Genomic DNA, 115,343 nt, shown 5'->3' with positions numbered 1-115,343 from the left:
CACTGCGAATTCACGTAACAGTCGTCCCGGTAGCCCGCCCATCAGCAGCAACGGTAAAAAGACTGCCACCAGCGACAGGCTCATCGACAGCACGGTAAAGCCGACTTCGCGGCTGCCCTGCAGCGCTGCCTGCAGTGGTTTCATGCCGGCTTCCAGGTGGCGGGAGATGTTTTCCAGCACCACGATGGCGTCATCCACCACGAAACCGGTGGCGATAGTCAGGGCCATCAGCGACAGGTTATTGAGGCTGAAATCGCACAGATACATCGCCGCAAAGGTCCCAATCAGCGACACCGGAACCGCTACCGCCGGGATCAGCGTCGCCCGGCCGGAGCGCAGGAACAGGAATACCACGAGGATCACCAGCGCTACCGAGATAACCAGCGTCTGTTCCACCTCTTCCAGCGAGGCGCGGATCGTCGGCGAGCGGTCCTGGGCAATTTGCAGGTCGATGGCCGCCGGAATGGTCTGCTGAAGCTCCGGCAGGCGGGCGCGAATGCTGTCCACCGTCTGAATGATGTTGGCTTCCGGCAGTTTGCGGATCATCAGCAAAATAGCCGGTTTAGCGTTGGTCATCCCGGCGTTGCGCACATCCTGTACCGAATCGCTGATGGTGGCGACGTCGCTGAGGCGAACCGCCGCGCCGTTGTTGTAGTGCACGATCAGCGGCTGATATTCCGCGGCGGTTTTGAGCTCATCGTTGGTTTGGACCTGCCAGCGCTTGCTGTGGTCTTCCAGCGCGCCCTGCGGCTTGCGCACGTTAGCATCGGCGATGGCGGTGCGCACCGCGTCCAGCGAAACACCCTGGTTAAACAGCGCCTGCGGGTTCAGATCTACCCGGACCGCAGGCAGCGAGCTTCCGCCCACGTCCACGTCCCCGACGCCATCAATTTGGGCAATGGTTTGTGCCAGTTGGGTGGAGGCAAAATCGTACAGTTCGCCCTGGGAGTATGTGTCCGAGGTGAGCGTGAGGATCATGATCGGCGCGTCGGACGGGTTAGCCTTACGGTAGGTCGGACGGCTTGGCATGCCGCTGGGTAACAGACTCTGCGCGGCGTTAATCGCCGCCTGCACATCGCGGGCCGCGCCGTTGATATCGCGGTCGAAATTGAACTGCATAATAATGCGCGTACTGCCCAGCGAACTGGAGGAGGTCATCTCAGACACGCCGGCGATGCGGCCCAAAGAGCGTTCAAGCGGCGTCGCCACCGACGAGGCCATGGTTTCCGGCGAAGCGCCAGGCAGCGAGGCACTGATCATGATGACCGGGAAATCCACCTGCGGCAGCGGGGCTACCGGCAGCAGGCGAAAGCCCAGCACGCCGCACAGGGTGATGGCCAGCGAAATTAAAATTGTGGCCACCGGGCGGTAAATGAAGAGGGCAAAAAACTTCATTTACGCCTCCTCCTCATGTCGCGGGAAGCGGCTTTTAATGTACAGCGACAGGCGATCGAATAGCAGATAGATAACCGGGGTAGTAAACAGCGTCAGCACCTGGCTTAACATCAGACCGCCGACCATGCCAATCCCCAGCGGACGGCGCAGCTCGGCGCCAACGCCGGTACTGAGCATCAGCGGTAAGGCGCCAAGCAGGGCGGCGAGGGTGGTCATCAGAATCGGGCGAAAACGCAGCAGGCAGGCCTGGTAGATAGCTTCGCGTGGAGGCATACCCTGCTCGCGCTCGGCGGCCAGCGCAAAGTCGATCATCATGATGGCGTTTTTCTTGACGATACCAATCAGCAGGATAATCCCGATGATCGCAATGACGTCCAGCTCGCTGCCCGCCAGCCACAGAGACAGCAGCGCACCGACGCCGGCGGTCGGTAAGGTCGACAGAATGGTGATCGGGTGGATAAAGCTTTCATATAACACGCCAAGCACGATATACATCGCCACCACCGCGGCCACCACCAGCCAGACGGTATTGCCGAGCGCCGACTGGAAGGCGAGGGTGCTGCCCTGGAACTGAGTGCGGATCTCGGAGGGGAAATCCAGCGCCTGTTCGGCGGCGAGGATGGCCTCGACCGCATCGCCCAGCGAGTAGGCATCCGGCACGTTAAACGAGATGGTGGTCACCGGGAACTGATCGAGATGGTTAATCGACAGCGGGGCGAATCGCTGTTCAACGCTGGCGATGGATTTCAGCGGCACGATGCCGCCATCGCTGCTGGTCAGGCGAATATTGTCGAGCGCCGACAGCCCTGGGGTTTCGCGGGTGTCGTGCTCCAGCACCACGCGATACTGGTTTGCCTGGGTGTAAATGGTGGAGATCAGCCGCTGGCCGAAGGCGTTATACAGCGCGTTGTCGACATCGGCCATGCTGATCCCGAGCCGGCTGGCGCTGTCGCGGTCGACCTTGATGTAGGCCGCCAGTCCCTTATCCTGCCAGTCGCTGCTGACGTCCGAGAGCTGCGGCAGCGCCTGAAGACGCGCCAGCAGCTGCGGTACCCAGTTACTGAGGGCGTCGAGCGAGTTGGCCTGCAGGGTGAACTGGTACTGGGTTCGGCTGACGGTGGTATCAATCGTCAGGTCCTGCGTCGGCTGCAGATAGAGTTCAATACCCGGAATGCTGTCGACCGATTTTTGCAGGCGTGAGATAACGGCCTGGACGCGGTCGTCGCGTTCATCCAGCGGTTTGAGGTTAATCTGTAAGCGGGCGCTGTTCAGTGCCGGGTTGGTCCCGTCAACCCCGACGAAGGAGGTCAGACTCTCGACGGCCGGATCCTTGAGGATCGCCGCAGAGACCTGCTCCTGGCGCTGGGCCATATTGGCAAATGATGACGATTGCGGGGCCTGGAGGGTGCCCTGAATAATGCCGTTATCCTGAATCGGGAAGAACCCTTTGGGAATAAAGACCCATAGCATAATCGACAGCACCAGCGTGCCTAAGGCCACGCTCAGGGTCAGCCACGGGTGATTCAGCACCCGGCTCAGCACCCGACCGTAGGCTGCAATGACGCGATCGAAGAAACGTTCGCTGGCCCGGGAGAAGCGGTTTTGCTTGCGCAGCGATTCGTGGCTGAGCATGCGCGCGCACATCATCGGCGTCAGGGTCAGCGACACCACGGCGGAGATCAGGATCGCCACCGCCAGGGTTATCGCAAATTCGCGGAACAGGCGGCCAACGATATCGCCCATAAACAGCAGCGGAATTAGCACGGCGATCAGCGAAAAGGTTAACGAGATAATGGTGAAGCCGATTTCACCGGCCCCTTTCAGCGCGGCGGCGAGGGGCTTTTCACCCTTTTCGATGTAGCGGGAGATGTTTTCGATGACCACGATGGCGTCGTCGACCACAAAACCGGTGGCGATAGTCAGCGCCATCAGGGTCAGGTTGTTGATCGAGAAGTCGAGGAACACCATCACCGCGAAGGTCCCTACCAGCGACAGCGGTACCGCCACGCCGGGGATAATGGTGGCCGGGACGTTGCGCAGGAACAGGTAAATAATCATCACCACCAGCGCAATCGCCAGCATCAGCTCAAACTGGGTGTCGCTGACCGAGGCGCGGATGTTGTTCGTCCGGTCGGAGAGCACCTGGACCTTGACCGATTTCGGCAGGCTCTCGGTGAGCTGCGGCAACATCTCACGGACGCTGTCGGCGGTGGCGATGATGTTGGCCCCCGGCTGACGCTGCACGTTCATGACGATGGCCTGCTGGTTGTTAGCCCACGCGCCAAGCCAGCTGTTTTCCGCCCCTTGTTCAATGGTGGCGACATCGCCGAGGCGAATCGGCGCGCCGTTCTGGTAGGCGACGATTAGCCGACGGTAATCTTCCGCCGATTGCATCTGGTCGTTTGCCGACAGGGTGACGGCCCGGGTAGGGCCATCCAGGCTCCCTTTCGCCGAGTTCACGTTAGCGCTGGTGATGGCGGTGCGGATGGTTTCGCTGGTCAGCCTGAGCGCGGCGATGGCCTGTGCGTTGAGCTTCACGCGTACCGCCGGGCGTTGACCGCCCGCAAGCGTCACCAGCCCGACGCCGGAGACCTGGGAAATTTTCTGCGCCACCCGGGTTTCCACCATATCTTCGACCTGGGTCATCGGAATGGCGGATGAGGTGACGGCGAGGGTCATGATCGGCGGATCCGCCGGGTTTACCTTGCTGTAGACCGGCGGGTTCGGCAGGTCGGAGGGCAGCAGGTTGGTGGCGGCGTTGATCGCTGCCTGTACTTCCTGCTCAGCCACGTCCAGCGCGAGCGTCAACTGAAACTGAAGCGTAACTACCGAGGCGCCGCCTGAGCTTTGCGACGACATTTGTTTCAGGCCGGACATCTGTCCAAACTGGCGTTCAAGCGGCGCGGTAATCGCCGAGGTCACCACGTCCGGGCTGGCGCCTGGATAGAGCGTGATCACCTGGATGGTAGGGTAATCGACCTCCGGCAGGGCGGAGACCGGTAAAAAACGATAGCCGATGATCCCGGCCAGCATAATCGCCACCATCAACAGGGTGGTGGCGACCGGGCGCATGATAAACAGTCGGGACGGGCCACCCGTGCTGCTCGGGGGTAACACTTGCATCAGGAGCGTGCTCCTTTTTTACCGTACTCACGGCTGGTGGCTTTTTCCGCGGCGGCAGGTGCGCTGTGCGGATCGACAACTTCCACTTTCGCCCCTTCGGTCAAACGGTCGATACCGTCTGTGACCACGCGGTCACCGGCGGAGAGCCCGGCGGAGATCACCACTTTCAGACTGTCCTGGATACCCGGCGTGACGGTATGCTTGCTGACTTTGTTTTCGTCGTTCAGGACCCACACGAAGTGGCCGTCGTTGCCCATTTGCAGGGCGGCGGTTGGGATGACGACCGCGTTCTGCTCGGTATCGACCAGCATGCGGGCGTTGACGAACTGATTCGGAAACAGCGCGTCATCCAGGTTGGTAAAGCGCGCTTTCAGCTTGATGGTCCCGGTGGTGGCGTCAATCTGGTTATCCAGGCTCAGCAGGGTTCCCTGGCTTATTTTCTGTTTGTTGGTCCGGTCCCAGGCATCAACCTGCAGCGTTTTCCCGGCTTTCTGCGCCTGGACGACGGTCGCAATATCATTTTCCGGCAGCGTAAAGACGACATCGATAGGATGGGTCTGGGTTAACACCACAATGCCGGTGGTGTCGCCGGTGGAAATCTGGTTGCCGATATCGACCTGTTTAAGGCCCACGCGCCCGTCAATCGGGGCGGTGATGCGGCTCCAGTTGAGCTGCAGCTGTGCGCTGGCTACCGCGGCTTCGTCGGCTTTAATGGTGCCTTCCGTTTCACTGACCAGCGACTGCTGGGTATCCAGCTCCTGACGTGAAACGAGGTTGCTTTTCACCAGTTGCTGATAGCGGGCGAGGTCACGTCGTGCGTTGGCCAGCGTGGCTTTATCTTTGGCGAGCTGACCCTGGGCCTGCGCCAGCGCCACCTTAAACTGACTGGGATCGATTTCGGCGAGGAGATCCCCCGCTTTGACCTGTTGGCCTTCCTGGAAATGGATCGCCAGCAGCTGGCCGTCTACCCGGCTGCGCACGGTGACCGTATTGGCCGCCGTGACGGTGCCGAGGCCGCTGAGATAACGCGGGACCGATTCACTGGTGGCGGTTGCCGCCTGAACCGGCGCCAGCGCCGCGCCGAAGCGCCCGTGACGAGCGCCGCCTGGGGCCTGTTGATGTTGACCATTCGTCGCAGACGGCGCACCGTTTGCGGTTTCACGACTATGCCAGAACCAATATGCTGCGCCGGCAACAATAATCACCGCCAGTGCGGTTCCCCAGCGAAGTGTGTGACTGCCTTTCATTTATTGTTATCTCATCCTGAAGGTTTCGCGGAATGATACTATTTTAGTGAGCAAACGCCCCGCAAAAATGGAGGAATTGTGAAAAGACTGTCCAGAACTGTCTGGATAAAATGCTTTTCGATGAGCCGCTTACGTTAAAAAAAGAGGGCGTTTTTGGGCCGCAATGTGGTGGTCAACAGCGCGTTCCCTCCTGATTATAAGGGGGCTAATTTGCGCGCTGATGCCTGGTGTAACCGCCCCTATGTCATTATTATCGAGATAGTATAGATCTGCGTGACAGGGACTGTGACTCCTGGGTTAAGAGTTTGCGAGGCGGATTCCGATATCTGGCGCGAGTTGCGGAGGGATGATGAAATTTATTAAGAAACAGAAATGGCTGCTGGCCGGCGGCGGCATCACTGTGCTTCTTTCCGCTTTGCTGATCAACAACCTGATGTTATCGCATCAACGCGCGCAGTTAGAGGAGATGAGTGATGAACTGCTCAGCCACGCTGAAGAGGTCACCACGCAAATTGTCTCGGCCATCAATCGTGTTCACACCCGAGAGATCGTAGGCTGCCGTAAGCAGGATATTGCCGCCCTGCGCGAGGTTATCTGGAAGTACGCTAATGTGGAAGACCTCGGCATTATTGAGGATGGCAAGATTGCCTGTACCGCCAACTGGGGCGTTCTCGATAAACCGCTGCTGCTACCTGACGAAAAATATGTCGTGCCGAACGGCTTTAGTATCTACAAAGGGGTGCGCAACTATCTGCCATATGGCGTTGTTCTGGATATGAGCCAGTATGGCAATGTTATCTCGTTTACCTCTTCGTTTGCCTTCAGTGGTTTTGTGCGTCGTTATAAAGGGCTCGATTTTTCATTAACCAGTCGTAATGGCCAGCACGTTTTCCTCAACGATCTCAGCGCCGATACCGAGGCCGGGTCGGCGGCGACATCCCGTCTTTGCAGCCAAAAATATGATATCTGTGCCAGTCTGGCACAGAAAAAACAGGGCTTTTTATCGCTCCCTACGCTGCTTATCGCCGCAATCGCAATCGTCGCTTTTATTATCGGGGCCGCGTTGCTCTACGCCATTCTGAGCTATCTCGCGGAACGGCGCTCGCTGGAGTTTCGTTTAAAAAAAGCGATCCTCAATCAACGCATTTATCTGGAGTACCAGCCGTTAGTCTGCGCCAAAAACGAAAAGATCGTCGGCGTGGAGGCGCTGGTTCGCTGGCATGACAAGATTTTTGGCCAGGTCCCGCCGGACCTGTTTATTTCGATGGCGGAGCAGCTTAATGTCTCTGACGATATCGCTACATTGGTGATTGAGAAGGCGACCCGTGAGCTGAAAACGATTCTGCAGGACGATCCGGGTTTCACCCTGGCGATCAATATCGGTAAAAGTGAAATCAACAATCCGTACTTTTTAGATAATCTGATGCGGGTGCTTAAGCGTCATGATATTCGCCCACAGCAGATTAAAATTGAAATTACCGAAAGAAGCGGCGAGTACTATAAAAAAATAGCGGCCTTCTCATTACAAGCGATGAACCGTGGGCTGCGGATCGCCCTTGATGATTTTGGGACCGGCTCTTCCAACCTGCTGTGGTTGACCGAAGTGTTTTACGATGAAATTAAGCTGGACAAGTTTTTCGTTAACGGTCTGAAGAATGAGTACAAACGCAATATATTGACCTCAATTCTTGATATCGTCTGCCAGCTCAATAAACAAATTGTGTTTGAAGGGGTAGAAAGTAAAACGGACTATGACTTTGTCAAATCCTTCGATGAGAACGCACTGATTCAGGGCTGGTATTTTTACAAGTCGATGCCGATTGAAAAACTCCGCGCGCTGCTGCTGTCTGAATCGCTTGCGCTACGTGAACAAAGCGCACCGCTATAGCGGGCGACAAGGGGCTATCCGCCGACAGCGGAATGCGTCGTTTACGCACAATATACAGCGTAAATCGACAATCCAGACCGGCTATTCAGCCGGACCGGTGACAATATCTGTTTGATAATCAAGAAAACCCGTTACTTTGCCCGCGTGTCGGGAAGCGTAACGTTCATTTGTCACCTGAGGGTTCTCTATGCATTTCAACCAGGCTATTGCCCGTCTGCCCGCTGCCACCTGTGCTGCCGGCCAAACCACCGCCCGGCTCGGGGCGCCAGATATTGCCGGCACGACCCGCCAGTTCCTTGCCTATGTGGAAACCTTGCTGCAGCTTGGGCTGAAAGTCACCGTCCTGCCTGCCGCCGCGGATTATCCGGATGCCCACTTTGTGGAAGATACCGCGGTAGTGATGCCTGAGCTGGCGGTGATCACCCATCCTGGGGCGCCGAGCCGCCAGGGGGAAGTGGCGACCATCGCCCCGGTGCTGGCCGGCTTTCGTCCGCTGGTACAGATGAGCGATCGTGGTCATATGGACGGCGGTGACGTGCTGCTGGTCGGCAAGCAGTTTTTTGTCGGCCTGACCGCACGTACCGACGAGCAGGGCATCCGCGAGTTTGCCGCCGCCGTTGAACCGCACGGCTATCAGGTTACCGCGATTGAAGTGAGCGCCGGGCTGCACCTGAAATCGATTGTGAACTACGTTGGGCGCAACACCCTGCTGCTGACGGAAGGCTACCTGCATCACCCGGCCTTTAGCGGCTTCAATACCATTGTGATCCCGCAGGAAGAGGCGTATGCCGGCAATACCTTGTGGATCAACGATACCTTGATTACGCCGCAGGGTTACCCCTATACCCTCGGCGAAATCAGCAAGCTGGGGATGCCGGTCGTGCAGCTCGACACCAGCGAATTTAAGAAAATGGATGGCGGCCTGACCTGCCTTTCACTGCGCTTTTAGCCACACCGTTGACATCAGGGGTAACCAATATGAAAACACGCATTGCCGCTTTACTGGCCTGTATGGCGCTGAGCGCACCGTTGGGCGCACAGCAGTTTGATACCATCAGCTTTGGGGTGGACGGTGGCTATCCTCCGTTTGATGTCCTTGCGCCCAGCGGCGAGATCACCGGCTTTGACATTGATATTGCCAACGCCCTTTGTACGCAGCTAAAAGCGAAATGCGTCTTCGTGAAACAGCCGTTTGAGAGCATGATCGCCGCGCTCAACGCCCATAAATTCGATGCCATTATCGCCTCGCTGAACATCACCGATGAGCGCAAGAAAGAGGTGGATTTCACCGACCGCTATTACCGTAGCGCCGCGCAGCTGGTGGCACGCAAAGGCAGCCCGTTGTTGCCGGATGCCGCCAGCCTCAAGGGCAAGACCGTCGGGGTACAGACCGGTTCAACCCATGAAGCCTACGCCAGAACCCACTGGGCCAACCATGGCGTGAAAATCGTCGGCTACGCCAACCAGGACAACGTTTATCTGGATCTGCTCTCCGGGCGTATTGATGCTTCCTTGCAGGACAATATCCAGGCGGCCACCAGCTTTATCGATACCCCGCGCGGGCAGAAGTTTGCCTTCGCCGGTCCGGTGATCAGCGATGGCAGCATCTCGTCTGACGTTGGCATTGCGGTGAATAAAGACAATCCGGCGCTGCGCGATGCCCTGAACGGTGCGATTAAGCAAATCCGTGCTGACGGCACCTACGAGGCAATTCAGAAAAAGTATTTCAGCTTTGATATCTACGGCAAATAAGCCGTGAAGGGGAGGGCGCGATCGGCGATCTGCGCCCCTTTACGACACGGGTGGAAGACAGAATATGGTTGCAGACTATTTACCGTTACTGCTGCGCGGCGCGGGGCTTTCGCTGTGCGTGATGCTGGTTTCGTTGCTGGTGGCTCTGCTGTTGGGGCTGGTGAATGCGCTGATTAAGCTGTTCGGGCCGCGCTGGCTACGCTGGTTTTCGACCGGCTATACCACGCTGGTGCGGGGCATCCCGGAGCTGGTCATTATGCTGCTGCTGTTTTTCGGCGGCGAGATGCTGGTGAATACGCTGCTGGGGCTGGTCGGGTTCGGGCCGGTTCGCTTCAATACCTTTATTTCCGGGGTGCTGGCGATTGGCTTTGTGTTTGGTGCCTACTACACCGAAACCTTTCGCGGGGCCTTTCTCACCGTCGACCGGGGGCAAACTGAAGCGGCACAAGCGTACGGCATGCGTCCGTGGACGGTCTTTCGGCGCGTGATGCTGCCGCAGATGCTGAGTTTTGCTATTCCGGGCATCAATAACAACTGGCTGGGGCTGATGAAAGCGTCGGCGCTGGTGTCGATTCTCGGCCTGGAAGATATGGTGTGGCTGGCGGAACAGGCCGGGCGCGCCACGCAGAAGCCGTTTTTGTTCTACTTCCTCGTGTCGTTGATTTACATGGTGATCACCGCCTTGTCGAGCTGGCTGTTTAATCGTCTGGCGAAGCGCTACGCGCTGCGCTCTTCAACGGCGGGGGCGGCACTATGAACCTGCAGACGTTTATCGATGCGCTACCGGGCTACCTGTGGAGCGACGGCAACGGCGCAGCGAGCGGGCTGGCGGTGACGGCGGAGCTGTTTTTACTGTCCATCGTTCCCGGCATGGTGCTGGCGGTACTGATGGCGGTCATTCAGGTGTATGGCCCGCGGCTGCTGGCCTGGCCGATTCGCGGCTGCACCTGGTTCTTTCGCAGCACGCCGCTCTACCTGCAGCTGATGCTGATCTATTACGGGCTGTCGCAGTTCGATATCGTCCAGTTGGGCTGGCAAAACGATCGGCCGTTCTGGCTGCTGTTCCGCGATGCCACCTTCTGCGCTACCTTAGCGTTGGTGCTGAATACGGCCGCTTACGTGGCCGAACTGCTGGCAGGGATGATGATGACCTTTCCGCGTCAGGAGTGGGTGGCCGGTGAAGCCTACGGCATGAGCAAAGGACAAATTATCCGTCGTCTGGTGCTGCCGGCGACGCTGCGGCGGGGCATTCCGGCGCTGAATAACGAGATGGTGTTTTTACTGCATGCCACGTCGCTGGCCAGCACCGTCACGCTGCTCGACATTACCGGCGTCGCGCGGGCGTTTTATGCCATCACCTATTCGCCGTTTATTCCGTTCCTGATGGCCGCTGCGCTCTATTTGCTGTGCACTTTTTTGCTGATATTCGCCTTTTCGCGCGCCGAGCGACGCTGGCTGGCGTTTGCCCGCCGCTCGTGATCAGGAGCGTTTAATCGCCTGAAGTTCGGTCAGGGTCACGATTTTATCGACGCGGAATTTTTTGCTGGTCAGCCAGGTGTCCGCCAGCTGGCAGTAGTGGGCCATGCTGCGACAGCCGATGCGTACCAGGAAATCAAAGCTGCCGCTGACCAGCCAGCAGTCGAGCACTTCCGGCGTTTGACGCATCTCCTGTTCAAATACCGGCTGCGAGCGGCCGTGGTCGGCCAGCGCAATCTGCGCCTGCACCACGAAGGCATGCTCCGGCTCGGGGAGATCGATAATCGCGCTGTAGCCCCGGATAATTCCATCGCGCTCAAGGCCACGTACGCGTTCCAGGCAGGGACGGGCGGTGAGGTTTACCTGCTCCGAGAGCTTTTGATAAGAAATGCGGCCATCCCGGCGCAGGATTTCAAGGATCTTATGATCGATACGGTCAAGCCGGGCTTTCTTTTCCACAAAGAGGACGTCCAATGAAAATTAAACACTATACCTTACCCGAACATGCCCTGGGTGGGCAGCGGCAATTAACGCATTTTCATTTTGGCGAACCCGGCGTCGGGGAGAAAGTCTATCTCCAGGCAGGGCTGCATGCCGATGAAATCCCGGGCATGTTGGTGCTGCACTATCTTAAAAGATTACTGTGCCAGGCGGAACGGCGCGCCGAGCTGCGCGGCGAAATTATTCTCGTTCCGGTGGCAAATCCGCCGGGGCTGGCCCAGGTGATGCTCAACAGCGGCATCGGGCGCTTTGACCTGGGCAGCGGGCGCAACTTCAACCGCGATTTTCCCGATCTGGCCCGCCTGGCACAACCCCATTTGCAGGCGGCGCTGACGCACAATGATTACCGGCAACAGGTACGCCAGGCGATGCGCGATGGACTGGCTGCAGAGCCGGTGCGGAGCGAAGTACAGGCGCTGCGCCATCATCTGCTGACCCTGGCCTGCGATGCGGATGTGGTGCTGGATCTGCACTGCGACGACCAGGCCATTTTGCATATGTACGCCGATCCGGCCTGGCAGCCGGAGGCCGGCGTACTGGCCGCTTTTCTCGGCATTGGCACGGTGCTGCTGTCACAGGAGAGCGGCGGTAACTCATTTGATGAAGCCTGCGGGCTGCCCTGGCACCGCCTGGCGGCGCAGTTCCCCCAGCAGCCACGTCAACCTGGCTGCATGGCGGTGACCGTCGAGCTGCGAGGCCAGCAGGAGGTCAATCATGAAGTGGCACGTCAGGATGCCGAGCGGCTCTATCGCTACCTGCAATTTCGCGGCCTGCTGGCCGGTGACCGTCCTGAGATCCCGCAGCAGCAGACGGTAATGCTACCGTTTAGCGCCGGTGAGATTGTCACCGCCTCGGCGAGCGGCATTCTGGTCCAGCTGAAGCAGCCCGGCGAGTGGGTCAGCGCCGATGATGTGGTGGCCGAAATCGTCGACCCGCTAACCGACATGATCAAATCCGTCCGCCCACAGGTCGGTGGGCTGATCTACGCCAGCCGTCGGGCGCCGTTTGTCACTTTTGGCGCCGAAATCATGAAAATCGCCGGTGAGCAGCCCTTCAGCGGCGGTGGCGGGCTGGCGATGTAAGCAGCAGCATTCTGTCTCCCCCTTGGCGGTTGTTGATCTCCTGTCATTCACCGCCATTTTCGCTTTCCCGCCTGATTCCCCATCGCTATTTGTTAGCGTAAATCCAGAAGCATATTTTCCCTCAGCCGAAAGAAACCGGCACTGAAATGTGATGCTTCACGCTAAATTTTTCATTCTCGGTGAATAAACTGTGATGTATTACGCATTAAATACCTCTAATTATATGCATTGCTAAATGTGATCTTGATCCACTGAATATGGAAAAAACGCAATAAAGGTCAGTGGATTGTGTCATTTATTGGTTTTGATTAAAAAAATGCCGCTGCTAGTATTGATGATAGTAAGAATGAGGCGGATTGATACTGGGGCATAATATTGTAGCAATAATCATCTCTGATGGAGCCATTACCGTGATGCTATTTACTGTTAGACAACGTAAAATTTTTGAGCTGCTTTGGGTGATCAGAGATTATGTCACAGTAAAGGATATTGCTGATGAGGTGTCCTACTCAGAAAAAACCGTCAGGAGCGATCTCGATGTTATCAGGGATGAAATTGTCCATCATAATATAGGCCGTCTGGTGGCCAAAACGAATAAAGGTTTTTTTCTTGATATGGAGAAAATAGCCTATGAAAAAATCGCCACAACATTTGTTGAGAATAACGTTGATGAACGTATAAAAAACCGCATGTGCCGGATGTTAATGCTGCTGCTGGCACAGCCTGCGGTGTCTGCTCAGGAATTAGCTGATTGCGTTTATCTGGATAAAGGCGCGATCAAAAAATATCTCTCTGAAGTTGAATCATGGTTGTTGCCTTTTGGTATTACGCTATCCAGGTCTAATACCATCTATAGCCTGTTATGCACCGAGTTTACCCGGCGCCAGTTATTCTGGCATTTATTTATTGAACTGAAGCATTGTCAAAAAAAAGAGTCTGCCGGGCACCTTTATACCTCAGCGCATACTCACATCAAAAAATACTTTGATGATGCCGATTTTCTTACGCTTAAAATCATGTTTGGCCAGGAGATGCATCATTTTGAATCTATTATGCAGGCGCTTGAGACTCTGGAGCAAAAATGTCATGTGTCTTATACCTATGACGCCTGCGTCTGGCTGGTTTTTTCGATGGTTCTGGTGATGCACCGCCAGAAAATGGCCCGAGATTGCCCGGCGGTTACCGTTGAGCAGGCTATCGCGCTATGCCCGGAGCAGGAAATGGCCCATTCTCTTTGTCAGCAATTACATGCCTCAACCGGGCTGGTATTTTCAGCTGATGATGTACGCTATCTGACGCTGGTTTTACTGGCCTGCGAATTAAATGATGTCAATGATGAACGTCTCCGGGAGCAGGTTTGCGCTTCTCCACAACATCTCGAGGAGACCGTTCAGACGTTTATTCTGTCGTTAAGTCACGTGGTCAGCCGCGGGTTGCTGAGGGATAAACAATTATTATGGCGCCTGATTTTACTCATTCGGCCGATGATCTATCGTCAGCGCTTTGCGATGAATCGCTCCGCCACGGAGGCTTCTCAGTCATTGGTTCGCCAGGTTAAATTTTCTTATCTTGATTTATATCTTGAAGTTGAACTGTGCAGCTTACTGTATGAGCAGCGTTATGCTCTGGCGCTAAATGAACAAGAAATTAGCCTGATTACTCTGTGTATTAAGAATGCGCAAAGCTCAGCGTTGAAGAAAATTCGTGTCGCGATTGTTTGTAACTATGGAATTGGCATCTCGCAATTTGTTGCCCAAAAAATACAGCGGGCGATCACTCAGGTGGACATTGTCGGTATTCTGTCACTGCGAGAACTTGAGCAACTGGACCATTATGATTGCGATCTGGTCGTCAGTACCGTGCCGCTGCAGCGCAGTAAAGAGACGGTTATTCAGGTCAATGATGTGCTGTTGCCTTACGATCTTTCTCTGATTAAAGAAACCGTCAAAAAAATGCAAAAAAGTAAGGTGCTGCAAACCTTACAGAGAAAAACGGATGGTAGGGCAAAAGGCTATCACCAGTATATATCGCCCGACATGTTGTTCGTTATCTCAACGGTTAAAAGTAATCCAGCGGTGCTGGAATTTATGTGCCAACAGGCGACGGCTTCCGGTCGTTGTGACGAACGTTATTTATCCTCGGTATTAGAGCGAGAAAAAGTTTCCTCTACGGAGATTGCTCCTGGGGTGGTGCTTACGCACGGCGATCCCAGCCTGGTGAAGGAGAACTTTATCTCCCTGGCGTTACTCCACGATCCCGTTAACTGGGGAGGGGAGCAGGATGTCGATGTCGTCTTTATGGTTGGTTTTAAAAGAGCCGCGGATGGCAAAATTGACGGCAGCATCGCCGGTTTTTACACCATGCTGGCTGCTATGGTGGAAAACGATATGCTGATGAAATCGTTGCGTAGCTGTATCTCTGCGCAAGCGTTATATCAATTTTTAACAGATGAGAACAGGTATGAGGACATACTATGAAAACGTGTGAGTTTATTATTGCAAGCGATGAGGGGCTGCACGCCAGGCCGGCGGCAGATTTTGTCGATAAATCTCTTTCTTACCTCAGCAAAATTACCTTTGAGAAGGACGGTGAGACTTTTAACGGCAAAAGTTTTACCTCCGTGTTGAGCATGGGAGCATGCAAAAATGACAAGGTTATTATTAAAGTGGAAGGTGAAGATGAGGACCAGGCAATTAATGAACTGACCCGTTTTCTTTATACTTTAAATTAATGCAACGACATTACCCTCAGCGATCAGGATATAATAAGGATAATAATTTTTATGATACTTTCAGATGTTATCAATAAAAATGCCCTGCAAATTAATATGCCGGCGACGGATAAACGACAGGCCCTCGAGTCATTAATTGACCTGTTATACAAAGATGGTGCGGTTAATGATCCGGATGCCTTTATTCAGGATGTTTATCAGCGTGAGCATGAAGGTAAAACTGGGATTGGTGGTTTTATTGCGATCCCGCACGGTAAGTCGGATTTTGTTAATCATACCTGTATTGCTATCGGGTTATTAAAAAAGCCCATTGAATGGGAGTCATTGGACGGAAACAGAGTGAAGGTGATTATTCTTTTTGCCGTCAATAAAAAAGATAAAAATGATTATTTTGTCAAAATGATGTCGCAAGTGGCACGCCTACTTGGCAAAGAAGAAACTTGCGAAAAACTACTCTCTGCCGCCTCGACGGATGAGCTGGTCTCTGCCTTTGAATAACCTGGAGTATCCCATGAATATTGTTGGAATTACCGCCTGCACTGCCGGCATTGCCCATACCTATATCGCCAAAGAAAAACTGATTCAGGCCGCCTTGAGCCTCGGGCACAACATAAAAGTTGAAACCCAGGGGTCTATTGGTGTCGATGATAAGCTCAGCCCGGAAGATATCGCTAAGGCGGATATTGTTATCTTTGCGACCGATATTGGGATTGGTGGTCTGGAACGTTTTAAAGATAAGCAGGTCGTCGAAGTGCCTATTTCTACCGTCGTTAAATCACCGAAGTCGTTGATTCAAAAAATACAAGAAAAAATGCAAAAATAATTAACCCTAAATATGAGGGCGATAGCATGTCTTACAATATCGGTTTCAAGAAGCATATGTTGACCGGCGTTTCCTACATGATCCCGGTGGTCGTCGCTGCGGGCCTCTGCATGGCGATCGCGAAAATATTCGGCGGCGCTTTTGTGGCCAATGCGACACAGACATTACCCTGGTTTATTAACCAACTAGGTGTTGTGGCAATGGGGCTGGTTGTCCCGGTTCTGACCGCTGGCATTGCCTACTCCATTGCCGACCGTCCAGGTATTACGCCAGGGTTGATTCTGGGGTTTGTGGCGATAGAAATTAAAGCCGGGTTCCTTGGTGGCATGCTGGCAGGATTTCTCGTGGGCTACGTGATACTGGCAATTCGCCGCTATTTAAAGCTGCCCTCCAGCATGCAGGGATTGATGCCGGTGCTCTTCATTCCCTTACTCTCCACCCTGATTATTGGCCTGGCATTCTATCTGTTTTTGGGACGTCCGGTGGCCCTTGCTCAGGCCGCGGTTATTGACTGGATGGGGGGACTGATGGGCGGTTCGCGGATGGTGCTCGGAGGCATTATTGGCGCCATGATGGGCTTTGACCTCGGCGGACCGGTAAATAAATCGGCGTCGCTGTTCTCGAATGCGATGCTGGCACAAGGGATTTATGGCCCGGAGGCAGCCAAAATTGTCGCGGGCATGGTTCCCCCCATCGGCGTTGCGATTTCGGTGTTTATTTCCCGTCGTAAACGTTATTCACAGGGTGAAATTGAAGCCGCTAAAGCCGCGTTTCCCCTCGGATTATGTTTTATCACCGAAGGCGTTCTGCCGTTTGCCGCGGCGGATCCGCTGCGGGTCATTCCCGCCTGCATGGCCGGTTCGGCAACGGCCGCCTCGCTGACGATGCTGTGGAACGTCACCAGTACCGTACCGCACGGCGGGATCTTTGTGATACCCATCATGGGCCATCCCTGGGGATTTGTCGCCGCGTTAATTATCGGCAGTCTGATTACTGCCACCGTGTTGACCATTCTCAAACCCGTACTAAAAGCATCCGATCAGCAAGACGGCGCTGAAGAGGAGCCTGAAGTTGATGATTTTGAAATCAGCATTAAATAATCCATCGCTCACTCAAGCATATTCTCATTATTGAGGTCCGGTATGTATATTTTGAACGGCATTGCGGCATCGCCAGGTATCGCGTTTTGTCAGATTCAGGTTCTGCGTCATCATCGACGCTATGCTGAATATTCTGATGCCTGCGAATCCCCCCGTGAGTGGGATCGGTTTTTAACCGCGTTACAGCGCAGTATTGAAAGTATGGCGGCATTTCATCAGCAGGCATTACAGCAATATACCGATGAGATCGCCAAGGTTTATAAAGCCTATTTGTTAATGCTCCAGGATGAAGATTATATTGCGCGTATTCGTGAGAATATTTTTTCAGCGCTATGTGCCGAACGGGCAGTTATTAAAGAAACGGATCGCCTGGTCGGGTGTTTATTAAAAGCAAAGTCATCCTATTTGAATCAGCGGGTTGAGGATCTTCGTGCCATAGAAAAAATGCTGTTGAATGGCCTGGCCAATAAACCTATCGCTGAACTTGCCGGACATCCGCAAAAAATGATTATCGCTGCGGATGAACTGACGCCAGCAGATACTATCGTCTATCAACCCGAGCAGTTGCAGGGGTTTATTACCTGCGGCGGTGGGGTGACCTCCCATTCGGTAATCCTGGCTAAAGAACTGGGGATCCCGGCGATTGTCGGCGTCACGATGGATATTGATCGTCTGGTAGACGGTCAATCAGCGATTGTCGATGGCGACAGAGGGGTTATCTACATTGACCCTGATGCCCAGTGTATTGCGAAATATCAACAGCTTATTGCTCATTCCGCACAGCGGAAAGAGGCGCTCAGACGCTTTGTGATGGCTGCTGGCACGACGCCGGCAAAGATTGCGGTATGCGCCAATATTACGGTGCTCAGTGAAGCACAGAACGCGCTCGAACAGTATGCCGACGGTATTGGCCTGGTCCGGACCGAGTTTTTGTACATGAATCGGGACCACTTTCCGGATGAGGAAGAGCAGTTTCAATTCTATCAATCACTGGCGGTGCTGATGGCGGGCAAGGAGATCGTTATCCGCACCCTTGATATTGGCGGGGACAAGCAGGCGGACTACATTGGTATTCCGGCGGAGGAGAATCCGTTTCTTGGCTATCGGGCGGTCCGCTATTGTCTCGGTAATACCGAGATTTTCAGGCAGCAGCTGCGAGCGATCGTGCGTGCCTCGGCGTTTGGGCGGGTGAAAATATTAATCCCGATGATCGCCACGCTGGAAGAACTTCAGGAAACGAAAGCGCTGATCGCAGATATTAAGCAGTCGTTATCTCAACAGCACATTGAGTATGATGACAATATTCCCGTCGGCATTATGGTTGAAACGCCTGCTGCGGCCATGCTCGCGGATGTTTTCGCCAGCCACTGTGATTTTTTCAGTATCGGTAGCAACGATCTGACCCAGTACATTACGGCCAGCGATCGCAACAACAGTAAAGTCCAGCATTTATACCAGCCGCACCATCCGGCAGTTTTACGTGCGATTAAACAGGTCATCGATGCTGCGAAGCAATATCTGATTCCGGTTCACGTTTGTGGTGAAATTGCCTCAAACGACAAAATGTTGCCTTTTTTAATTGCTGCCGGAGTTGATGAACTCAGCGTCACGCCGCTCAGCGTACCGCAGGTGAAATATACCGTGGCAAAAATGACAACGCTGCAATGCGAATCGTGGCTGGAATCAGTCTTAGCGACCCACGAAATGGCGAAAATCGACTGCTTACTCAGCGAAATGGCGAGTGAAATAGCCGCATTATAGATTTAATTGTCCATTAAAGAATTCATCTGTTGTGCCAACTATTTCCAGAATGGCGCAGATGACTATTGTGTAAAATAACTTTCTATGCAGAGGTGAAAATATGTATGTCACAATGAAAACTATTTTAGATGATGCGAATAAACACTATTATGGCGTTATTTCCGCCAGCGTAATTAATCTTGAGTTAGTCCGTGGTGCTATTCGCGCGGCACAAGAAGAGAATGCCCCGATCATTATTAATATTGGTCAGGGGCAGATGAGCAAGCATGGTGACGGTGAAATTATCTCTAATATCGTGCGGACTCTGGCGGCGCGCGCGACCGTACCGGTTGCACTGAACCTCGATCATGGTAAAGATTATGAGCGTATCACTCATGCTTTCCGTCATCAGTTTTCGTCGATTATGATCGATGCCTCGGAATACCCAATGGAAGAGAATATTCGACGTACCAAAGACGTGGTGACTTTGTGCCACTCACAAAATGTCACCGTCGAGGGCGAAATAGGATTTATCGGCCAGGCCGCCAATGCGGATGATGAAAAATTTGACCTCTATACCCGCGTAGAAGACGCCGTTCATTTCTTTGAGGCCACCGGGGTGGATGCCCTGGCGATAGCCGTGGGGACCGCGCATGGTAAATACCCGGCCAACCGCGCGCCTAAAATCGATTTTGACCGTATCAGCCAGATCAAACAGGCCACCCAGAAACCGTTGGTGCTTCACGGGGGGTCTGATTCCGGGGAGGAGAATATTCGCCAGGCCGTCATTTGCGGTATTAATAAAATCAACGTCTGTACCGATACGTTTGTTAGCTGCAAAGAGGGATTGCGAACGATGCTGCAGGAAACACCGGATATTGATTTCATGTCAATGATGATCAACATGGAAAATCAGGCCAAAGAAACGCTGCAAAATTATATTCGTATTTCGGGCTCCAGCGGTAAAGCGAGTCATTTCAGATAAGTCGTTACTTTTTTAATCACCAGGTTTTATCACTAATGATTTAAACAGCGCGCAGGCGTCGGGGTTGCTACGCCCGCGCGCGGCTCGGAGGAACAAATAATGCAATGCTCGGTAATAATTGGACAATATGATGGTACGGGCCTGCAGTGCATGGTTGAAAGCGCTGGGTGGTTTGTCGGAATTAAAAACTGGAAGCCTGAAAATGATATCCAGCATATTGCTATGCTGGAGCGTCATTTATTGACGGATGAAGTGTTTATACTGCTGGACGGTAACTGTACGTTGCTGCTGCTCGACGAGAATGATACGGCGAACCCGCGTTTTCACGCGGTCCCAATGGAACCCCACAAGGTCTACTGCATCCCGAAAGGGGCCTGGCACAATACGATTACCTGGCCAGGCGTCAAACTGGCGTTGATTGAAAACCGTGACACCAGTGCAGAGAACAGCGAATTTATGCCGTTGAGCGGCGCCATGCGTGAGCACATTATTACTGCTCTGGCGTCACCCGTGGGTTAAGGCATCACCGCAGCTCCCGGCAGGCGCGGGCGATGTTCTGGCAGGCGATGTCCAACAGAGCATCATCCAGCGCGTAGGCCAGACGCAAATACCCCGGTGTACCAAATGCCGTTCCCGGCAGCGTCGCGACATGAGCCGCGGTGAGCAGGTAATCGGCGACCGCAACATCATCCTCAAGCTGCTCGCCAGCGGGCGTTAATTTCCCGATAAGGCCGGAACAGTTGGCGAAGAGATAAAATGCCGCCGGCGGCGTAGCGGCGCTAAGTCCATTAACCTGATCTACCAGCGCCATCACCCGATCGCGGCGTTTGCTGAGAACAGAGAGCCACGGCGGCAGAAAGTCGGCGGGCTGTGTCAGGGCGGCAACGCCCGCCGCCTGTGCCAGCGAACAAGGGTTGGAGGTACTTTGCGACTGAAGAACGCCCATCGCGGAAATTAACCACGTTGGGCCGGCTGCATAGCCCAACCGCCAGCCGGTCATGGAGAAGCCTTTTGAGAACCCGTTCACCGTCAGGATACGTTCGCGCAGCGCCGGAGCTACCTGTGCCAACGTGCAGAATGCTGCGCCGTCGTAGCGAAGCGCTTCATAGATATCGTCCGCCAGGATCAGTACCTGCGGCGCTGCCAGCAGCACCTCCGCCAGCGCCTCGAGCTCCTTGCGGCTGTACAGCGCGCCGGTCGGGTTGCCCGGCGAGTTGAGGATCAGCCAGCGAGTGCGAGGAGTGATAGCGGCGGCCAACGCCTGCGGCGTGAGCTTCCAGCCCTCCTGTTCCTGGGTTGACACTATCACCGGCTCGCCGTCTGCCAGGGCCACCATATCGGGATAGGAGACCCAGTAAGGGGCCGGAATAATGGCTTCCTGGCCGTGGCTAAGCGTGGCCTGTAGCGCATTGAAGATCAGCTGCTTGGCGCCGGTACCGGCAATAATCTCCTCTGCCACGAAGTTCAGGTCATTGTCGCGGGCGAATTTATCAATAATGGCCGCTTTCAGGGCATTGGTACCGCCAACTGCGGTGTATTTGGTTTCCCCCTGGCGGATGGCATCGATAGCGGCCTGGCCAATGGCCGCTGGTGTGGCAAAGTCCAGTTCACCGAGACCAAGGCTGATAATGTCGATTCCCTGCTGTTGCAGGGCGCGTACCCGGTCGGCGATGGCAGCCGTAGGCGACGGGCGAACTCGCCGCATTCGCGGCGCGAGAAAGTGTGCTGACATAGGGCTCTCTTTGGTTAGACGCCGCGCTGAATCGGGCGGCGTATTCATCGGTTTCAGGGGCTTCAGGCCGGAAAGGTCACGCCGCTACGTGGGTCGGCGGCGAGACGCTGGAGCTCTATCTGGGTTTCAGCGATAACCTCCGGGGTGACATCAATCAGCGGCGAACGCACATGACCACCGTTGAAGCCGCGCAGATTCATGGCGGCTTTCACCAGCTGCGGCTGGCCGTGGCGGCGCGCGAGGGCACGGAAACCGTACCACAGGCGGTGCAGCTCTCTGGCAGCGACGGCATCGCCTCGCTCCAGCGCCCGGAAGCTGGCTAACACCAGCTCCGGCAGCGCGCCGCTGTTGGTGGTGCTGATCCCATCGAAACCGCACATCATCGGGCCTAAAAACGCCAGGTCGGAGGCGCAGAACAGACGCAGGCGCCCGGATAACCGGTTGGCGATTTGGTCAATCACGGTCGGATTCAGGTCGCCCTGTTTGATCCCCACCACCTCCGGGATATCCGCCAGCTGTTCCAGAAGCGCAGGGGGCAGGGTAATGCCGATACCCGGTGCGTTGTAGACCAGAATTCCGGTCTTCGATAACGGCGCCATCTGCCGGAAAAAACTGACGATTTGCGCATCGGTCACTTCGGAGACAAAAGGCGGTGTCACCATTGGCAGGCCGCCGAGCTCGCCTGCCAGCGTGGTCAGCTCGCGCACCACCCGGGCATCGGAGCCGGCGCTGCACAGCATCACCGGAACGCGATCGCCCACGACCCCCATGACGTGGCGGAAAATGTCGGCACGTTCCTGGGCATTCAGCGCCGGGAATTCGCCGTAGGTTCCGCCAATCAGGATGCCGTCGTAGCCGAGGCCAATGACGCGCTCGATATTGGCGGCCAGCCCGGCGAAATCAATCTCGCCTTGTGCGGTGAAAGGGGTCACGGTGATATTGAAAATCCCACGCAGTCTTTCACGGCATTCGATTCTGTCTTTCATCTCTCTCTCCTTAATATGTCGTGCCGCTGCGGCACAACGATGGTGTGGTGGTTAATGACCGGCCTGTGCCTGTCGATGGTGCAATTGCGCACAATAAGTGCGCATCATTTGTTCATTGATGTGGCAAAGGCCTATAGATGACTGAGCTGGCTGAGTGGACGAATGACGACGCCAGCGGCGCTCAGACGTTCACGCAGCGTGCGTGCAATAGCCACACCCTGTGGGTTATCGCCATGGACGCAAATGGTGTGTACGGGCATCGGAATTTTGACCCCGCTAATCGTACGAATGGCTTGCTCTTCAATCATTTGCAGCGCGCGGCTGGCGGCGCGTTCAGGGTCATGAATAATGGCATCAGGGAGGTGTCGCGGCAGGGTCAGCCCGTTTTCGCCGTAGCTACGATCGGCGAACACTTCGCAAGCGACGCGCAGTCCGGCCTTGCGTGCCGCGCGTTCTGTTGCGTTGTGAGGCGTCGTGACCAGCACCAGCTGGCGGTCCACGGCGTGAATCGCGCCGACGATGGCTTGCGATAAGGCATCGTCGGTAAAGGCCTGGGTGGCCATCGCGCCGTGCAGCTTGACGTGAGTCATGGCATGCCCGCAGACCCGCGCCACGGCCTGCATCGCCCCCAGCTGATAGACCACCATTTTGCCAACGTCCGCCGGGCTATCGCCGGTAATGGTGCGCCTGCCGAAACCCCAGAGGTCAAGAAAGCCGGGATGGGCGCCGATGTCCAGCCCGCGCGCCTTGGCGTGGGCAACGGTGCGGTGCATCACCAGTGCATCACCGGCGTGAAAGCCGCAGGCGATGTTGGCTGAGGTCACCAGATCCAGCATGGCGTCATCGTCGCCAACGCTGAACTGGCCAAAACTTTCACCCAGATCAGAATTCAGGTCCACTTCTTGCATGATTGCTCCTCGAGACACTTGGTATACCAAATGCATGCAATGAGAATGCCAAAGGGTTGAAACCAAAATTACGCCGCTGGCGAATGCGCCGATGAGCGAATGTTTAACCAGGAGAGAGTGAGCAGATGAAACCATCGATCAAAGCAGGCTGTCTGACATTGGGCCTGTTGACCATGAGCTATAGCCTGTCCGCCAGTGCGGATGAGCTCTATTTTGCCAGCTGGGGTGGTGCCTACCAGGACGCGATCCGCGACGCCTGGCTGAAGCCCTTTACTAAAGAAACCGGTATTGATGTCGTTGAAGATACCGACCCGCAGGTCAGCAAACTGAAAGCCATGCAGGATACCAATACCGTCTCATGGGATGTGGTGACGGAAAACAGCTCGCGGCTGGCCCGTGGCATTAAGCTGGGCGTCTTCGAAAAGATCACCCCTGACATGGTTAACCAGCAGCACGTCATTCCCGGCGCGCGCAACGATTACGGCGTGCCGTCTGAAATTTTCTCCACCCTGATCGGCTTCTCAAGTAAAGCCTTCCCGGATGGCAAGCCGCAGCCGAAAACCTTCGCGGATTTTTGGGATGTGAACAAGTTCCCCGGGAAACGCACCCTGCAGGATGAACCGGCCACGGTGATCGAAGCCGCGCTCATCGCCGACGGCGTCAAGCCGGAAGATGTCTATAAAACGCTGAGCACGCCGGAAGGGGTCGACCGGGCGATGAATCAGATTAAGAAAATCAAACCCTACGTGGCGAAATGGTGGAAGAGCGGCGCGGAGCCGGTGCAGGCGCTCTCGAGTGGAGAAGTTGTGATGGCGCTGGGCTGGAACGGTCGCTTCCAGTCGGGCATTGATTCCGGTGTTCCGATCAAAATGTCCTGGGATGATTCCGTCGCGCAGGTTGGCTACTTCGCTCTGGTCAAAGGGGCGCACAACCGTGACGCGGCGCTGAAGCTGCTCAACTACATCATTACGCCGCAGCACCAGGCAGAGTTCAGCAAGTACATCGCCTATGGCCCGACCACCGGCGAAGCGATGCAGTATATCGATAAAACGCGCCAGCAACGTCTGCCCTCTACCCCCGAACGGCTGCAGCACACCCTGTTTATGGATGCCGGATGGTGGGACAAAAATGGCCCGGCCATTATTGAGCGCTACAACCAGGTTCGTGCGCAGTAACGGCGTGCGAAACATAAGTTGATTCAGTGAGTTACTGGGCGGGCGAGGGGCCTCTGACGGCGCCTCGTCCAGAACGGAGTGTGTTATGGTGGCAACGATATTGACCGACAACCTTACCCCATCCCGGCGGATCCGATGGCCCGGGCTGGCCCTCGTGGCGACGCTACCGTTGCTGCTTTTTTTACTGCTGTTTTTTGTCTGGCCGATTGCCGGGCTGCTTAAGCAGGGGTTCCTGGTGCAGGGGCACTTTAGCTTCGACAACTATCTCCACCTGTGGGACACCCCGATTTATCGCATCGTGCTGGAGAACACCTTTGTTATCGCGGTAGCGGTGACCGTCGGCTGCATTGTGATGAGCTACCCGCTGGCCTGGCTAATGGCCTCGGTGCGCCCGGCAATGGCAAAGCTGCTGTTCTTCGCGGTTCTGTTGCCGTTCTGGTCCAGCGCCCTGGTAAGAACTTCAGCATGGATCGCGCTGCTGCAGCAAAATGGTCCCCTGAATAATCTGTTGATGACCCTGCAAATCACTTCGCAGCCGGTGGCTTTTCTCTATAACTTCACCGGCGTGCTGATTGGCATGGTGCATGTTCTGATGCCTTTTGTGGTCCTGCCGCTCTACGCCTCATTCCGTTCGCTGGACAGCTCACTGCTGCAAGCGGCGCAGAGCCTGGGTGCGGACTCGTTGAGCGTTTTCACCCGCATTATCCTGCCGTTGACCCGTCCCGGCGTTGTTGCTGGCGCGGTTATCGTCTTTATGAACGCCGTCGGTTACTACATTACGCCATCACTGATGGGGGGACCGGCGCAGCGTATGGTAGCGGAGCTTATCTCGCACAATATTACCGATGAGCTGAACTGGGGGATTGCCGCCGCGTTGGCCTGCGTACTGCTGATCACCACCCTGGTGGCGCTGTGGCTGTTTAATCGTCTGTTTGGGCTCGATAAGCTGATGGGCGGCTCCAGCGGTAAAGGCAGTCAGTCGGTGGTGGTGACGCAGCGCAGCGGTGGCGGGCGCATCAGCGCAGGTGCCGGCGTACTGGTGGCGCTGTTCCTTATTCTGCCGATTGTGGTGGTTATCCCGATGAGTTTCGGCACCGCTAGCTTCCCCACTTTCCCTCCGGCGGAATACGGTGTGCGCTGGTATGTCAACTTTTTCACTGACCGTAAATGGATGCTGGCGCTGGGCGAAAGCGTCCGGATTGGCCTGATTGTCACTATTCTGTCGATGGTGCTGGGAGCGACCGCCGCGTTGGGCATCCATAAGCTGCGATCGCCGCGCAAAAGCTGGCTGGAGACGTTGTTTATTGTCCCTATGTCGGTGCCCGCTATCATTACCGCGGTCTCACTCTATTATCTGTGCGGCCCGCTGGGGTTGATCAACAACTCGGTGGCGCTGATCCTCGGCCATACCGTACTGGCCACACCTTATACCTTCATTACCCTGCGCGCGGCGCTTAAAGGATTCGACCCCAGCCTTGAGCTGGCGGCCTATAGCCTGGGGGCTAAGCCCTGGCAGATGTTCCGTCGGGTGATGTTGCCGATTCTGCTGCCTGGCATGGTTGGCGGCGCGGTGTTTGCCTTTGTGACCTCCTTTGACGACGTGGTGATGTCGCTATTCCTGACCACTATCCGTAATCGCACCCTGCCGAAGCTGATGTATGAAGGGCTGGCATTCGATTTCGACCCAACGGTGATTTCGGCGTCCTGCGTACTGATCGCGGCGACGGCGGGGATCCTGATTTTTCAGAGCCTGGTAAAACGTAATGGAGGCAAACATGCGTCAAATGCAGGGTAAAGATGTCACTCTCAACGCCATTCGCAAAACCTACGGTTCAACGGTGGCGCTGCCGCGTATCGACCTGCAGGTGGCGCGCGGCGAGTTCTGTACGCTGCTGGGCGCTTCCGGTTCCGGTAAAACCACGTTGCTGAAAGTGATTGCCGGGTTTGAACATCCCGATGGCGGCAGCGTTCACATCGCCGGCAAGGATGTGACCCGCGAGCCGATATCCGATCGCAACATCGGCATGGTGTTCCAGAACTATGCGCTGTTTCCGCATATGTCAGTCTTCGAAAATGTCGCCTTTCCGTTACGCATGCGTCGCCTGGCGAAGGTGGATATTGAACGCCGGGTTGGCGAGGCGCTGGCGCTGGTCAGTCTGGATGCCTATCACAAGCGCCTACCCGGCGAGCTCTCCGGTGGGCAGCAGCAGCGCGCCGCGCTGGCCCGGGCGCTGGTGTTCAATCCGGATATTTTGCTGATGGACGAACCACTCGGCGCACTGGACAAAAATTTGCGCCAGGCGATTCAGATCCAGATTAAACAGCTGCACCAGGAGCTGGGGCTGACGGTGGTGTTTGTCACCCACGATCAGGAAGAGGCGATGAACCTCTCCGATCGCATCATCATTATGGATAAAGGTGAGATTGTCGGGGATGGCTCTCCGCAAAGCCTTTATCGCCAGCCGGATAGCCGCTTCGTCGCCGGTTTTCTGGGCGAGTGTAATTTTATCCCCGGCGAGCACCACGGGATACTGGGCATTCGCCCTGAGCATATCCTGGTTGGGCGCGCCAGCGAGAAGGCGGTGTGGCGCGGTCAGGGCAATATCGTGATGGCGACCTTTTGCGGCCTGCACTGGAAGTTGTTGATTGAGTATCAGGGGCAGATGGTGGTGGCCTATGCGCCGGTGGATCTTCCTGCCGCCGAGCGTCTTTCAGGCCAGCCCATCAGCTTCGGCTTTCAACCGGAACTGGCGATGACCTTCAGGGAGTCTGCGTGAACGGCTATCCACGTTTTATCGCCGTCGGGGAACAGGCGCTGTTAGTCGAATTTGGCGAGCACATCGACGACCAACTGAATGCGCAGGTGCTGGCGCTGGCCACGGCGCTTAACGGCACGATCGGGGTGAGCGAAATTATTCCTACCTATCGCTCCCTGACCGTGGTGTTCGACCCGTTAACGGTCACCGGCGCTGCCCTATGCGAGCAGATTACGCTGGCGATCGCCCAGCTTTCTACGGCGCAATCAGTGCGCCGGTGCTGGCGCGTGCCGGTGTGTTATGGCGGCGAATATGGTGAAGATCTGTCTGCCCTGGCGCAGGGGCACGGTCTGAAGCCGGATCAGGTGATTGATCTCCACAGCAGCGCGCGCTATCGGGTGTATATGGTGGGTTTTATGCCAGGCTTCGCTTATCTCGGTGGGCTGCCTGAAAAACTGCATACTCCGCGACGGGCCTCGCCGCGGGCGATGACGCCCGCCTCCAGCATCAACATTGGCGGCCAGCAGACGGCAATCAGCTCGGTGCCCGGCCCCAGCGGCTGGCATCTTATCGGCCGGACGCCGTGGCGTTCCTTCGATCCTCGGCGTCAGCGACCCTTTTTGTTTCAGGCCGGGGATGAGGTTGGCTTTGTGCCCATTACCCCGGCTGAGTTTGTCCGCCTCAGCGACAAGTGTCGCGCGGCGGACTGGTACCCTGAGCCGGAGGTGGCGTGATGCGCTGGCTGGAAGTCATCTCCCCGGGGCTACTGACCACCGTGCAGGATCGGGGGCGCTATGGTTTTGCTCATCTTGGCGTCCCGGCATCGGGGCCGATGGACCTGATTGCGTTTCGCTTAGCGAATGCGGTTGTCGGAAATGATGCGGAATGTGCGGCGCTGGAATTAACGGCTCTGGGTGGGCGATACCGGGTGATGGGTGGCGAATGCATCCTGTGCCTCGGCGGCGCGGTCGAGGCGCAGGTGGATGGCCGGGTGCTGGAACCCTGGGTTGCTCACCGGTTGGTGGCTGGCAGTGAACTGATGATTGGCCGTATGCCGCGCGGGCTACGTGCCTATCTGGCAGTGGCCGGCGGCGTGGATGTGGTGCCGGTGTTAGGTAGTCGCGCCACGCTGACCCGTGCATCGCTGGGTGGGCTGGATGGGCGAGCGCTGGCAAAAGGCGACAGGTTACCGCTGGGGGAGTCGAGTGATATTGGCCGTCGCCACTGTTCGCACGCGCAGCTGACGTCGCTGTACAGCAGCGGCCCGCTGTGTGTGGTGATGGGGCCGCAGCAGGCGGCATTTACCCAAGCCTCGTTGCTGACATTTTTACATGGCCGCTATCGGGTTAGCGTCCATGCGGACCGGATGGGCTATCGGATGGCGGGGCCCGCGTTGGCGCATCTACACGGGGCCGATATGGTGTCCGATGCGGTGGTGCCGGGCAGCATTCAGGTTCCCGGAAATGGTCAGCCGATTATTGCGCTGCACGATCGCCAGACCACCGGCGGGTACCCGAAAATTGCCACGGTCATCGGGGCGGATCTGCCGCGCGTCGGCCAGTTGCGACCGGGGCAGAGCGTGGCATTTCGCGCGATCGCCGTCGCGGAAGGCGTTGCACGCTGGCGGCGTTTGCAAGAGGGCATCGCCGCCTGTTTACAGCATATTCAATCAACGGAAGTGAGCTGGCTATGAGTGAAACACAGACTGATGTAGACCATATTTTCCTCAATCCTGGCAGCGAGGATCTGACAGAAGCGACCTACCGGCAGCTCCTGGAAATGATCCAGCAGGGACGGATCCCACCCAATACGCCGCTGCAGGAGCGGGCGCTGGCGGCGGCGCTGGGCGTCTCGCGCACGCCGTTGCGTGAGGCCTTCAGCCGCCTGGTCGGCGGCGGCTTCGCGACCCGGGTCGGACGCGGACAGCTTGTGGTGAAAGAGCCCACGCTGCGCGAATATCTGGAGATCCTGCAGCTGCGCATTTTGCTTGAAGGGGAGGCGGCGTTCGCTGCCGCGACCCGTATGCCAACGGCGCAGGCGCAATCGGTGATTAGCGCACTGACGGCCCACCGCCAGGCGCGGGATTTTTCCGCCTCTGAGAACCACCGTATCGACAATCTGGTTCACCAGACCGTGGCGGCCCACTGCGGGAACGCCATGCTGGAGAGCATGATTTTTGATTTACGTATTAAGGCGCGCACGTTTGACCAGAACGGCACCGTCGCGCGTTTCGAACCTGGCTGTCAGGAACATATCGCGCTCATGGAGCGTATTCACGCCGGTGATGCGTCAGGGGCCAGAGAAGCGATGGTCTTCCATCTGACCCAGGCGCGGGCCGGTATTGTGGCCCGATTTACGGCCATTTGAGTAGAGAAGACGACTCATGAACACACTGAACGAACAAGCTAACGGGGTTTACATTATTTCCGCCACGCCGTTTACCGACAGCGGGGAGCTGGATTTAGCCAGCGCGGACAGCCTGACCGACTTCTATCTCGAAAAGGGGGTTAGCGGCATCACCATCCTCGGCATGATGGGGGAGGCGCATAAGCTCACTGAAGAAGAAGCGCTGAGCTTTATGCAACGGGTCCTGGCACGAGTGAACGGGCAGGTGCCGGTGGTGGTGGGCGTCAGCCACGCCTCTCACCGCCACGTAGAGCGTCTGGCGAAAACGGCCATGGATCAGGGTGCGGCGGGGGTCATGCTGGCTCCGGGCCCGAATCTGGCCACCGATCCGCAGGTCGAACACTATTTTATGAGCGTAGCGCAACTGCTGGGTAAGGACGTACCCATTTGCCTGCAGGACTTCCCGCAATCCACCAAAGTTCACACCTCGGTTCCGGTGATGCTGCGTCTGATTGAGGCGTTGCCGCAAATCGTGATGCTGAAACATGAAGACCTGCCGGGCATGCGCAAACTCAGCCAGCTCCGTCGCGAGAGTGAGGCGCTGGGGCTGCGCCGTATCAGCGTGCTGGTGGGGAACGGCGGGCTGTTTTTGCCGCAGGAGCTGGCACGCGGGGCCGATGGCGCGATGACCGGGTTTGCCTGGCCAGAAATGTTAGTGCAGGTGTGTCAGGCTTATGCCGAAGGACATCCGGCGCGCGGCGAGGATATTTTCGATTGCTACCTGCCGTTGCTGCGTCATGAGTTCCAGTACGGCATTGGGCTGGGGCTGCGCAAAGAGGCGCTGCGTCGGCGCGGGGCGATCAAAAGCGCCGCTGTCCGCCAGCCGGGACCGGTTCTGGATAGCATCGACCTGCAGGAACTGAGCGGACTGATGGCTCGCCTGGAACGTAAACTCGCAGACAAAGGGCTGAACTGATGGATTTTATGATTGGCGGAAAAACGGCGCTGGTGTGTGGAGCGGGCAGCGGTTTAGGGCGTGCCATAGCTCAGGCTCTGGCCGCTGAAGGTGTAAAAGTGGCGGTGACCGGGCGCAATGAACAAAAACTGGCGCAGACGGTGGCGCTGATTACCGAGGCCGGTGGGGAAGCTGAAGCCTGGCCGCTGGATCTGGCCGCGCCGGAAACCTTTGAGGCGATCCTCGATGCCATCCGTCAGCGCTTCGGCGCCATCAGCATTCTGGTGAATAACTCAGGCGGCCCCGCACCGTCTACCGCCTCTGGCGTTGACGCGGCGATTTGGCAGCAGCAGTTCAACGCGATGGTCAGTTCGCTGATTCAGTTAACCGATAAAGTGCTACCTGACATGCGTGCAGAGGGCTGGGGGCGGATTATTACCAGTACCTCTTCCGGCGTGGTCGCACCGATTGCCAGGTTGGGGGTATCGAACACTCTGCGCATGGCGCTGGTGGGGTGGTCGAAAACGCTGGCCGCGGAGGTTGCCGCCGACGGTATTACGGCGAACGTACTGGTGCCGGGCCGTATTGCCACCGAGCGTGTTGGCCAGCTTGACGCCGCGCGCGCCGGGCGTGAAGGCGTGAGCGTTGAGACGGTACGTACTAACAGCCAGCAAACGATCCCGGTCGGGCGTTACGGTCGACCGGATGAGTTCGGCGCGGCGGCGGCGTTCCTGGCCAGCCAGCAGGCGTCGTTCATTACCGGCAGCGTGCTGCGGGTTGATGGCGGCATGATCCCTTCCCTGTAACCTGGAAAACGCCGATGAATGAGGTTATGCACAGTACCACACTGGTGATTCGTGACGTGTTGCTGTTTGATGGCGGCGACGAGCCGCCAGTGCCAGCGGATGTGGCAATCGCCGATGACGTGATTACCGCCATTGGCGCACCGGGCTCGCTGGCCGGGGAGCGTATCGTCGAGGGGCGTGGTCTGGCGCTGGCGCCGGGGTTTATTGACGTCCATACCCATGATGACCGGGCGCTGTTAATGCCGGGGATGATGAATGCGAAGCTCTCCCAGGGCGTGACGACGGTGATTACCGGCAACTGCGGCCTGAGCCTGGCTCCGGCCCAGATGGCGAGCGTTCCCGCACCGCTGGATCTGATCGCCACCCCTGAGTGGCTGCGTTTTCCCCATTTTGCCGACTATCTGGCGGCGTTGAGCGCCAGCGGCATCGCCGTTAACGCCGCCTGTATGGTGGGGCACACCACGTTGCGTGCCAGCGTGATGGGGGATGCGCTGGCGCGGAGTGCCAGTGACGATGAGTGCGCCCGGATGCGGGAATTACTTGAAGCCTCCCTGGCCGCCGGCGCGTTTGGCTTCTCGACCGGGACCTTTTATCCGCCCGCCCGGGAAGCAACGATTGATGAGATTGTCGCCGTGGCCGAGCCGCTGGCGCGTTACGGGGCATTCTACGCCACGCATATGCGAAACGAAGCGGAAGCGGTGCTGGAATCGCTTGAGGAAACCTATGAGATTGGCCGTCGCTTGGGGGTAAGGGTATTAATCTCTCACCATAAACTCGCGGGGGTGAAAAACCATGGGCGTTCGCGGGAGACGCTGCTCAGTATTCAGGCCGCTCGTGCCCGCCAGCCGGTGTCGCTGGATTGCTACCCTTATAACGCATCATCCACGACCCTGAACCCGGCCTTTATTGCCCGTGCGGCAAAAGTGCTGGTGAGCTGGTCGACGCCTTATCCGCAGCAGGCCGGGCGACTGCTGGCCGATATCGCTGCCGAATGGGGTATCAGCGATGAGGCGGCGGCACAGCGGCTGATGCCCGCCGGTGCTATCTATTTCATGATGGATGAGGACGATGTTCAGCGCATTCTGGCATTCCCCCCCACGATGATCGGCTCCGACGGTATGCCGCATGATGAGCACCCGCACCCGCGCTTATGGAGCACCTTCCCCCGCGTGCTGGGCCATTACAGCCGCGAGCTGGGGCTGTTCCCGCTGCACACGGCGGTCAATAAGATGAGCGGTCTGCCCGCTGCGGAACTCGGGATCGCCCGTCGCGGGCGGATTGCCGTCGGCAATTATGCCGACCTGGTGTTGTTTAACCCGCAAACGGTAAAGGATAGCGCCACGTTTGCGCAGCCGCGTACCCGCGCTGCGGGCATTGAGAAAGTATGGGTCAATGGCCAGCTGGCCTGGGCCGACGGTGACATCCGCCATCAGCGCGCGGGGCAGGTGATTCGCCGCTAAAACGCGCCGCTCACCGTGTCGGGGGCGCGTTGATGGCGTGACATCGGTGAGCGGCGAATATCAGCGGCCCGGGAGCACGGCGTCGAGAAAATCGTTCACCGTCTGCATGCATAACGCACGCTCTTCCACGTGGGGCATATGGCTGGATCCTTCGAAAATAGTCCAGCGTACGTCGGGAATGTGGTCCATAAAAGGCTGTACAACTTCCGGCGTGGCCTCGTCGTAACGGCCGGAAATCAGCAGGACCGGAACCCGGATTTGCGCCAGACGGTCGATAATGGTCCACGCTTTCATGCTGCCAATGACGTGGAATTCAGTGGGGCCGTTCATCGCGTGATACACCGTCGGGTCGGCATCCATGGCATCAAAGGTGCGCCGTACTTCCGCCGGCCAGGGATCAAGGCGGCAAACGTGGCGCTGATAAAACACCTGGCTTGCCGCTTTATACGCCGCGCTGTCCAGCGTACCTGCCACTTCATGCTCAAGCAGCGTCTGCTGGACCTCGGCGGGCAGCTGCGCCCGAAGGGTCGCCGCCCCCTGTAGCCACAGCGCCATGGAGGCCGGAGAGTTGGCGATAACCAGCGCCTTTAACCCTGGAGGCTGCGTCACGGCGTGTTCTGCCCCCAGCATTCCTCCCCATGACTGACCAAGCAGGGCGTAATTATCGGCAATCCCCAGATGCTGTAGCAGGTTGGCCAGTTCGTCGAGAAACAGCGCCGGCTGCCAGAAGTCGGCGGGCTGCTGCGGAAGGTGGGTCGAACGCCCGTTGCCTAACTGATCGTAGTGGATCACCGCCCGCCCGCTGAGGGCGATATCGCGAAATGCATCGACATAATCATGCGTACACCCCGGTCCGCCGTGGGCAACCACCAGCGGCGTCAGCCCGCTATGGCGATCGCCGCAAATACGAAACCAGGTTTGATAGTGCCGAAACGGTGCATAGCCTTCGCTAATGGTGTACATGAATGTTCTTTACCCTGCTCAGTGGACCGGCTTTCAGGGTAAAGGGTGGCCACCGCGGCTGAACACTAGCAAAAATGCTAGTTCTTAACTGTCGAGCAGGCGGTAGTGCAGGGCGCGAACCACCGCCTGCACGCGGTTACTGGCACCCAGTTTTTTCGCAGCGGTATTCAGATGCAGGGTCACCGTTGCCACCGAGCGATGCAGCTTGCGGGCAATCTCCTTCGCGGTAAGCCCCTCGGCGGACCACGCCAGGCATTCACGCTCGCGGTTGCTCAACTTCACGTGGCGACAGGTCAGCATGGTGCTGTCGAACAGCGGGAAGGCGGACTCCTGAAACTGGTGGGCCAGCAGCATCAGCTGTGCAAGGGTCGCGGTGATTTCCCGCTCCTGACGCTGGCCGGTGTGGATGCCGGTGAGCGTCACAAACCCGCCGTTAGGCAGATGCAGAGGAACCGTGGCGCCGCAGGGCATATTGTGTTCGCGCATATAGTCGGTAACGGCGGCGGTGTCGGTGTCCAGCCTGCCGCGCAGCATACTGTTATCCGGGCGTTGATAGGACCAGACAAAGGGTGCGCAGCTCGCCAGCGCGCAGTGCTGCACCGGATCCTGCTGGTAATAGCCGCGTTCGCACCACAGCTGGCGCATATCTTCCGGCACGTTGCACATTTTCAACAATGACGGCGTAATCAGCTCTCCTTCCAGCGAGCGCGGAACCGGCGTGTAGTCGTAAATGACCGCGTCGAATCCCAAGGTGCGGGTTTGCTGAAAAAGCCCGCCGAATGCCTCATCCAGGCTGGTCGCCCGGGCGCTGCCGGGGCGTTCAAACTCCAGTCGCATAAAACCCCCTTCAGGTTAAAACCAGACCCGCGACGGGCACGATTTGTGCAAAACCGTCCGGTGCTCGCTCAATGGTATGCAATTCCGGTGCCGTCCCGACGCGGCGTAAAACTAGTATTTTTGCTAACTGTTCAGCTTCCGGCGTTGCCGTTAGCGTTAATGCAACGCCAACAGCCGGCACCATCGACGACGAGGAACACACCATGTGGAGTGAAATAGCGCCCGACCAGTGCCATCACATTGCGGTGGATGGATATAACGTCGTGGCGTATCAATTCGGCGACGGCGACGAGACCATTCTGTGCCTCAATGGCGGGCCGGGGTTGCCCTGCGACTATCTGCGCGAGGCCCACTCCTTTCTGAAACTGCATGGCTACCGGGTGATCGCCTTTGACCAGTTGGGAACCGGAAAATCCGACCGACCGGATGACGCCAGCCTGTGGACCCTGTCGCGTTATGTGCGGGAAGTGGAAACCGTCCGCCAGACGCTGGGGCTGGGCAAGGTCCATCTGCTTGGTCACTCGTGGGGCGGTTGGCTGGCGATTGAAGTGGCGTTGCACCATCCTGGCGCAGTTCGCTCGCTGATTCTGGAAAACACCGTTGCCGATATGCCGCATCTGGTGCAGGAACTGAACCGTCTGCGCGGCGCCCTGGGTTCCGAAACCGTGGCCATGATGCAGCGTTATGAAGCGCTGGGCTGGCTGGATCACCCGGCCTATCAGGCGGCGATTACGCTGCTGAACTATCGCCACGTCTGCCGCCTCGACGTGTGGCCCGAGCCGGTTAAGCGATCGCTTGAGGACTGGAATATGGCGCCGTACGTCACCATGCAGGGGCCGAACGAATTTCTCTATACCGGCAATTTAAAAACGTGGAACCGCAGCGCCGAACTGGCCTCAATCCACGTGCCGTGCCTGATCACCAGCGGCCAGCACGATGAGCTGACGCCCGCCTGCGCCCTGAAAATGAAGCAGGGGCTGGCGAATGCCGAGATCGCGATTTTTGCCAACAGCAGCCATATGCCATTTTACGAAGAGCCACAGGCCTACTACCCAGTATTGCTCAACTTTCTGGCGCGCCAGCGCGACCCGGGAGGCCGCTGATGCACCGTTACCGTTTTCTGTTGTTTCGTCCGCTACAGCTGCTGCCGGTACTGCTGGGCATCAGCCTGATCACCTTCATGATGGTGCGCGCCATCCCCGGCGATCCGGCGCGTATTCTGCTGGGGGTACGCAGTACCCCGGCGGCGCTGGCCCGCGTTCGCGCGCAGTTTGGCCTCGATGAGCCGCTGTGGGTGCAGTACGGCTATTTTCTGCGCAATCTGCTGCAAGGAGAGCTGGGGAAGTCGATTGTCTATCGGGTGGATACTCTCAAGCTGATTGGCTCGCGGCTTGAACCGACGCTGTGGCTGGTGCTGGGCAGCGTCCTGCTGGCGCTGGTACTGACGGTGCCGCTGGCAACCACCGCCGCGCGTCAGCGCGGGCGCCTCGCCGACCGGCTGATTCGCCTTTTTACCACTGCCGGGCTTGGTTTTCCGGCGTTCTGGCTCGGCATCATGCTGATCCTGTTGTTCAGCATCGTGCTCGGCTGGTTTCCGGTCTCCGGCTACGGCAGCGATTTTGTCGACCAGCTGCATCATATGGTGCTGCCGTGTCTGACCGTGGCGCTGGCGCTGTCGGCGGTATTGATTCGTAACCTGCGCGCCAGCCTGCTGATGGAGATGAACAGCGATTATGTCGTCGCGGCCCGGGCGCGCGGACAACGGGAGCGCCGCATCTTCTGGCGTCATGTGCTGCCGAACTCGCTGGTACCGACCATCAACCTGCTGGCGGTGAATATCGGCTGGCTGATCGGCAGTACGGTGGTGATCGAAAGCGTGTTTGCCATTCCCGGCCTCGGGCAGCTGCTGGTGAAGGCAATTTTCAGCCGCGACTACATGGTGGTTCAGGGGGTGGTGATGGTGTTTGCTCTCGCTACCGTGGCGGTCAGCCTGCTGGCGGATATTCTGACCGTGGCGCTCGACCCGAGGATCGCATTATGAAGGCCATCGCGACGTTTTCCCGCCTGCGTCAGCGGGCGATCCCGCGCCAGCAGGCGCTGTGTGCCGGGCTGGTGATTGTCGGGCTGTGGTTGCTGGTAGCCTGTCTGGCGCCGTGGATCGCGCCGTTCGACCCGATCGTTCAGGACCCGGCCTCCAGCCTGCTGCCGCCGGGGGGGATCCATCCGTTCGGCACCGACAACTTTGGCCGCGATGTCTTTTCTCGCGTGCTGTGGGGCGCGCGGGTCGATCTGCAAATCTGCCTGCTGGGGGTACTGTTCCCGTTTATGCTCGGCACCACCCTGGGGGCGCTTTCGGGCTATCTCGGCGGGGTGGTGGATGCGCTGGTGATGCGGGTGATTGATATCGTGCTGGCCTTTCCGTTTCTGGTGCTGATGCTGGCGATCATCGCCATTCTCGGGCCGGGGTTGAGCAGCTTTTATATCGCCATGGCGATGGTGGGCTGGGTCTCCTATGCCCGTCTGGTGCGCGCACAGGTGCTGACCCTGAAACAGCGCGATTTTATTCTGGCGGCCCGCAGCCTGGGATACGGTCATCTGCGGATATTGTTCCGTCACCTGCTGCCAAATGCGTTGACCGGGGCGATCGTCTTTTCGATGTCTGACTGCGTGCTGGTGCTGCTGAACGGCGCGTCGGTGAGCTATCTCGGGCTTGGCGTACAGCCGCCGACCGCCGAGTGGGGCGTCATGGTGGCGGAAGGGCAAAGCTTTATCACGACCGCATGGTGGATAACCACCTTTCCCGGTCTTGCCATCGTGCTGCTGGCGATGGGGTTTAGCCTGCTGGCCGACGGTCTGGGCGATAAGTTAGGAGAGCGCGTATGACGTTGCTGACGGTGAACAATCTGACGGTCACGCGCGGCGCCGATATCGCGCTGGTGGATAACGTTTCATTCACGCTTGCGGCCGGGGAGATGCTTGGGCTGGTGGGCGAGAGCGGCTCGGGGAAAACCGTCACCTGTCGGGCGCTGATGCGCCTGCTGCCGGGGGCCGGATTACGGATCACCGGTGGGGAAGTGCGGCTGGGCGGGCGGGATATTTTGTCCCTTAGTGAGGGGCAGATGTCGGCGGTGCGTGGGCGAGAAATCGGCATGATTTTCCAGAACCCTACCAGCCATCTCAATCCGGTGATGACCATCGGTGAACAGATTGCCGAAAGCCGCCGCCTGCACTTTGGTGCCAGCCGCCGTCAGGCGCGAGAGGATGCGCTGGGGCTGCTGCGTCAGGTAGGGATCCCCGACCCGCAGCACCGGTTTAAGAACTATCCGCATGAGTTTTCCGGCGGTATGCGCCAGCGGGCGATGATTGCCGTTGCTCTCGCGCCGGAGCCGACGCTGCTGATTGCCGATGAACCAACCACCGCGCTGGACGTGACCGTGCAGATGCAGATTCTGCGTCTGCTGAGCGACCTGCGTGGGGAGCTAGGGCTGGCGGTCATCATGATCACCCACGATCTTGGCGTGGTGGCGCAAACCTGTGACCGGATCGCGGTGATGTACGGCGGGCGGCTGTGTGAAGTTGGCGGCAAGCGCGAGGTGCTGGCCGCGCCGCTGCACCCCTATACCCGCGGGCTGATTGATTGCCAGCCGGTTAGCGAAGGTGGGCAGGGGAGACTGACGACTATCGAAGGTCAGCCGCCGGTTGCCGACCATTTTCCACCTGGCTGTCGTTTTCACCCGCGCTGTCGCCGTGCCGATGGGGCCTGTCAGCAGCAGCCGGTGTTGCGTTACGGGCAGGAGAGCCGCAGTCACGGTGCCGCCTGCCATCACATTTTGCCGACGCTTGCCCGGCGGGAGGGATAAATGGTTCACGCTCACTGGCCGTTGCTTGAGGCCGATAATCTTTCCGTCACCTTTCCGGTTTCCGGCGGGCTGTGGCAGCCGAAACGGCAGGTACATGCGGTCAATCAGGTTTCGCTGCAGATCCGCCCCGGCGAGACCCTGGGTCTGGTGGGCGAGTCCGGCAGCGGCAAAAGCACGCTGGGGCGGGCGCTGTTGCAGCTGGAGCGAGTTGCCGGCGGAGAGGTGCGGTTCGAGGGGCAGCGTATCACCCATGGCTTAACCAGCGATATTGCCCGGCTGCGCCAGCAAAGCGCGATGATTTTTCAGGACCCCTTTGCCTCGCTGAACCCGCGCCAGACCGTGGGGGAGAGTATCGCCGAGGTGCTGCGGGTGCATAAGAAGGTACCGCGCGGACAGGTCGCCCAGCGGGTCGAGGCGCTGCTCGTTCAGGTGGGCCTGCGTCCTGAGCAAGCCAGCGCGAAACCGGCCCAGCTTAGCGGCGGCCAGTGTCAGCGTGCCGGCATTGCCAGAGCGCTGGCAATGGAGCCACGGCTGATCGTCGCGGATGAGTGCGTGGCGGCGCTGGATGTCTCTATTCAGGGGCAGATCGTCAACTTACTGATGGATCTGCGTGAAACCATGGGGCTGGCGATTCTGTTTATCGCCCACGATCTGGCGATTGTGCGCCGGCTGTGCGATCGCGTCGCGGTGATGTATCTCGGGCGGATCGTCGAAGAGGGGCCGGCGGAAGCGGTCTTCACCCGGCCACTGCACCCTTACACCGCCGCGCTGGTCTCGGCGATCCCGGAAATCGACCCGGATAAACCGTTACCGAAGAGCGGTCTGGGGGGTGAACCGCCCAGCCCGGTCGCGGTTCCACAAGGCTGTGCATTTCATCCGCGCTGCCCTTATGTGCAGGTGCAGTGTCGCACCGGCGCACCACCACCAACCCGGCAGATTGCCGACCGCGCTTATGCCTGCATCCTCAACCATGCGGGCCATGAGACCGTTTTTCCTTTGACAGGGGGATCTTTTGATGAAGCACAGGCATGTTAAGTTACTGGCGGCCAGCGTTTTTCTGGCGTTAAGCGTGGTCAGCGAAATGGCGCAGGCGGCGGGGGTATTGACCATTGGCCGCCGCGAAGACAGCACCACCTTTGACCCGATAAAATCGGCGCAAAACGCCGATAACTGGGTCTTTTCTAACGTTTTCGACCCGCTGGTGCGGGTGGATAAAAGCGGGACAAAGCTGGAGCCTGGCGTAGCCGAGAGCTGGACTATTTCCGCGGATGGTAAGGTCTACACCTTTAAAATTCGCGATACCCAGTTTTCCGACGGAACGCCGCTGACCGCCAGCGATGCGGCGTTTAGCCTGCTGCGTATCCGTGATGACGAGGGATCGCTGTGGCGCGACTCTTACAGCATCATCGCTAAAGCCGAGGCTACCGACCCACGCACCCTGGTGGTGACGTTGAAATCGCCTTCCGCGCCGTTCTTATCGCAGTTGGCGCTACCAAACGCCTCGGTGATTTCAGAGAAGGCGATGAAGGCAGAAGGCGAGGAGGCTTTTGCCGAGAAACCGGTCGGCTCCGGCGCGTTTAGCGTAAAAGAGTGGCAGCGCGGTGAAAAAATCGTGCTGGTGAAGAACCCTCACTTCTGGCAGGCGAAAAACGTCAGCCTCGATGGCGTAGAGTGGTTAACCATTCCGGACGATAATACCCGGATGCTGAAAGTGCAGGCCGGGGAGCTTGATGCCGCCCTGACCGTGCCTTTCTCGCGTATCGCGTCGCTACAGAAGGATGCGAATCTGAAAGTGGAGCTGGATCCCTCCACCCGTGAAGATCATCTGCTGATTAACCACTCCCATGGTGCGCTGGGCAAAGTGGAAGTGCGCCAGGCGCTGGACTTTGCGATTGATAAAGACGCCATCGTCAAGACTGTGACCTTTGGCTATGGTCAGGTGGCGAATTCGTACATTCCTGCCGGGGCGCTGTATCACTATGCCGACAATCTTCGTCGCCCCTACGATCCGCAAAAGGCCAAAGCGATGTTGAAAGCGGCGGGCGCCGCCGACCTGAAGCTGAACTATGTGGTCAACGCCGGGGATGAGGTGGATGAACAAATCGCCATTCTGCTGCAGCAGCAGCTGGCGAAAGCCGGGGTGACGGTCAACCTACAAAAAGTCGACCCGAGCCAGAGTTGGGATATGCTGGTGGCCGGGGATTACGATATTTCGGTGATGTACTGGACCAACGATATTCTCGACCCCGACCAGAAAACCACCTTTGTGCTAGGGCACGACAGCAATATGAACTATATGACCCGCTACCATAACGAGCAGGTCAAAGCGCTGGTGGCCGCCGCACGCGTCGAAATGGACAGTAAAAAACGCGAGCAGATGTATATCGATCTGCAAAAAATGGCCAAAGCCGACGTCAACTGGGTTGACCTGTATTACAGCCCGTACCGTAACGTCAGCCGCAAGAATATCGACGGTTTTTACCAGAATCCGCTGGGGCGCTTCTTCCTCGAGGATACCGTGAAACACTAATGCCTCTTTGCGTCGGCTGACCCCGGTCACCGGCGCTTTTTTTCCTCTTCTGGCTCCCGTGGCGGATTGATATGCGTCAACCTTTCCGTCAACTAAAGAGATAAATAACTAAAAAGAGTTGTAACCCTTGCATCTTTTATTCAATTTATGTGTCGAATGTTTAATGTGTAATTATAAATAAAATACATACACGTTAAAAATCAATACATTAAATAAATCAGGGGTTCATTTTTGTGGCAAGTGCAAACAAACTCACGCTGTTCATCGTCATTTTCATGCTGTTGGGGATCCTCTCCGGCGCGGTGATTCATGAATACGCTTCCCCAGGGACGGTTGTCGCCTGGTCGGAAAATATCACGCTGTTTACCGACATGTTCTTACGACTGATTAAAATGGTGATTGCGCCGTTGGTCTTTAGCACCTTGACGGTGGGCATCATGCGGTTGGGTGAAACCGCGACTATCGGGCGGGTCGGCGGTAAGGCGATGGTGTGGTTTATCACCTCGTCGATCCTCTCTATCCTGGTGGGCCTGGTGATCGTGACCCTGCAGCATCCGGGGGCGGGGTTAAATCTGGCTATCCCGAAAGAAGCTGTGGATACCGGCCTGGCGGTGAGCGGGATGAGCCTGAAAGGCTTCCTGTCGCATACCATTCCGACCAGTATTACCGATGCGATGGCGAACAACGAAATTCTGCAAATTGTGGTGTTCTCGATGTTCTTCGGGATTGCCGGGGCGTCGCTGGGCGAGAAGTTCAATGCGCCGCTGGTGGCTGCGCTGAACGTGGTATCGCACATTATGCTGAAGGTCACGGGCTATGTGATGTACGTGGCTCCGCTGGCCATTTTTGCCGCCATCTCCTCGGTCATTGCCTCTCAGGGGATGGGGATTTTGCTCAACTACGCTTCTTTTATCGGCGGTTACTACCTGGCCGTGCTGTTGACCAGCGCCGTACTGCTGGCGGTAGGTTATATGGTGCTGAAGAAAGAGGTCTTTCGTTTGCTTAACATGCTGAAAGACCCGGTGCTGGTCGCTTTCACTACCAGCAGCTCTGAGGCCGCGTATCCGAAGACTCTGGAGCGACTGGTCAGCTTTGGCTGTTCGCGCAATATCGTCTCCTTCGTCCTGCCGATCGGTTACTCCTTTAACCTGGTCGGGTCGATGGTCTACTGCTCCTTTGCCTCGATGTTTATTGCCCAGGCCTATAACATCCACCTCAGCTTTAGCGAAATTACCGTGATGATGCTGACGCTGATGCTGGCCTCCAAAGGCATTGCCGGGGTACCGCGTTCGGCGCTGGTGGTGCTGGCGGCGACGATCCCCAGCTTCAACATTCCGGTCGCCGGGATCCTGCTGCTGATGGGGATTGACCATTTCCTCGACATGGGGCGTTCAGCGATTAACGTGCTGGGCAACGGGATCGCCACGGCGATGCTGTCGAAAAATGAAGGACAGTTACAGGAAGAGGTCCCGGAAGGGGAGCCTCAAGTTCAGGCCTGATACGTGATGCCCCGGTAAAGGGGCATCGTCTATCCCATTAGGTTATTTTATTTGCCATTCTGGCCCTGGGCAGTGCTCACAATCCTCACGTACTGCGTGTACGCTCCGGTTGTTCCGCGCTGTCCGTGTCCAGACTGGCTGCAACAATGTACGCCTACTGTGATAGACCTGAAGGGGGAAATACGGCAGAAAAAGAAGCCCCCAACAGGCACGTAAGGGGCAATGTGACGAAATGGTCGCACCTGTAATACAAGCATTTTTCTAAGGGTACAAAAATACGCGGCAGTATCGTCATACCCAGGTGCCGAATTATATTAGCGGTAAGCGGCAATCGTTGCGCTATTAATTTACCCTGGGCCAACTACTTTCAGAATATCCTCCCTGAGCAACCCGTTATAATCCTAATTTCCCTGCTAATTGTACCGACGGCATTAGCCCCGTTGCTTGAGTAAATGAATAAACTGAAAGAAGTCAGAGTGATTATTTAGTCCGTATTTTTCCATAATCTGGTTTTTATGATAGATAACCACCTTAGGGGTGGTCTGATGCAGGGTCGATATTTTGCCAATATCAAGGCCGTTCATCAGACCATGGGCCACGACAACCTGCGAAGGCGACAGGGTTTTATGCGGGCAGTTGGCGCATATCAGGGCCGGATCGAACGCCTGTATTAATGTCGGGTTTTCAGTTTTTTTCAGTGCTTTTGCAATAATGTCACCCATGTCATCAACGCTGACCGTGCTGAGCGGTACGAAGGTAACGTCTTTTAGACAGTTTACGATGTGGCGCTTTTCAGGCAGGGTTTCATAGCGATGCAGGATGATAACCTCGCTGTTTTTCTTACGGTTTTTAATGCTGATGTTACAGAGATGAATCTCACCCGGCAGAAGTTCGGTGATAATAATATCCTGGTTGGACAACTCACTCGCCGCGTGAGTAAAGCTGACCGTCAGGCCATCGCTGGCCTGGGTGAGGTCGTCGATGATGGCCATCAGCGACGCCCTGAGGAAGGCGTTGCGGCTAACGATCGCGATACTGATATTTCTCATGGCGTGATATTCCTGCGGCATCAACACAACGCCATGCTGCGAGCAACTTTTCGGGCGTATACGGCAATAGCTAGCGGGGAAAGCGTATTTGATAAACTGTCGCCACGGTCTTGTATCAGGACAGCAGCACAACCCGGATTATCGTTTACGATTATTTTTATAGAAAAATGGGATTTTTTGTTTTTTCCGGTCTTTGAGATAGGAAATAAGACTATAAACAGAGATGCCCAGAAGAAATATACACAGCAGTAAAACTAACCACGTTTGCAAAACCATGCTTAAGATCCCTTAACTGATATTGATGGTGTCATATACCCGTCATACTTCAAGTTGCCTGGGTGTTGGCTGCACCCGTGCACCCCAGTCACTTACCTGAGTAAGTTCCTGGGGATTTACGGCCTTGCCGCCTACAAGCAGCTCGAATTATATGGGGTATAAACGTGCCTCGGCGCGGACACGAAAATGGGTATTCCGTATAAAGCTTTTATTATCGCGTCGTACATTTGCGTAACGTCGCCGCGCGGAAAATATCTCTGGGAACGATCAATCAGAGATACCCGGAAAGTGGCTAGACAGGAGGGTGGGCGCTTCACCCTCCTGCAGCATGGCTGTTTTCGGACAATACCTTCACGGCGTCAGGTCAATGTAGGAAAATTCTTAGTTTGCCGTCAGTCTCATTCCTCTCATTTCTCTCAAAAAATGAGAAAAATTAACAACAACAGTCAAATGAATAACTTATCGCTGAAAAACCAATCTGGATCGTGCAGCCTGTGCGCCGGGAGAGGGAGGAGGGATATCAGGGAATAAAGGCCAGTCCTTTGCCAAAAATGGCCCGGATGGGTAACGCCACGCCATGAAGACGCGCTTTGTTGCGCAGACGGCTGATAACCACATCAATGCGGTGCAGTTCCGGTTCGCTTTCATCGGGGAAGAGATAGGCGTGCAGATCGACCTTGCGGCAGACTTCGTTGCGGTTGTGCATCAGGCGCGCCAGCAGGCGGTGTTCCTGTTGCGTCAGCGGGAGCATCGCGCCGGAGGGGGCTATCAGGTTTTCAGGCTGTAATTGCCAGGATGCAGAGGCGGGCTGGTCGACGACCGTTGCTGATTCCGGAGAGGCAGCGTTCTCCTGTTTCAGCCGGGCGCCCAGCGAATGAAGGGTCTCTGCCAGAACGGAAAAATTGACCGGCTTGATGAGAAAGCAATCCGCGCCGAGATTGAACGCCTGCAGTTTATCCTGCTCATGCCCCCGGGCCGTCATCACGATCAGCCCGTATTCGCCAATTTCATGCAGGTAGTCCAATACGCTGAAGCCGTCTTCGCCGGGCAGCCCGATATCGATCAATACAATATCGACCGGATCGCGATGCAGCTGTCGCCAGAACGCCTCTGCGCTGTGCACGCCCCAGGCGCTGAAGCCACGAAAGCGCAGAAAGGCCAGCAGTTCATCAAGGAGATCGACGCTGTCTTCAATGATAGCCACGCGTAATGTCATGATTTTCTCTTGTGCGGTAATGGGGCATCCACGGGAAGCGTAAGCGCAAACTCACATCCATCCGGACTGTTGGTTATCAGCCACAGTTCGCCACCGTGTGCCTGGATGATTTGCCGGGCAACATACAGCCCCAGACCGGTGCCGGCCGGCGTCGTGCTGCGAACTGAGCCACGTTGGTAACGCTCAAAAATCCGTTCCACCTGGTCGACGGCGATCCCTGGTCCCTGGTCACGGATCCTAATTTCATAGTGGCCCGCATTGGGGTAGATATCGACGGCTATCTCGCCGGACGGGGAGTACTTCACCGCGTTGTCCAGCAAATTGGCCAGCGCAATACACAGCAGTCCGCTATCAACGCACAGTGCTGGCGATGGCGTTTGTGAATCGACAGTTTTCCCGGCCAACGTGACGGTAAAATAATGATTCAGTGAGAGTTCAACAACCGTTGCCGCCATATAGATCACCGGGAGCAGGTCGGTCTGTTGTTTATCGACATGCAGCGCGCTGGAAGATAAGCGGGCATCGGCCAGGCAGTTATCGGTTAGCTGGACCAACCGTGTCGTTGCGCGCTGCATACGATCCAGACGTGGTCCTTGTGCGGCTTCCGGGGTGCATAAGCGCAGGTTTTCCAGTGCTCCCTGGATAACGGAGAGCGGCGTGCGGAATTCATGCGCCACCATGCCCATAAACTGGCGTTGCTGAAAGCTTGCCTCGCGCTCGATCTGCAGCTCTCGTGTCAGTTGCTGCTTTTGCATCAACCTGCGGTTTTCAGCGCGAATACGCAGAACCGCAATGATCAGGACGGTGACAATATGCACGATCAGCGCGTACTGCCAGGCCGAGTAAATGGCGTTATGAAAAGGGATCACGCCATGAATCGACAGCAGCACCAGCGCGGCTGAGACCACGTAGACGGGAGGCAGCAGCCCCAGTAAAAAGGTGTTCAAATCAATGGCTTTTCGCCGCCAGAGGGCCCATGAGGTGACCAACAGTATAGGGGCGGCGATAAAGAACATCCCGGCCTCAATCTGCATCGCCAGGCCGTAAAAGCCCAGCGGAACGCTGGCGAGAAGCACGATATTGACCGTAATAGCAGCGAGCAGCAGCTGATGCAAACGCGGCATATTGTTTTTAAGGTCAAACACCTCGCTATGCAGCCACAATGCGGTGGCGTAGCTGAGCAGCGACAGATAGCTGATCATTGCATCCTGCACCGGGAGCACGGCGTCCCCGAAAAACCATTCGGGATAGCCGTGCAGCGCCGCTACCAGCGGATAATTAAGGGAAAACAGGCAGATCCCCCACAGCAGGCGGCGACGTAGTGACAGGGCGAGCCACAGGGCAACCCCGCTGGCAATAGAGGCCAGACCAAAATAAAAACTCCAGAATGCAGTATCCCGGGTGGCCGCCTGGACAAATTCCTGCGGCGACGAAAGTGCTGCCAGTAGGATCAGGGTACTGCTGCTCTGCAGGCGGAAAACCAGATCGTAGCCGGCGGTGCTCGGCGGCGGTGGCAAAATCAGGACGCTTTCCCGGTAATTGAGATCGCTGGCGCGGGTCGAGGCACGATCGCCAAAGGCTTTAAGCGTCCATGGAAGGTCACTCCCGGCGGGCCGATAATAGACGTTGAGATGATCGACGAAAGAAGGCCCTATCTGCAACCAGCGTGGTTCACCCTGAAAGTACGATGCCGGCAGATGCGTCTGCAGCCAGTAGGACTTTGAAGAATAACCAAACGAAGGAATGCGGTGCCCTGCGTTGAGCGCACTTGCCGGCAGCGCGAGAAAACCATCGAGAGTCAGCGCATCGCTGCTGTCGGCATACCATTGTACCGGCGTATCGATGCCAATCTGTCGGGTTTGTGCACGGGCAGGAGCGCAGTACTGAAGGACGATGACGATGCCGCAGCAGATCCACAGCAGCACGCGGTTGCTCCAGACGATCGGGAGGGTAAAGCCAGTAACGGCGCGGATATGATGCAAACTCGCCCCCTGCGGCATGGATCAATAAAAAGAAACAAAATAGCCAATGATGCCGGTGACTTGCACAGGCCAGCCCCCGGGATCCGGGAGTTTAATAGATAGGTTCTAATGGCAAAGCATTCTGCGGCGGACCACGAGATTATTCCAGCGATATTTGCAAAAGGTGCTACTGGTCAGATTTGTTCTCCAGGCCGCGCCAGGACAGGGATTAGGCAGGTTTAGCCAGCCGTGAACGGTGGAATATGATGTTGCTGCGGCCGTGGGGCAATATAAAGCACTACAGGTGGCGCAAAGAGCACGAGAATAAAACCAGAAATGAAGGGAAAGGAGCGCCGCGTTCCATGCGTCGATGAGTCTCAATAGCGGGGCAGAGCCTGCCCCGTCATGATCAGGCGAACACCACCTGTGCCCAGCGGGCCAGCCCGGCGGTGACCGAGCCAAAATCATCGCCACCGGCAATTGGAATGCCCGGCAGATGCGCTGCCAGCGCTTTCTTAATCAGCGGGGAGCGGGCGCTACCACCGGTAAGATAGATGACATCCGGCGTTTCGCGGCTGTTGTCCAGCGCCAGCTGAACCTGCTCCATGATCCGCGTCAGCGGCTGATTCAACGCCGCTTCCAGCCCCTGCTGACTGATTGCTGTCGCCAGTTCGTCGCCGATAAACGGCAGTCCGGTGGTCACGTTGTCCTGGGTGGAGAGGGCGATTTTGCTCTCTTCCGCGCTGCGTACCAGGCGATAACCGAGACGCTGGCGCCAGACCTTCAGCAGCAGCGCCACTTTATCGCCGTCGCGGGCATCACGCAGCAGATCATTGAGCAGTCGACCGTTGGCCGTGCTGTAGAACTCCGTTTGTGCCGGAACGTCGTTAATCGCCACCGCGTTCCACCATGGCAGGACCGGCAACGCAATCCCTTTTTCGGTCTCTCCGCCCATTCCCAGCAACGGCATCAGGCATTTAAATGCCAGCGCGATGTCGAGGTCGTTACCGCCGACGCGGCAACCGCTGTGACCCAGCAGGCTCTGCTGGCGGTCGGCTTTCTGGCGCCACTGCGGCCCCATCAGCAACAATGAACAGTCGGTGGTACCGCCGCCGATATCGACCACCAGCACGCGTTTTTCATCGCTCAGGGTGGCTTCGAAATCCAGACCGGCAGCGACCGGTTCAAACTGGAAAACCACGTCGTTAAACCCGGCGCGTTTTGCCGCGCGTTCCAGGATCCCCTGCGCCTGGGTATTGGCCTCATCGCCACCGAGTCCCTGGAAGTTGATCGGACGGCCAATGACCGCCTGGTCGATAGTCTGGCTCAGTTGGTTTTGCGCCTGCTGTTTAATGTGCAGCATCATGGCGCACACCAGATCTTCAAACACCGCGACCTGCTGCGGCTTAAGGCCGCTGGCGCCGAGGAAGGATTTTGGCGATTTAACGAAGTACACTTCTTCCGGGTCGTCGACGTACTGATGCAGCGAGGCAAGGCCAAACTGGACGCTGTTGCCGAGGACATCAATGTCTTCATCGCGGTTGTAGCTAATGGCGCGACGCAGCAGGGCCTGGTTTTCATCACCGTTAGTCGGCACCTGATGATGGCGGAAGAGCCATTCGCTGACCGCTTCGCGGGTCGGCGCGGACAACATTGACGGAAGCAGCGTGCTGCCGTTTTCCAGCGTTAACAATTGCGGCTGATTATCGCGCATTACCGCAACGGAACAGTTGGCGGTTCCGTAGTCAAAACCAATAAACATGACCTGAAAATCCCCATGCCAGTGAAGAAGGGGGGCGACTTTAGCGGATTGCCGCCACGGCGACAACTGGAATTTAAAAGCAAGGCCCGTCAGAGGCAAAGCGTCTATGATTGATGCATTTAAGCAGGACAGATGAAGAAGGAGTGATAATGACGCTGTTACCGTGGAACCCACCCTATGACCAGCATTGGATGTTTGATTTTCTGCGTGCGCGTGCGGTGACCGGCATTGAAACCTTCGCAGAAGGGCAGTATACCCGCAGTTTTTCGCTGGCAGGCCACCATGGTCTGATTAGGGTCGTGCCCGATGAGGCGGCGCAAGGATTACGGGTGAGCCTATCAGCGGGTCTGTTGCCGGTGGCGGAGGAGTGCTTTGCCCGGGTGACTCGCCTGTTTGACCTGGACTGCGATCCGCAGCAGGTGGCACGGGTGCTGGGACCGTTGGCCAGCGATCGGCCGGGGTTACGGTTACCCGGTTCGCTCGATGCGTTTGAACAGGCGGTGCGTGCGGTGCTGGGGCAACTGGTCAGCGTGGCGATGGCGGCGAAGCTGACGGCTAAAGTGGTGGCGGCCTACGGCGAGCCGATGGCGGATACGCCAGGCTACTTCCTGTTTCCTGAACCGCAGGCGCTGGCGTGCGCGGATCCCCTGGCGTTGAAGGCCACCGGGATGTCGCTGCGCCGCGCCGAGGCTTTAATTCATCTGGCGCAGGCGGCCATCGACGGCCAGCTTCCGCTGGTGGCGCCGGATGATATCGACGCCGGGATGAAGCAGCTGCAGACGCTGCCGGGCATTGGCCGGTGGACCGCGAGCTATTTCGCGCTGCGCGGGTGGCAGGCGAAGGATATCTTTTTGCCGGATGATTATCTGATTAAGCAGCGGTTCAGCGGCATGACGCCAGCACGTATTGGTCATTATGCAAAACGCTGGCAGCCGTGGCGTTCCTATGCGTTATTGCACATCTGGTATACAGAAGGGTGGTCTCCGACGCAGGAATAGCGTTGTGGGGCGCATACCTCTGGTATCGCCGGGCTGAAATCCCTATAATTGCCGCGTTTGACGGTCAAACGTCACCCTTCCAATACACAAAATCATTCAGAGCGTTGTGTATATACATCCAGGTTAATCAGGTCGCAAAAAAGTTATGACTGATACGTCTCATCAGTGCGTCATTATAGGTATCGCCGGCGCATCGGCTTCGGGAAAAAGTCTTATCGCCAGCACGCTGTATCGCGAATTACGTGAACAGGTTGGCGATGAACATATTGGCGTTATTCCGGAAGACAGCTACTACAAAGATCAAAGTCATTTGTCGATGGAAGAGCGTGTTAAAACGAACTACGACCATCCGAGCTCGATGGATCATAGCTTGTTGTTCCAGCATTTGCAGATGCTGAAAAGCGGCCAGCCCATTGAATTACCCGTCTACAGCTACGTTGAACATACGCGTATGCCGGAAACCGTCCACATTGAACCGAAGAAAGTGATTATCCTTGAGGGGATCTTATTGCTGACCGACGTTCGCCTGCGTAATGAGCTGAGCTTCTCGATCTTCGTCGATACGCCGCTGGATATTTGCCTGATGCGCCGTATTAAGCGCGACGTCAATGAGCGCGGTCGCTCGATGGACTCCGTCATGGCGCAGTATCAGAAAACCGTTCGCCCGATGTTCCTGCAGTTTATCGATCCCTCTAAGCAATATGCCGATATTATTGTGCCTCGCGGCGGTAAGAACCGGATTGCGATTGATATTCTTAAGGCAAAAATCAGCCAGTTCTTTGAATAACACAGACGAATTGTGTAACGTGCAAAGAGAATCTACATTGCCCCTGGGCCCGGAAGGTCTTGGGGCGTCACGCCTTAAAGGAGAGCGCTCATGCGTCTGTGCGACCGAGATATAGAAGCCTGGTTGGATGAAGGACGGCTGGTCATTAACCCGCGTCCACCTGTTGAGCGAATTAACGGCGCGACCGTTGATGTTCGGCTGGGGAATAAATTCCGCACATTCCGTGGGCACACCGCGCCCTTTATTGACCTCAGCGGGCCGAAGGCCGAAGTCGCCGCCGCGCTGGAACGGGTAATGAGCGAAGAGATTGTGCTGCCGGAGGGCGAGGCGTTCTACCTGCATCCGGGAGAGCTGGCTCTGGCGGTGACCTATGAGTCAGTGACGCTGCCGGCCGATCTTGTTGGCTGGCTGGACGGTCGTTCCTCGCTGGCGCGCCTGGGTCTGATGGTGCACGTGACCGCGCACCGTATCGATCCGGGCTGGTCTGGCTGCATCGTGCTGGAATTTTTCAACTCCGGTAAGCTGCCGCTGGCGCTGCGCCCGGGGATGCCTATCGGCGCATTGAGTTTTGAACCGCTGTCAGGCCCTGCGGCACGGCCCTACAACCGCCGTGAAGACGCCAAATATCGCGACCAGCAGGGCGCGGTGGCGAGTCGTATCGACAAGGACTGATAACGTAAGCGGTGTACTGAGGGTGCCATGAGACGAATTCTGACAACGCTAATGATCTTGCTGGCGGTGGTAGTCGCCGGGCTAACCGCGTTGGTATTGCTGGTCAATCCCAACGATTTTCGTGCCTATATGGTGCATAAGGTGGCGGAACGTAGCGGTTATCAGCTCGAACTCGATGGCCCGCTGCGCTGGCATGTCTGGCCGCAGTTGAGCATTCTCTCAGGGCGTATGACGCTGACCGCGCCGGGCGCCGCTGAACCAGTGGTGCGCGCGGACAATATGCGTCTTGACGTGGCGCTGATGCCGCTGCTTTCGCATCAGCTGCAGGTTAAGCAGGTGATGTTAAAAGGCGCGGTTATCCAGCTGACGCCGCAGACCGAGGCCGTACGCAGCCAGGGAGCACCGGTGGTCCCGCACGACAACACGCTGCCGCTGGTGCCGGAAGATAACGGTTGGTCTTACGATGTCAGAAAGCTGCAGGTGGCGGATAGCGTGCTGTTCTTCCAGCATGAAGACGGTGAGCAGGTGACGGTACGCGATATTCATCTGCAGATGGACCAGGATGAAAATCACCACGCCACGCTCGATTTCTCCGGGCGGGTCAACCGTGACCAGCGCGACCTGGCGCTCTCTTTCTCCGCCGAGGTGCAGGGCGGCGACTATCCCCACTCTTTAAAAGCCGATATCTCTCAACTGAACTGGCAGCTTCGCGGCGCTGAACTCCCGGCCGACGGCGTGAGCGGGCAGGGTAGCCTGCAGGCGAGCTGGCAGGAAAATGAGAAAAAAATCAGCTTTGATAATCTCAATCTGACCGCTAACGGCAGCGCGATTAGCGGTGATGGCAGTGTGATATTAGGTGACCAGGCGGACTGGAAGCTCAATCTTCACGCTACCACGCTCGATCTCGACAGCCTGTTGATGCACGGCTCTCCGGCGACCGATGCGGGGGCTGCTCAGCAGGGACAAAGCCAGCCACGACAGCTGCGTCCGGTGATTGCCGATAGCGATATTCAGAATGATTATGCGAGCCTGCGCGGATTCAGTGCCCATCTGTCGCTGGTGGCCGACCAGCTGCAGTGGCGGGGCATGAAGTTTACCCAGGTGAAAAGTGACATCGCGAATCAACTGGGGCTGCTGACCATCAATCAGCTACAAGGTGAGCTTGATGGCGGCCTGATATCACTCCCCGGCAGCCTGGACGTGCGTGGCGATACCTCACAGGCTTCTTTCCAGCCCAAACTGGATAATGTCGAAATTGCGACCATCCTGAAAGCGTTTAATTATTCGCTGAATCTGACCGGGAAGCTCTCTTTAACCGGCGATTTTTCTGGCGAAAGAATTGATGCCGAAGATTTCCGTCGTCGCTGGCAGGGGGACGCTCAGCTGCGGATGAGCAATACCCGCACGGAAGGGCTTAACTTCCAGCAACTGGTTCAGCAGGCGGTGGAGCGTAGCACCAACGTACAGGCTCAGGAAAACTACGATAACGCGACGCGTCTGGATGCGATGAGTAGTGAACTGCAGCTGGCGCAGGGGCAGGTGACCCTGAAAAATCTGCAGGGGCAATCGGAAATGATGGCGCTGACCGGGCAGGGCGAGCTTAATTTGCTGAAAGAAAACTGCGATATGCATTTTAACGTCCGCGTGCTCGGTGGCTGGAAAGGTGAAAGCAAGCTTATCGACAAACTCAAACAGACGGCGATTCCTCTGCGTATCTACGGCAAATGGCAGGAGCTAAGCTACAGCCTGCAGGTCGATCAGGTGCTGCGCCGACAGTTGCAGGACGAAGCGAAACAGCGTCTTAACGACTGGATGGAGCGCAATAAGAACACCCAGGACGGTAAAGACGTGAAGAAGTTGCTCGATAAGCATTAAGCCGCGTTGAGCATCTTGAGTTCTGTTGGTCTGGCTGATTACCCGGATAGCGGCGCTAAGCGCCTTATCCGGGGTACGATTTATGCAGGTCAGTAGCCCCGGTTAGCAGTCGCGCAACCGGGGGAAAGGTGCCAACGGCTGGGATTACACTTCGTAATCGGGCTCATCATCTTGTGGCGGCGGCGGGATAATCTGCACCTTCTGAACCCGGTGACTCTCTACCTGCAACGTCCGGACAATATACTCGCCTACTTTTACCTCTTCGCCCGCTTCAGGCACATGCTGCAGATATTCCATCAACAGGCCCGCGATGGTGTGGTATTCGCGCTTCTCATCCAGCGGCAGGGGAATAAACTGCACGAGATCGTCGAGCGGCATATGCCCGTTGGCCGTCCAGCTGCCGTCAGGGTTTTTGACAATGTCGTGCCGTGCATCAATCTCTTCCACCTCATTCGGTAAATTGCCGGCAATGGTTTCCATCACATCACTTAATGTGACCAGCCCCTCAACGGAACCAAACTCGTCGGCCACAAAAGCAAAGTGAGTCCGCGCATGACGAAACTGCTCCAGCGCGGGCAGAAGCGGGAGCGTTTCAGGGAACACCAGCGGCTGACGGAGCAGCACGCGCAGGTCGAGGGGTTCCCGGCGCAGGGACTGTTGCAGCAGGTCGACAATGTGGACCACGCCGAGCAAATCTTCTTCATTCTCGCCACCGGTCACAACCAGACGGGTGTGCTGATTTTTCTCCAGCAGTTCGCGGATTTCCTCTTCCGGGGCGCTCAGGTCGACATGCTCAATATCGTGACGTGAGGTCATGATACTGCTGACGGTGCGTTGGTTAAGATTCAGCACCCGCTCAATCATCCGACGCTCCTGTGGATTAAAAAGCGGATGATCGTGCTCACTGACCATCAGCGCAGCAGTATCGCTGCCGGGCTCGGCATTTTCTCTGTGCCCACTGAGCAGGGTCATGACCGCTGCGGTGGTCCGCTGGCGCAGCGTCAGGTTCGCAGAGAGAAAACGGCGGCGGTTGAAGAGTGCCAGCTGGTTCAGTGACTCAATAATGACGGAAAAACCGATAGCGGCATACAGATAGCCTTTGGGGATCGGGAAGCCAAATCCTTCAGCGATCAGGCTGAAACCAATCATCAGCAAGAAGCTAAGACACAAAATGACGATGGTCGGGTGGCTGTTAACAAAACGCGTTAATGCCTTGCTGGCAAGCAGCATCAGGCTCATGGCGATAATCACCGCTGCCATCATCACCGCCAGGTGATCCACCATGCCGACGGCGGTGATCACCGAGTCGAGGGAGAAGATGGCATCAAGCACCACAATTTGCGCGACGACGCCCCAGAACCTGGCTCCTTTGCGCTGAACAGGGTTATCGCTGTCTTTCCCTTCCAGACGTTCATTAAGCTCTACCGTGGCTTTAAACAGCAGGAATAACCCACCAAACAGCATAATCAGGTCGCGGGCGCTAAAACTAAGGTCATGGTAAGTGAACAGCGGTTTTGTCAGCGTGACCAGCCAGGATATCGAGGCGAGCAACAGCAAGCGCATCACCATCGCCAGCAGCAGGCCGATAACACGAGCACGGTCACGCTGTGCCGGAGGGAGCTTTTCGGCGAGGATGGCGATAAAAACCAGATTATCAATACCGAGAACCAGCTCAATAACCACTAACGTTACGAGACCGGCCCATATAGAGGGGTCGGCAATCCATTCGATCATTCGTTAAAACCTATACAACATAAGAGTGCCATTTATCGATCATGGATAAGCTCTTGCTAAATTGCAATATATTCCCACGCGTTCAGGTCATGGCGGCGAAGAGTAGGGCGGAGGTAATGGGGCGTCCGAAATATTTTGGTGAGCAAAAAATAAACCAATGGTTTGTTTTTTATGCGCATGAGCTTAATTACAAATAGATTGCGGGTGGATGACCGGGTCTTTATTTCCATATTATGAGACGTGGGGAAAATGCATAACGGCTAATGCCATGATGCAGTTTATCGACCTGTGGGGCGAAAAAGGCAGTATCTGACAGGTATCCTGCATTGCCAATGAATTTTGTACAGACTTTCCAGCTACCTAATTCGGTAGTTATTGAAGTATTTTGTTAATTTGAATTAATTTTTAGATATAAATAGGGTTTAAAGGACGAAAAGAAACAGAGGAAACTGGCGCTTCTTTCAGGTTGCACGCGATGGCGATACTGTGCAGGTACGGCCGTCAACGCTAAGAGATGTTGGTAGTGAATTATCTTCAACTATTCATCGTGTTATACCTGATGTGCTCAGGTTTCCTCACCGCTTCGATAAGTTATTCTGATGTAATACGACTGACATTTCACGGAATTCCGCAATATCTGGCGTTTAAACCACAAGGAAAACTGATGCGACGTTCTTAGGGCGTTTCAGGTATAAGAATTTTCTCAAAGCGGCCTGTCGGTCCTTATACTTTGAGTGTATTCTCTCATTAAACATGCAGTTTCAGAATTTTGCGGGAAGTCGTGCCAACCGCAAACTGGTAATATCACATATTGATATCGGTGATGCTTGAAAGCTAACCGGTAGCGAAAGATTTATCACTAAATGGGTGGATAAGAGAATGGCAAGTTTGAAAGCAGTTATTCCAGTAGCCGGATTGGGGATGCATATGTTGCCGGCCACCAAAGCGATCCCAAAAGAGATGCTGCCAATCGTCGATAAGCCGATGGTCCAGTACATCGTCGACGAGATTGTGGCGGCAGGTATCAAGGAGATTGTGCTGGTTACCCATTCTTCCAAAAACGCTGTGGAAAACCATTTCGACACTTCCTACGAGCTGGAAGCGCTGCTCGAGCAGCGTGTCAAACGTCAGCTGCTGGCTGAAGTACAGGCTATCTGCCCGCCGGGCGTCACCATAATGAACGTACGCCAGGCGCAACCGCTTGGGCTGGGGCACTCAATCCTGTGTGCACGCCCGATTGTCGGTGATAACCCATTTGTTGTTGTGCTGCCGGATATTGTGCTGGACGATGCCAGCGCCGATCCGCTGCGCTATAACCTTGCTGCGATGGTTGCTCGCTTTAACGAAACCGGACGTAGCCAGGTGCTGGCGAAGAGAATGGAAGGCGATCTGTCAGAGTATTCCGTTATTCAGACCAAAGATCCGCTGAATGTCGAAGGACAAATCGGCCGTATTGTCGAGTTTATTGAGAAGCCGGACGAACCGCAGACGCTGGATTCCGATCTGATGGCAGTCGGGCGCTATGTGCTTTCTGCAGATGTGTGGTCAGAGCTGGAGAAGTTGCAGCCAGGCGCATGGGGACGTATCCAGTTGACGGATGCTATTGCAGAACTGGCTAAAAAGCAGGCTGTCGATGCCATGTTGATGACCGGCGACAGCTACGATTGTGGCAAGAAAATGGGCTATATGCAGGCTTTTGTTAATTACGGACTGCGTAACCATAAAGAAGGCAATAAATTCCGCGAGAGCATCAAGAAGCTATTAGCGTAAATAGCGTAATGACATTTGCGAAAGTATGAAAATCTAGAGTTTACAGAAGTATGAGGCGTATAGATTGAGCGCGTGGCATGCTTCTGTAGACAGGTTCAGTGATAAGTTTTTTAATTAATCATTAAAAACATGTGGTTATGATTGATGGCTGGTGCTGTTTCGTCCGTGCAAAGTTAATGACTTCAGAGACATCTGGTTGTGCTATTCGCTCAACCAGGATGCAATGGTCGGAGTAGCACAAGTTTCATGATGACTAATAAACACTTAGTAAGAATTTTCTCGTAAAAATAGAAAGACCGTTGGTTGTCATAACAAAATAAAACTTGACTGAGGTCATACTTACGCATTAAACAACGGTAATGCATGCATAAAAATGTGAAGTTGCCGGATGTGTATGCCCATACCGGGGTCGTGGATAAAGACGTTTCGGACTGGAGAGATCTCAAAGGATGAAGAATTAATGAACTGGCAGTGGGTGTCTTTTTTTGGCGATAGTACCGTGCTGTTACCTAGTGCGGCAGCATTGTTCATTGTCTTATTTTTGCGCAGACCGTCAAGGCTGCTAGCCTGGCAGTGGGGATTGCTGTTCGGTATCACTGGCGCCATCGTTTGTGCATCGAAGCTGGCCTTTATGGGGTGGGGCATGGGCATTCGCGAGATTGACTTCACTGGATTCAGCGGACATACCGCACTTTCTAGCGCTTTCTGGCCTATTTTCCTGTGGTTGCTTTGTGCCCGTGGCACGGTTTCGCTTCGTCGGGCCGCTATTGCAGCAGGCTATATAGTGGCTGGTCTGGTGGGGTATTCCCGTTTAGCGATCCACGCACATTCAACATCGGAAGTTGTGGCTGGTCTGCTGTTGGGGACCTGTGGAAGCGCGCTGTTCTTGTTGGTTCAACGACGGACATCATGTGCCGTTAATGCTCAGCTTTCATGGGGAAGCGTATTGAGCCTGATTATCATTCCCATCGTACTTCTGAATACTGGAACCAAAGCACCGACTCAGTCTTTGCTGGGGGAGATTGCTGTCAGGCTTGGACCGCTGGAAAAGCCTTTCACCCGGGCGGATCTCCATCTGCGGGTATACTGATCGTTTGTTAATATCGAATGACATCAGTGAGATTAATAGATTTCAGTCTCACCGTTAAATTTTCATATTGGTGAAATAAATAGTTGTTATGTCATCCTGAATGATTTTAACGAGAATAGTGATGACGATAATGCCGGTGAGAAGAATCTTAAATAGCCGCATGAGTTTGCATTTTAAGAAATATATAGTTTGTCAAGTGCAATAACTCTGGGGTAAGTATTAATTTTTGTAGTTGACTTGTGAAGGTGGGATTGTTTTTTGTGTTCTGGCTAAGTGCATTAAAGTCATTAAAAACATGGTGTTATGAATGTTTTCTGACTTCGTGTTCTTATAGAATTCAGTTCCAACTCAATATCATTGAATAATCTTATTGAATGACAACCACTTGTCGGATGAGTCACTTTCTATTGTTTTTATGGGCGAATAAGTGTCATTTACACTCCCATTTTACAGCAGAATCTCGTAAACTTGATGCCGCAAAAAATTATAAATAGTGCTTGATAATTAGGCGTGTAAGCCGCTAGTCAAAAATAGAATAAAGTGAAGTACAGTGCATTGGTAGCTGTTAAGCCAAGGGCGGTAGCGTCTGTAAAGCCATAGCGCATAACGCCACAGGCTTATCTCCATCTGTTAGAAATTCCTAAATCCTGCTCCAGCAGGTGATTCTCCTTAAGACCTGTATATAATCGGCTATCGTTCAGTCGCAGATAGTGCTTAATGCTGTCGGTTGTGCTGGGGGACTGGCATGGGAGTAGTACATGGTTTTGATGTGATGGAGAGCAGGACTAAATCGTTTCAACGATAAGTTACTTCATAAGTTCACAGATGATGAATATTGCATCATCACCGTCGAACTTACATACTACGACTGGCGTCCGAGTGCGCTCTCTAACTCATACTCCCCATTGACTCCCGGCATGTGGAAAAGGGGCTAAAAACGGATCTTGTACAATGATGAAAATCGCGCGTATTGCACTTGCTTTGGGGCTGTTGACATCGGTGAGTGCGCAGGTTTATGCCTCTGGTCTGGTACTGAATGATAATGAACTTCGTAACGATCTGTCCTGGCTTTCGGACAGGGGCGTTATCCAGCTTAGCCTCTCGACCTGGCCGTTAAGTCAGGAGGAAATCACTCGCGCGTTAAAAAAAGCTAAACCTTCTTATTCTTCCGAGCAGGTTGTACTGGCGCGTATCAATCAACGACTTTCCTCATTAAAGGCTGATTTCCGGGTCAGCGGTTACACCTCTACTGACCAACCAGGTACGCCGCAGGGCTTTGCCCAAAGTCAGCCTGCGGATAACTCACTTTCTCTGGCCTTTAATAACAGCGGTGACTGGTGGGATGTCCACTTGCAGGGGAACGTGGAAGGCGGTATGCGTATTAGCAATGGCTCACGTTTCAATGCTAACGGCGCCTACGGCGCGGTGAAATTCTGGAACCAGTGGCTGTCGTTTGGCCAGATGCCACAGTGGTGGGGGCCGGGTTATGAAGGTAGCCTGATCCGCGGCGATGCGGCCAGACCAATGACCGGGTTCCTGATGCAGCGGGCCGAACAGACGGCGCCAGAAACCTGGTGGTTACGTTGGATCGGCCCATGGCAGTACCAGATTTCTGCCAGCCAGATGAATCAATATACCGCGGTACCACATACTAAAATAATCGGTGGTCGTTTGACCTTCACCCCGTTCCAGTCTTTGGAGCTTGGGGCTTCGCGCATTATGCAGTGGGGAGGAGAGGGGCGTCCGCAGTCTTTCAGCAGCTTCTGGGATGGTTTAACCGGACATGATAATACCGGTACTGATAATGAACCGGGTAACCAGCTAGCAGGATTTGATTTCAAACTGAAGCTCGAGCCAACGTTAGGCTTGCCGGTGAGTCTGTATGGCCAGATGATCGGTGAAGATGAATCTGGCTACCTGCCTTCGGCTAATATGTTTCTCGGTGGAATTGAAGGGCACCACGGTTGGGGCAAAGACGCAGTTAACTGGTACGTAGAAGCACATGACACCCGTAGCAATATGAGCCGCACAAATTACAGTTATACGCACCACATCTATAAAGATGGCTATTATCAACAAGGATACTCTTTAGGTGATGCGATGGGCGGCGACGGGCAGTTGATTGCCGGCAAAGTTGAACTGGTAACCGAAGATAATCAGCGCTGGAGTGCACGACTGGCCTACGCCAAAGTAAACCCAGAGGATCAATCTATCAACAAAGCCTTCCCGCACTCGGACACCCTAAAAGGGATACAGTTGGGATGGAGCGGAGATGTGTATAAGACGGTGCGTCTGAATACGTCGCTATGGTATACCGATGCGGACCACAGTGATAGTAATGATGTTGGCGCCAGTGCCGGGGTTGAGATCCCATTTAGTTTATAGGCTGAATGCTGTAGCTAGCGAAGAAAAAGATGTAAGTACTGCATTTTTTTACGTGAAGCCATGTGGGAATTGAGTGGTGGAACACAGGTAGCTCAGGAATTAGCAAATTTTAGTTTACTGATGATGTGACATTATGAATAAAAAAATTGTGAGATTTTCGGCATTAGCGTTGGCAATAGGGTTTTTATCGGGTTGTACTATTATACCGGGCCAGGGTTTGAATAGCCTGCGTAAGAATGTAGTCGAGTTACCAGATAGCGATTATGATTTGGACAAACTGGTTAATGTATATCCAATGACGCCAGGGCTGATCGATCAGTTACGTCCAGAAACCGTGTTGGCCCGGCCTAATCCGGAACTAGATAAGCAGCTTAGTAGCTATGAATATCGAGTTGGCATAGGTGATGTACTGATGGTTACTGTGTGGGATCATCCTGAACTGACTACTCCGGCAGGCCAGTACCGTAGTGCCAGTGATACGGGTAACTGGGTGAACTCTGATGGTAAAATTTTCTACCCATATATTGGCAGGGTTCAGGTAGCAGGTAAAACTCTTAGTGAGGTTCGGCAAGATATTGCCAGGCGATTGACAACGTTTATTGAGAGCCCACAGGTTGATGTTAGTATTGCAGCATTTAGGTCTCAGAAAGTTTATGTTACTGGAGAAGTTGCAACTTCGGGTAAACAGGCAATAACTAATATACCTCTGACTGTAATGGATGCGATAAATGCTGCTGGAGGGTTAGCTACGGATGCTGACTGGCGGAATGTTGTGTTAACACATAACGGCAAAGATACAAAAATCTCTCTTTATGCTTTGATGCAGAAAGGAGACTTAACTCAAAATCATCTGTTATATCCTGGTGATATTTTATACGTGCCACGTAATGATGAGCTTAAAGTATTCGTGATGGGGGAAGTTGGTAAGCAGTCAACACTCAAGATGGATCGTAGTGGAATGACGCTGACGGAGGCATTAGGAAATGCTGAAGGAATTTCTCAAAACATGAGTGATGCTACGGGGATCTTTGTTATTAGACAGTTACAAGCTAATAAGCAAGGGAAAATAGCAAATATCTATCAGCTAAATGCACAAGATGCTTCTGCTATGGTAATGGGGACTGAATTTCATCTTGAACCTTACGATATTGTTTATGTTACTACAGCACCAATCGTTCGTTGGAACCGCGTAGTTTCGCAGTTGGTTCCTACGATATCAGGCGTTCAAAGTATGGTTCAAACTACACGCTATATACATCAATGGTAAGTTAACCAATGTTTGATACAATTTTAGTGCTATGCACCGGAAACATATGTCGATCACCAATAGCGGAACGTATACTACGAAAGGCTTTTCCTGAGAAAGAGATAAGCTCAGCTGGAGTAGGTGCTCTTGTTGGAAAGTCTGCCGACGCATCAGCGATAAATGTTGCGGAAAAGTATGGAATATCCTTAGATGGTCATAAAGGCAAACAGTTTACGGCAGAGATGGGAAGGCGATACCAACTAATTCTAGTTATGGAACGGCAGCAGTTAGAACAGGTTAGTAAAGTTGCTCCAGAGTTAAGAGGGAAAACGATGTTGCTTGGGTATTGGAATGGCAACAAAGATATTCCAGACCCATACAAAAAAAGCGATGAAGCTTTTGACTCTGTATATAAATTAATTGAACAGTCTTGCAGTTATTGGATTAATAAACTTGCAGGTTAAAATTAGGTATGATTTATGACATCAGAATTAACTAACAAAGCTACAAACTCGGATACTGATGAAATCGATTTGGGGCGTCTGTTTGGTGAAATAATTGACTACAGAAAACTGATTGTTTCGATCACTGCAGGATTTACTGCGTTAGCAGTACTGTATACAGTACTTGCTACACCAATATATCAAGCAAACGCATTAATACAGGTTGAGCAAAAACAAGGGAATGCAATATTAAATAGCTTAAGCCAGATGATCTCCGGAAACCAACCGCAATCAGCACCCGAGATCGCTCTATTGCAATCTAGAATGATTTTAGGGAAAACCGTAGATGATCTTAATCTTCAGGCTAAAGTTGAACAAGAATATTTACCCTTAGTTGGAAGGGGACTTGCCAGATTGTTTGGTAACAAGGATGGGGGGTAACGATTTCTCATCTGTATATACCTACAATCGGCAGCGTTACACCAATTGTAAAGTTGACTGTAACTGACAAAAATAACTTTATCATTACCGGAGATATGGGGAGCGCTAAGGGTAAAGTTGATGAAGTATTAGATTATAAAGGTATTTCACTGTTGGTCAATAAGATTGATGCAGCACCTGGTACAACATTCAAAGTATCATATATTACTAAGTTAAAAGCCATATCTAATATACAGAGTGTTTTTTCGGTAATGGACCAGGGTAAAGATACAGGGATGCTTAATCTAACTATGTTAGATGCGAGTCCTACTATGGCTACAAATATATTAGATAGTATTAGTCAAAACTATCTTGCACAGAACGTAGAGCGGCAAGCTGCACAGAACGCAAAAAGCTTGGAGTTTTTGGGTCAGCAATTACCGAAGGTTCGGAGTGATTTAGATACGGCAGAAGGGAGGTTAAATGATTATAGAAAACAGCAAGACTCAGTCGATTTATCAATGGAGGCAAAAACGGTACTAGCTCAGATCGTTAATGTTGATAACCAACTAAATCAACTGACGTTTAAAGAGGCTGAAATATCCCAGTTATATACAAAAGAGCATCCAACATATAAAGCGCTTATTGAAAAAAGACAAACTTTACAAAATGAAAGAACAAGACTTAATAAAAAAGTAAGTTCTATGCCATCGACTCAACAAGAAGTTCTGCGTCTGAGTCGTGATGTTGAATCTGGACGTGCAGTTTATATGCAGTTACTTAATAGACAGCAAGAGCTTAATATCGCGAAGTCAAGTGCTATTGGTTATGTTCGGATTATCGATAATGCAGTAACAGACCCTTTGCCAGTCAAGCCTATGAAATTGGTCATTGTTATTGCTGGTTTTATATTTGGTGTATTAGTTTCTATTGGTATTGTGTTGCTCAAAATGTTTTTCCGTCGTGGTGTGGAATCTCCTGAGCAGCTTGAAGAAATGGGAGTTAATATCTATGCAAGCATACCAACATCAGAATGGCTTAATAAAGGAGGGAAAACATTCAGTCAAAAACCACAAAATGAAATACTTCTGGCACTGGAAAATCCCGCAGATTTGGCAATAGAAGCGATTAGAAGTCTTCGTACGAGCCTACATTTCGCAATGTTGGAAGCAAAAAATAATATTTTAATGATATCAGGTGCTAGTCCGAATGCAGGAAAAACATTTGTTAGTAGTAATCTGGCTTCGATAGTTGCACAGACTGGAAAAAAAGTGCTTTTCATAGATGCAGATATGCGTAAAGGTTACATCCACAAAGTCTTTGGCAACCAAAATACACTTGGACTATCGGATGTGCTTTCAGGTAAAGCTTCGCTAGATGATGTAATAACTAATGTGGAAGATGCTGGTTTTGACTTCATCCCTAGAGGGTTGGTGCCACCAAATCCAGCTGAATTGCTAATGCATTCACGATGTGAAGAATTATTTAAGAATGTTTCAAATTTATATGATTTGGTTATAATCGACACACCACCAATATTAGCCGTAACAGATGCAGCAATAATTGGGCAATATGCTGGAACCGCATTGTTGGTTGCTCGTTTTGAACAAGATACAGTGAAATCAATAACAGTCAGTATCAAACGATTCGAACAGTCTGGAACTATAATTAAGGGTTGTATACTTAATGGCATAGTAAAAAAAGCAAGTAGTTATTATAGCTATGGATACAATCATTATGGATACTCATACGCTGATAAAAAATAATCAAGCATTAACCTTATTTTCTCTCTGAATAAGGTCATGACGTAGTATGAAAGTATAGTATTATGCCATCAAAATTTAAGAGGGTATCATGACATATTTCATGAGACATTTAATATGTAGTACGCTACTCATTTTGAGTGATTTTGTTAGTATCGTGGTTTCTATATATTTTGCTTTGGGTCTATTCTCTATTAGTATTGATGAACCAACAAAACATATACAAGATAGTCAGGTAAATGGGTGGATTTTACTACATTGGGTTTTGGGAATTTGCTGTGTTTCATGGTATGGAATGCGCTTGCGCCATTACTTTTATCGAAAAACATTTTGGTATGAGTTGAAGGAGATATTTAGAACTTTAATCATTTTTTCAATTATAGAATTAGCGGTAATAGCATTCTCAAAATGGTATTTCTCCCGGTACCTGTGGCTGATGACATGGATGCTAGCTGCACTATTGGTACCGTTGAGTCGAATGGCAGTCAAATGGTATCTCAATAAATATAACCTATGGCTTAGAGAAACATGGATCATCGGTAATGGTAACAATGCAAAAGAAGCTCATTTGGCGATAAACAGCGAAAGAAATTTAGGTTTTAAAATTGTAGGTTTTATTTCAGGAAAAACTAATGATAAACAAGCTAATGAGTGTATTGACGGAATTAAAGTAATTAATGTAGATCATACATGGCTTAAAAATGTTGATACTAAAATGCAATTTATTGTTGCGGTAGAAACTGAGCAAAGTGAAATACGAAATTATTGGTTACGCCATTTAATGATTAATGGCTACCGCTATGTATCCGTAATACCCACATTACGTGGTATGCCATTAGATAGTATTGATATGTCATTTATATTCAGTCATGAAGTAATGATCTTTAGAGTTCAGCATAACCTTGCTAAATGGTCTTCAAGGCTTTTGAAGCGTGGTTTTGATATTATCGGGTCTCTGGGGATCATTCTAGCACTGTCACCACTGCTTTTCTTTATCTATAGTAAAGTGAAGAAAGATGGTGGGCCAGCAATTTATGGTCATGAGCGAGTAGGAAAGGGCGGAAAATCTTTTAAGTGTTTGAAATTTAGATCCATGGTGGTTAATTCAGCTGATGTGTTAGAGGATGTATTAAAAAATGATTCTGCTGCAAAAGCAGAATGGGAAGCATCATTTAAATTGAAAAATGATCCTCGTATAACAAAAATTGGTGAGTTTTTAAGACGTACAAGCCTAGATGAACTACCTCAGTTATTCAATGTTTTAAAAGGTGAGATGAGTTTAGTTGGCCCAAGGCCGATTATAACAGCTGAATTAGAAAGATATAATGAGGAAGTAGATTACTATTTGCTTAGTAAACCAGGCATGACAGGATTATGGCAGGTCAGCGGTCGCAGTGATGTTGACTATGATACCCGAGTATATTTAGATACTTGGTATGTAAAAATTGGTCTATGTGGAATGACATTGCTATTTTATTCAAAACAATCACCGTTGTTCTAAAAAAAGATGGTGCGTATTAGCGAAAAATAACAGGGCTCTAGCTTATTAAAACGGGGATAACATGAGAAGAAAAATTGTACATTATTTAGTAGTCTTATCGTTCTCTTTAATGTTACAGCCTGTGGCTCGAGGAGTCCAAATTCAGGATATGATTGGCGTTAATGGCTCACCAAATGATGATAAATTAAATGAATTTGATATCAAATGGATTAGAGCCGACTTCTCTTGGAAAAGTATTGAAAAGGAGAAAGGTGTATATAATTGGAAAAAATATGACGAAATGATTATTTCGGCACATAAAAAGGGGTACTCACTTTTGCCAATTTTGGGTTATACCCCTGTCTGGGGAGGTGATGGTAGTCAAGGATCACCTCCAGCAGATGAGGGTAATTGGACAAACTTTATAAGTGCTGCAGTTAAAAGATATTCACAACCGCCATATAATATAAAATATTACCAAGTCTGGAATGAACCTACACGGAAAGCAGGTTTTTGGAAAGGAAGTAATGAGGAGTTTATTGATTTGATTTTTATACCGGCAGCAAAAATTATAAAAATAAATGGAGGAAAAGTTGTTTTTGGTGGATGGCCTGTTTCTAATAGTATTACTGAACTTGTTAGAATATTAAAATTATCAAAAGCATATTCATATACTGATATAATTGATTTTCATTACAGAACATCTAATGCTTATGAAACACTGTATAAGCAATTTATTAAAAACGGGTTAGTATCTGGCATATGGCAGACAGAAATCGGATATACAGATAAACCATATTTTCTCCTTACAGAGTATTCAAAGATACTGTCATGGAACATTAAGCACAATTGGAATGAACCGAATAAGTATAAGATTTTTGGTATCCTTTTTTTCTAATAAAAAAATCATAAAAAATCGATATATGCAAGTGATAATAACAAAAAATATATAACCGATAATGGGAGACAGCTTAAGCTTTTTTTTAGATATATATTCAGGAGGAGAGTTATTACCACTGAAGTATTGGTCAAATGATGTTAATCCAAAAGAAAATTCATTTGCTATAAATGTTAAGGGGAGAAAAATTGTATATGCAATATATTCAAGAAACGATTCTTATTTAGAAAGAAAGGAATATTACATTGTTGCCGGAAATATAAATATACGGGATGCAATGATTTATTGTTCCAATGGAGTTGTCGGGAAATATTCAGGATATACTAAAAACGGCCAAAATTTAGTACTGAAGTTTGATAAAAATATAATAAAGAATATGTGTGGGGATAGTCCTATATACTATGTAGTATTACAATACTAAGCAGCTTTAAACAGGATTCAAAATACGTGAAAAGATCATAAAATATTTGATTGTGATTTCATTTTTAGGGACAGTAACAAATTTTATTCCATTAAGTGTTATTATGTTGTTTTTTATTCCATTATCAGTATTATCTATTTTTTTAATGGTGAATATAAGTTTAGAAAAATTGAGATATACATAATAATTTTATTCATCTATGTCATTGCATCTACCCTTTTTATGCACCAGACTCATTCCTTGATTATGATTTTTATCGAAAAGATGGTAATTTTATAATTAGCTATTTAGTATTATTGTTTTATATATTTTTACCATTTTGTCTTTCTATTGATGTAGATAAACTAATTTCGCGTACACTACCCATTTTCTCTATTATTTCGATAATCGGAATTGTCGCTCTTCCAAATGAAGAGGCTGGAGTCAAGCATTTTTTCTTTGTTGCGCATAATGCTGCAGGAGGTTTTTATAGTCTGATCTCAGGGGTAGCAATAGCATATTATTTATCAACAAAACAAAAAAAATATATGTTATATTCGGGTTTGTTTTTTCTTTGCTTATGGATGACAGATTCTCGAGGTAGTGTTCTTGCAATTTTATTAACGATCGTCTATTGGCGTTTATTCAAATTCAGGTGGCCCGGTACCGCATTCCTCATTTTTCTTTTGTTACAGCTAGCCATAATACTATACACATATCCTATCTGGGTTAAAATGGGAAAACCTCTTTCATATAGTGATATAGATGTCACTGCAGCTGTTAATATGGAAAGGGCTCATACATTTTTGGATAGATTGTATATATTGTGGCCACGTGCATTCGATAATTTCCTCCACTCTATTTTGGTTGGGATGGGTTTTAGTAGTTATGATGATCAATGGGTAAGGTATGATGATATTATCCCATACATATTTAGTATAAAAATGGATAATATTGTTGTTCATACAGATTCACATGCACACAATTCAACATTTGCAATTTTATCCGAATTAGGTATTGTAGGCTATATTTTATTTATATTGTTGTTTTCTCAAATATTAGCTAAAATAAATGAAATGAAAAAATACAACCCCAACTATTCACTAATGCTTTTATTTAGCTTTTGGTCATGTATTTTTTCATCAGGTACAGAGCATAGAATTACAACTCCATCACAGATGGTGCCATTTTTTACCTTGTTTGGTATAGGGTATGTGACATACCTTCATAAAAGAAAAAAGGTTGGTAGCTAAATGTATAAAGTGCTCCATATAAATGATTCCTGGGAAGGGGGTGGTGCTGAGGCTGTGTTCAGGGATACCATCAAAGTTTCACAAGAGCTTGGTATTGAATATGATGTGATTATTTCAGAAGGAAAAAGGAGTTTTTTCACATATATTTATTCAATCAAAGAGTATAAAAAGTCAAAAAAAAATACAATTGTTTAAACCTGATGTCATTCATATTCACAATTATTATCATTATTTATCCCCATCGATTTTGATGGCAATTAAAAATTAAGAAATAATAAGTCCTGGAAAGGACGGGTCGTTTTCACTGCGCACGACTATCACCTTATTTGCCCTAATAGTGGGTTGCAATATTATAAAGGTAATACCCCACACAACTTTGCTATAGATAAAAAAGACTTTAGGTATTATAAGTCTTTTGACAGACGAGGGTTTTTATATTCTACACTAAAATTATTACAGCATTTACTCTGTTATAATATATTGAAACTAAATAAGGAAATAGATAAAATAATATCCCCTAGTTATTTTCTGAAAAAAGTATTCCAGAATTGGGGAGTGTTATGTGATATTTTTGTCATTAGAAATCCCATTGTAGGTTCTACTGAAAACTCATTAACTAAAAAACTCACAATATCTGAGTCTAACAGTATTAAGCTTGTTTTTATGGGTAGGGTAACAGAAGAAAAGGGTATTTTGAAATTTATAGATAAACTCCAGGTTTCTAAGTTTAACATTGACTTTCATATTTATGGGACCGGTGAGTTAGTCGATGCAATTAAAAGCCTAGATTTAAGAGTTGGGCTAAAAATTATATTCCATGGATACATTGAGAGGGATAAATTACTCGAAGAAGTGTCTTCCTATGATATTTTTGTTTTGCCATCGATCTGGTATGAAAATGCACCACTTTCCATTCTTGAGGCTGCGAATCTGGGATTACCTGTGATTGTACCTAACTACGGTGGGCTTAAGGAAATGGCCTCTCTTACTAACAAATATTTTATGTTTGATTATTCAAATAGTAGTATTGATGATTGCTTATATTATGCGATGGAGGAAGTAAATAATAACTTTATTGCTAACCCTAAAGAATTTACATATGATAATTATAAAAAGAATATTATAAATGTATATTTTAAGTGAAACATGGGTTGTTATGAATAATTAAGATTAAATGATGAGGTTATATGTATAATAAAAGTGTTAGTGTATATATCCCTACGCATAATAGACCGGCGTTCTTAAAAGAGCACTAGAGTCATTAACAAAACAAACCCATAATGATTTCCAGGTAATAGTTAGTGATGATGGTTCATCAACAGAAAACTATAAAATTGTAAAAGATACCGTAAAAGAATATAAACTTTCATTTTCAGACATAATTTTGTTAAGAAGTGAAATGCCGCAAGGTGCATGCGTTGCGCGGAACAAAGCTATTAATGCATCTGATGGTTATTATGTAACAGGTCTTGATGATGATGATGAATTTACCTCAACAAGACTTGAGACATTTTTACAAAGTAAATATCTATCGCTTTATCCATATCTTTCTACCGGACAGATTGTTGATGATGGTAATAGTAAAATTAAATCTTTTTTGTACCTTAATAAGGAAACTACCTTACAATCATTACTTTTCCACAATGTAATTGGCAATCAAGTATTTGCGGAAAAACAACAGATACAAAACATTGGTGGGTTTGATAAAGAATTCCCTGCCTGGCAAGACTATGAATTATGGATACGTTTGACAAAAAAATGTGGTACTGGTTTCAAACTTCCTTGCCATACTTATATACTCAATATCAGCCATGAGCTCAATAGGATTACGAACTCTCAAAAAAGTAAAATGGCAGTTGATAAATTTATTGAAAAGCATAAGGATTTGTTAGAAAGGAAACACATTCAAACTTTATATATACAAGATTTAATTAACAGAAATCAACAGCTGGGTATTTCAGAACTAAAAAGATATATGAATATGAATAATTTAATGTTAAGTATGAAATATATTTTTGGTAAAAAATTTCCAAGAGTTAAGAATTCATTTAAAAAAATATTTGAACTTTTGATTTATAAAACTATTTCTTAAAGTTGGGTATATGAATATGAATTTGGATGTCGGTATCATAGGTGATTGGTTCGTAACGTATGCTGGTTCTGAAAAGTGGTATCAGAATTTATTAAAATATATCCTGAGTCAGAGTTATATGCTGTTGTTGATTTTTTAAATAATGAAAATAAAAAGAGGTTTCTTAATAAAAAAATTAACACAACTTTTATCCAAAATTTGCCTAAATCGAAGCAACTATATCAAAAATATCTACCTCTAATGCCATTAGCAATTGAGCAACTGGATGTAACACGACATGAAGTTATTCTTTCAAGTAGCCATGCTGTCGCAAAAGGTGTTCTGACAGGCCCAGATCAATTGCATATAAGTTATGTTCATTCTCCCATTCGATATGCATGGGATTTACAACATCAATATCTTCGGGAAGCAGGTTTGGATAAAGGCTGTAAATCGGCTATTGCACGCTGGATACTGCATAAAATGAGAATGTGGGATGTTCGTACCGCAAACGGGGTTGATCATTTCATTGCTAACTCAAAATTCATTTCCCGGCGAATACATAAAGTATATGGTAGGGATGCAGATGTTATTTATCCGCCAGTTGATATTAATCGTTTTACACTTAACACGTCAAAGAGCGATTATTATATTACAGTGTCCAGGTTGGTTCCTTATAAACGTGTTGATTTGATCGTTGAAGCATTTACACAACTTACGGATAAAAAATTAGTTGTAGTTGGCGACGGTCCAGATATGAAAAAAATCAAGTCCAAAGCATCAAGTAATATCGAAATTCTTGGGTATCAAGAAAACGATAGAATGAATCAGCTTATGCAAAATGCAAAGGCATTTGTTTTTTGTGCTGAAGAAGATTTCGGTATTTCTCCTGTTGAAGCTATGGCCTGTGGTACTCCGGTTATTGCTTTTGGTAAAGGTGGTGTCCTTGAGTCTATTATACCTCTTGGGGAGAAATGTCCAACTGGGCTGTTTTTTGAACAGCAAAATGTTTTATCAATATGTTCAGCAATAAAGCGATTTGAACAAAATATTGATAAATTTAATCCTTCAGATTGCAGAGCAAGGGCTGAATTATTTTCGGAGGAGAGATTTAGAAAAGAAATTTCAGGATATGTAAATAGTAAATGGCTTGATTTTTGCGAGTCCAAAAAATAGTGTATTAACTGTCAAATATTCTCAGTCCTTGATAAGGTTACAAAATGAGCAATTTAGCTATAATACCCGCGCGTGGCGGTTCAAAAGGTATTCCGAAAAAAAATATTAAATCTATTGCAGGGAAACCTCTTATCGCATGGAGCATTGAACATGCACTTCAATCGCAATCCATAGATCGTGTTATCGTAAGTACTGACTCTTATGAAATCGCGGAAATTGCTCTTGATTTCGGTGCCGAGGTTCCTTTTATGAGGCCTTCAGAATTAGCTAATGATAAGGCGGCTACTGAGCCTAGTTTGCTACATTGCATTAACTGGCTAGCGGACAACGATGGCTATAAACCTGATTATACGGTATTGTTGCAAGCAACATCCCCTGTTAGGAATGTTGATTCAATTGATAATGCTTTTGATAAATTAAGATCTAAAAAAGCAGATTCATTGCTTACAGTTTGTGAATTTTGGCATTTTTTATGGGAAAACTCAAACGACCCAATTGCATTGTATGATTACATGAATCGTCCTCGTAGACAGGATATTCGGCCTGAAAATGTAAAGTTTAAGGAAAATGGTTCTATTTACATTACCAACACGGAAATTCTTCTAAAAACAGGAAATAGACTAGGAGGAAAAGTTGCATCTTTTGTAATGTCTGAAGAGGAAAGCTTTGAAATTGATACCCAGATTGACTGGGATATAGTAGAAGTTATTTTACAGAAAAAAATTGAGGGCTGATATATGCTAATCCAAAATAAAATTTCAGATTTTCTCGTTTTCGAAACTGAGTCCGTATTAAAAGCTCTCGAAAAAATAAATCAAAACAAAAACAGAATTGTTTTTATTGTCAACGAGAATGGAAAGCTTAGTGGTTCTTTCTCGGATGGCGATTTTCGTCGTTGGATTACAACCGGTGATTTCGATTTCAACATCGAAATTTCACAAGTAATGAATACAACATTTATATCAAAGAGAGTGGACTCCTCTCTGAAAGATATTGAAAGCTTATTTAACAATGGTGTCAACGTCATACCATTAATTGATGAGTATCGTCGTTTTGTTGCAGTTGCTATTCAGGGTGATCGAGGGATTTCAATTGGTAAGAATATTATCTCAGAAGATTCACCTGCATTCATTATTGCTGAAATAGGTAATAATCATAATGGGGATATTAATTTAGCAAAGCATCTTGTTGATCTTGCTGTTGATGCTAATGCTGATTGCGTAAAGTTTCAGATGCGAGATTTAGGTCAGTTATATAAAGGTGGTGAGGATAAAGATAAGTCTGCTGACCTTGGTGCCCAGTATACACATGACCTGCTTAGCCGTTTTCAATTAAGTAACGATCAGTTGATCGAAGTTTTTGATTATTGTAAATCTAAAGGTTTAACTCCTATGTGTACTCCATGGGATTTAAATAGCCTGCATATACTGGAACAATATGGTATGGAAGCATATAAGGTTGCTTCTGCTGACTTTACCAACCATGAAATGCTTGAAGCTCTTGCGGCAACTGGTAAACCTCTGATTTGCTCAACAGGAATGTGTACGGAATCTGAAATTAAAAAATCTGTAGACTTTCTCAAGTCTTTAGGTGCTCAATTTGTCATTTTGCACTGCAATTCAACTTATCCAACCCCATTTAAAGATGTAAATTTATCTTATATAAAAAGGTTACAAAATATAACTGGCGGCATTGTTGGTTATTCAGGACATGAACGAGGGATTTCTGTACCGATTGCAGCAATTGCCCTTGGGGTTAAGGTAATTGAAAAGCATTTTACGATTGATAAAGGAATGGAAGGAAATGATCACAAAGTTTCCTTACTTCCCCATGAATTTTCAGAGATGGTTTTTAAAATTCGTGAAGTTGAAGAGTCTATGGGAAAAGGGGGGAACGTTTAATTACACAAGGTGAAATGATCAACAGAGAAAATCTCGCAAAAAGTTTGATAATTAATCAAGAACTAAGAAAAGGTGAGATTATTACTCGTAATATGATTGAGATAAAAAGTCCTGGACAAGGCCTACAGCCATTATACATAGATCAGCTAATTGGTCGAAGTGCGATTCGAGATTTTGAAAAAGGAGACTTTTTTTATGAGTCTGATTTGAATGATGCTCCGGTTGAAGCTAGAAATTATTCGTTCAACCGGCCTTTTGGTATCCCTGTCCGTTATCATGATTATGAAAAACTTAAAGTAAAATCTAATCTTGATTTTGTTGAATTCCACTTGAGTTATCAAGACCTAGAACTTAATTTGGATGATTTCTTTACTGAAAAACAATCAATCGGCTTTGCAATTCACAGTCCTGAGCTCTTTATTAATGATCATATTCTTGACCTTGCATCAGAAAGCGACGAGTACAGAAATAAATCAATTAGCTATTTGAATCGAGTATGTGATATTACTAGGAAACTTAAAGAATATTTTCCAAAAACAAAACGTCCTGTTATTGTCGTAAATGCAGGCGGATTTAATACAAAGGGTTTTTTACCGAAAGAAAACACAAAGTTGCTTTATAAACGTGTTGCAAATTCATTGAAAGAAATTAATCAAGACGGTGTTGAAATCATTATTCAGACAATGCCGCCGTTCCCTTGGCATTTTGGTGGCCAGAGCTACCATAATTTATTCGTTGATCATGTTGAAATTTCAAGTTTTTGTGACGAAACTGGTTATCGAATTTGCTTTGATACCTCCCATTCTATGATGGCATGTAATTATTATGGCTGGGATTTTCATAAATTTACTTTAGCCGTTGCAAAATATACTGCACATATGCATATTGTTGATGCATTGGGAGTTGATGGAGAAGGAGTCCAAATAGGGAAGGGGGATGTAGACTTCGAAATCTTAGCACAAGACCTTAATAATGAGGCGCATAATATTCAGTTTATCCCTGAAGTATGGCAGGGCCATAAAAATGGTGGTGAAGGTTTCTGGAGTGCACTGGACTTCTTGGAAAAATATTTATAATGAAAAAATTGGCTGGAGCAGCAATGCTATCAGCAGGTGATATCTTAGGGAAGCTCATTGGCTTCCTTATTTTACCATATCTGACCTCAAAAATGGGTGTTGCGGAATATGGCCTGTTGACTTTATATCTTTCATTTGTTCAAATTCTTATTATTCTTATTTCTTTTAGTGGGCAGGGACTTCTACCTGTCAAATTTATACAGGAGAATGAAAATGAAAGCTTAATATTCAGGAGGGATAACATAACACTGGCTATTCTATCATCGATTGTCTTATATGTTTTTTTTGCGTTAACTAAGTATTGTTTTGGATTTGGTTTTTCATATGAGGATGGTTTTTTTTGTTATATGCGCATCTTTAGTTCAGGCAATAAACATAGTTAATTTATCGCATCTTAGAATTAGTCAGTCATATACACTTGCTTCGTTAGGGCAGTTTTCTCTGTCTGCACTAAATGTTCTTTTTACTATTGTTATTTTCTCTTTTTTAGTGGTACTGCTACATATCGTTTACTTGCTGTTACTCTCTCGTTTCTATTAGTGCAAATTTTTACTATTGCTTTATTTATTCGAAAGTGAATGTGGATTTTAGTAAACGTAAAGGTTCGGTCCAACAAGCCTATAAAGAATTATTACGTTACGGCATATCTCTATGGCCGCACCATGGGAGCTATTGGATTAAATCATCAATAGATCGTTTCTTTATTGCTCATTATATGAATGTTTCTATTGTGGGAGTCTATGGTCTGGCCCTTCAATTATCTTCAATATTAATGCTTTTTTTTAGTGTCATAAACCAAGCTTTTCAGCCTTTTATTTATAGGTATATTAACGATGGAAACTTCACAGCAGTCAGAAAAATTCAATATATCTATGTAATATTGGTCTTATGTTGTTCGTTAGTCTGCTACTTAATAATGCCGTTTGTATTTCCTTATTTGTTTGATAGTAAGTTTAATGGAGCGATGATCTATTTTATTTACTTGATACCAGGGACAACATTTATGTGTATTTATTATATATATACAAATGTTTTGTTTTTTATAAACAGAATAGAATAATTTCACTTATCACGACATCCTCAATGATTGTGCATCTGTTAGGTGTGTTTTTTGTGGTGTTCACAAAAGTTTCTGTAGAGATGTTTTGCATCGTATATACAATCTCAAGTGCTTTTGCATGTTTTGCAACGATCTATTTTTGTAATAAACAGATAAAATTAAATATGAGGGGGGTAATGCTTTATAATATAAAAAATATTTGAAGGAATTATTTAAGTTAATATATAGGAAAGAAGTTATTAATAAGGCCATGAGTGTTGGTGATGGTTTGAAAATTAATTTCCCCACAAAGGTTACATCTAAAACCAAACTAGGAAATAATTTCAATTCTAACGGGTTGAAAATACTTGGTTCTGGTATGGTTACAGTCGGCGATAATTTTCACTGTGGATTTGGATGTGTTATCATAACCGAGAATCATAATCATAATGGAGTCCGTATACCTTATGACTCGAGCTATATTGTGAAAAATACACTTATAGAAGATAATGTTTGGTTCGGAATTAATGTCATTGTATTACCTGGTGTGACTATTGGAGAAGGGGCTATTATTCAGGCTGGAAGTGTTGTTGTCTGTGATATACCTGCGCTTTCTATAGCAGGTGGACATCCTGCAAAGGTTTTTTCCTGTAGAGACAAAGAACACTATTATAATTTGAAACAAAAAAAATTATTCCATTAATGCTGCCGAGGGTTTTAATTTGAAATATTTGGCATATATTGAATCTCCATTGCAAGCTTTTAACTTAATGGAGTATGCTGAAAAGTATAAGCTTAAAATTGACACTGTAATTATAAACAAAAAAACAAGCGTATCAAAAAAAACTATACCCAAATTTTATCTGTAATAGAAAATATTCGGGTAGATAAAATTTTAGAGGTTGATGTAGAGGCTGGGAAAAAAAATATATTTAAAATTAAGGCATTGTTCGATTCATATCTTCCTTGTACGGTTGAACCGTATTCCTTGATTTGCGGTGAGTACCGCTCTATGATCTTTTGGTATATCTGTGGTCGTTTCTCATGCCGGAAAGTGATAATGCTTGATGACGGTACCGCGACATTGCGAATAAATAGAAAAAACAGAGTGTTTAAAAGAACCTTTCGTGATTATATATACAAATTATTTGGGTTCGTTGATGGTTTCATGGAGCCTGTTGTTTTTTTCTCTGTTTATGATATTAGTTTGCTTATTTCTTCAAGAGACACTCTTATCACTCATAAGTATGATTGTTTCAAAAAAAAAATGGAGTCTTTCCCTGTTGGTGATAATGTTGTTTATGTAATAGGCTCTCCATTTATGGAGGCTGGTGTTGTTAATGATGATGACATACCTCCCACACTGGAAATGATTTCAAGATTAAAATATAAATATAAGAAAGTAATTTACATTTCTCACCGAAGAGAGAGAAAGGAAAAATTAGTTAAAATTAGCGAGTATGTGTCTGTTGAAAATTTAGATTACCCATTTGAGTTATTGCCATTAGCATTGGGACGTAAGATTAGCTCAATTGCGGGGTTTTATTCGTCGCTGTTCGATAATATGTATGTTATTTGTGGTGGTGCTTTGACGATTGAGTGTTTTTATTTGCCTAAAAATACCATTAACCCTTCTTGGCATTCATTTGTTTCTGATGTTTATGATAATTATCATAGATATCCAGATGGTTCTTTTATATTTCATCACTTAGACTGAGTGATTTTTTAATCTCCAGTGTAGGTTATAGTATTTGGCTCTGCTGATTTGCCATTTATGAAACCCGTGCGCTTAGATTAAACCTATACACTTATGTGTGTAGATGTTGCTGTTGTACACTTAGAGTTTCACTATGCGGTCAGCAATCTTTAAGCTAATATATTTGGTACATTTTAACTGCGAGCGTGTCGCAGTGAGCACACCAGACAGGAGAAAGTAATGTCCAAGCAACAGATCGGGGTTGTCGGTATGGCAGTGATGGGGCGCAACCTTGCGCTCAACATCGAAAGCCGTGGTTATACCGTCTCTGTTTTCAACCGCTCCCGTGAAAAGACCGAAGAAGTGATTGCCGAAAACCCTGGCAAGAAACTGGTCCCACATTATACCGTTAAAGAGTTTGTTGAATCCCTCGAAACTCCACGCCGCATCCTGTTGATGGTGAAAGCAGGCGCTGGTACCGACAGTGCGATTGATTCCCTTAAGCCGTATCTGGACAAAGGCGACATCATCATTGATGGGGGTAATACCTTCTTTCAGGACACAATTCGTCGTAACCGCGAATTGTCTGCTGAAGGTTTTAACTTCATTGGGACTGGTGTTTCTGGTGGGGAAGAGGGCGCACTAAAAGGCCCATCTATCATGCCTGGTGGGCAGAAAGAAGCTTATGGGCTTGTTGCACCAATTCTCGAGCAGATCGCTGCTCGTGCGGAAGACGGTAAACCCTGTGTCGCCTATATTGGTTCTGATGGTGCTGGTCACTATGTCAAGATGGTGCATAACGGTATTGAGTATGGCGATATGCAGCTTATCGCTGAAGCATACTCTTTGCTGAAAGGAGGTCTGGCACTTTCTAATGAAGAACTGGCAACAACCTTTACCGAGTGGAACGAGGGCGAGCTCAGCAGCTACCTGATTGATATCACCAAAGACATCTTTACTAAAAAAGATGAGGAAGGTAAATATCTTGTTGATGTGATTCTTGATGAAGCGGCCAACAAAGGTACAGGTAAATGGACTAGCCAGAGCTCACTCGATCTGGGCGAACCGCTGTCATTGATCACCGAATCTGTTTTCGCACGTTACATCTCTTCACTGAAGGACCAGCGTGTTGCAGCGTCTAAAGTCCTGACGGGACCAAAAGCTCAATCAGCTGGTGACAAGGCTGAGTTTGTAGAGAAAGTTCGTCGCGCTCTGTATCTGGGCAAAATTGTTTCTTATGCTCAGGGTTTCTCCCAACTGCGTGCTGCGTCTGATGAATACAACTGGGATCTGAACTACGGTGAGATTGCTAAAATCTTCCGTGCCGGTTGCATTATTCGTGCTCAGTTCTTGCAGAAGATCACTGATGCTTACGAGCAGAATGCGGGTATCGCCAATCTGCTGCTGGCGCCGTACTTCCAGCAGATTGCTGATGAATATCAGCATGCGCTGCGTGATGTTGTGGCTTATGCCGTTCAGAACGGTATCCCGGTTCCGACATTCTCTGCTGCCATTGCCTACTACGACAGCTATCGTTCTGCAGTCCTGCCTGCTAACCTGATTCAGGCCCAGCGTGATTATTTCGGTGCTCATACATATAAACGTACTGATAAAGATGGTGTGTTCCATACTGAGTGGATAGGCTAACTTATCGGAAATAAAACAACCTAGTTAATATAGCTAGGTTGTTTTATATGAGGCTATCATAAGTATTTTATATAAGTTGTTCATTTTACTCATTCTTATTTTTAATACTGCTTATTTTTTATTTGGTTAAGTATGTGTCAGTTTTTATTAATAATTTAGATTGAGTAATTTAATTAAGTGTGTTCCGGATGATTTTTATTTAAGACTGGTCATTACCAAGGCCATTGCTTATGCAATTGCGTCATTTTTCTCTGGTATAATTAATTTAAGGATTTTACTATGTTACTTCCTGTAATTATGGCTGGCGGCACAGGTAGCCGTCTGTGGCCGATGTCTCGCGAACTTTATCCGAAACAGTTCTTGCGGCTGTACGGACAGAACTCAATGTTGCAGGAAACTATTTCTAGGCTCTCGGGGCTTGAAATTCATGAACCGATGGTAATTTGTAATGAAGAGCACCGTTTTCTGGTCGCGGAACAACTGCGTCAACTCAATAGACTGTCGCAAAACATTATTCTTGAACCAGTTGGACGCAACACCGCCCCGGCTATCGCGTTGGCTGCGCTGCAGGCAACCCAACAAGGTGACGATCCGTTGATGCTGATCTTGGCTGCCGATCATATTATTAATAACGAACCAGTTTTCCATGATGCTATCCGCGTTGCAGAGAAATACGCTGACGCGGGGCATCTTGTGACATTCGGTATCGTACCCAACACGCCAGAAACCGGCTATGGCTATATTCAGCGCGGTGTTGCGCTGACTGATAAGGAACATACACCTTATCAAGTTGCACGTTTTGTTGAAAAACCTGATCGCGAGCGAGCTGAAGCCTATCTGGCATCTGGGGAATACTATTGGAACAGTGGTATGTTTATGTTCCGGGCAAAAAAATACCTTGCGGAGTTGGCTAAATTTCGCCCAGACATTCTGGAGGTCTGCCAGTCAGCAATTAAAGAAACTGATAGTGGTAGCGATTTTATCAGCATCTCGCATGATATTTTTTACAAATGCCCTGATGAATCAGTTGACTACGCGGTTATGGAAAAAACTGAGGATGCAGTTGTAGTCGGTTTGGATGCCGAATGGAGTGATGTTGGCTCTTGGTCCGCTTTGTGGGAACTTAGCCCGAAAGACGGGCAGGGCAATGTATTGAATGGAGATGCTTGGGTTCATAATAGTGAAAACTGCTATATCAACAGCGATGAAAAGTTGGTGGCGGCTATCGGTGTAGATAATTTGGTAATTATTAGCACCAAAGATGCTGTGTTGGTTATGAATAAAGATCGTTCTCAGGATGTGAAGAAGGCGGTAGAGTTCCTGAAACAGAATCAGCGAAGCGAATACAAACGGCACCGAGAAATATATCGGCCATGGGGGCGTAGTGATGTTGTTGTTCAAACTCCACGTTTTAACGTCAATCGTATTACGGTTAAACCTGGTGGTGCTTTTTCAATGCAAATGCATCATCACCGCGCAGAACACTGGGTTATTCTCGCTGGTACAGGGCAGGTGACAGTAAATGGTAAGCAGTTCTTGCTGACAGAAAATCAGTCAACTTTTATTCCTATAGGTGCGGAACACAGCTTAGAGAATCCTGGTCGAATTCCACTGGAAGTCCTGGAAATTCAGTCAGGCTCTTATCTGGGTGAAGACGATATTATCCGTATTAAAGATCAATACGGTCGTTGCTAATTTGTGTTTAAGGATAAAATAGATGGCGAAGTTAAACTGTTTTAAAGCCTATGATATTCGTGGCGAACTGGGTGAGGAACTAAACGAAGATATCGCCTATCGTATTGGGCGCGCTTATGGTCAATTCCTTAAGCCAAAACAGATTGTGGTAGGAGGAGATGTCCGTTTGACTAGTGAGCCATTAAAGCTGGCACTAGCGAATGGTTTGATGGATGCCGGAACTGATGTTCTGGATATTGGCCTGAGTGGTACTGAAGAGATTTACTTTGCGACTTTTCATCTTGGTGTCGATGGAGGGATAGAAGTCACTGCTAGCCACAATCCGATGAACTATAACGGTATGAAACTGGTACGCGAAAATGCAAAACCGATCAGTGGCGACACCGGTCTGCGTGATATCCAACGTCTGGCTGAAGAAAATCAGTTCCCACCCGTCGATGCTAGCCAACGCGGGACACTACGTCAGCTATCTATCCTGCAGGAATATGTCGACCACCTTATGGGGTATGTCAACCTAGCAAATTTTACTCATCCACTGAAGCTGGTTGTGAACTCTGGTAATGGGGCAGCAGGCCATGTTATTGATGAAATCGAAAAACGATTTATTACTGCAGACGCGCCGGTAACCTTTATTAAGGTACATCACCAACCTGACGGCAATTTCCCTAATGGTATCCCTAACCCGTTGTTACCAGAATGCCGCCAGGATACTGCTGACGCCGTTCGCCAGCATCAAGCGGATATGGGGATCGCGTTTGATGGCGACTTTGACCGTTGCTTTATGTTCGATCATGAAGCGGAATTTATCGAGGGATATTACATCGTAGGCCTTCTAGCAGAAGCATTCCTACAGAAACAGCCAGGAGCAAAAATTATTCATGACCCTCGCTTAACCTGGAACACTGTGGATATAGTGACCCGTAGTGGGGGCGTTCCAGTAATGTCGAAAACTGGTCACGCGTTCATCAAGGAGCGTATGCGTCAAGAGGATGCAATCTATGGCGGAGAGATGAGCGCACATCATTATTTTCGCGACTTTGCATACTGCGACAGCGGAATGATCCCTTGGTTGCTAGTTGCTGAGTTGTTGTGTTTAAAAAATACTTCACTGAAGGCGCTGGTAGAAGATCGCAAGGCTGCATTCCCAGCATCTGGCGAAATTAATCGCAAGCTGAACAATGCTGCAGAAGCTATCTTGCGGATTCGCGAACGTTATGAACCAAATGCCTCATTTGTTGATACTACAGATGGTATCAGTATTGAGTACCCAGAATGGCGTTTTAATCTCCGTAGCTCTAATACCGAACCTGTGGTTCGACTGAATGTTGAATCAAAAGCAGACCAGTCATTAATGAATGAAAAAACTGCTGAAATTTTAGCACTTCTCAAATAGTAATCATTCTGTTAAAGCCATAGGGATTAGTAATTTATTGCACGTTCTTCCTTATGGCTCATTCTTGACATCCCTTAGAGCAAAGAGTAAAACCGCCAGAAGCGTAGATTACAGGGTGGCTAATATGCCGCTGTCCAGTTAACTGATTAAAGTGTGATCGAATGAAAATTACTATTTCCGGTACCGGTTATGTTGGTTTATCAAACGGCATCCTGATTGCGCAGAACCACGAAGTGGTTGCGCTGGATATCATACAATCCAAAGTTGATATGCTTAACCAAAAGATATCTCCGATTGTCGATAAAGAGATTCAGGAATATTTAGCCGAAAAACCGTTGAATTTTCGTGCGACAACTGATAGGCAAGATGCCTATCGCAATGCCGACTATGTCATTATCGCGACACCAACTGACTACGATCCAAAAACTAACTATTTCAATACCTCAACGGTCGAAGCCGTCATTCGCGATGTGACTGAGATTAACCCTAACGCCGTGATGATCATCAAATCGACCATTCCGGTCGGTTTTACTCGTGATATCAAAGAACGACTGGGTATCGACAATGTCATTTTCTCACCGGAATTTCTGCGTGAAGGTCGGGCGTTGTATGATAATTTGCACCCGTCTCGTATTGTTATCGGCGAGCGTTCCGAACGTGCAGAACGCTTTGCCAGCCTGCTGAAAGAAGGGGCGATTAAACAGGACATCCCGACGCTGTTTACCGATTCGACAGAAGCCGAGGCTATCAAGTTGTTCGCTAACACCTATCTTGCGCTGCGTGTGGCCTATTTCAACGAACTGGATAGCTATGCAGAAAGTCAGGGCTTGAACAGCAAGCAAATTATTGAAGGTGTTTGCCTGGATCCGCGTATCGGCAACCACTACAACAACCCGTCATTCGGCTACGGCGGTTATTGCCTGCCGAAAGACACTAAACAACTGTTAGCCAACTACGAATCAGTACCAAACAACATCATTGGCGCCATCGTCGATGCGAACCGTACCCGTAAAGACTTTATTGCGGACTCTATCCTTGCGCGCAAACCGAAAGTGGTTGGCGTTTATCGCCTGATCATGAAGAGTGGTTCGGATAACTTCCGTGCCTCTTCGATTCAAGGGATTATGAAGCGCATTAAAGCCAAGGGTATTCCGGTAATTATTTACGAACCGGTGATGCAAGAGGATGAGTTCTTCAATTCTCGCGTTGTCCGTGATTTGGATGCCTTCAAGCAAGAAGCGGATGTCATCATTTCCAACCGCATGGCGGAAGAATTGTCAGATGTAGCCGATAAGGTCTATACCCGCGATCTGTTTGGCAACGATTAGTCCCTTCTCATGCTCAGAACTGGCGGCATTATTGCCGTCAGTCTGATTCAATCGTTTTTCCTCAAAAGTCCCCCATCATCTATATTTCCTACATTTTGTTCTATAAATCCCGCAGCCGTGTGATGTGGGCTGTAATTTTGCCCAAAACTCATTGCAGGTCCTACTGTGGTCGGATATGTTAAATCACACCTTGTAAAGAGCTGCCGTCACTGAGATGTAGATGCCGGAGATAAGCGCCGGAAGGGTAAAGAAGCCTGCTATGCGGGCTTTTTTTGTTTTTGTACCAACGTTCCGAATGCGGGGCATGCATGGAGTTGTCTGAACTGAGTTTTAATCAGCAGCATGAAAAAAGGCAAAAAAAACCGCAATCTGGATTGCGGTTCGGGAAGGCAGATGTAAGCACTCAGGCGTTGTAATACCCTTTGTACCACTCTACGAAGTTCTTCACCCCGTGATTAACTGATGTCTGCGGTTTAAAGCCCACAAGGTCATACAGCGGCCTTGTGTCCGCGCTGGTTTCCAGGACATCGCCGGGCTGCATTGGCATCATATTCTTCTCTGCCTCCATTCCCATCGCTTCTTCCAGGGCGGTGATGTATTCCATCAACTCGACCGGTGAGCTGTTACCGATGTTGTAAACGCGGTAAGGGGCTGAACTGGTCGCTGGCGATCCATTTTCTACAGTCCACTCTGCATCTGGCTGCGGGATAACATCCTGTACACGGATGATCGCTTCCACTATGTCATCGATATAGGTGAAGTCGCGCTTCATTTTGCCGTAGTTATAAACGTCAATGCTCTTACCTTCCAGCATGGCTTTCGTAAACTTAAACAGCGCCATGTCCGGACGGCCCCATGGACCATACACGGTGAAAAAGCGTAATCCGGTGGTGGGAATGCCATATAGATGAGAATAGGTATGTGCCATCAGCTCGTTGGCTTTTTTCGTCGCGGCATACAGCGATACCGGGTGATCGACCGAATCGTCGGTGGAAAAAGGCATTTTGCGGTTCAGTCCATACACTGAACTGGAAGAGGCATACAGCAAATGCTGTACTTTATTGTGGCGGCAGCCTTCCAGAATGTTCAGATAACCGATCAGGTTAGCATCAGCATAGGCGTGAGGATTTTCCAGCGAGTAACGAACACCGGCCTGTGCTGCCAGATGGATCACACGTTCAAACTTCTCAGTGGCGAAAATTTGCGCCATTTCTTCTCGATCGGCAAGTTCGGTTTTATAGAAAGTGAACAGGGGAGACTGCAGTAGATCCAGACGAGACTGCTTAAGACTGACATCGTAGTAGTCGTTCATGTTGTCGATGCCAACAACCTCGTGACCTGCCTCCAGAAGGCGCTTGCTTACATGAAAGCCGATAAATCCTGCGGCTCCAGTGACTAAAAACTTCATATTCATCCTCCGGGTTGCTTGTTCCCCGCTATATATATTTGCTGATTTTACACTGGCTTGCCTCGGGGGTCATCTGCTTTACCGTTGCAGGATATGAGTTGATGGCATGAAGTACCGCCAGCCATTCTGGGTAGTGGTTTGAATGATTGCCAATGTCTGGAAATTTTATTGCAAATGGTAATTATTATCATGTATTAAATAAGTTAGCCTATTAATAATACCTTCTGTTTTTTATGGCGGCTATCCGGTAGGTCAGGTTTGCAGCAAATCCGGTGGTCGATATCATTGCTCAATATTGTATCTATTTATAAATTTTCCGAATCATTTGTGGAGATCATTCGTTATTACTATGCTAAATAAAGGTGATCTAAATTTTTTGCTTGTATTTCATGTGGTTACAGTTATTTTTTCGATGCGTATATATGATGTATCAATAATGTATATTTTCTTCCTGAATGGATTGATTATGGTTTTTCATTTTTATTCTCTCAGACCAGAGCTATAATGCGCCTGTCATTTGTACATCGTACAGATTCATTATTGCTAAAACTCACTTTCAACCGCGGCAGTTGGTTGGCTGAGCAGAATTGGTGTCGGCCGGATTCGTGTACAGAAGAAAGGTGTAGCGGGCCGGTGGGAGCACAGGTTATTCCACCTGGCTTAGTTCTGCGAAAGATTGAGTAAACCCTTAGCAATAGGTTACCAGCGTTTGCTGAATGGTTTTAAGCGTAGACTGGAATGTAGTGATTACAAGCTGTCGGCAGCGAGATGAATTGAGAAAGTCCTGATGGAAAGGAAGATGCAAAATGGAGAGAGTAGTCGTTTCTTAAGTCACAGTGTGTGCAGAGGGAACGTTTGAAAACAGAGCTATATCCGTTGATATACCTCTGTTTTTAGCTTTTTTGCGCAAAGCTGACTAGTCTGCAAGTGGTGACTTAAGCTTTGTATTCACAGCAAGCAAGCGTCAGGTCCACGTTTCACTGTCTGGTTGACGTTGAGACCGGTGCCGTGATTACAGCACAGCAGCGTTACGCGCTTTGGTTGCGATAGCCAATGGCGGTAGCGTGTCTTAAATTTTTAAAATGTGCCTGAATGGCACTTAACTTATTGAAAAACGAGAGAGAGTATGAAGATCCTTGTCACCGGTGGCGCTGGGTTTATTGGTTCTGCCGTTGTTCGTCATATCATTGAGAATACTCAGAATGACGTGCGCGTTATGGACTGCCTGACTTACGCAGGTAATCTCGAGTCTCTGGCTTCTGTAGCCGACAACAGCCGTTATTCTTTCTCGCGTACGGATATCACCGACGCCCAGAGCGTGGCTCAGCAGTTCAGTGAGTTTCAGCCTGATATCGTGATGCACCTGGCTGCCGAAAGCCATGTTGACCGCTCTATTGACGGTCCGGCCGCCTTTATCCAGACCAACCTGATTGGCACCTTTACCCTCCTGGAAGCGGCCCGTCAATACTGGTCCTCCCTCGATGAGACAGCAAAGCAGGCCTTCCGCTTCCACCATATCTCCACGGATGAAGTCTACGGCGACCTCGACGGCACCGACGATCTGTTTACTGAAGAGACGCCGTACGCGCCAAGCAGCCCGTACTCAGCCTCTAAAGCCGGTAGCGACCATCTGGTTCGCGCCTGGAACCGCACCTACGGCCTGCCGGTCGTGGTGACCAACTGTTCCAACAACTATGGCCCGTACCACTTCCCGGAAAAACTGATCCCGCTGACCATTCTTAACGCCCTGGCGGGTAAACCGCTGCCGGTGTATGGCAACGGCGAGCAGATCCGTGACTGGCTCTACGTCGAAGACCATGCCCGGGCGCTGTATAAGGTAGCGACTGAAGGCCGGAACGGTGAAACCTACAATATTGGCGGTCATAACGAGCGTAAAAATATCGATGTGGTCCGTACGATTTGCAGCATCCTGGACAAGGTGGTGGAGCAGAAGCCGGGCAATATCAGCCACTTTGCTGACCTGATCACCTTTGTGAAAGATCGTCCGGGTCACGACCTGCGTTATGCGATCGATGCAGCAAAAATTGAACGCGACCTTGGCTGGGTGCCGCAGGAGACCTTTGAAAGCGGGATCGAGAAAACCGTTCACTGGTATCTGAACAACACCACCTGGTGGCAGCGCGTGCTGGACGGCTCGTATGCCGGTGAACGTCTTGGCCTGAATAACTGAATAAGGATATAAACCCATGAAAGGTATTGTTCTGGCCGGCGGCTCCGGCACTCGTTTATATCCCATCACCCAGGGCGTGTCTAAACAGCTGCTGCCGATTTACGACAAGCCGATGATCTATTATCCAGTATCCGTTCTGATGCTGGCCGGGATCCGCGATATTCTGATCATTACGACCCCGGAAGATATGCCGTCATTCCAGCGTCTGCTGGGCGACGGTTCGCAGTTCGGGGTGAACTTCAGTTACGCCATTCAGCCGTCCCCGGACGGTCTGGCGCAGGCTTTTATCATCGGTGAAGAGTTCATCGGTAACGACGCCTGTGCGCTGGTGCTGGGCGACAACATCTATTTTGGTCAGAGTTTTGGCCGGAAACTGGATGCGGCGGCCAGCAAAACGTCTGGTGCCACCGTGTTTGGTTATCAGGTACTCGACCCGGAACGTTTCGGCGTGGTGGAGTTCGATGAGCACTTCAGAGCGCTGTCGATTGAAGAAAAACCGCTGAAGCCGAAATCTGACTGGGCGGTTACCGGCCTCTATTTCTACGACAACGACGTGGTGGAGATGGCGAAAGCTGTCGAACCGTCCGCGCGCGGTGAGCTGGAAATCACCACCCTGAACCAGATGTATCTGGAGCGCGGCGATCTGCAGGTGGAATTGCTGGGACGTGGTTTTGCCTGGCTGGATACCGGAACACATGACAGCCTGATTGAGGCCTCACAGTTCATTCATACCATCGAGAAACGTCAGGGGATGAAGGTCGCCTGTCTGGAAGAGATCGCTTTCCGTAACCAGTGGCTGTCTGCGGAAGGGGTGGCGGCGCAGGCCGAAAAGTTAAAGAAAACCGAATATGGCGCTTATCTGCAGCGTCTGCTCAGCGAACGCTAATGGCCTGCCGACCGTCTATACAGAGTATGTAATCATGAAAATTTTACTGATTGGTAAGAATGGCCAGGTTGGCTGGGAGCTCCAGCGTTCGTTGTCTACGCTGGGCGAGGTGGTGGCGGTTGACTACTTCGATACGGAGCTGTGCGGTGACCTGACCAATCTTGAAGGTATTGCTCAGACCGTCCGCCAGGTGAAACCGGATGTGATTGTGAATGCAGCTGCCCACACCGCTGTTGATAAAGCGGAAAGCGAGCGCGAGCTGTCTGACCTGCTGAATGACCGGGGCGTGGCGGTGCTGGCAGAAGAGTCAGCGAAGCTGGGCGCTCTGATGGTGCATTACTCCACTGACTACGTGTTCGACGGGGAGGGGAGTCACTATCGTCAGGAAGATGAGGCCACCGGGCCGCTGAATGTCTACGGTGAAACCAAACGTGCCGGTGAACTGGCGCTGCAGCAGGGTAACCCGCGTCATCTGATTTTCCGCACCAGCTGGGTGTACGCCACCCGCGGGGCGAACTTTGCCAAAACCATGTTGCGACTGGCGGGTGAGAAGGAAACGCTGTCGATCATTGACGATCAACACGGCGCACCGACCGGCGCAGAGCTGCTGGCAGACTGTACCGCCATCGCTATTCGCGAAGAACAGCGTAACAGAGCGGTGGCAGGTATTTACCACCTGGTAGCCAGCGGAGAAACCAGCTGGTATGACTACGCGCGCTTTGTATTTGATGTTGCCCGTACGCATGGCACAGCACTGGCGGTGAAAGAAGTCAACGGTATCCCGACCACGGCCTACCCGACGCCGGCCAAACGTCCGCTGAACTCGCGTCTGTCGAATGAAAAGTTCCAGCGGGTATTCGGTGTGACGTTACCGGACTGGCGCCAGGGTGTAGAACGAGTTGTGGTTGAAGTTTCAGGCAAATAGGTGAACAACTAATATGAATATTATTAAAACAGACATTCCTGAGGTCCTGATTTTTGAACCTCGCGTGTTCGGTGATGCGCGCGGCTTTTTCTTTGAAAGCTTCAGCAGCAAGGTGTTTGATGAGGCAGTGGGTCGTCATGTTGAGTTTGTACAGGACAACCATTCGCAGTCGCAGAAAGGCGTGCTGCGCGGCCTGCACTATCAGCTGGCCCCGCATGCTCAGGGCAAACTGGTACGCTGCACCGAAGGTGAAGTGTTCGATGTGGCAGTGGATGTGCGTCGTTCATCCCCGACCTTCGGTCAGTGGGTTGGCGTGGTGCTGAGCGCAGAGAACAAGCGTCAGCTGTGGATCCCGGAAGGATTCGCGCATGGCTTTATGGCCCTGAGTGAGACGGTGCAGTTTGTCTATAAAGCAACCAACTACTATGCGCCACAGTCAGAGCGCAGTATTCTCTGGAATGACCCAACGATAAATATTCAATGGCCGAACCAGGATGTATTGATTTCCGATAAAGATAAAGTCGGTGCATTGTTCCTTGATGCTGAGGTCTATGAATGAGTTTTGTCGTTAAGCAAACCCGGGAGCTATTTAAGTCACTCATTTCTAATCGGCGGTTAATTTATACATTAACTCGTCGTGAGGTCATTAGCCGGTACCGCGGTTCAGTCTTAGGGTTGCTCTGGTCATTTTTCACACCTGTCCTTATGCTCGTGGTATACACCTTTGTATTTAGTGTCGTATTCCAGGCAAAATGGAGTGAGGGGAGCACGTCGCGTACCGCATTTGCGTTAGTACTATTTTCAGGGTTAATTATATTTAACTTATTTTCTGAATGTATTAATCGGGCACCAACTGCAATACTTGCAAATGCGAATTATGTGAAAAAGGTAATCTTTCCATTGGAAGTCTTACCTTGGGTAAATTTATTCGCAGCATTATTCCATTTTTCAATTAGCTGTTTGGTATGGCTTATCTTCTATCTTGTAGAAGTGGGAATGCCTCATATCACCATTCTTTTGCTGCCATTTGTCCTCCTGCCATTAATTTTGATGATTATGGGGCTAAGCTGGTTTTTAGGTTCTTTAGGTGTATATTTACGTGATGTTAGCCAAATAGTGGGTATAGCCACTATGGTGCTGATGTTCTTATCGCCAATCTTTTTCCCGACGTCTGCGCTTCCCGAGTCAGTAAGGCCACTGTTGTTACTTAATCCTCTGGCTCAATTTATTGAACAAGCCAGAGATGTAATGTATTGGGGGCGGATTCCAGAGATTAGACCGTATTTAGTTGGGTTAATTGTCAATGCAGTAATTGCATGGGCTGGATTCCTTTGGTTCCAGAAAACACGGAAAGGGTTTGCAGATGTCATCTGATAATATTATCGAGATAACAGGGTTAAGTAAGTGTTATCAAATTTATGACTCACCAAAAGATCGTTTGATGCAGATGTTCTTTCGATCTCGTAAACAGCTTTACCGTGAATTCTGGGCTTTAAAAAATGTGAGCTTTTCCCTTAAAAAAGGCGAAACGGTTGGCATTATCGGCCGAAATGGCTCTGGCAAATCTACTTTGTTGCAAATGATTTGCGGCACGCTGACGCCCACAGATGGTACGGTGAAGGTTAATGGCCGTATAGCTGCATTGTTAGAGCTTGGCGCGGGGTTTAACCCTGAGTTTACCGGCCATGAAAACATTTTTATGGCGGCTTCATTGTATGGTTTGACAAACGAGCAAATCAGACAACGCTACGATAAAATTCTGGCTTTTGCTGATATCGGTGACTATATCGACCAACCGGTAAAAACATATTCCAGTGGTATGTATGTCCGACTGGCATTTGCCGTTATTGCTCACGTTGATGCTGATATTCTTGTCGTTGATGAGGCATTGGCTGTTGGTGATGCTGTATTTACCCAGAAATGCATGCGCTTCATCCGTAAGTTTAAAGAGAATGGCACCTTACTATTTGTGAGCCATGATACTCAATCTGTGATTAACTTATGTGATAAAGCGATCTGGCTTCATAAAGGTGAAATGATTTCATCTGGTAAAGCCAAAGCTATTACTGAAAAGTATCTGCAGTATACCTTACAAGAGGTTTACGGAGATGAAACTAAACTTGATGATATTAAAAATAATAAACAAGATGACGTTTCTACTGAGCAACCCCAACTTGCCAATGCTGAAAATACGACTGCTAATGATACCTTCGACTATAACTCTCAATACGGTATTGATAATAATCTATCAGATGCTAATGGCTGGAAAACTGGTGCCGGCGAAATTATCGATGTGTCATTCAGTGATGTGGCAACCGGGAACACCCACCACCTTTACAAAGGTGGTGAAAAAGTCAAACTACGTATCACTGCGAGTATAAATGAGCCATTTGACTCACCGATATTAGGTTTTCTGGTTAAAGATCGTTTGGGCCAGGTACTATTCGGAGAGAACACGTTGCCATTTACCAATAAAAATGCATTTTCTGTTGGTGCGGGTGAGAAGATGACCGCTGAGTATATGTTTACATTGCCTATGTTGCCTAATGGGGAATATTCGATGATGGTCTCATTGGCAAACGGTGACATAAATAGCCATGTTCAGCACCACTGGCTACATGATGCCTTGATAATCAATGTCTCTTCAAGTGATGTACGTTGGGGACTGGTTGGTATTAAGTTTGATGATGTAAAACTGGAAAAAGAATGAAAAATTTAATTGAGCTCTATGATGAGCATAGCGGAAAATCATCAGATAAGTGGGATATCTATCTCCATACTTATCACCAGTACCTTTCCAGTTCAAGATTGTCTGTCAAGAATTTTCTAGAAATTGGTGTTCAAAATGGTGGTTCTCTGGAAATATGGCGAAAGTATTTCCCTGTCGCCGAAAATATCATTGGCTGCGATATCAATCCTGATTGTGAAAAATTAAAGTATAATGACGATGCAATTAAGATTGTTATCGGGAACTCGTCAACTAAAGAAGTAAAAAATCGGATTCAAGATATTGCACAGTCATTTGATTTAATTATCGATGATGGTTCACATGACTCATCCGATATTATCAAATCTTTCTTGCTTTACTTCCCTCTGGTTAATGAAGAGGGGATTTATATTGTTGAAGATTTACATTGTAGCTACTGGCAAAGCTTTGAAGGGGGACTCTATGACCCATTTTCTTCAATGGCATTTCTTAAAAAATTAGCCGATGTGCAAAACCATGAACATTGGGGGGTTGAGTTAAGTGCTGACGAATTCTTACAACCTTTCTATGAACACTATGATTGTGAGCATTTAGGGTCAATTGACTATAGCGAAATTCATTCAGTTACTTTTATAAATTCCCTATGCATCATTCAAAAGGGTAAAGCAAAGTCCAATCTTCTCGGTATTCGACATATTGTTGGCGATGAAGAAAGCGTTGTCCAGGGTAACAAGGCCCACAATGGTACTTATATGCCAGCAATGCAACAGACTCATAATTTTTGGAGTTCATTACCCGTCCATCCAGAAATGGAATGGCAGAAGTTAGTTATTGCAGAACAGGATCTGACTAAAGAAATTCTTTCTCAACAGAAAAGACTCAAAGAACTGCAAAACCATATAGGAAAACAAGAACAGCATATTCAAGAAGTTAATGCAGTACTTGAAGAAAAAGAACATCTCATCCAACGCCTGAGCTTTGATAATCAGGCGTTACGGGAATCAACGAGTTGGCGTATAACCAAACCGATACGCTTAGCCATGCTTAACCTCCGTCGGGCAAAAAAAGCGGCCAAAACTGTTACTCATGTGACGAAAACTCACGGTATTGCTTATACCTACAAAAAAGGGATGGCGGTATTTAAGCGTGAAGGTATTTCGGGCGCATTACAGCGAATCAGGCATGTCGCGGCATTCCAGAGTATGCAAGCCGTGCGCGTTCAGAAGGCATTACCAGCAGTTAGTCTCGATGCCACTAAGATACTGAGCCTGCGGGTATTGATCATTGCAGAGCTATCGATACCTCAGTGTCGTAAGTATCGTGTTGATCAGAAAGTTGAATTATTTAAAAATCTCAATATACCTGTAACAGTACTTAATTGGCATGACTGGCAGTCATGTATCGATGCGTTACAGAGTCATTCCTTAATTATTTTTTATCGCGTACCAGCATTTGATAGCGTTCATCGTATTTTTGATGAGTGTGACAGGCTTAATCTTCCAACGTACTGGGAAGTCGATGATCTTATCTTTGATGCTGAAGTGATGAGGAATAGCCGTACCTTAAATGAGCTGGATAAAGACGTCTTCCAGGGGTTACTGGATGGTGCTCATTTATATAAATCGGCAATGTCACGTTGCAAGTTTGCTATCGCCTCGACGCCTCATCTGGCAGAAGAAATGGTCGCTGCCGGTGTGAAACATGCGTTTGTTGTTGAAAATGCGCTTGATCCAGAAACCGTGGTGACAGCCTCTTCATTGCCAGAAACACGAAAAAGTAATGACGATAATATTATCCGAATCGTCTATGGTTCTGGAACCAGCACGCATAACGTTGATTTTCTTGAAGCTTCTGATGCGATTCTGACAATTCTTAAAAAGCATAAAAATGTTCATTTCCGTTTGATTGGAACTTTAGGGTTACCAAAAGAATACGATGTTGTGCAGGCGCAGATAGAAAGAATAGAATTCTGCCCGTATACTGATTACCTGAAAATTCTCAATGAATGTGATATTAGTATCGCACCGTTGGAAAACTATGTATTTAATGATTCAAAAAGTAATATTAAATACATTGAGGCTTCCATTTTAGGTATTCCATGCATTTGTTCACCGCGACCTAATTTTTCCAACGTTATTAATCATGGCGAAAATGGTTTCTTGTGTGATGGCACGGAACAATGGGTATCAGTTATTGAGACATTAATAGATTCTGCCGAGTTACGTCATGCTGTTGGTCTGCAGGGTAAACAGACAGTCCTTGCTCGTTACTCCCAGGAATTTATCGCCAAAAATCAAGTTATGCCGCTGGTTGATGACTTTAATCATCCAGTGGAAACGGCTAAAAAGCAGATTTTATCTGTAAACTGCTATTACGGACCACGTTCTTTTGGTGGTGCGACAGTTGTTGCTGAAGCACTAAATAAACGCTTAAATACCAATGAACAGTTTGATATTCATGTGTTTACGGCGTTAAATCAAGATTATGGTCAGCTAAATAAACTGCGTCGCTATGAATTTGATGGGCAAGACTGTTATGGGATGGTTATCCCGGACGTATTGCCGTCGAAGAAGCAGATCGTGAATAATGACATCGATGCGGAATTTAAACATGTGCTCGATTTAGTCAAGCCAGACCTGGTGCATTTCCACTCGATTCAAGGACTCGGCGTTACGATGCTTGATATCTGTCATCAGCGTAATATTCCTATTGTTGTTACTGCCCATGATTACTGGTGGCTATATGAACATCAATTCATTTTGAGCTTTGATGAAAAACATAAGTTCAGGGGTTTGAGTAAAAAAATAGATAGTGCTCAGCATCTTGATGATAACGATGACTATTATCAGATGAAGAAAAGAAGTTCATTAAAACTTGCAGATGTCATACTTGCGCCAAGTCTGTTCACCTCAGAGGTGTATAAAAGCGAAGGCTTTGACAATGTTCGCCTAAATAAGAACGGCGTCGCTGCGCCTTCTTCAGAACGAGTACGTCAACCTCATCAACCGTTGAAGTTTGGTTACGTGGGCGGAAACACGAATATCAAAGGTTTCCATCTGATCAAGAAGGTATTTTCTAGCATTCCGGCAAGTCAGGCGTGCTTAGTCATCGTTGATAATACGCTCAATCTTGGTTTCCCATCGTTTAGTCCGGACGATCTTGCTGGTATCAATTCTGTTGAGGTTGTGCCGGCATTTACTCAAGCTGAAATTGATGATTTTTATGCCGGGATTGATGTTTTACTCTATCCAACACAATCCAAAGAGAGTTTTGGCTTGACCGTTCGCGAGGCCCTTATCCGTGATGTATGGGTCATTACCAGTGATGCTGGTGGGGCGGCAGAGGATATCATTGTTGGTGAGAATGGTTTAGTGATTCCCTTCAATAATGAAAGTAAAGATCTATCTAAGGCTGTATCAGAAACGATTGAATACTTTGCGAAGAGAGATCCTGCCAGACCTCTCACTCTTCCTCATTCGCACATTCGAAATTTTGATGAGCAATGCGAAGAGTTGTCTTCAATTTATTTGGATGTTTTAAAGTAAAGGGCCTTTGGCCCTTTTATGGATATTACTTGTGAGTAACGAAATCCTTGCAATCACAGTAACATTTAATCCTGAAATTGAACGTTTAGATACACAGATTCGACAATTAGATAGCAGCGGTGTTGATATTTTGATTGTCGATAATGGTTCAGACAACAGCGCTGAGGTTTCAGCGCTGTTGAAGCAAGAATCAGCCACTCTGAATCTTCGTTTAATTGGTAGCAATGTTGGGATTGCGACTGCTCAGAACCATGGGATTGAGTATGCCAGGGCACAAGGCTACAGGTATGTTCTCTTAATGGATCAAGATAGTGTACCTTCCGACGATATGGTTGATACACTTTATCATGCGCTTCAGCAACACGATGATGCTGCTGCCGTTGGCCCTGTATTTATTGATAGCAATGGGGCCAAACGTTCTCGCTTTATTCGCGTAGAGGGGCTTCGGGTAAATAAAGACCTTGAGGCCGATAGTACAGGATGTGTCGATGTTGACCATTTAATAGCCTCCGGCTCATTAATACCAGTCGAGGTTTTTGAAAAAATTGGCGGCATGGACGACTCGCTGTTTATTGACTATGTTGATGTTGAGTGGTCACTACGTGCACGCCATCAAGGTTTACGCTGCTACGGTGTATTGAATGCAGGTATGACGCATTCATTAGGTGAGCGTCGGGTTACCGTCTTCAATCGTAATGTGGCTATCCATGCTCCTGTGCGTCATTACTATCAGGTGCGTAATGCAATATTGTTGTATAAACGAAATTATATCCCGGTTAACTGGAAGGTTGTAGACGCCTATAAGTTAGTTGCTAAGTTAGCTGTTTTTATTCTCTCAGCTGAAAATAAAAGCTCGGAGATAAAAATGATTTCAAAGGGGTTTCTTGATGCTTTCAGGAATATCAGCGGAAAATATAAGTGATAGCTGCAGTGGGTATAATGTTGTGGACAAAGTAGTATCTGTAAAAATCTCAATTGTTACTTATTATATCGATGATGATATATTTCCATTAATAGAGTCATTTCTAATCGCAGCACAAAAAACACCCTATTTGAACTATAAAATTGCGATTGTTGAAAATGGCTATAAAGAAAAAACAGAAATACATCGGCAGGTTGAAACGAAATATCCATTTTGCACTGTTACCATTACAGGTGAGAATTTAGGGTATGGCCGCGCTCATAATTTAACCATCGATTCAGACTTTGATTATCATCTGGTTTTAAATCCTGATGTCGAGTTTGCTCCTGATTCTTTACGTGTGGCATTCGAATTTATGGAAAGCAATAAGCATTGCGGATTGCTATCACCACAGTGCCACTGGAGAAATGGTGACCGTCAGTATCTGTGTAAAAGATATCCTGATGTATCTGTTCTGTTGATTCGCGCTTTTGCACCAAAAGTTATTCAGGAGATGTTCCGAAAGAAGCTGGAATATTATTGCATGAAGGATGAAATGCAGGCTGAAACCATTCTATGGAATCCGCCAATTGTCACTGGTTGCTTTATGCTTTTTAGAACCTCCGTGCTGACAGCTTTAGGCGGCTTTGATAAAGATTTCTTTTTATATTTTGAAGATACTGATTTAAGTTTAAGAGCCACTAAAATGACTGATGTAGCCTATGTACCTGAAGTCAGGATGCTGCATCATGGTGGAAATGTATCGAGAAAAGGAATTAAACATATTCTCTTCTTTACGTCATCAATGGTGAAGTTTTTCAGTAAACATGGTTGGAAAATAGTATAGTTTTAATTTTTATATATATTGTATTCTTGAGTGAAGCCTAAAGTTAATGTTTTTAGAAGTCTGTGGTTTATAATTTTATTAATAATTAGTTGAAATATTATATTAATTTTTAAAGGAAAATATAATGCTTTACCGTGGGTTGAGTGTTGCTTTGATTGTTCCGTGTTATAACGAAGAAAAAACGATCTACCAGGTGGTCAGCGACTTTAAACAGCAAATGCCTGAAATTGACACTTACGTTTTTGATAATTGCTCAACTGATAATACACAGAGTGAAGCGCTGCGGGCTGGTGCTCAGGTCATTAGTGTTAAACAAAAGGGTAAGGGAAATGTTGTAAGACGAATGTTCGCGGATGTTGATGCGGATGTATATGTCATGGTTGATGGCGATGCCACTTATGATGCTACCTCTGTCAATGCGTTAGTTGATGAGTTAATTGATTCACGACTGGATATGGTTGTCGGTTGCAGAAAAGTTATTGCGGAAGAAAATACTAAGGCCTATCGATTAGGGCATGAGTTTGGCAATAAATTATTAACCCAAAGCGTTACGCAGATCTTTGGTGGTCAATTCACTGATATGCTTTCAGGTTATCGGGCATTTACCCGCCGATATGTAAAATCATTCCCGGCATTATCAAAAGGCTTTGAAATTGAAACTGAACTGACAGTTCATGCCCTTGAATTACGCATGCCGTATGGTGAAATCATCACTGCGTATGGAGAAAGGCCTGAAGGTTCGACCAGCAAACTTTCAACTTATAAAGATGGTTTTCGGATCTTAAAAACTATTTTCAGACTGTTTATGAGAGAAAAGCCGCTCTTCTTCTTTACTATTATTGCGATGGTGCTGTTTATCACATCAGTGACGCTTTCTTTCCCTGTGTTTGCCGAATATTTCGAGACTGGCCTGGTTCCGCGTCTTCCAACGGCAATACTTTCAGCATTGTTAATGCTGGCAATGTTCTTATCAATCGCCTGTGGCCTAATTCTGGACAACGTTAACATCGGTCGACATGAAAGCAGAAGATTAGCATATCTGATGATCGCGAACATTGATAGGAAGTAAAATGACCTCAATCCAAAAGGAGTTCATTAAATTTGGTCTGGTAGGGATAGCTGGCTTTGTTGTTGATGCTGGCTTCTTATATTTATTGAAGTCACCGTTGGGTCCTTATCTTGCTCGGCTATGTTCCTTTTTTTGCGCCGTTTGTGCCACATGGATCTTAAATCGGACATTTACCTTTAATATTGCTGCCAGACCGAAAAATATTTTCAGAGAATTTATCAGCTACGTGATGAGTATGCTGATTGGGGGAGGGGTAAACCTCGCTGTTTATTCTTTGGTAGTTGTAATGCTAGGTAAGTCAGCAGGGTATCTGTTAATTGCTCTTGCATTAGGAAGTATTGCAGGAATGGTCTTTAACTTTGCAATTTCAAAATTATTAATATTTAAGGCAAGATAAGATGGGTTTGCGACAGAAACTGTGTTTATCCGGCATATTTGCGCTATTGATGATTTGTTTATCATGGGTTTTAATCGTAAAACCTCCATTTGGTTCTCCTGATGAGCTAAATCACACGGCGAGAGCTTATGGGATTTTGAACGGATACATGTTATTAAAGCCTGTAGGTGATGATGGCACTTCAGGTACTTATGTTGATCAAACCTTGTTTGATGCTGCAAAAATATATCGTGATGAAATCGCTGATTCTGGTGATGCAAGATCATTTAATTCCGGCATCGAAAAGATGAAGGAACTGAAATGGTCAGGACATGATTCTGCTATTCAAATCCCTAATGTTACGTTTTATGCTCCGCTTGTCTATTTTCCACAATCGCTGGCCTATGCTGTTGGCAAGGTCTTTGACATTAATTTCTATACTACATATGTAATCAGCAATTACTTAACATTTGCCGTTTGTATCGCATTATTGTTTATTGCATATTTTATCTATCCCATACCACCACTGGCTATGTTTTTCATTACTATGCCGATGATGGCTTATCAATTAATGTCACCAACGATCGACGGAATAAGTGTTGCATTAACAGTTCTGGCACTTTCAATCCTCTTCAAGCTTGAGAAAAATCCTCATACTGAAAAATATTTGTCATTATTGATTTTGATGTCAGTGTGTATTTTTGCTTCGGCAGGTAGTCGTGCTAACTTGCTCCTGATGTCGTTCATTCCACTGTGGTTATTTTATTCTAATAAAAAGAAATCAAATCTGATATTATTTGTATTGCTGATAATATCAACGTTCGGTTGGACAATTTTTAATATCGTCAGCGTTCATGACTCAGCCATGGGACGTCATCCAGGTTATTCTAATTTTGATCTTATTATTTATTATATCAGCCATCCAGTTGAACTTGTTTCAGTAATTTTTAATACGTTAACAAATGCTGGCCTGGTGACAGGTTATTACCATTCGTTTATAGGTGTTCTTGGCGCTCTGGATGCTCCGATAAAAGACAATCAACGAAACGTATTCACAATATCGATGTTGTTTATCTTTTTATCGTCTTTGATTATTCGCGGGAATAATCGATTTGGGAAATTTGAAGTTTTTATTATCCTGTTAGCATTATCTGGAGCATTACTTATCTTCCCGGCACTTCTTGTGCAATGGACGTCATTCCCTGCGACGTATATTGATGGTGTCCAGGGCGTTATTTTATCATTCCTGCAATTATCTTTGGTTATGCATTTTCTGTTAATGCAAAATATCAAAGTAAATACCTGTTTTTAATTTTATTATTGGCGGTCTTTTCGACCTATACGGTTCACTCTAGCATGACTCACCGCTACCTTAGCTCACAGGTGAAGTTGCCGCATTCCAGTGAAATATCCAGCGTTGCTGAAATTAAAAATATTAAGGCAGATGAGGTTGCCCAGTATCATCTGGATGTGCCTGAAGGTTCGGTTAAGTCACTCTCATTTTACATGGCAAATTATAATAATGCGAGCAAAGGGAATGCTTCGCTGAATGCATGCAGTGGTGACGAATGTGTTGAGACCAGTTTGAATATTAATAATATGGTGGATAACTCATTTGTTGAGTTTAAGTTCAACAAACCACTTAATATTGTCAACCATGATTTGCAATTACAGTTTAAATTCGTTCCTGAAAACGGCAGCCAGCCATTAGTGATCTGGGAATTTAAGCGTAACTCAGATGGTGCGAAATTGCCTAAGATGGTGATCGATTATTATTGACACGGTTTTAGAGTGTCTAATGAAGATACGTGAATTTGTGCCCTTTTAAAATACAGTTGCTTGTTGTTTATTAAAGGATGTTGGGCTTGCCCCAACATCCTTTTTTCTTATTTATGCCGGCTACGCAGGTTCTCTACCACCGCCGTCAAATCCAACCCCTGATCCTGCAGCAGCACCAGCAGGTGATACATCAGATCCGATGCCTCGTTTTTCAGCTCAAACTGGTCGTGCACCGTTGCCGCCAGCGCCGTTTCCACGCCTTCTTCCCCGACTTTTTGCGCAATACGCTTAGTGCCGCTGGCGTACAGCTTGGCGGTATAGGAACTTTCCGGGTCAGCATGTTTACGCTCGGCCAGCAGCTGCTCGAGCTGGTACAGGAACAGCCACTGGTGGCCAGCCTCGCCGAAGCAGCTGGACGTGCCTTTGTGGCAGGTTGGGCCGATTGGGTTTACCAGCACCAGTAGGGTATCGTTGTCGCAATCCGGCGTGATGCTCACCACGTTCAGAAAGTTGCCGGAAGTTTCCCCTTTGGTCCACAGACGCTGCTTAGTCCGCGACCAGAAGGTGACTTTCCCGCTCTCTTCGGTCTGCGCCAGCGCATCCTGATTCATGTAGCCCAGCATCAGCACTTCGCCGGAAATGGCGTGTTGCACGATGGCCGGCATCATACCGTCGGTTTTTTCCCAGTCCAGCTGTTCACTTAACATACCCTAATCTCCACGCCCTGTGCTGCCAGGTACGTTTTCAGTTCACCAATATTAATAATCTGTTTGTGGAACACCGAGGCCGCCAGCGCACCATCGACGTTGGCATCGCGGAACGCCTCGAAGAAGTGTTCCATGGTGCCCGCACCGCCAGAGGCGATCAGCGGCACACGGCAGACGGCGCGCACTTTCTTCAGTTGCTCAAGATCGTAACCGTTGCGCACGCCGTCCTGGTTCATCATGTTGAGGACGATCTCGCCGGCGCCGCGCTTCTGTACTTCCTGCACCCAGTCGAGGGTTTCCCACTGGGTGACCCGGGTACGGCTCTCATCGCCGGTATATTGATTGACGTGATACTTGCCGCTCTCGGCATCAAACCAGGTATCGATACCCACCACAATACACTGCACGCCAAAGCGGTCGGCGAGGCGGGTAATCAGCGTCGGATCCGCCAGCGCCGGGGAGTTAATCGAAATCTTATCCGCGCCGAAGGAGAGGATCTGCGCCGCATCTTCCAGCGACTTAATCCCGCCGGCAACGCAGAAAGGAATGTCGATCACTTCCGCGACCCGCGACACCCAGCTTTTATCGACCACCCGGCCATCGCTGGAGGCGGTGATATCGTAGAACACCAGTTCATCGGCGCCTTCGTCGGCATAGCGCTTTGCCAGAGGGACGATATCGCCAATGATTTCATGATTACGGAACTGCACGCCTTTCACTACCTGACCATCGCGAACGTCGAGGCAGGGGATTATCCGTTTTGCCAGCATTGAATGGCCTCCGTTACGTTGAATTTCTCTTCCAGCAGTGCACGACCGACGATCACGCCGCGCACGCCGGTTCCGCGCAGCGCGGCAATATCATTCAGATCGCCAATGCCGCCGGAGGACTGGAATGCCACCTGCGGGTAGCGGGCGCACACTTCTTCATACAGCGACACGTTCGACCCGGCGAGGGTCCCGTCGCGAGAAATATCTGTACACAGGACGTGCTGCAAACCGACCGGCAGATAGCTCTCAACCAGCTCTTCCAGGGTTACGCCGGAGTTTTCCTGCCAGCCGCTCACGGCCACCTGTTTATTGCCCTCGTCATCGATGCGTACGTCCAGCGCCAGCACCAGATGCTGCGGACCAAAACGTTTGAACCAGCCTTTGACGACGTCAGGGGACTTCACCGCGGTTGAACCGACCACCACGCGTGCGACGCCGGCATCCAGCAGCGCAGCGACGTCTTCTTCCGTGCGCACGCCGCCACCGACCTGCACCGGCACATCAACGCCGGCCACTAACGTTTTCAGCAGGGCGATCTGGCGCTTCTGCGGGTCTTTCGCGCCGGTTAAATCCACCAGATGCAGGACTTCTGCACCCTGCGCGGCGTAGGATTGCAGCCGCGGCAGCGGATTGTTGCCGTAGTCGCGTTGCTGGCCGTAATCGCCTTGATGGAGACGGACGACGGTGCCGTCAATTAAATCTAAAGCCGGGATTATCATCACATCTCCAGGAAGTTTTTCAGCAGCTGCGCACCGGCGCTGCCCGAGCGTTCCGGGTGGAACTGGACGCCAAAAAAGTTATCTTGCTGCACCGCGGCGGTGAACGGTTCGCCATAGTTGCATTGCGCGATGGTGTAAGGATTCACCGGCATCGCATAGCTGTGGACGAAGTAGAAATAGGCGCCGTCATCGATGCCGCGGAACAGACGATTTCCCGCCTTCGGATAGACACGGTTCCAGCCCATATGCGGCAGCGGCAGACCGTGGTCGGTCATTTTCGGCACATCTTCTTCGATGATGCCCAGCAGATCGACGCCATTGCTCTCTTCGCTGCGACGCCCCAGCAACTGCATGCCGAGGCAAATACCGAGCACCGGCTGGGTGCAGGCTTTCACCAGCTCAATCAGCTCGCGCTCGCGCAACTGGTCCATCGCCGCCTGCGCGGTACCAACGCCGGGTAAAAACAGCTTATCGGCACGCAGCACCACATCCGGGTCGCGGCTGACCGCTGGCTCATAGCCGTGGCGTCCGATCGCTGACTTAACCGAGTTGAGGTTGGCGCAGCCGGTATCGAGGATCACCACGTTCATCACAGCACTCCTTTCGAAGAGGGTAGCGTATCGCCCTGAACGCGAATCGCCTGACGCAGGGTACGACCAAAGGCCTTAAACAGGCTTTCGACGCGATGATGGTCGTTTTTGCCCTTGGTTTTCAGGTGCAGCGTCACCGCCATGGTGTAGGAGAGCGAGCGGAAGAAGTGTTCAACCATCTCGGTGCTCAGGTCACCCACGCGCTGATAGGCAAAGTCGGCTTTATATTCCAGGTGCGGGCGCCCGGAGATATCCAGCGCACAGCGGGCCAGACATTCGTCCATCGGCAGTACGAAACCAAAACGGTTAATCCCGCGCTTATCGCCCAGCGCCAGCTTCAACGCTTCGCCCAACGCCAGGCCGGTATCTTCCACGGTGTGGTGATCGTCAATGTAGAGATCGCCACCGACGTTAATCTCCAGGCGGAAACCGCCGTGGGTAGCGATTTGATCGAGCATATGATCGAAGAAACCGACGCCGGTATGGATTTTGCTGCCGCCTTCGCGATCCAGCCAGACTTTCACATCTACCTGAGTCTCTTTGGTGACGCGCTCGACGTGGGCGTAGCGATCGCGGCGGGTCAGTTGCTCGCAGATCGTCGGCCAGCTCAGGGTCTCGCGGTCATAGCGCAGGCCGGTAATGCCCATGTTGTCGGCCAGCGTAATGTCGGTGGCGCGGTCGCCGATGACAAAGCTGTGGCTTTTATCCATCACGCCTTCTTCCAACCACGGCAGAACCAACTGGGTTTTGGGCTTACGGCATTCGCAGTTGTCGGACGGCAGATGCGGACAAATCAGCACTTCATCAAATTCGACACCTTGGGAAGCAAAGATCTGCATCATCAGGTTGTGCGGGCCGTCAAACTCAGCCTGCGGCAGGCTGTCGGTTCCCAGACCATCCTGATTGGTGATCATCACCAGTTTGTAACCTTCCTGCTGGAGTTTCAGCAGCACAGGGATCACCTGCGGCTCAAAGGCCAGTTTTTCAAAGCGGTCTACCTGAAAATCAACCGGTGGCTCAGAAATCAGCGTACCGTCACGGTCAATAAAGAGAAACTTCTGGGTCATACATTCTCCGCAGTCAAAGCGTCAATCACGCGCTGGCTCTCAGCACGGGTACCGATAGTGATACGCAAGCAGCCGCTTAATGAAGGTTGTTTATTTTGGTCTCGTAAGATAATGCCCTGATCCCATAAAGATTTAAATACCGCGCTGGAGGCTTTAAAACGCACGAGAATATAGTTGGTCTCGGCGCCGAAGACCTGCTCTATGCAGGGAATGCCGCTCAGTTGGCTAATCAGGTACTCGCGTTCGGCAACAATCTGCGCCACCCGGGCGCGCATCGCGGCAATGCCCTGTTCGCTCAGTGCCTGGGCGGCAATGTCGGCCACCGGCGTTGAGAGCGGGTAGGGCGCGATGACTTTCATCAACAGCCCAATCACGTCGGTATTCGCCAGGGTAAAGCCGCAGCGCAGGCCGGCAAGGGCAAACGCCTTCGACAGCGTGCGCAGCACCACCAGGTGCGGATAGTCGCTCAGCCAGCCGGCCAGCGTCGCCTGCGGGCAAAACTCAATGTAGGCTTCATCGGCGACCACGATGGCTTTGCCGCGGGTCATCTCCAGCAGTTCCCGCATATCGTCAGGGTTGATAATCTGCCCGGTTGGGTTGTTGGGGCTGCAGACAAAGACCAGCTTCACGCCGTCGAGACTGGCGGCAATGCCCGGCAGATCGAGCTGCCAGTCGGCCAGAGTCGGGACCGTACGGCAGGTCACGCCGATGGTCTCGGCGCTGACGCTGTACATGCCGTAGGTCGGCGGGCAGTAGAGCACCGCATCTTGCCCTGGCTCGCAAAATGCGCGGATCAGTAGCTCGATGCTTTCATCGGCGCCGCGGCTCACCAGCACCTGCTCCGGCTTCAGCCCGGCATAGCGTGCATAATTCTCAATTACCGCCTTTGGCTGCGGTTCCGGATAGCGGTTCAGGGTCTGCTCGGTCAACTGGAATTCTACCGGCGTCGGGAATTCGTTGGCATTCAGCCAGACGTCGCCTTTACCGCCCAGGCGGCGAGCAGATTGATACGGCGTCAACGCACGGATATTGGCGCGGGCTAACTCTTCAATGCTCATGCTTGCTCCTTAAGGGCTGCGACGCGCAGCGTAACGGCGTTTTTGTGGGCGGTAAGGCGTTCGGCAGCGGCCAGAATCTCAATGGTCGAGGCGAGGGCGGCAAAGCCTTCGCGTGACAATTCCTGCACGGTCATGCGCTTTTGGAAATCGGCCAGTCCCAGGCTGGAACAGGTGGCGGTGTAGCCATAGGTCGGCAGCACGTGGTTGGTCCCGGAGGCGTAATCGCCAGCGGATTCCGGTGACCAGTCGCCGAGGAACACGGAACCGGCGCTGGTGATATCGTCAACCAGCTCACGGGCCTGGCGGGTTTGAATAATCAGGTGCTCCGGTCCGTACAGATTGGAGATCTCCACACATTGTGCCAGGTCGCGGGCAACGATAATCCGGCTGGCGGAGAGCGCTTCGCGAGCGGTGTCGGCGCGCGGCAGTTCAGCCAGCTGGCGCTCAACGGCGAGGGCGACGCGTTCACCCATCGTGGCGTCTGGCGTCAGCAGGATAACCTGCGAATCCGGGCCGTGCTCGGCCTGAGAAAGCAGGTCGGAGGCGACAAAATCCGGGGTCGCACCGCTGTCGGCAATCACCAGCACTTCAGAAGGACCGGCGGGCATATCGATGGCGGCACCGTCCAGACGCTGGCTGACCTGGCGCTTGGCTTCGGTGACGAAGGCGTTGCCTGGGCCAAAGATTTTATCGACTTTGGCGACTGACTCGGTGCCAAACGCCAGCGCGGCGATGGCCTGCGCGCCGCCGACGTTAAAGATATTGCGCACGCCGCAGAGCTGGGCAGCATACAGAATTTCATCGGCAATCGGCGGCGGCGAGCACAGCACTACCTGCTGACATCCGGCAATGCGTGCCGGAGTCGCCAGCATCAGCACCGTCGAAAACAGCGGTGCTGAGCCACCGGGAATATATAATCCCACGGATGCGATGGGGCGGGTCACTTGCTGGCAGCGCACACCCGGCAGGGTTTCCACATCGATGCCCGGCAACTGTTGCGCGTTGTGGAAGGTCTCGATATTGCGCACCGCAACCGCCATGGCCTGTTTAAGCTCATCGCTCAGGCGCGCGCCGGCGGCGGCAATCTCCTCTTCAGTGACTTTCAGTGCTTTGACATCGGTCTTATCAAACTTTGCGCTGTATTCGCGCAAGGCTGCATCGCCATTCTCTTTGACGTTAGCGAGGATCTCCGCCACCGTCTTGCTGATGCTGTCGGAAGCGGAAATGGCCGGGCGCATTAAGAGTTGTTGCTGTTGTGCTGCGCTACAGCTGTTCCAGTCGATAATTGTGTTGAAGCTCATGGTCGTTTCCCCTGTCTACTTTCTGAGACAGGCCCGCAGGCCTGTTCCGCCTGGATTACTCCATCATCTTCTCGATAGGCAGTACCAGAATGGAGCTGGCACCCAGCGCTTTCAGTTTTTCCATGGTTTCCCAGAACAGCGTTTCGCTGCTGACCATGTGCATCGCCACGCGCTGCTTATCACCCGCCAGCGGCAGAATGGTCGGACGTTCGGCGCCCGGCAGCAGAGCCACGACTTCTTCCAGACGCTCGGTTGGCGCGTGCATCATGATGTATTTTGATTCACGCGCCTGAATCACGCCCTGAATACGGGTCAGCAGACGGTCAATCAGTTGCTGTTTAGCCTCGGCCATTTCGCCATCGCGTTGAATCAGGCAGGCTTTGGAACGGAACATCACTTCCACTTCGCGCAGGCCGTTTGCTTCGAGGGTTGCGCCGGTGGAGACCAGGTCACAAATCGCGTCGGCCAGACCGGCACGCGGGGCCACTTCTACAGAGCCGTTCAGCAGGCAGGATTTAAAGGAGATGCCTTTTTGATCGAGGTAGCGCTTCAGCAGGTGCGGGTAAGAGGTGGCAATGCGTTTGCCGTCCAGCGCCGCCGGGCCGTTCCAGCTTTCATCTGCCGGGGTCGCCAGTGACAGGCGGCAGCCGCCAAAATCTAAACGACGCAGCGTGAAATAGCGCGGATCTTCACCCTGAGCGCGACGGCTCAGCAGCTCTTCTTCCAGCACGTTCTCGCCGATGATGCCCAGATCGACCACGCCATCCATAATCAGGCCCGGGATATCGTCATCACGCACACGCAGAATGTCGATTGGCATATTTTCCGCCAGCGCAATCAGGCGCTGGGTGTGCAAATTCACTTTAATGCCACAACGGCTCAGTAATTCGCGTGAATCTTCACTCAGGCGGCCTGATTTTTGAATAGCTATGCGTAAACGGCTGTTGTCTAACATTCTTGTTTCCTCTTAATTCCTGTCTGAATCTGTCCGAATTTGGTTCAAAAAAAAGCCCCCGGAAGTGAATCTTCCGGGGGCTCATTTCGCGCTCATGCACCGCTGGAAGATCTAAATGTCTTCCAGCACACATCGCCTGAAAGACTAGTCAGGATGATGGTGATGATGGTGGTGTTTAAATTGAACGCGGTTCATAAAATTCTCTTTGAATGACTATGCATTTGATGTCTTTTAACCTAAACCACTTCAAGCGCAGAAAGCAAGGGCTTTTTACTATCATTAATTCATTTCATATTCACTGAAGAAATTGTCAGTTACGGCTGGCTGGCGTAGCCTTATAGCAGCACAGCGAAAGAGTCAGGAGCCAGGTATGAAAAAGGTCGCAATTGTCGGTTTAGGATGGCTGGGCATGCCGCTTGCTTTGTCATTGAATGCACGCGGATGGCAGGTCACCGGCAGCAAAACCACCCGGGATGGCGTGGAGGCGGCGAGGATGTGCGGTATTGATAGCTATCCGCTACGCCTGGAGCCGCAGCTGGTCTGCGATGCTGACGATTTGGATGCATTGATGAAAGTGGATGCGCTGGTGATCACCTTACCGGCGCGGCGTAGCGGGCCGGGTGAAGAGTTTTATTTGCAGGCGGTACAGGAGATTGTCGATACGGCGCTGGCCTACCATATTCCGCGCATCGTATTTACCAGCTCCACCTCCGTTTATGGCAATGCCAGCGGGACGCTAAAAGAGAATTCACCGCGCGACCCGCAGACCGCCAGCGGCCGGGTGTTGAAAGAGCTGGAAGACTGGCTGCACAACCTGCCGGGAACGTCAGTGGATATATTGCGTCTGGCGGGGCTGGTGGGGCCATCCCGTCATCCCGGACGCTTCTTTGCCGGGAAATCGGCGCCGGACGGTCAACATGGCGTGAACCTCGTGCATTTGCAGGATGTGGTTTCGGCCATCGAACTGCTGTTGCAGGCCCCGAAGGGCGGACGCATCTATAATATATGTGCGCCCAAACATCCGGCGCGCGGCGTGTTCTACCCGCAAATGGCGCGCGAACTGGGGCTGCCGGCACCGGTATTTGCCGATAATCCGAATAGCGGGCCGGGTAAGATCATCGATGGCAACCGAATTTGCTACGAACTGGGGTTCGAGTATCAGTACCCCGACCCGCTGGTAATGCCGATGGAGTGATCCGCCAGCGGTAATCGCGTACCTGAGGGGGCGGCGATGAAACCACTGCTGGATGTCCTCGTTATTCTTGATGCTCTGGATAAAGAGGGGAGCTTTGCCGCGGCGTCGGCAAAGCTGTACAAAACCCCCTCTGCGCTGAGCTATACCATCCACAAGCTGGAAAGCGATCTGAATATTCAACTGCTTGACCGCAGCGGTCATCGGGCACGTTTTACGCCCACCGGGCAGATGCTGCTGGAGAAAGGCCGCGAGGTTTTGCATACCGCCCGCGAACTGGAAAAACAGGCAATTAAACTGCATCAGGGGTGGGAAAACACTCTGGTGCTGGCCGTGGATGCGGCGTTCCCTTTCTTTTTACTGGCGCCGCTGGTGAGTCAGTTCTATCAGCAACATACCCTCGCACAACTGCGATTCCTTCGCGAAGCGTCGTCCCATGGTTGGGATGCGCTGGTTCAGGGACGGGCGGATATGGTGCTGGGTGTGGTCAGCGATCCCCCAACGATGAGTGGCTACAGCTTCAGTCTGCTGGGCGAACTGCCGTATGGTCTTATGGTTGCGCCGCAGCATCCGCTTGCCGCCATCACCGCGCCGCTGAGCTGGCGGGTATTGAAGCGCCATCGGGCGATTGCGATTGACGGACAGTGGCCGCCGGTTGACGACCAGGACTGTCTGGTGGCGTATGACTATCCGGGGTTGCTGATGCTGATCGCTGCCGGGCTGGGATGGGGGTACGTGCCGCAGTATCTGGTTCGCCCCCAACTGGAGAGTGGCGAGCTGGTGGAGAAGGTCGTCGCCTCTCATTTTCCGTCGCATCGGGCATGGTTGGGCTGGAACGACCAGGCGAGCGGGCGTTCTTGCGACTGGTGGCGCAGCGAAATTTTAGCAAATAATGCTATCCATACAATCTATCATACTAAAAACGTATGAATATTAAGCTGTTAAATTATTGTAGTGACAATTTGGCTTTTCAACATCTTGTCATCCGACCAGAAAATGTTGCAAAATACGCGGCCTGAAAAATGGAATTTAGCCGACGCTTTTTGAAGTGTCGGTTATTTTTTTGCTTTCAAGGCACATCATTCAATACAAGAGGCCGGGCTTCGTACCGGATAGATATTTACTAAAAACCGACAGTCGTTGTCGCTGAGGAATACACTGAAATGGGGCAATTTTTTGCTTACGCGATGGCATTCGCCGTGAAAGGGGATAACCACCATGTCGCATAACGCTACTCCAAAAACCTCTCGCGTGGAATTACGTAAAACGCTTACGTTGATTCCGGTTGTAATGATGGGCCTGGCCTATATGCAGCCGATGACGCTGTTCGATACGTTTGGTATCGTCTCTGGATTGACCGACGGTCACGTCGCGACGGCCTACGCCTTCGCACTGATCGCGATTCTCTTTACGGCACTGAGCTACGGTAAACTGGTTCGTCGTTTCCCGTCGGCAGGTTCCGCTTATACCTACGCCCAGAAATCCATCAGCCCGACCGTAGGCTTTATGGTTGGCTGGTCATCGCTGCTGGACTACCTGTTCATGCCGATGATCAACATCCTGCTGGCGAAAATTTACTTTGAAGCGCTGATGCCTTCCGTGCCGTCATGGATCTTCGTGGTCGCGCTGGTCGGTTTCATGACCGTCTCTAACCTGCGCAGCATCAAGGCTGTGGCGAACTTCAACACCCTGATTGTGGTTCTGCAGATGGGTATTGTGGCGGTGATTGTCGGCCTGATCATCTACGGTGTGATGCACGGCGAAGGTGCCGGCACGCTGACCAGCACCCGTCCGTTCTGGTCCGAAGGGGCCCACGTGGTGCCGATGATTACCGGGGCGACTATTCTGTGCTTCTCGTTCCTCGGCTTTGACGGTATCTCTTCGCTGTCCGAAGAGACCAAAGATGCAGAGCGCGTGATCCCGAAGGCTATCTTCCTGACTGCGCTGATTGGCGGCATGATCTTTATCGGTGCCTCTTACTTCCTGCAGCTGTACTTCCCGGACATCTCGCGCTTTAAAGATCCGGATGCGTCACAGCCTGAAATCATGCTGTACGTAGCGGGCAAAACCTTCCAGTGGGGCGTGCTGATTTTCTCCAGCGTTACCGTTCTGGCTTCCGGTATGGCCGCACATGCGGGTGTTTCTCGCCTGATGTACGTAATGGGCCGCGACGGCGTGTTCCCGACCAGCTTCTTTGGCTATATTCACCCGAAATGGCGTACTCCGGCGTTTAACGTGCTGCTGGTTGGCGCGATTGCACTGCTGGCGATTAAATTCGACCTGGTGACCGCAACGGCGCTGATTAACTTTGGTGCGCTGGTGGCGTTTACCTTCGTTAACCTGTCGGTGATTTCGCAGTTCTGGATCCGTGAGAAGCGTAACAAGACGCTGAAAGACCACATCAACTACCTGGTGCTGCCGTCCTGTGGCGCACTGACCGTAGGCGCACTGTGGGTTAACCTGGAGCAGAGCTCTATGGTTCTGGGTCTGATCTGGGGCACCATTGGCCTGGTATACCTGGCCTGCGTGACCAAGCGTTTCCGCAACCCGGTTCCGCAGTACGAAGACGTGGCGTAAATACACGTTGTGATAAAAAAGCCGGGGGGAAACCTCCGGCTTTTTTGTTTTTGTCGCGCGGCGCAACCTGCGCCGTGAGCGAGTGGGAAATGACAGACCCGCGACCTGCCTGAATCACATTCCTCTTTCGGCTTAAGCCATCACTTTGAGCAGCGCATCCAGTAGCCCGGGAAAGCGGGCATCGAGATCGTCTTTGCGTAACGAAATCATGTTCTCGCGTCCCTGGGGGCGCTGCCAGATCACGCCGCTATCGCGCAGGACGCGCCAGTGGTGAGTCATCGTGGATTTAGCGATATCTTCAGGGCGCAGGGCGTTACAGCTCTGCTCATTGCCGTCAGCCAGGATGCGAATAATCTCCAGACGCATCGGATTTCCAAGGGCAAAAAGAACATTTTCCAGGCGGATTTGTTCACGTTCGGGATGATTGGCGATCATAATATTCCTGTGTCGGCGGTTGCTCTGCTCCCGGGAGCAGCAGCCCGTATCGGCGGCTGGCCGGTAATATACCCAAACTACATGGCTAACGCCACGTACGTCAGTTCAGCTTCACCAATAGAAACGATAGCAAAAATAGTTCGAATATACTCGTACAGTTGTACTATGATAGAGGCCGATAAACATATTGCGGCACAATTCAGCCGCTCACTGACAGTCAATACGACTAAGGACGCATCATGCCCCGACCCATCCCCCTCGAACGTTATCGCAACATCGGTATCTCCGCGCATATCGATGCCGGCAAAACCACCACTACCGAGCGCATTCTGTTTTACACCGGAATGAGCCACAAGCTGGGGGAAGTACACGATGGCGCGGCAACCACTGACTGGATGGCGCAGGAGCAAGAGCGCGGAATTACCATTACCTCCGCGGCGGTAAGCTGCTTCTGGCCCGGTATGGATCGGAGTTTCGAGCCGTATCGCATCAATATTATCGACACCCCGGGGCACGTGGATTTCACCATTGAGGTGGAACGCTCGATGCGCGTGCTGGACGGTGCGGTCATGGTGTATGACTCCGTCGGCGGCGTGCAGCCGCAATCGGAAACCGTCTGGCGACAGGCGAATAAATACCACGTACCACGGCTGGCGTTCGTTAACAAGATGGACCGCCCCGGCGCGGATTTCTTCCGTGTCGTGCAGATGATGATCGACCGTCTGAAAGCTAACCCGGTGCCGATCGTGATCCCCATCGGGGCCGAAGAGCATTTCACCGGGGTGGTGGATCTCATCAAAATGCGCGCTATTTTGTGGGACGACGCGACTCAGGGAATGACCTTCAGCTACGCGCCGGTGCCGGACGAGCTGCTGGCGACCGCCCGCGAGTGGCGTGAAAAAATGGTCTCGGCGGCAGCAGAAGCCAACGACGCGCTGATGGATAAATATCTGGAAACTGGCGAGCTAAGCGAGGCTGATATTATTGCCGGGTTGCGTCAACGCACCGTTGGCGGGGAAATCCAGGCGGTGCTGTGTGGCAGCGCGTTTAAGAACAAGGGCGTGCAGCGCATGCTCGATGCGGTAATCGAACTGATGCCGTCGCCGCTGGATGTTCCGGCGATTGAAGGCATTGATGAGAAGGGCCAGCCGGCAGAACGTCATCCTGGCGACGATGAACCGTTCTCGGCGCTGGCGTTTAAGCTGATGACCGACCCGTACGTCGGCCAGTTGACCTTTATTCGAGTTTATTCCGGCACCCTGAAAAAAGGTGATGCGGTGTACAACCCGGTGAAAGGCAAGAAGGAGCGTATCGGGCGTATTGTGCTGATGCATGCTAACGATCGCCATGAGGTGGATGAACTGCATGCCGGGGATATTGCTGCCTGCGTCGGGTTGAAGGATGTGACCACCGGCGACACGCTGTGCGATCCCGATGCGGTTATCACCCTGGAACGAATGGAGTTTCCGGAGCCGGTAATTTCGCTGGCGATTGAACCGAAAACCAAAGCCGACCAGGAGAAAATGGGCATCGCTCTGCAACGACTGGCGGCGGAAGACCCGTCATTTCGTCTGCACACTGACGAGGAGTCTGGCCAGACGATTATCTCCGGGATGGGGGAGCTGCATCTGGAAATTATCGTCGACCGCATGAAACGTGAGTTTGGCGTGGAGGCCAATATCGGCCGACCGCAGGTGACCTACCGCGAGACGATCCGTAAAACGGTCAAAGAGGTGGAAGGCAAATTTGTCCGCCAGTCCGGCGGTAAAGGGCAGTACGGTCATGTGGTGCTGACGCTGGAACCGCTGGCGCCGGGAGGTGGCTTTGTGTTTGAAGATGCCACCAAAGGCGGGGTGGTACCGCGCGAGTATATCCCGTCAGTGGAGAAAGGCTTGCGTGAAGCGATGGGCACCGGCGTACTGGCCGGTTATCCGGTGGTGGATGTCAAAGCGACCCTGACCTTTGGCTCGTACCATGATGTCGACTCATCGGAGATGGCCTTCCGCATGGCGGCGATTTTTGGCTTCAAGGAAGGGGCGCGCCGGGCCGATCCGGTGATCCTCGAACCGGTGATGCACGTGGAAGTGGAAACGCCGGAGGAGTATGCCGGGAACATTATGGGAGATCTCTCTTCCCGGCGCGGCATGGTGCAGGGGATGGAAGAGCGCTTCGGCAGCCAGATAATCCGTGCGGATGTGCCGCTGGCTGAGATGTTCGGCTATTCCACCACGCTGCGTTCGATGTCGCAGGGACGTGCCACCTATAGCATGGAGTTCCACCATTACGCGGAAGCTCCGCGCAATGTCGCGGAGACGATTATCGCCAGCCGCGCCAGAAGTTAACCAACCGTACCCGGGTTGCGCTTTATGCCCAACCCGGGCTACAACCCATCAGGCTCGTCGCCCTGACAGGCGCGCCAATCAAACAATCTCCTGCACGTACTGCCACAGCGCTTTCAACAGCGCCTGCTTCTCACTATTGTCCGGATATTGCTGATATAGCATCTGCAACTCATCGGCGTAAGCCTGTAAACGCTCCGGGGTAAACACTTCACGACGATGCTCTAACCAGCGCTGTTGCTCGGCTTCGTCGAGAGTGCCGGGGAAATTACGCGCGCGATAGTTAAACAGCAGACGAGCTATCCGCTGGTCGGCGAAGGTAATGTCCAGCGCAGGTAGGTTACGCGGCTCGGTTTCGAGGACGATTTTCATCGCCGCGCGGTCGGCATCGCTGAAAAAGCCGTTATAGAGCTGAGCATCGACGTTATCAGACGGTACAAACGGCTCCGCGTCGGCAAAGAGGGCGACCACTTTCTCACGTAGCTGTGGATGGCTGCGCAGCAGCTGCAGGTTATCCATGCAGCGTTGGCGGTTAATCCCCAGTCGGTCGGCATCCTGCGGGCGCAGCGCGTTATCCTGGGCCAGCACCGGGCATTTATTCAGATGAACCAGTTTAATCGGTACCGCTGCCAGCTCGCCGAGATCGGCTTTGGACGTATACAGCCGTTCGCGCAGCGTGTCGGCATCCAGTTCCAACAACGGGGTCATATCGCCGGCAAGATCGACCATGATCACCGCATTACGGTTGTCCGGGTGCCAGGCAAGCGGGGCAACCAGGCTGGTATTGCCGCGCGCCGCGCCGAACATGCCGGAAAAATGGACCAGCGGCTTGATTTGAACCACGTCGATAAGCGTCGCCAGCTTGCGCTTGTTGCGATGGCTGTAGAGATAATCAAACAGGCGCGGCTGCTGGGTTTTGACCAGTTTAGCCATGGCGATGGTGGCATAAACATCGGCCATCGCATCGTGAGCGTTGCTGTGTTCAATGCCGTTGGCGACGGTCAGATGCTCCAGACGGAAACTCGGCAGGCCGTCGTCGTTCTCCGGCCAGTTGATCCCTTCCGGGCGCAGCGCATAGCAGGCTCGCATCACATCCAGCAGATCCCAACGGGAGTTATCGTGCTGCCAGCTCCAGGCATAGGGGTCATAGAAGTTGCGATAGAAAATATTGCGGCTGACTTCATCATCGAAGCGCACGTTGTTATAGCCGACGATGCAGGTTTTTGGCACCGTGAACAGATCGTGAATACGGCGGGCAAAGGCCGCTTCGTTGTCGCCTTTGGCGATCGCTTCCTGAGGGGTGATCCCGGTGATCATGACCGCCTGCGGTTGCGGCAGATAGTCGTCGGCCAGTTTGCAGTAGAAGACTTCCGGTTCGCCGATGATATTCAGCTCCGCATCGGTGCGGATGGCGGCGAACTGTGCCGGCCGGTCAAGCGAGGGGCTGGTGCCGAAGGTCTCGTAATCGTGAAACAAAAATCCGGGCTGATTGGCGCTATCTTGCATAGTCTGTTCATTATCCATGGTGGCGTGCATCCGTTATGGTAAACGATTTGCCTGGGCATCAGAAGGGCGTTGGCCGCGGCAGACTTTTACCGTGTCATATTTTCTTGCAATTAAACCCTGATTTGAAAGAAGAACTTCCGTAAAAAGGACGGCGAGTCTGCCAATCTAGAGGATATGCCGTTGAAAGGCCGTTTTTTTATTGCTGTAACTTTGCTCGCTTCGAGCGTTTCTTGCGCATTTGCTGCTACTGATTTCCCCGCTACCGTGGCGCCACCGTCGATTCAGGCTGGTTCCTGGGTACTTATGGATTATACCACCGGGCAGATACTGACTGCGG

Annotated in this window: 102 protein-coding genes, 3 pseudogenes and 1 other annotated feature (2 of these 106 running past the window's edge); of the genes and pseudogenes, 78 read left to right on the top strand and 27 right to left on the bottom strand. The window is 50.6% G+C overall.

Going from position 1 to position 115,343, the window contains the following annotated elements:
• The 3 genes in view from mdtC to ACMYSO_RS06175 are tightly spaced (each overlapping or abutting the next) and all read right to left on the bottom strand, a layout consistent with a single transcriptional unit that may run on beyond the window.
• A protein-coding gene (gene mdtC / locus ACMYSO_RS06185; protein ID WP_434669789.1) for a multidrug efflux RND transporter permease subunit MdtC crosses the window boundary here: on the bottom strand, positions 1–1,395 show its start. 1,683 nt of this gene lie to the left of the window's left edge; 1,395 of the gene's 3,078 nt are visible here — the first part of the coding sequence; its start codon is at positions 1,393–1,395; its stop codon lies beyond the left edge, outside the window.
• A complete protein-coding gene (locus ACMYSO_RS06180; protein ID WP_434669788.1) occupies positions 1,396–4,518 on the bottom strand; it encodes an MdtB/MuxB family multidrug efflux RND transporter permease subunit in 3,123 nt (1,040 codons plus the stop codon). It lies immediately after the preceding gene.
• Positions 4,518–5,765: an MdtA/MuxA family multidrug efflux RND transporter periplasmic adaptor subunit gene (locus ACMYSO_RS06175; protein WP_434669787.1), complete on the bottom strand. Its 1,248-nt coding sequence runs from the start codon at positions 5,763–5,765 to the stop codon at positions 4,518–4,520. Before ACMYSO_RS06175 ends, ACMYSO_RS06180 begins: the two co-directional genes overlap by 1 nt.
• 346 nt (positions 5,766–6,111) lie before the next feature.
• Here ACMYSO_RS06175 and ACMYSO_RS06170 point away from each other — a divergent pair, with 346 nt between their 5' ends.
• From ACMYSO_RS06170 to ACMYSO_RS06150, 5 genes are all read left to right on the top strand, one after another.
• Positions 6,112–7,653, top strand: coding sequence for an EAL domain-containing protein (locus tag ACMYSO_RS06170; protein WP_434669785.1), 1,542 nt, complete (start codon positions 6,112–6,114; stop codon positions 7,651–7,653).
• 187 nt (positions 7,654–7,840) lie between these two features.
• Positions 7,841–8,602: a dimethylarginine dimethylaminohydrolase family protein gene (locus ACMYSO_RS06165; protein WP_434583928.1), complete on the top strand. Its 762-nt coding sequence runs from the start codon at positions 7,841–7,843 to the stop codon at positions 8,600–8,602.
• A gap of 29 nt (positions 8,603–8,631) precedes the next feature.
• A complete protein-coding gene (locus ACMYSO_RS06160) occupies positions 8,632–9,405 on the top strand; it encodes an ABC transporter substrate-binding protein (protein ID WP_434669783.1) in 774 nt (257 codons plus the stop codon).
• Between the two features lie 64 nt (positions 9,406–9,469).
• Positions 9,470–10,162 carry an ABC transporter permease gene (locus ACMYSO_RS06155; RefSeq protein ID WP_123755080.1) on the top strand — a complete coding sequence of 231 codons (693 nt, stop codon included), beginning with the start codon at positions 9,470–9,472 and terminating at the stop codon, positions 10,160–10,162.
• Positions 10,159–10,884 carry an ABC transporter permease gene (locus ACMYSO_RS06150; protein WP_434669782.1) on the top strand — a complete coding sequence of 242 codons (726 nt, stop codon included), beginning with the start codon at positions 10,159–10,161 and terminating at the stop codon, positions 10,882–10,884. The genes ACMYSO_RS06155 and ACMYSO_RS06150 overlap by 4 nt, the downstream gene beginning before the upstream one ends.
• Here ACMYSO_RS06150 and ACMYSO_RS06145 read toward each other — a convergent pair whose 3' ends face one another.
• Positions 10,885–11,340 carry an Lrp/AsnC family transcriptional regulator gene (locus ACMYSO_RS06145; protein ID WP_123755517.1) on the bottom strand — a complete coding sequence of 152 codons (456 nt, stop codon included), beginning with the start codon at positions 11,338–11,340 and terminating at the stop codon, positions 10,885–10,887.
• 14 nt (positions 11,341–11,354) lie between these two features.
• On the opposite strand from ACMYSO_RS06145, the gene ACMYSO_RS06140 reads away from it, so the two are divergent.
• The 9 genes from ACMYSO_RS06140 to ACMYSO_RS06100 all read left to right on the top strand — a co-directional run bounded on the left by ACMYSO_RS06140 (position 11,355) and on the right by ACMYSO_RS06100 (position 20,362).
• Entirely contained in the window at positions 11,355–12,464 is a 1,110-nt protein-coding gene (locus ACMYSO_RS06140) for a succinylglutamate desuccinylase/aspartoacylase family protein (protein ID WP_434669780.1), read from the top strand.
• A gap of 413 nt (positions 12,465–12,877) precedes the next feature.
• The gene (locus tag ACMYSO_RS06135) at positions 12,878–14,941 is read left to right on the top strand and encodes a BglG family transcription antiterminator (RefSeq protein ID WP_434670754.1); all 2,064 of its coding nucleotides are present in this window, start codon (positions 12,878–12,880) and stop codon (positions 14,939–14,941) included.
• A complete protein-coding gene (locus ACMYSO_RS06130; RefSeq protein ID WP_434669779.1) occupies positions 14,938–15,195 on the top strand; it encodes an HPr family phosphocarrier protein in 258 nt (85 codons plus the stop codon). The genes ACMYSO_RS06135 and ACMYSO_RS06130 overlap by 4 nt, the downstream gene beginning before the upstream one ends.
• Before the next feature lie 51 nt (positions 15,196–15,246).
• The gene (locus ACMYSO_RS06125) at positions 15,247–15,693 is read left to right on the top strand and encodes a PTS sugar transporter subunit IIA (RefSeq protein WP_434669777.1); all 447 of its coding nucleotides are present in this window, start codon (positions 15,247–15,249) and stop codon (positions 15,691–15,693) included.
• A 13-nt stretch (positions 15,694–15,706) separates the two neighbouring features.
• Positions 15,707–16,018: a PTS fructose transporter subunit IIB gene (locus ACMYSO_RS06120; RefSeq protein WP_331850279.1), complete on the top strand. Its 312-nt coding sequence runs from the start codon at positions 15,707–15,709 to the stop codon at positions 16,016–16,018.
• Positions 16,019–16,044: 26 nt separating this feature from the next.
• Positions 16,045–17,118, top strand: coding sequence for a PTS fructose transporter subunit IIC (locus ACMYSO_RS06115; RefSeq protein WP_434669775.1), 1,074 nt, complete (start codon positions 16,045–16,047; stop codon positions 17,116–17,118).
• Between the two features lie 42 nt (positions 17,119–17,160).
• Positions 17,161–18,879, top strand: coding sequence for a phosphoenolpyruvate--protein phosphotransferase (gene ptsP, locus ACMYSO_RS06110; protein WP_434669774.1), 1,719 nt, complete (start codon positions 17,161–17,163; stop codon positions 18,877–18,879).
• Positions 18,880–18,991: 112 nt separating this feature from the next.
• On the top strand, positions 18,992–19,843 hold the full coding sequence (locus ACMYSO_RS06105; RefSeq protein ID WP_217426870.1) for a class II fructose-bisphosphate aldolase: 852 nt from the start codon (positions 18,992–18,994) through the stop codon (positions 19,841–19,843).
• 150 nt (positions 19,844–19,993) lie between these two features.
• Positions 19,994–20,362, top strand: coding sequence for a hypothetical protein (locus ACMYSO_RS06100; RefSeq protein ID WP_434669771.1), 369 nt, complete (start codon positions 19,994–19,996; stop codon positions 20,360–20,362).
• 4 nt (positions 20,363–20,366) lie between these two features.
• On the opposite strand, the gene ACMYSO_RS06095 is transcribed toward ACMYSO_RS06100, so the two are convergent.
• The 3 genes from ACMYSO_RS06095 to ACMYSO_RS06085 form a co-directional block, all read right to left on the bottom strand.
• Positions 20,367–21,575: a pyridoxal phosphate-dependent aminotransferase gene (locus tag ACMYSO_RS06095; RefSeq protein ID WP_434669769.1), complete on the bottom strand. Its 1,209-nt coding sequence runs from the start codon at positions 21,573–21,575 to the stop codon at positions 20,367–20,369.
• A gap of 62 nt (positions 21,576–21,637) precedes the next feature.
• Positions 21,638–22,561 (bottom strand): dihydrodipicolinate synthase family protein, encoded by a 924-nt coding sequence (locus tag ACMYSO_RS06090; RefSeq protein ID WP_434669767.1) that lies wholly within the window; start codon positions 22,559–22,561, stop codon positions 21,638–21,640.
• A gap of 131 nt (positions 22,562–22,692) precedes the next feature.
• Entirely contained in the window at positions 22,693–23,469 is a 777-nt protein-coding gene (locus ACMYSO_RS06085) for a LamB/YcsF family protein (RefSeq protein ID WP_434669766.1), read from the bottom strand.
• Between the two features lie 125 nt (positions 23,470–23,594).
• Between ACMYSO_RS06085 and ACMYSO_RS06080 the strand changes: the two genes are divergently transcribed.
• The 9 genes from ACMYSO_RS06080 (at position 23,595) to ACMYSO_RS06040 (ending at position 32,967) form a co-directional block, all read left to right on the top strand.
• The gene (locus tag ACMYSO_RS06080) at positions 23,595–24,644 is read left to right on the top strand and encodes an ABC transporter substrate-binding protein (RefSeq protein WP_434669765.1); all 1,050 of its coding nucleotides are present in this window, start codon (positions 23,595–23,597) and stop codon (positions 24,642–24,644) included.
• Between the two features lie 85 nt (positions 24,645–24,729).
• On the top strand, positions 24,730–26,439 hold the full coding sequence (locus ACMYSO_RS06075) for an ABC transporter permease subunit (protein WP_434669763.1): 1,710 nt from the start codon (positions 24,730–24,732) through the stop codon (positions 26,437–26,439).
• The gene (locus tag ACMYSO_RS06070; RefSeq protein ID WP_434669762.1) at positions 26,420–27,421 is read left to right on the top strand and encodes an ABC transporter ATP-binding protein; all 1,002 of its coding nucleotides are present in this window, start codon (positions 26,420–26,422) and stop codon (positions 27,419–27,421) included. Before ACMYSO_RS06075 ends, ACMYSO_RS06070 begins: the two co-directional genes overlap by 20 nt.
• The gene (pxpB, locus tag ACMYSO_RS06065; RefSeq protein WP_434669761.1) at positions 27,418–28,134 is read left to right on the top strand and encodes a 5-oxoprolinase subunit PxpB; all 717 of its coding nucleotides are present in this window, start codon (positions 27,418–27,420) and stop codon (positions 28,132–28,134) included. The genes ACMYSO_RS06070 and pxpB overlap by 4 nt, the downstream gene beginning before the upstream one ends.
• On the top strand, positions 28,134–29,093 hold the full coding sequence (locus tag ACMYSO_RS06060; protein ID WP_434670753.1) for a biotin-dependent carboxyltransferase family protein: 960 nt from the start codon (positions 28,134–28,136) through the stop codon (positions 29,091–29,093). The genes pxpB and ACMYSO_RS06060 overlap by 1 nt, the downstream gene beginning before the upstream one ends.
• Entirely contained in the window at positions 29,090–29,767 is a 678-nt protein-coding gene (locus ACMYSO_RS06055) for a GntR family transcriptional regulator (RefSeq protein ID WP_434583946.1), read from the top strand. The genes ACMYSO_RS06060 and ACMYSO_RS06055 overlap by 4 nt, the downstream gene beginning before the upstream one ends.
• A 16-nt stretch (positions 29,768–29,783) precedes the next feature.
• A complete protein-coding gene (locus ACMYSO_RS06050; RefSeq protein WP_434669760.1) occupies positions 29,784–30,722 on the top strand; it encodes a dihydrodipicolinate synthase family protein in 939 nt (312 codons plus the stop codon).
• Positions 30,722–31,507 carry an SDR family oxidoreductase gene (locus ACMYSO_RS06045; RefSeq protein WP_434669759.1) on the top strand — a complete coding sequence of 262 codons (786 nt, stop codon included), beginning with the start codon at positions 30,722–30,724 and terminating at the stop codon, positions 31,505–31,507. The genes ACMYSO_RS06050 and ACMYSO_RS06045 overlap by 1 nt, the downstream gene beginning before the upstream one ends.
• A 26-nt stretch (positions 31,508–31,533) precedes the next feature.
• Positions 31,534–32,967, top strand: a complete 1,434-nt coding sequence (locus ACMYSO_RS06040; protein WP_434669757.1) for an N-acyl-D-amino-acid deacylase family protein — start codon at positions 31,534–31,536, stop codon at positions 32,965–32,967.
• Between the two features lie 60 nt (positions 32,968–33,027).
• Here ACMYSO_RS06040 and ACMYSO_RS06035 read toward each other — a convergent pair whose 3' ends face one another.
• Positions 33,028–33,930, bottom strand: a complete 903-nt coding sequence (locus tag ACMYSO_RS06035; protein WP_434669755.1) for a proline iminopeptidase-family hydrolase — start codon at positions 33,928–33,930, stop codon at positions 33,028–33,030.
• An 84-nt stretch (positions 33,931–34,014) separates the two neighbouring features.
• Positions 34,015–34,767: a helix-turn-helix transcriptional regulator gene (locus tag ACMYSO_RS06030; protein WP_434583951.1), complete on the bottom strand. Its 753-nt coding sequence runs from the start codon at positions 34,765–34,767 to the stop codon at positions 34,015–34,017.
• 203 nt (positions 34,768–34,970) lie between these two features.
• Here ACMYSO_RS06030 and ACMYSO_RS06025 point away from each other — a divergent pair, with 203 nt between their 5' ends.
• The 7 genes from ACMYSO_RS06025 to ACMYSO_RS05995 all read left to right on the top strand — a co-directional run bounded on the left by ACMYSO_RS06025 (position 34,971) and on the right by ACMYSO_RS05995 (position 42,656).
• Positions 34,971–35,870 (top strand): proline iminopeptidase-family hydrolase, encoded by a 900-nt coding sequence (locus tag ACMYSO_RS06025; protein ID WP_434669754.1) that lies wholly within the window; start codon positions 34,971–34,973, stop codon positions 35,868–35,870.
• Positions 35,870–36,808, top strand: coding sequence for an ABC transporter permease (locus tag ACMYSO_RS06020; RefSeq protein ID WP_434669753.1), 939 nt, complete (start codon positions 35,870–35,872; stop codon positions 36,806–36,808). The genes ACMYSO_RS06025 and ACMYSO_RS06020 overlap by 1 nt, the downstream gene beginning before the upstream one ends.
• Positions 36,805–37,650 (top strand): ABC transporter permease, encoded by an 846-nt coding sequence (locus ACMYSO_RS06015; protein WP_434583954.1) that lies wholly within the window; start codon positions 36,805–36,807, stop codon positions 37,648–37,650. The genes ACMYSO_RS06020 and ACMYSO_RS06015 overlap by 4 nt, the downstream gene beginning before the upstream one ends.
• Positions 37,647–38,627: an ABC transporter ATP-binding protein gene (locus tag ACMYSO_RS06010; protein ID WP_434669752.1), complete on the top strand. Its 981-nt coding sequence runs from the start codon at positions 37,647–37,649 to the stop codon at positions 38,625–38,627. Before ACMYSO_RS06015 ends, ACMYSO_RS06010 begins: the two co-directional genes overlap by 4 nt.
• Positions 38,628–39,662 (top strand): ABC transporter ATP-binding protein, encoded by a 1,035-nt coding sequence (locus tag ACMYSO_RS06005; RefSeq protein WP_434669751.1) that lies wholly within the window; start codon positions 38,628–38,630, stop codon positions 39,660–39,662. It abuts the gene before it with no gap.
• Positions 39,643–41,157, top strand: coding sequence for an ABC transporter substrate-binding protein (locus ACMYSO_RS06000; RefSeq protein ID WP_174507928.1), 1,515 nt, complete (start codon positions 39,643–39,645; stop codon positions 41,155–41,157). Before ACMYSO_RS06005 ends, ACMYSO_RS06000 begins: the two co-directional genes overlap by 20 nt.
• 275 nt (positions 41,158–41,432) lie before the next feature.
• Positions 41,433–42,656, top strand: coding sequence for a dicarboxylate/amino acid:cation symporter (locus ACMYSO_RS05995; RefSeq protein WP_434670752.1), 1,224 nt, complete (start codon positions 41,433–41,435; stop codon positions 42,654–42,656).
• 431 nt (positions 42,657–43,087) lie between these two features.
• On the opposite strand, the gene ACMYSO_RS05990 is transcribed toward ACMYSO_RS05995, so the two are convergent.
• The 5 genes from ACMYSO_RS05990 to yegD form a co-directional block, all read right to left on the bottom strand.
• The gene (locus ACMYSO_RS05990) at positions 43,088–43,705 is read right to left on the bottom strand and encodes a helix-turn-helix transcriptional regulator (RefSeq protein WP_434669750.1); all 618 of its coding nucleotides are present in this window, start codon (positions 43,703–43,705) and stop codon (positions 43,088–43,090) included.
• Between the two features lie 138 nt (positions 43,706–43,843).
• Positions 43,844–43,981, bottom strand: a complete 138-nt coding sequence (locus tag ACMYSO_RS05985) for a small membrane protein (protein WP_434669749.1) — start codon at positions 43,979–43,981, stop codon at positions 43,844–43,846.
• Between the two features lie 520 nt (positions 43,982–44,501).
• Positions 44,502–45,197: a response regulator transcription factor gene (locus ACMYSO_RS05980; protein WP_434669747.1), complete on the bottom strand. Its 696-nt coding sequence runs from the start codon at positions 45,195–45,197 to the stop codon at positions 44,502–44,504.
• Entirely contained in the window at positions 45,194–47,179 is a 1,986-nt protein-coding gene (locus ACMYSO_RS05975) for a sensor histidine kinase (RefSeq protein WP_434669746.1), read from the bottom strand. Before ACMYSO_RS05975 ends, ACMYSO_RS05980 begins: the two co-directional genes overlap by 4 nt.
• Before the next feature lie 388 nt (positions 47,180–47,567).
• On the bottom strand, positions 47,568–48,920 hold the full coding sequence (gene yegD, locus ACMYSO_RS05970; RefSeq protein ID WP_434669745.1) for a molecular chaperone: 1,353 nt from the start codon (positions 48,918–48,920) through the stop codon (positions 47,568–47,570).
• A gap of 149 nt (positions 48,921–49,069) precedes the next feature.
• Between yegD and alkA the strand changes: the two genes are divergently transcribed.
• The 4 genes from alkA (at position 49,070) to asmA (ending at position 53,252) form a co-directional block, all read left to right on the top strand.
• Positions 49,070–49,918, top strand: a complete 849-nt coding sequence (gene alkA, locus ACMYSO_RS05965) for a DNA-3-methyladenine glycosylase 2 (protein WP_434669743.1) — start codon at positions 49,070–49,072, stop codon at positions 49,916–49,918.
• Positions 49,919–50,063: 145 nt separating this feature from the next.
• Positions 50,064–50,705 (top strand): uridine kinase, encoded by a 642-nt coding sequence (gene udk / locus ACMYSO_RS05960; RefSeq protein WP_123755063.1) that lies wholly within the window; start codon positions 50,064–50,066, stop codon positions 50,703–50,705.
• A 90-nt stretch (positions 50,706–50,795) separates the two neighbouring features.
• Positions 50,796–51,377, top strand: coding sequence for a dCTP deaminase (dcd, locus tag ACMYSO_RS05955; protein WP_123755062.1), 582 nt, complete (start codon positions 50,796–50,798; stop codon positions 51,375–51,377).
• Between the two features lie 27 nt (positions 51,378–51,404).
• Positions 51,405–53,252 carry an outer membrane assembly protein AsmA gene (gene asmA / locus ACMYSO_RS05950; RefSeq protein ID WP_434669742.1) on the top strand — a complete coding sequence of 616 codons (1,848 nt, stop codon included), beginning with the start codon at positions 51,405–51,407 and terminating at the stop codon, positions 53,250–53,252.
• A gap of 144 nt (positions 53,253–53,396) precedes the next feature.
• Here the strand turns inward: asmA and ACMYSO_RS05945 are convergent, their stop codons facing one another.
• The gene (locus ACMYSO_RS05945) at positions 53,397–54,983 is read right to left on the bottom strand and encodes a TerC family protein (RefSeq protein ID WP_434670751.1); all 1,587 of its coding nucleotides are present in this window, start codon (positions 54,981–54,983) and stop codon (positions 53,397–53,399) included.
• An 882-nt stretch (positions 54,984–55,865) separates the two neighbouring features.
• Here ACMYSO_RS05945 and galF point away from each other — a divergent pair.
• The 25 genes and pseudogenes from galF (at position 55,866) to ugd (ending at position 83,156) form a co-directional block, all read left to right on the top strand.
• The gene (galF, locus tag ACMYSO_RS05940) at positions 55,866–56,756 is read left to right on the top strand and encodes a UTP--glucose-1-phosphate uridylyltransferase GalF (RefSeq protein WP_434669741.1); all 891 of its coding nucleotides are present in this window, start codon (positions 55,866–55,868) and stop codon (positions 56,754–56,756) included.
• A 460-nt stretch (positions 56,757–57,216) separates the two neighbouring features.
• Positions 57,217–57,846 (top strand): phosphatase PAP2 family protein, encoded by a 630-nt coding sequence (locus ACMYSO_RS05935; RefSeq protein ID WP_434669740.1) that lies wholly within the window; start codon positions 57,217–57,219, stop codon positions 57,844–57,846.
• Between the two features lie 951 nt (positions 57,847–58,797).
• Positions 58,798–60,231 (top strand): capsule assembly Wzi family protein, encoded by a 1,434-nt coding sequence (locus tag ACMYSO_RS05930; RefSeq protein WP_434669739.1) that lies wholly within the window; start codon positions 58,798–58,800, stop codon positions 60,229–60,231.
• Positions 60,232–60,364: 133 nt separating this feature from the next.
• Positions 60,365–61,498: a polysaccharide export protein gene (locus tag ACMYSO_RS05925; RefSeq protein WP_434669738.1), complete on the top strand. Its 1,134-nt coding sequence runs from the start codon at positions 60,365–60,367 to the stop codon at positions 61,496–61,498.
• Between the two features lie 8 nt (positions 61,499–61,506).
• Positions 61,507–61,941 (top strand): protein tyrosine phosphatase, encoded by a 435-nt coding sequence (locus ACMYSO_RS05920; protein ID WP_434669736.1) that lies wholly within the window; start codon positions 61,507–61,509, stop codon positions 61,939–61,941.
• A 15-nt stretch (positions 61,942–61,956) separates the two neighbouring features.
• Positions 61,957–64,106 (top strand): annotated as a pseudogene (locus ACMYSO_RS05915) (polysaccharide biosynthesis tyrosine autokinase).
• 88 nt (positions 64,107–64,194) lie between these two features.
• Positions 64,195–65,624: pseudogene (wbaP, locus tag ACMYSO_RS05910) on the top strand (undecaprenyl-phosphate galactose phosphotransferase WbaP).
• A gap of 41 nt (positions 65,625–65,665) precedes the next feature.
• Entirely contained in the window at positions 65,666–66,481 is an 816-nt protein-coding gene (locus ACMYSO_RS05905) for a hypothetical protein (RefSeq protein ID WP_434669734.1), read from the top strand.
• A gap of 61 nt (positions 66,482–66,542) precedes the next feature.
• Positions 66,543–66,902: a hypothetical protein gene (locus ACMYSO_RS05900; RefSeq protein ID WP_434669733.1), complete on the top strand. Its 360-nt coding sequence runs from the start codon at positions 66,543–66,545 to the stop codon at positions 66,900–66,902.
• A gap of 527 nt (positions 66,903–67,429) precedes the next feature.
• Positions 67,430–68,134, top strand: a complete 705-nt coding sequence (locus ACMYSO_RS05895) for an O-antigen ligase family protein (RefSeq protein WP_434670750.1) — start codon at positions 67,430–67,432, stop codon at positions 68,132–68,134.
• Complete coding sequence (locus ACMYSO_RS05890) at positions 68,135–68,329, top strand: hypothetical protein (RefSeq protein ID WP_434669732.1); 195 nt, start codon at positions 68,135–68,137, stop codon at positions 68,327–68,329.
• A 360-nt stretch (positions 68,330–68,689) separates the two neighbouring features.
• Positions 68,690–69,277 (top strand): glycosyltransferase family 4 protein, encoded by a 588-nt coding sequence (locus ACMYSO_RS05885; protein WP_434669730.1) that lies wholly within the window; start codon positions 68,690–68,692, stop codon positions 69,275–69,277.
• A 151-nt stretch (positions 69,278–69,428) separates the two neighbouring features.
• Positions 69,429–70,226, top strand: coding sequence for a glycosyltransferase (locus ACMYSO_RS05880; RefSeq protein ID WP_434670749.1), 798 nt, complete (start codon positions 69,429–69,431; stop codon positions 70,224–70,226).
• Positions 70,227–70,236: 10 nt separating this feature from the next.
• Positions 70,237–71,381: pseudogene (locus ACMYSO_RS05875) on the top strand (glycosyltransferase family 4 protein).
• Between the two features lie 44 nt (positions 71,382–71,425).
• Entirely contained in the window at positions 71,426–72,115 is a 690-nt protein-coding gene (locus tag ACMYSO_RS05870; RefSeq protein WP_434669728.1) for a cytidylyltransferase domain-containing protein, read from the top strand.
• Positions 72,116–72,118: 3 nt separating this feature from the next.
• Positions 72,119–73,282, top strand: a complete 1,164-nt coding sequence (locus ACMYSO_RS05865; protein ID WP_434669727.1) for an N-acetylneuraminate synthase family protein — start codon at positions 72,119–72,121, stop codon at positions 73,280–73,282.
• 14 nt (positions 73,283–73,296) lie between these two features.
• Complete coding sequence (locus ACMYSO_RS05860; protein WP_434669726.1) at positions 73,297–74,358, top strand: TIM barrel protein; 1,062 nt, start codon at positions 73,297–73,299, stop codon at positions 74,356–74,358.
• Positions 74,358–74,741, top strand: a complete 384-nt coding sequence (locus tag ACMYSO_RS05855) for an oligosaccharide flippase family protein (protein ID WP_434669724.1) — start codon at positions 74,358–74,360, stop codon at positions 74,739–74,741. The genes ACMYSO_RS05860 and ACMYSO_RS05855 overlap by 1 nt, the downstream gene beginning before the upstream one ends.
• A gap of 191 nt (positions 74,742–74,932) precedes the next feature.
• Positions 74,933–75,418 carry a lipopolysaccharide biosynthesis protein gene (locus ACMYSO_RS05850; RefSeq protein ID WP_434669723.1) on the top strand — a complete coding sequence of 162 codons (486 nt, stop codon included), beginning with the start codon at positions 74,933–74,935 and terminating at the stop codon, positions 75,416–75,418.
• A 250-nt stretch (positions 75,419–75,668) separates the two neighbouring features.
• Positions 75,669–76,100, top strand: a complete 432-nt coding sequence (locus tag ACMYSO_RS05845) for an acyltransferase (RefSeq protein WP_434669722.1) — start codon at positions 75,669–75,671, stop codon at positions 76,098–76,100.
• A 132-nt stretch (positions 76,101–76,232) separates the two neighbouring features.
• Positions 76,233–77,114 (top strand): polysialyltransferase family glycosyltransferase, encoded by an 882-nt coding sequence (locus ACMYSO_RS05840; protein ID WP_434670748.1) that lies wholly within the window; start codon positions 76,233–76,235, stop codon positions 77,112–77,114.
• A 219-nt stretch (positions 77,115–77,333) separates the two neighbouring features.
• Entirely contained in the window at positions 77,334–78,740 is a 1,407-nt protein-coding gene (gene gndA / locus ACMYSO_RS05835) for an NADP-dependent phosphogluconate dehydrogenase (protein WP_434669721.1), read from the top strand.
• A 279-nt stretch (positions 78,741–79,019) separates the two neighbouring features.
• A complete protein-coding gene (locus ACMYSO_RS05830; protein ID WP_434669720.1) occupies positions 79,020–80,435 on the top strand; it encodes a mannose-1-phosphate guanylyltransferase/mannose-6-phosphate isomerase in 1,416 nt (471 codons plus the stop codon).
• A 22-nt stretch (positions 80,436–80,457) separates the two neighbouring features.
• On the top strand, positions 80,458–81,828 hold the full coding sequence (gene rfbK, locus ACMYSO_RS05825; protein ID WP_434669719.1) for an O9 family phosphomannomutase RfbK: 1,371 nt from the start codon (positions 80,458–80,460) through the stop codon (positions 81,826–81,828).
• Positions 81,829–81,989: 161 nt separating this feature from the next.
• Positions 81,990–83,156, top strand: a complete 1,167-nt coding sequence (gene ugd, locus ACMYSO_RS05820; protein ID WP_434669718.1) for a UDP-glucose 6-dehydrogenase — start codon at positions 81,990–81,992, stop codon at positions 83,154–83,156.
• A gap of 403 nt (positions 83,157–83,559) precedes the next feature.
• Here the strand turns inward: ugd and ACMYSO_RS05815 are convergent, their stop codons facing one another.
• Positions 83,560–84,564 carry an NAD-dependent epimerase gene (locus ACMYSO_RS05815; RefSeq protein ID WP_434669717.1) on the bottom strand — a complete coding sequence of 335 codons (1,005 nt, stop codon included), beginning with the start codon at positions 84,562–84,564 and terminating at the stop codon, positions 83,560–83,562.
• Between the two features lie 1,126 nt (positions 84,565–85,690).
• Between ACMYSO_RS05815 and rfbB the strand changes: the two genes are divergently transcribed.
• The 13 genes from rfbB (at position 85,691) to ACMYSO_RS05750 (ending at position 99,790) form a co-directional block, all read left to right on the top strand.
• Positions 85,691–86,755, top strand: coding sequence for a dTDP-glucose 4,6-dehydratase (gene rfbB / locus ACMYSO_RS05810; protein WP_434669716.1), 1,065 nt, complete (start codon positions 85,691–85,693; stop codon positions 86,753–86,755).
• Between the two features lie 16 nt (positions 86,756–86,771).
• Positions 86,772–87,641, top strand: coding sequence for a glucose-1-phosphate thymidylyltransferase RfbA (gene rfbA / locus ACMYSO_RS05805; protein ID WP_434669715.1), 870 nt, complete (start codon positions 86,772–86,774; stop codon positions 87,639–87,641).
• A gap of 34 nt (positions 87,642–87,675) precedes the next feature.
• Positions 87,676–88,566 (top strand): dTDP-4-dehydrorhamnose reductase, encoded by an 891-nt coding sequence (gene rfbD / locus ACMYSO_RS05800; RefSeq protein WP_434583996.1) that lies wholly within the window; start codon positions 87,676–87,678, stop codon positions 88,564–88,566.
• 13 nt (positions 88,567–88,579) lie between these two features.
• The gene (rfbC, locus tag ACMYSO_RS05795; protein WP_434669713.1) at positions 88,580–89,125 is read left to right on the top strand and encodes a dTDP-4-dehydrorhamnose 3,5-epimerase; all 546 of its coding nucleotides are present in this window, start codon (positions 88,580–88,582) and stop codon (positions 89,123–89,125) included.
• Complete coding sequence (locus ACMYSO_RS05790; RefSeq protein WP_434669711.1) at positions 89,122–89,940, top strand: ABC transporter permease; 819 nt, start codon at positions 89,122–89,124, stop codon at positions 89,938–89,940. Before rfbC ends, ACMYSO_RS05790 begins: the two co-directional genes overlap by 4 nt.
• Positions 89,930–91,276, top strand: coding sequence for an ABC transporter ATP-binding protein (locus tag ACMYSO_RS05785; RefSeq protein WP_434669710.1), 1,347 nt, complete (start codon positions 89,930–89,932; stop codon positions 91,274–91,276). Before ACMYSO_RS05790 ends, ACMYSO_RS05785 begins: the two co-directional genes overlap by 11 nt.
• A complete protein-coding gene (locus ACMYSO_RS05780; protein ID WP_434669708.1) occupies positions 91,273–94,818 on the top strand; it encodes a glycosyltransferase in 3,546 nt (1,181 codons plus the stop codon). The genes ACMYSO_RS05785 and ACMYSO_RS05780 overlap by 4 nt, the downstream gene beginning before the upstream one ends.
• Positions 94,819–94,849: 31 nt before the next feature.
• Positions 94,850–95,740, top strand: coding sequence for a glycosyltransferase family 2 protein (locus tag ACMYSO_RS05775; protein WP_434669707.1), 891 nt, complete (start codon positions 94,850–94,852; stop codon positions 95,738–95,740).
• Complete coding sequence (locus ACMYSO_RS05770) at positions 95,706–96,566, top strand: glycosyltransferase family 2 protein (RefSeq protein WP_434669706.1); 861 nt, start codon at positions 95,706–95,708, stop codon at positions 96,564–96,566. The genes ACMYSO_RS05775 and ACMYSO_RS05770 overlap by 35 nt, the downstream gene beginning before the upstream one ends.
• Positions 96,567–96,690: 124 nt before the next feature.
• Complete coding sequence (locus tag ACMYSO_RS05765; protein ID WP_434669705.1) at positions 96,691–97,635, top strand: glycosyltransferase; 945 nt, start codon at positions 96,691–96,693, stop codon at positions 97,633–97,635.
• A gap of 1 nt (position 97,636) precedes the next feature.
• Entirely contained in the window at positions 97,637–98,032 is a 396-nt protein-coding gene (locus ACMYSO_RS05760) for a GtrA family protein (RefSeq protein ID WP_434669704.1), read from the top strand.
• 1 nt (position 98,033) lies between these two features.
• Entirely contained in the window at positions 98,034–99,323 is a 1,290-nt protein-coding gene (locus tag ACMYSO_RS05755; protein WP_434669703.1) for a DUF2142 domain-containing protein, read from the top strand.
• A 44-nt stretch (positions 99,324–99,367) separates the two neighbouring features.
• Positions 99,368–99,790 carry a hypothetical protein gene (locus ACMYSO_RS05750; protein WP_434669701.1) on the top strand — a complete coding sequence of 141 codons (423 nt, stop codon included), beginning with the start codon at positions 99,368–99,370 and terminating at the stop codon, positions 99,788–99,790.
• A 107-nt stretch (positions 99,791–99,897) separates the two neighbouring features.
• Here the strand turns inward: ACMYSO_RS05750 and hisIE are convergent, their stop codons facing one another.
• From hisIE to hisL, 9 genes are all read right to left on the bottom strand, one after another.
• Positions 99,898–100,497, bottom strand: coding sequence for a bifunctional phosphoribosyl-AMP cyclohydrolase/phosphoribosyl-ATP diphosphatase HisIE (gene hisIE / locus ACMYSO_RS05745; RefSeq protein ID WP_434669700.1), 600 nt, complete (start codon positions 100,495–100,497; stop codon positions 99,898–99,900).
• Complete coding sequence (gene hisF / locus ACMYSO_RS05740; protein ID WP_434584010.1) at positions 100,491–101,267, bottom strand: imidazole glycerol phosphate synthase subunit HisF; 777 nt, start codon at positions 101,265–101,267, stop codon at positions 100,491–100,493. The genes hisIE and hisF overlap by 7 nt, the downstream gene beginning before the upstream one ends.
• Complete coding sequence (hisA, locus tag ACMYSO_RS05735) at positions 101,249–101,986, bottom strand: 1-(5-phosphoribosyl)-5-[(5-phosphoribosylamino)methylideneamino]imidazole-4-carboxamide isomerase (RefSeq protein WP_434669698.1); 738 nt, start codon at positions 101,984–101,986, stop codon at positions 101,249–101,251. Before hisA ends, hisF begins: the two co-directional genes overlap by 19 nt.
• The gene (gene hisH, locus ACMYSO_RS05730) at positions 101,986–102,576 is read right to left on the bottom strand and encodes an imidazole glycerol phosphate synthase subunit HisH (RefSeq protein ID WP_434669697.1); all 591 of its coding nucleotides are present in this window, start codon (positions 102,574–102,576) and stop codon (positions 101,986–101,988) included. The genes hisA and hisH overlap by 1 nt, the downstream gene beginning before the upstream one ends.
• Positions 102,576–103,643, bottom strand: a complete 1,068-nt coding sequence (hisB, locus tag ACMYSO_RS05725; RefSeq protein ID WP_434669696.1) for a bifunctional histidinol-phosphatase/imidazoleglycerol-phosphate dehydratase HisB — start codon at positions 103,641–103,643, stop codon at positions 102,576–102,578. The genes hisH and hisB overlap by 1 nt, the downstream gene beginning before the upstream one ends.
• Positions 103,640–104,701, bottom strand: a complete 1,062-nt coding sequence (hisC, locus tag ACMYSO_RS05720) for a histidinol-phosphate transaminase (protein ID WP_434669695.1) — start codon at positions 104,699–104,701, stop codon at positions 103,640–103,642. Before hisC ends, hisB begins: the two co-directional genes overlap by 4 nt.
• Positions 104,698–106,002 carry a histidinol dehydrogenase gene (gene hisD / locus ACMYSO_RS05715; protein WP_434669693.1) on the bottom strand — a complete coding sequence of 435 codons (1,305 nt, stop codon included), beginning with the start codon at positions 106,000–106,002 and terminating at the stop codon, positions 104,698–104,700. Before hisD ends, hisC begins: the two co-directional genes overlap by 4 nt.
• A gap of 55 nt (positions 106,003–106,057) precedes the next feature.
• Complete coding sequence (gene hisG, locus ACMYSO_RS05710; protein WP_123755023.1) at positions 106,058–106,957, bottom strand: ATP phosphoribosyltransferase; 900 nt, start codon at positions 106,955–106,957, stop codon at positions 106,058–106,060.
• Between the two features lie 46 nt (positions 106,958–107,003).
• Positions 107,004–107,126, bottom strand: a sequence feature (His leader region).
• Positions 107,102–107,152 carry a his operon leader peptide gene (hisL, locus tag ACMYSO_RS05705; RefSeq protein WP_004899375.1) on the bottom strand — a complete coding sequence of 17 codons (51 nt, stop codon included), beginning with the start codon at positions 107,150–107,152 and terminating at the stop codon, positions 107,102–107,104. Its footprint overlaps the feature before it by 25 nt.
• A 175-nt stretch (positions 107,153–107,327) precedes the next feature.
• Between hisL and ACMYSO_RS05700 the strand changes: the two genes are divergently transcribed.
• The 4 genes from ACMYSO_RS05700 to ACMYSO_RS05685 all read left to right on the top strand — a co-directional run bounded on the left by ACMYSO_RS05700 (position 107,328) and on the right by ACMYSO_RS05685 (position 110,726).
• Positions 107,328–108,152 (top strand): SDR family oxidoreductase, encoded by an 825-nt coding sequence (locus tag ACMYSO_RS05700; protein ID WP_434669691.1) that lies wholly within the window; start codon positions 107,328–107,330, stop codon positions 108,150–108,152.
• Between the two features lie 36 nt (positions 108,153–108,188).
• Complete coding sequence (locus tag ACMYSO_RS05695) at positions 108,189–109,079, top strand: LysR family transcriptional regulator (RefSeq protein ID WP_434669690.1); 891 nt, start codon at positions 108,189–108,191, stop codon at positions 109,077–109,079.
• Between the two features lie 233 nt (positions 109,080–109,312).
• Positions 109,313–109,378: a membrane protein YoeI gene (gene yoeI / locus ACMYSO_RS05690; protein ID WP_123755514.1), complete on the top strand. Its 66-nt coding sequence runs from the start codon at positions 109,313–109,315 to the stop codon at positions 109,376–109,378.
• Complete coding sequence (locus ACMYSO_RS05685; protein WP_123755020.1) at positions 109,368–110,726, top strand: APC family permease; 1,359 nt, start codon at positions 109,368–109,370, stop codon at positions 110,724–110,726. The genes yoeI and ACMYSO_RS05685 overlap by 11 nt, the downstream gene beginning before the upstream one ends.
• A 132-nt stretch (positions 110,727–110,858) precedes the next feature.
• Here the strand turns inward: ACMYSO_RS05685 and ACMYSO_RS05680 are convergent, their stop codons facing one another.
• Complete coding sequence (locus tag ACMYSO_RS05680; RefSeq protein WP_434669688.1) at positions 110,859–111,161, bottom strand: ArsR/SmtB family transcription factor; 303 nt, start codon at positions 111,159–111,161, stop codon at positions 110,859–110,861.
• Positions 111,162–111,400: 239 nt separating this feature from the next.
• On the opposite strand from ACMYSO_RS05680, the gene fusA reads away from it, so the two are divergent.
• Positions 111,401–113,503 (top strand): elongation factor G, encoded by a 2,103-nt coding sequence (gene fusA / locus ACMYSO_RS05675; protein ID WP_434669686.1) that lies wholly within the window; start codon positions 111,401–111,403, stop codon positions 113,501–113,503.
• Positions 113,504–113,581: 78 nt separating this feature from the next.
• Here fusA and sbcB read toward each other — a convergent pair whose 3' ends face one another.
• Positions 113,582–115,006 (bottom strand): exodeoxyribonuclease I, encoded by a 1,425-nt coding sequence (sbcB, locus tag ACMYSO_RS05670; protein ID WP_434669685.1) that lies wholly within the window; start codon positions 115,004–115,006, stop codon positions 113,582–113,584.
• A 180-nt stretch (positions 115,007–115,186) separates the two neighbouring features.
• On the opposite strand from sbcB, the gene dacD reads away from it, so the two are divergent.
• Positions 115,187–115,343 carry the 5' portion of a serine-type D-Ala-D-Ala carboxypeptidase DacD gene (dacD, locus tag ACMYSO_RS05665; RefSeq protein ID WP_434669683.1) on the top strand. It continues 1,010 nt past the right edge of the window, so 157 of the gene's 1,167 nt are visible here — the first part of the coding sequence; the start codon lies at positions 115,187–115,189; its stop codon lies beyond the right edge, outside the window.

The sequence above is a fragment of the Klebsiella sp. B345 genome, assembly GCF_051131735.1.
In the GTDB taxonomy this organism is placed as follows: Bacteria; Pseudomonadota; Gammaproteobacteria; order Enterobacterales; family Enterobacteriaceae; genus Klebsiella.
Note: the sequence above shows the minus strand (reverse complement) of the source record. Positions and strands in the feature narration are given on the sequence as shown.

What these genes read in the sequence shown, in the direction of transcription:
- ACMYSO_RS05870 (WP_434669728.1), top strand. Translation starts at nt 71,426, where the DNA reads ATGAGCAATTTAGCTATAATACCCGCGCGTGGCGGTTCAAAAGGTATT.
- ACMYSO_RS06070 (WP_434669762.1), top strand. Translation starts at nt 26,420, where the DNA reads ATGCGTCAAATGCAGGGTAAAGATGTCACTCTCAACGCCATTCGCAAA.
- ACMYSO_RS05985 (WP_434669749.1), bottom strand. Translation starts at nt 43,981, where the DNA reads ATGGTTTTGCAAACGTGGTTAGTTTTACTGCTGTGTATATTTCTTCTG.
- ugd (WP_434669718.1), top strand. Translation starts at nt 81,990, where the DNA reads ATGAAAATTACTATTTCCGGTACCGGTTATGTTGGTTTATCAAACGGC.
- dcd (WP_123755062.1), top strand. Translation starts at nt 50,796, where the DNA reads ATGCGTCTGTGCGACCGAGATATAGAAGCCTGGTTGGATGAAGGACGG.
- hisC (WP_434669695.1), bottom strand. Translation starts at nt 104,701, where the DNA reads ATGAGCATTGAAGAGTTAGCCCGCGCCAATATCCGTGCGTTGACGCCG.
- ACMYSO_RS06035 (WP_434669755.1), bottom strand. Translation starts at nt 33,930, where the DNA reads ATGTACACCATTAGCGAAGGCTATGCACCGTTTCGGCACTATCAAACC.
- ACMYSO_RS06085 (WP_434669766.1), bottom strand. Translation starts at nt 23,469, where the DNA reads ATGCAAGAAGTGGACCTGAATTCTGATCTGGGTGAAAGTTTTGGCCAG.
- fusA (WP_434669686.1), top strand. Translation starts at nt 111,401, where the DNA reads ATGCCCCGACCCATCCCCCTCGAACGTTATCGCAACATCGGTATCTCC.
- hisD (WP_434669693.1), bottom strand. Translation starts at nt 106,002, where the DNA reads ATGAGCTTCAACACAATTATCGACTGGAACAGCTGTAGCGCAGCACAA.
- hisB (WP_434669696.1), bottom strand. Translation starts at nt 103,643, where the DNA reads ATGACCCAGAAGTTTCTCTTTATTGACCGTGACGGTACGCTGATTTCT.
- ACMYSO_RS05680 (WP_434669688.1), bottom strand. Translation starts at nt 111,161, where the DNA reads ATGATCGCCAATCATCCCGAACGTGAACAAATCCGCCTGGAAAATGTT.
- ACMYSO_RS05900 (WP_434669733.1), top strand. Translation starts at nt 66,543, where the DNA reads ATGGGAGACAGCTTAAGCTTTTTTTTAGATATATATTCAGGAGGAGAG.
- yegD (WP_434669745.1), bottom strand. Translation starts at nt 48,920, where the DNA reads ATGTTTATTGGTTTTGACTACGGAACCGCCAACTGTTCCGTTGCGGTA.
- ACMYSO_RS06115 (WP_434669775.1), top strand. Translation starts at nt 16,045, where the DNA reads ATGTCTTACAATATCGGTTTCAAGAAGCATATGTTGACCGGCGTTTCC.
- ACMYSO_RS06135 (WP_434670754.1), top strand. Translation starts at nt 12,878, where the DNA reads ATGCTATTTACTGTTAGACAACGTAAAATTTTTGAGCTGCTTTGGGTG.
- ACMYSO_RS06010 (WP_434669752.1), top strand. Translation starts at nt 37,647, where the DNA reads ATGACGTTGCTGACGGTGAACAATCTGACGGTCACGCGCGGCGCCGAT.
- ACMYSO_RS06180 (WP_434669788.1), bottom strand. Translation starts at nt 4,518, where the DNA reads ATGCAAGTGTTACCCCCGAGCAGCACGGGTGGCCCGTCCCGACTGTTT.
- asmA (WP_434669742.1), top strand. Translation starts at nt 51,405, where the DNA reads ATGAGACGAATTCTGACAACGCTAATGATCTTGCTGGCGGTGGTAGTC.
- sbcB (WP_434669685.1), bottom strand. Translation starts at nt 115,006, where the DNA reads ATGCAAGATAGCGCCAATCAGCCCGGATTTTTGTTTCACGATTACGAG.
- ACMYSO_RS05905 (WP_434669734.1), top strand. Translation starts at nt 65,666, where the DNA reads ATGAGAAGAAAAATTGTACATTATTTAGTAGTCTTATCGTTCTCTTTA.
- hisA (WP_434669698.1), bottom strand. Translation starts at nt 101,986, where the DNA reads ATGATAATCCCGGCTTTAGATTTAATTGACGGCACCGTCGTCCGTCTC.
- ACMYSO_RS06045 (WP_434669759.1), top strand. Translation starts at nt 30,722, where the DNA reads ATGGATTTTATGATTGGCGGAAAAACGGCGCTGGTGTGTGGAGCGGGC.
- ACMYSO_RS06060 (WP_434670753.1), top strand. Translation starts at nt 28,134, where the DNA reads ATGCGCTGGCTGGAAGTCATCTCCCCGGGGCTACTGACCACCGTGCAG.
- ACMYSO_RS05860 (WP_434669726.1), top strand. Translation starts at nt 73,297, where the DNA reads ATGATCAACAGAGAAAATCTCGCAAAAAGTTTGATAATTAATCAAGAA.
- ACMYSO_RS06100 (WP_434669771.1), top strand. Translation starts at nt 19,994, where the DNA reads ATGGTTGAAAGCGCTGGGTGGTTTGTCGGAATTAAAAACTGGAAGCCT.
- ACMYSO_RS05760 (WP_434669704.1), top strand. Translation starts at nt 97,637, where the DNA reads ATGACCTCAATCCAAAAGGAGTTCATTAAATTTGGTCTGGTAGGGATA.
- ACMYSO_RS06120 (WP_331850279.1), top strand. Translation starts at nt 15,707, where the DNA reads ATGAATATTGTTGGAATTACCGCCTGCACTGCCGGCATTGCCCATACC.
- ACMYSO_RS05865 (WP_434669727.1), top strand. Translation starts at nt 72,119, where the DNA reads ATGCTAATCCAAAATAAAATTTCAGATTTTCTCGTTTTCGAAACTGAG.
- ACMYSO_RS05845 (WP_434669722.1), top strand. Translation starts at nt 75,669, where the DNA reads ATGAGTGTTGGTGATGGTTTGAAAATTAATTTCCCCACAAAGGTTACA.
- ACMYSO_RS06155 (WP_123755080.1), top strand. Translation starts at nt 9,470, where the DNA reads ATGGTTGCAGACTATTTACCGTTACTGCTGCGCGGCGCGGGGCTTTCG.
- ACMYSO_RS05830 (WP_434669720.1), top strand. Translation starts at nt 79,020, where the DNA reads ATGTTACTTCCTGTAATTATGGCTGGCGGCACAGGTAGCCGTCTGTGG.
- ACMYSO_RS05770 (WP_434669706.1), top strand. Translation starts at nt 95,706, where the DNA reads ATGCTTTCAGGAATATCAGCGGAAAATATAAGTGATAGCTGCAGTGGG.
- rfbB (WP_434669716.1), top strand. Translation starts at nt 85,691, where the DNA reads ATGAAGATCCTTGTCACCGGTGGCGCTGGGTTTATTGGTTCTGCCGTT.
- ACMYSO_RS05685 (WP_123755020.1), top strand. Translation starts at nt 109,368, where the DNA reads ATGTCGCATAACGCTACTCCAAAAACCTCTCGCGTGGAATTACGTAAA.
- rfbK (WP_434669719.1), top strand. Translation starts at nt 80,458, where the DNA reads ATGGCGAAGTTAAACTGTTTTAAAGCCTATGATATTCGTGGCGAACTG.
- ACMYSO_RS05755 (WP_434669703.1), top strand. Translation starts at nt 98,034, where the DNA reads ATGGGTTTGCGACAGAAACTGTGTTTATCCGGCATATTTGCGCTATTG.
- ACMYSO_RS05995 (WP_434670752.1), top strand. Translation starts at nt 41,433, where the DNA reads ATGCTGTTGGGGATCCTCTCCGGCGCGGTGATTCATGAATACGCTTCC.
- galF (WP_434669741.1), top strand. Translation starts at nt 55,866, where the DNA reads ATGGCAAGTTTGAAAGCAGTTATTCCAGTAGCCGGATTGGGGATGCAT.
- ACMYSO_RS06080 (WP_434669765.1), top strand. Translation starts at nt 23,595, where the DNA reads ATGAAACCATCGATCAAAGCAGGCTGTCTGACATTGGGCCTGTTGACC.
- ACMYSO_RS05930 (WP_434669739.1), top strand. Translation starts at nt 58,798, where the DNA reads ATGATGAAAATCGCGCGTATTGCACTTGCTTTGGGGCTGTTGACATCG.
- ACMYSO_RS05765 (WP_434669705.1), top strand. Translation starts at nt 96,691, where the DNA reads ATGCTTTACCGTGGGTTGAGTGTTGCTTTGATTGTTCCGTGTTATAAC.
- hisG (WP_123755023.1), bottom strand. Translation starts at nt 106,957, where the DNA reads ATGTTAGACAACAGCCGTTTACGCATAGCTATTCAAAAATCAGGCCGC.
- ACMYSO_RS06075 (WP_434669763.1), top strand. Translation starts at nt 24,730, where the DNA reads ATGGTGGCAACGATATTGACCGACAACCTTACCCCATCCCGGCGGATC.
- ACMYSO_RS06165 (WP_434583928.1), top strand. Translation starts at nt 7,841, where the DNA reads ATGCATTTCAACCAGGCTATTGCCCGTCTGCCCGCTGCCACCTGTGCT.
- ACMYSO_RS05790 (WP_434669711.1), top strand. Translation starts at nt 89,122, where the DNA reads ATGAGTTTTGTCGTTAAGCAAACCCGGGAGCTATTTAAGTCACTCATT.
- ACMYSO_RS05890 (WP_434669732.1), top strand. Translation starts at nt 68,135, where the DNA reads ATGTATAAAGTGCTCCATATAAATGATTCCTGGGAAGGGGGTGGTGCT.
- ACMYSO_RS06050 (WP_434669760.1), top strand. Translation starts at nt 29,784, where the DNA reads ATGAACACACTGAACGAACAAGCTAACGGGGTTTACATTATTTCCGCC.
- alkA (WP_434669743.1), top strand. Translation starts at nt 49,070, where the DNA reads ATGACGCTGTTACCGTGGAACCCACCCTATGACCAGCATTGGATGTTT.
- ACMYSO_RS05895 (WP_434670750.1), top strand. Translation starts at nt 67,430, where the DNA reads ATGTTATATTCGGGTTTGTTTTTTCTTTGCTTATGGATGACAGATTCT.
- ACMYSO_RS05920 (WP_434669736.1), top strand. Translation starts at nt 61,507, where the DNA reads ATGTTTGATACAATTTTAGTGCTATGCACCGGAAACATATGTCGATCA.
- ACMYSO_RS06105 (WP_217426870.1), top strand. Translation starts at nt 18,992, where the DNA reads ATGAAAACTATTTTAGATGATGCGAATAAACACTATTATGGCGTTATT.
- ACMYSO_RS06140 (WP_434669780.1), top strand. Translation starts at nt 11,355, where the DNA reads ATGAAAATTAAACACTATACCTTACCCGAACATGCCCTGGGTGGGCAG.
- ACMYSO_RS06020 (WP_434669753.1), top strand. Translation starts at nt 35,870, where the DNA reads ATGCACCGTTACCGTTTTCTGTTGTTTCGTCCGCTACAGCTGCTGCCG.
- ACMYSO_RS05785 (WP_434669710.1), top strand. Translation starts at nt 89,930, where the DNA reads ATGTCATCTGATAATATTATCGAGATAACAGGGTTAAGTAAGTGTTAT.
- ACMYSO_RS05695 (WP_434669690.1), top strand. Translation starts at nt 108,189, where the DNA reads ATGAAACCACTGCTGGATGTCCTCGTTATTCTTGATGCTCTGGATAAA.
- ACMYSO_RS06015 (WP_434583954.1), top strand. Translation starts at nt 36,805, where the DNA reads ATGAAGGCCATCGCGACGTTTTCCCGCCTGCGTCAGCGGGCGATCCCG.
- rfbA (WP_434669715.1), top strand. Translation starts at nt 86,772, where the DNA reads ATGAAAGGTATTGTTCTGGCCGGCGGCTCCGGCACTCGTTTATATCCC.
- ACMYSO_RS06055 (WP_434583946.1), top strand. Translation starts at nt 29,090, where the DNA reads ATGAGTGAAACACAGACTGATGTAGACCATATTTTCCTCAATCCTGGC.
- ACMYSO_RS06160 (WP_434669783.1), top strand. Translation starts at nt 8,632, where the DNA reads ATGAAAACACGCATTGCCGCTTTACTGGCCTGTATGGCGCTGAGCGCA.
- hisIE (WP_434669700.1), bottom strand. Translation starts at nt 100,497, where the DNA reads ATGTTAAGTGAACAGCTGGACTGGGAAAAAACCGACGGTATGATGCCG.
- gndA (WP_434669721.1), top strand. Translation starts at nt 77,334, where the DNA reads ATGTCCAAGCAACAGATCGGGGTTGTCGGTATGGCAGTGATGGGGCGC.
- rfbD (WP_434583996.1), top strand. Translation starts at nt 87,676, where the DNA reads ATGAAAATTTTACTGATTGGTAAGAATGGCCAGGTTGGCTGGGAGCTC.
- ACMYSO_RS05815 (WP_434669717.1), bottom strand. Translation starts at nt 84,564, where the DNA reads ATGAAGTTTTTAGTCACTGGAGCCGCAGGATTTATCGGCTTTCATGTA.
- ACMYSO_RS05980 (WP_434669747.1), bottom strand. Translation starts at nt 45,197, where the DNA reads ATGACATTACGCGTGGCTATCATTGAAGACAGCGTCGATCTCCTTGAT.
- ACMYSO_RS06150 (WP_434669782.1), top strand. Translation starts at nt 10,159, where the DNA reads ATGAACCTGCAGACGTTTATCGATGCGCTACCGGGCTACCTGTGGAGC.
- ACMYSO_RS05925 (WP_434669738.1), top strand. Translation starts at nt 60,365, where the DNA reads ATGAATAAAAAAATTGTGAGATTTTCGGCATTAGCGTTGGCAATAGGG.
- ACMYSO_RS06175 (WP_434669787.1), bottom strand. Translation starts at nt 5,765, where the DNA reads ATGAAAGGCAGTCACACACTTCGCTGGGGAACCGCACTGGCGGTGATT.
- ACMYSO_RS05750 (WP_434669701.1), top strand. Translation starts at nt 99,368, where the DNA reads ATGACTCACCGCTACCTTAGCTCACAGGTGAAGTTGCCGCATTCCAGT.
- ACMYSO_RS06025 (WP_434669754.1), top strand. Translation starts at nt 34,971, where the DNA reads ATGTGGAGTGAAATAGCGCCCGACCAGTGCCATCACATTGCGGTGGAT.
- ACMYSO_RS06090 (WP_434669767.1), bottom strand. Translation starts at nt 22,561, where the DNA reads ATGAAAGACAGAATCGAATGCCGTGAAAGACTGCGTGGGATTTTCAAT.
- ACMYSO_RS06040 (WP_434669757.1), top strand. Translation starts at nt 31,534, where the DNA reads ATGCACAGTACCACACTGGTGATTCGTGACGTGTTGCTGTTTGATGGC.
- ACMYSO_RS06130 (WP_434669779.1), top strand. Translation starts at nt 14,938, where the DNA reads ATGAAAACGTGTGAGTTTATTATTGCAAGCGATGAGGGGCTGCACGCC.
- rfbC (WP_434669713.1), top strand. Translation starts at nt 88,580, where the DNA reads ATGAATATTATTAAAACAGACATTCCTGAGGTCCTGATTTTTGAACCT.
- ACMYSO_RS05935 (WP_434669740.1), top strand. Translation starts at nt 57,217, where the DNA reads ATGAACTGGCAGTGGGTGTCTTTTTTTGGCGATAGTACCGTGCTGTTA.
- ACMYSO_RS06170 (WP_434669785.1), top strand. Translation starts at nt 6,112, where the DNA reads ATGATGAAATTTATTAAGAAACAGAAATGGCTGCTGGCCGGCGGCGGC.
- ACMYSO_RS06000 (WP_174507928.1), top strand. Translation starts at nt 39,643, where the DNA reads ATGAAGCACAGGCATGTTAAGTTACTGGCGGCCAGCGTTTTTCTGGCG.
- ACMYSO_RS05855 (WP_434669724.1), top strand. Translation starts at nt 74,358, where the DNA reads ATGAAAAAATTGGCTGGAGCAGCAATGCTATCAGCAGGTGATATCTTA.
- ACMYSO_RS05990 (WP_434669750.1), bottom strand. Translation starts at nt 43,705, where the DNA reads ATGAGAAATATCAGTATCGCGATCGTTAGCCGCAACGCCTTCCTCAGG.
- ACMYSO_RS05780 (WP_434669708.1), top strand. Translation starts at nt 91,273, where the DNA reads ATGAAAAATTTAATTGAGCTCTATGATGAGCATAGCGGAAAATCATCA.
- hisH (WP_434669697.1), bottom strand. Translation starts at nt 102,576, where the DNA reads ATGAACGTGGTGATCCTCGATACCGGCTGCGCCAACCTCAACTCGGTT.
- ACMYSO_RS06095 (WP_434669769.1), bottom strand. Translation starts at nt 21,575, where the DNA reads ATGTCAGCACACTTTCTCGCGCCGCGAATGCGGCGAGTTCGCCCGTCG.
- ACMYSO_RS06005 (WP_434669751.1), top strand. Translation starts at nt 38,628, where the DNA reads ATGGTTCACGCTCACTGGCCGTTGCTTGAGGCCGATAATCTTTCCGTC.
- ACMYSO_RS06030 (WP_434583951.1), bottom strand. Translation starts at nt 34,767, where the DNA reads ATGCGACTGGAGTTTGAACGCCCCGGCAGCGCCCGGGCGACCAGCCTG.
- hisF (WP_434584010.1), bottom strand. Translation starts at nt 101,267, where the DNA reads ATGCTGGCAAAACGGATAATCCCCTGCCTCGACGTTCGCGATGGTCAG.
- ACMYSO_RS05700 (WP_434669691.1), top strand. Translation starts at nt 107,328, where the DNA reads ATGAAAAAGGTCGCAATTGTCGGTTTAGGATGGCTGGGCATGCCGCTT.
- ptsP (WP_434669774.1), top strand. Translation starts at nt 17,161, where the DNA reads ATGTATATTTTGAACGGCATTGCGGCATCGCCAGGTATCGCGTTTTGT.
- udk (WP_123755063.1), top strand. Translation starts at nt 50,064, where the DNA reads ATGACTGATACGTCTCATCAGTGCGTCATTATAGGTATCGCCGGCGCA.
- ACMYSO_RS06125 (WP_434669777.1), top strand. Translation starts at nt 15,247, where the DNA reads ATGATACTTTCAGATGTTATCAATAAAAATGCCCTGCAAATTAATATG.